The sequence below is a fragment of the Microbacterium sp. NPDC076895 genome (assembly GCF_040687115.1).
Taxonomy (GTDB): Bacteria; Actinomycetota; Actinomycetes; order Actinomycetales; family Microbacteriaceae; genus Microbacterium.
Map to the genome: position 1 here is coordinate 1 of NZ_JBFBMQ010000008.1, position 114,461 is coordinate 114,461.

Annotated in this window: 106 protein-coding genes, 1 tRNA gene, 3 rRNA genes and 1 pseudogene (1 of these 111 running past the window's edge); 36 read left to right on the forward strand and 75 right to left on the reverse strand. The window is 66.1% G+C overall.

The annotated features are described in order from the left end of the window. The 3 genes and pseudogenes from AB0O89_RS08425 to AB0O89_RS08435 form a co-directional block, all read left to right on the forward strand. Positions 1-1,043, forward strand: a 1,043-nt coding sequence (locus tag AB0O89_RS08425; RefSeq protein WP_363496237.1) for a site-specific integrase, incomplete at its 5' end; no start/stop codon positions are given. Further along, positions 1,040-1,327 (forward strand): DUF6262 family protein, encoded by a 288-nt coding sequence (locus AB0O89_RS08430; RefSeq protein ID WP_363496240.1) that lies wholly within the window; start codon positions 1,040-1,042, stop codon positions 1,325-1,327. The genes AB0O89_RS08425 and AB0O89_RS08430, both read left to right, overlap by 4 nt. A 29-nt stretch (positions 1,328-1,356) precedes the next feature. After that, positions 1,357-1,599: pseudogene (locus tag AB0O89_RS08435) on the forward strand (integrase core domain-containing protein); the annotation flags it as partial. On the opposite strand, the gene AB0O89_RS08440 reads toward AB0O89_RS08435, so the two are convergent. After that, positions 1,499-2,257 carry a hypothetical protein gene (locus tag AB0O89_RS08440; protein ID WP_363496243.1) on the reverse strand — a complete coding sequence of 253 codons (759 nt, stop codon included), beginning with the start codon at positions 2,255-2,257 and terminating at the stop codon, positions 1,499-1,501. The pseudogene AB0O89_RS08435 and the gene AB0O89_RS08440 sit on opposite strands and share 101 nt — an antisense overlap. Before the next feature lie 147 nt (positions 2,258-2,404). Here AB0O89_RS08440 and AB0O89_RS08445 point away from each other — a divergent pair, with 147 nt between their 5' ends. Beyond that, positions 2,405-3,478, forward strand: a complete 1,074-nt coding sequence (locus AB0O89_RS08445; protein WP_363496246.1) for a crosslink repair DNA glycosylase YcaQ family protein — start codon at positions 2,405-2,407, stop codon at positions 3,476-3,478. Between the two features lie 20 nt (positions 3,479-3,498). Here the strand turns inward: AB0O89_RS08445 and AB0O89_RS08450 are convergent, their stop codons facing one another. Continuing rightward, positions 3,499-6,003 (reverse strand): glycogen/starch/alpha-glucan phosphorylase, encoded by a 2,505-nt coding sequence (locus tag AB0O89_RS08450; protein WP_363496249.1) that lies wholly within the window; start codon positions 6,001-6,003, stop codon positions 3,499-3,501. 152 nt (positions 6,004-6,155) lie between these two features. On the opposite strand from AB0O89_RS08450, the gene AB0O89_RS08455 reads away from it, so the two are divergent. The 3 genes from AB0O89_RS08455 to AB0O89_RS08465 all read left to right on the forward strand — a co-directional run bounded on the left by AB0O89_RS08455 (position 6,156) and on the right by AB0O89_RS08465 (position 8,940). Then, entirely contained in the window at positions 6,156-6,887 is a 732-nt protein-coding gene (locus tag AB0O89_RS08455; protein WP_363496253.1) for a glutamine amidotransferase, read from the forward strand. A 95-nt stretch (positions 6,888-6,982) separates the two neighbouring features. Further along, a complete protein-coding gene (locus AB0O89_RS08460; RefSeq protein WP_363496256.1) occupies positions 6,983-7,540 on the forward strand; it encodes an alpha/beta fold hydrolase in 558 nt (185 codons plus the stop codon). Beyond that, positions 7,540-8,940 (forward strand): CoA transferase, encoded by a 1,401-nt coding sequence (locus AB0O89_RS08465; protein WP_363496260.1) that lies wholly within the window; start codon positions 7,540-7,542, stop codon positions 8,938-8,940. Before AB0O89_RS08460 ends, AB0O89_RS08465 begins: the two co-directional genes overlap by 1 nt. Here the strand turns inward: AB0O89_RS08465 and AB0O89_RS08470 are convergent. The 7 genes from AB0O89_RS08470 to AB0O89_RS08500 form a co-directional block, all read right to left on the reverse strand. Then, a complete protein-coding gene (locus AB0O89_RS08470; RefSeq protein ID WP_363496263.1) occupies positions 8,913-9,593 on the reverse strand; it encodes a GntR family transcriptional regulator in 681 nt (226 codons plus the stop codon). The two genes, AB0O89_RS08465 and AB0O89_RS08470, sit on opposite strands and share 28 nt — an antisense overlap. Then, a complete protein-coding gene (locus tag AB0O89_RS08475) occupies positions 9,574-10,500 on the reverse strand; it encodes an EamA family transporter (RefSeq protein WP_363496266.1) in 927 nt (308 codons plus the stop codon). The genes AB0O89_RS08470 and AB0O89_RS08475 overlap by 20 nt, the downstream gene beginning before the upstream one ends. Before the next feature lie 55 nt (positions 10,501-10,555). Further along, positions 10,556-12,316, reverse strand: coding sequence for a hypothetical protein (locus AB0O89_RS08480; RefSeq protein WP_363496269.1), 1,761 nt, complete (start codon positions 12,314-12,316; stop codon positions 10,556-10,558). Between the two features lie 55 nt (positions 12,317-12,371). Further along, complete coding sequence (locus AB0O89_RS08485) at positions 12,372-12,785, reverse strand: DUF2809 domain-containing protein (protein WP_363496272.1); 414 nt, start codon at positions 12,783-12,785, stop codon at positions 12,372-12,374. 51 nt (positions 12,786-12,836) lie between these two features. Continuing rightward, complete coding sequence (locus tag AB0O89_RS08490; protein WP_363496275.1) at positions 12,837-13,355, reverse strand: SDR family oxidoreductase; 519 nt, start codon at positions 13,353-13,355, stop codon at positions 12,837-12,839. A gap of 481 nt (positions 13,356-13,836) precedes the next feature. Beyond that, positions 13,837-14,943: a Zn-dependent alcohol dehydrogenase gene (locus tag AB0O89_RS08495; protein WP_363496278.1), complete on the reverse strand. Its 1,107-nt coding sequence runs from the start codon at positions 14,941-14,943 to the stop codon at positions 13,837-13,839. Between the two features lie 52 nt (positions 14,944-14,995). Next, positions 14,996-15,601: a TetR/AcrR family transcriptional regulator gene (locus AB0O89_RS08500; RefSeq protein ID WP_363496280.1), complete on the reverse strand. Its 606-nt coding sequence runs from the start codon at positions 15,599-15,601 to the stop codon at positions 14,996-14,998. Between the two features lie 146 nt (positions 15,602-15,747). On the opposite strand from AB0O89_RS08500, the gene AB0O89_RS08505 reads away from it, so the two are divergent. Beyond that, the gene (locus AB0O89_RS08505) at positions 15,748-16,161 is read left to right on the forward strand and encodes an aldehyde dehydrogenase (RefSeq protein ID WP_363496283.1); all 414 of its coding nucleotides are present in this window, start codon (positions 15,748-15,750) and stop codon (positions 16,159-16,161) included. Between the two features lie 18 nt (positions 16,162-16,179). Here the strand turns inward: AB0O89_RS08505 and AB0O89_RS08510 are convergent, their stop codons facing one another. The 3 genes from AB0O89_RS08510 to AB0O89_RS08520 all read right to left on the reverse strand — a co-directional run bounded on the left by AB0O89_RS08510 (position 16,180) and on the right by AB0O89_RS08520 (position 18,760). Then, positions 16,180-16,437, reverse strand: a complete 258-nt coding sequence (locus AB0O89_RS08510; protein ID WP_363496286.1) for a nuclease — start codon at positions 16,435-16,437, stop codon at positions 16,180-16,182. Positions 16,438-16,472: 35 nt separating this feature from the next. Next, entirely contained in the window at positions 16,473-17,021 is a 549-nt protein-coding gene (locus tag AB0O89_RS08515; RefSeq protein ID WP_363496289.1) for a DUF2809 domain-containing protein, read from the reverse strand. 143 nt (positions 17,022-17,164) lie between these two features. Then, positions 17,165-18,760 carry a bifunctional NAD(P)/FAD-dependent oxidoreductase/class I SAM-dependent methyltransferase gene (locus AB0O89_RS08520; protein WP_363496292.1) on the reverse strand — a complete coding sequence of 532 codons (1,596 nt, stop codon included), beginning with the start codon at positions 18,758-18,760 and terminating at the stop codon, positions 17,165-17,167. 76 nt (positions 18,761-18,836) lie between these two features. On the opposite strand from AB0O89_RS08520, the gene AB0O89_RS08525 reads away from it, so the two are divergent. The 3 genes from AB0O89_RS08525 to AB0O89_RS08535 all read left to right on the forward strand — a co-directional run bounded on the left by AB0O89_RS08525 (position 18,837) and on the right by AB0O89_RS08535 (position 21,619). Further along, on the forward strand, positions 18,837-19,391 hold the full coding sequence (locus AB0O89_RS08525; protein ID WP_363496295.1) for an XRE family transcriptional regulator: 555 nt from the start codon (positions 18,837-18,839) through the stop codon (positions 19,389-19,391). Between the two features lie 78 nt (positions 19,392-19,469). After that, complete coding sequence (locus tag AB0O89_RS08530) at positions 19,470-21,212, forward strand: DEAD/DEAH box helicase (RefSeq protein WP_363496298.1); 1,743 nt, start codon at positions 19,470-19,472, stop codon at positions 21,210-21,212. A gap of 20 nt (positions 21,213-21,232) precedes the next feature. Beyond that, positions 21,233-21,619 (forward strand): hypothetical protein, encoded by a 387-nt coding sequence (locus AB0O89_RS08535; protein ID WP_363496301.1) that lies wholly within the window; start codon positions 21,233-21,235, stop codon positions 21,617-21,619. Between the two features lie 30 nt (positions 21,620-21,649). Here the strand turns inward: AB0O89_RS08535 and AB0O89_RS08540 are convergent, their stop codons facing one another. Beyond that, on the reverse strand, positions 21,650-22,561 hold the full coding sequence (locus tag AB0O89_RS08540; protein ID WP_363496304.1) for a L,D-transpeptidase family protein: 912 nt from the start codon (positions 22,559-22,561) through the stop codon (positions 21,650-21,652). Positions 22,562-22,645: 84 nt separating this feature from the next. Between AB0O89_RS08540 and AB0O89_RS08545 the strand changes: the two genes are divergently transcribed. After that, positions 22,646-23,212 carry a LysM domain-containing protein gene (locus tag AB0O89_RS08545; RefSeq protein ID WP_363496307.1) on the forward strand — a complete coding sequence of 189 codons (567 nt, stop codon included), beginning with the start codon at positions 22,646-22,648 and terminating at the stop codon, positions 23,210-23,212. 327 nt (positions 23,213-23,539) lie between these two features. Beyond that, on the forward strand, positions 23,540-23,842 hold the full coding sequence (locus AB0O89_RS08550; protein WP_363496310.1) for a hypothetical protein: 303 nt from the start codon (positions 23,540-23,542) through the stop codon (positions 23,840-23,842). Positions 23,843-23,849: 7 nt separating this feature from the next. Here AB0O89_RS08550 and AB0O89_RS08555 read toward each other — a convergent pair whose 3' ends face one another. The 7 genes from AB0O89_RS08555 to AB0O89_RS08585 all read right to left on the reverse strand — a co-directional run bounded on the left by AB0O89_RS08555 (position 23,850) and on the right by AB0O89_RS08585 (position 34,201). Next, entirely contained in the window at positions 23,850-26,690 is a 2,841-nt protein-coding gene (locus AB0O89_RS08555; RefSeq protein ID WP_363496313.1) for a TrlF family AAA-like ATPase, read from the reverse strand. A 2-nt stretch (positions 26,691-26,692) separates the two neighbouring features. After that, on the reverse strand, positions 26,693-29,797 hold the full coding sequence (locus AB0O89_RS08560) for a type I restriction endonuclease subunit R (RefSeq protein ID WP_363496316.1): 3,105 nt from the start codon (positions 29,795-29,797) through the stop codon (positions 26,693-26,695). After that, positions 29,794-31,026, reverse strand: coding sequence for a restriction endonuclease subunit S (locus AB0O89_RS08565; RefSeq protein WP_363496319.1), 1,233 nt, complete (start codon positions 31,024-31,026; stop codon positions 29,794-29,796). The genes AB0O89_RS08560 and AB0O89_RS08565 overlap by 4 nt, the downstream gene beginning before the upstream one ends. A gap of 5 nt (positions 31,027-31,031) precedes the next feature. Further along, entirely contained in the window at positions 31,032-32,597 is a 1,566-nt protein-coding gene (locus AB0O89_RS08570; RefSeq protein ID WP_363496322.1) for a type I restriction-modification system subunit M, read from the reverse strand. A gap of 213 nt (positions 32,598-32,810) precedes the next feature. After that, the gene (locus tag AB0O89_RS08575; RefSeq protein WP_363496325.1) at positions 32,811-33,005 is read right to left on the reverse strand and encodes a hypothetical protein; all 195 of its coding nucleotides are present in this window, start codon (positions 33,003-33,005) and stop codon (positions 32,811-32,813) included. 141 nt (positions 33,006-33,146) lie between these two features. Beyond that, positions 33,147-33,677: a DUF3846 domain-containing protein gene (locus AB0O89_RS08580; RefSeq protein ID WP_363496328.1), complete on the reverse strand. Its 531-nt coding sequence runs from the start codon at positions 33,675-33,677 to the stop codon at positions 33,147-33,149. Beyond that, positions 33,671-34,201 carry a hypothetical protein gene (locus tag AB0O89_RS08585; RefSeq protein ID WP_363496331.1) on the reverse strand — a complete coding sequence of 177 codons (531 nt, stop codon included), beginning with the start codon at positions 34,199-34,201 and terminating at the stop codon, positions 33,671-33,673. The genes AB0O89_RS08580 and AB0O89_RS08585 overlap by 7 nt, the downstream gene beginning before the upstream one ends. A gap of 86 nt (positions 34,202-34,287) precedes the next feature. Between AB0O89_RS08585 and AB0O89_RS08590 the strand changes: the two genes are divergently transcribed. Next, the gene (locus AB0O89_RS08590; RefSeq protein ID WP_363496334.1) at positions 34,288-34,485 is read left to right on the forward strand and encodes a hypothetical protein; all 198 of its coding nucleotides are present in this window, start codon (positions 34,288-34,290) and stop codon (positions 34,483-34,485) included. Positions 34,486-34,565: 80 nt separating this feature from the next. Here AB0O89_RS08590 and AB0O89_RS08595 read toward each other — a convergent pair whose 3' ends face one another. Beyond that, positions 34,566-34,886, reverse strand: a complete 321-nt coding sequence (locus tag AB0O89_RS08595) for a hypothetical protein (protein ID WP_363496337.1) — start codon at positions 34,884-34,886, stop codon at positions 34,566-34,568. 1,175 nt (positions 34,887-36,061) lie between these two features. On the opposite strand from AB0O89_RS08595, the gene AB0O89_RS08600 reads away from it, so the two are divergent. Next, entirely contained in the window at positions 36,062-36,979 is a 918-nt protein-coding gene (locus AB0O89_RS08600; protein ID WP_363496340.1) for an NAD(P)-dependent oxidoreductase, read from the forward strand. A 263-nt stretch (positions 36,980-37,242) separates the two neighbouring features. Here the strand turns inward: AB0O89_RS08600 and AB0O89_RS08605 are convergent, their stop codons facing one another. Continuing rightward, positions 37,243-38,094 (reverse strand): hypothetical protein, encoded by an 852-nt coding sequence (locus AB0O89_RS08605; RefSeq protein ID WP_363496343.1) that lies wholly within the window; start codon positions 38,092-38,094, stop codon positions 37,243-37,245. A 96-nt stretch (positions 38,095-38,190) separates the two neighbouring features. Between AB0O89_RS08605 and AB0O89_RS08610 the strand changes: the two genes are divergently transcribed. From AB0O89_RS08610 to AB0O89_RS08650, 9 genes are all read left to right on the forward strand, one after another. Further along, positions 38,191-38,499: a hypothetical protein gene (locus AB0O89_RS08610; RefSeq protein ID WP_253034149.1), complete on the forward strand. Its 309-nt coding sequence runs from the start codon at positions 38,191-38,193 to the stop codon at positions 38,497-38,499. Then, positions 38,499-38,780, forward strand: a complete 282-nt coding sequence (locus AB0O89_RS08615; RefSeq protein WP_363496346.1) for a hypothetical protein — start codon at positions 38,499-38,501, stop codon at positions 38,778-38,780. The genes AB0O89_RS08610 and AB0O89_RS08615 overlap by 1 nt, the downstream gene beginning before the upstream one ends. A gap of 194 nt (positions 38,781-38,974) precedes the next feature. Next, positions 38,975-39,589 carry an MT-A70 family methyltransferase gene (locus tag AB0O89_RS08620; protein WP_363496349.1) on the forward strand — a complete coding sequence of 205 codons (615 nt, stop codon included), beginning with the start codon at positions 38,975-38,977 and terminating at the stop codon, positions 39,587-39,589. Next, entirely contained in the window at positions 39,589-39,789 is a 201-nt protein-coding gene (locus AB0O89_RS08625) for a hypothetical protein (RefSeq protein WP_167253807.1), read from the forward strand. Before AB0O89_RS08620 ends, AB0O89_RS08625 begins: the two co-directional genes overlap by 1 nt. A 202-nt stretch (positions 39,790-39,991) precedes the next feature. After that, entirely contained in the window at positions 39,992-40,192 is a 201-nt protein-coding gene (locus tag AB0O89_RS08630; RefSeq protein ID WP_363496352.1) for a hypothetical protein, read from the forward strand. Then, on the forward strand, positions 40,185-42,311 hold the full coding sequence (locus tag AB0O89_RS08635; RefSeq protein WP_363496355.1) for a hypothetical protein: 2,127 nt from the start codon (positions 40,185-40,187) through the stop codon (positions 42,309-42,311). The genes AB0O89_RS08630 and AB0O89_RS08635 overlap by 8 nt, the downstream gene beginning before the upstream one ends. Before the next feature lie 178 nt (positions 42,312-42,489). Beyond that, positions 42,490-43,335, forward strand: a complete 846-nt coding sequence (locus AB0O89_RS08640) for a replication-relaxation family protein (protein ID WP_363496358.1) — start codon at positions 42,490-42,492, stop codon at positions 43,333-43,335. Further along, on the forward strand, positions 43,332-43,685 hold the full coding sequence (locus tag AB0O89_RS08645; protein ID WP_363496361.1) for a hypothetical protein: 354 nt from the start codon (positions 43,332-43,334) through the stop codon (positions 43,683-43,685). Before AB0O89_RS08640 ends, AB0O89_RS08645 begins: the two co-directional genes overlap by 4 nt. Further along, positions 43,682-44,506, forward strand: coding sequence for a hypothetical protein (locus tag AB0O89_RS08650; protein WP_363496364.1), 825 nt, complete (start codon positions 43,682-43,684; stop codon positions 44,504-44,506). Before AB0O89_RS08645 ends, AB0O89_RS08650 begins: the two co-directional genes overlap by 4 nt. Here AB0O89_RS08650 and AB0O89_RS08655 read toward each other — a convergent pair. Beyond that, positions 44,496-44,678, reverse strand: a complete 183-nt coding sequence (locus AB0O89_RS08655; RefSeq protein ID WP_363496367.1) for a hypothetical protein — start codon at positions 44,676-44,678, stop codon at positions 44,496-44,498. The genes AB0O89_RS08650 and AB0O89_RS08655 overlap by 11 nt on opposite strands. On the opposite strand from AB0O89_RS08655, the gene AB0O89_RS08660 reads away from it, so the two are divergent. Continuing rightward, positions 44,677-46,635, forward strand: a complete 1,959-nt coding sequence (locus tag AB0O89_RS08660; protein ID WP_363496370.1) for a recombinase family protein — start codon at positions 44,677-44,679, stop codon at positions 46,633-46,635. The genes AB0O89_RS08655 and AB0O89_RS08660 overlap by 2 nt on opposite strands. Here the strand turns inward: AB0O89_RS08660 and AB0O89_RS08665 are convergent. Together AB0O89_RS08665 and trxA are read right to left on the reverse strand one after the other, a co-directional pair. Continuing rightward, positions 46,598-46,674 (reverse strand) — tRNA-Pro (locus tag AB0O89_RS08665). The two genes, AB0O89_RS08660 and AB0O89_RS08665, sit on opposite strands and share 38 nt — an antisense overlap. A 68-nt stretch (positions 46,675-46,742) precedes the next feature. After that, the gene (gene trxA, locus AB0O89_RS08670; protein WP_363496373.1) at positions 46,743-47,171 is read right to left on the reverse strand and encodes a thioredoxin; all 429 of its coding nucleotides are present in this window, start codon (positions 47,169-47,171) and stop codon (positions 46,743-46,745) included. A 107-nt stretch (positions 47,172-47,278) separates the two neighbouring features. On the opposite strand from trxA, the gene AB0O89_RS08675 reads away from it, so the two are divergent. Further along, on the forward strand, positions 47,279-47,998 hold the full coding sequence (locus tag AB0O89_RS08675; protein WP_363496376.1) for a lysoplasmalogenase: 720 nt from the start codon (positions 47,279-47,281) through the stop codon (positions 47,996-47,998). Beyond that, positions 47,995-48,369 (forward strand): RNA-binding S4 domain-containing protein, encoded by a 375-nt coding sequence (locus AB0O89_RS08680; RefSeq protein WP_363496379.1) that lies wholly within the window; start codon positions 47,995-47,997, stop codon positions 48,367-48,369. The genes AB0O89_RS08675 and AB0O89_RS08680 overlap by 4 nt, the downstream gene beginning before the upstream one ends. 7 nt (positions 48,370-48,376) lie before the next feature. Here AB0O89_RS08680 and AB0O89_RS08685 read toward each other — a convergent pair whose 3' ends face one another. Both AB0O89_RS08685 and AB0O89_RS08690 read right to left on the reverse strand, forming a co-directional pair. Beyond that, complete coding sequence (locus tag AB0O89_RS08685) at positions 48,377-49,300, reverse strand: NUDIX domain-containing protein (RefSeq protein WP_363496382.1); 924 nt, start codon at positions 49,298-49,300, stop codon at positions 48,377-48,379. 42 nt (positions 49,301-49,342) lie between these two features. Further along, entirely contained in the window at positions 49,343-51,820 is a 2,478-nt protein-coding gene (locus AB0O89_RS08690; RefSeq protein WP_363496385.1) for an FAD-dependent oxidoreductase, read from the reverse strand. Between the two features lie 298 nt (positions 51,821-52,118). On the opposite strand from AB0O89_RS08690, the gene AB0O89_RS08695 reads away from it, so the two are divergent. Genes AB0O89_RS08695 through AB0O89_RS08705 form a run of 3 tightly spaced genes read left to right on the forward strand, consistent with a single transcriptional unit; the run spans position 52,119 to position 54,984 of the window. Continuing rightward, on the forward strand, positions 52,119-53,993 hold the full coding sequence (locus AB0O89_RS08695) for a ribonucleoside triphosphate reductase (RefSeq protein WP_363496388.1): 1,875 nt from the start codon (positions 52,119-52,121) through the stop codon (positions 53,991-53,993). Further along, on the forward strand, positions 53,990-54,751 hold the full coding sequence (locus AB0O89_RS08700) for an anaerobic ribonucleoside-triphosphate reductase activating protein (protein ID WP_363496391.1): 762 nt from the start codon (positions 53,990-53,992) through the stop codon (positions 54,749-54,751). Before AB0O89_RS08695 ends, AB0O89_RS08700 begins: the two co-directional genes overlap by 4 nt. A gap of 53 nt (positions 54,752-54,804) precedes the next feature. Then, complete coding sequence (locus AB0O89_RS08705) at positions 54,805-54,984, forward strand: hypothetical protein (RefSeq protein WP_363496394.1); 180 nt, start codon at positions 54,805-54,807, stop codon at positions 54,982-54,984. Positions 54,985-55,017: 33 nt separating this feature from the next. On the opposite strand, the gene der is transcribed toward AB0O89_RS08705, so the two are convergent. From der to AB0O89_RS08740, 7 genes are read right to left on the reverse strand one after another with little or no spacing between them, the layout of a single operon-like run. Next, positions 55,018-56,556 (reverse strand): ribosome biogenesis GTPase Der, encoded by a 1,539-nt coding sequence (gene der / locus AB0O89_RS08710; RefSeq protein WP_363496397.1) that lies wholly within the window; start codon positions 56,554-56,556, stop codon positions 55,018-55,020. 2 nt (positions 56,557-56,558) lie between these two features. Further along, on the reverse strand, positions 56,559-57,350 hold the full coding sequence (gene cmk, locus AB0O89_RS08715) for a (d)CMP kinase (RefSeq protein WP_363496400.1): 792 nt from the start codon (positions 57,348-57,350) through the stop codon (positions 56,559-56,561). Next, positions 57,343-58,476: a prephenate dehydrogenase gene (locus tag AB0O89_RS08720; RefSeq protein ID WP_300593447.1), complete on the reverse strand. Its 1,134-nt coding sequence runs from the start codon at positions 58,474-58,476 to the stop codon at positions 57,343-57,345. The genes cmk and AB0O89_RS08720 overlap by 8 nt, the downstream gene beginning before the upstream one ends. Further along, the gene (locus AB0O89_RS08725; RefSeq protein WP_300593450.1) at positions 58,473-59,312 is read right to left on the reverse strand and encodes a pseudouridine synthase; all 840 of its coding nucleotides are present in this window, start codon (positions 59,310-59,312) and stop codon (positions 58,473-58,475) included. The genes AB0O89_RS08720 and AB0O89_RS08725 overlap by 4 nt, the downstream gene beginning before the upstream one ends. Beyond that, a complete protein-coding gene (scpB, locus tag AB0O89_RS08730) occupies positions 59,309-59,893 on the reverse strand; it encodes an SMC-Scp complex subunit ScpB (protein WP_300593453.1) in 585 nt (194 codons plus the stop codon). The genes AB0O89_RS08725 and scpB overlap by 4 nt, the downstream gene beginning before the upstream one ends. Next, positions 59,883-60,728: a ScpA family protein gene (locus AB0O89_RS08735; RefSeq protein WP_300593455.1), complete on the reverse strand. Its 846-nt coding sequence runs from the start codon at positions 60,726-60,728 to the stop codon at positions 59,883-59,885. Before AB0O89_RS08735 ends, scpB begins: the two co-directional genes overlap by 11 nt. Continuing rightward, positions 60,712-61,614 (reverse strand): ParA family protein, encoded by a 903-nt coding sequence (locus AB0O89_RS08740; RefSeq protein WP_300593458.1) that lies wholly within the window; start codon positions 61,612-61,614, stop codon positions 60,712-60,714. The genes AB0O89_RS08735 and AB0O89_RS08740 overlap by 17 nt, the downstream gene beginning before the upstream one ends. 77 nt (positions 61,615-61,691) lie before the next feature. On the opposite strand from AB0O89_RS08740, the gene AB0O89_RS08745 reads away from it, so the two are divergent. Beyond that, positions 61,692-62,639 carry an NAD-dependent epimerase/dehydratase family protein gene (locus AB0O89_RS08745; RefSeq protein WP_363496405.1) on the forward strand — a complete coding sequence of 316 codons (948 nt, stop codon included), beginning with the start codon at positions 61,692-61,694 and terminating at the stop codon, positions 62,637-62,639. 9 nt (positions 62,640-62,648) lie between these two features. Here AB0O89_RS08745 and xerD read toward each other — a convergent pair whose 3' ends face one another. From xerD to infC, 31 genes are all read right to left on the reverse strand, one after another. Further along, complete coding sequence (xerD, locus tag AB0O89_RS08750; protein ID WP_363496408.1) at positions 62,649-63,572, reverse strand: site-specific tyrosine recombinase XerD; 924 nt, start codon at positions 63,570-63,572, stop codon at positions 62,649-62,651. A 2-nt stretch (positions 63,573-63,574) separates the two neighbouring features. Then, a complete protein-coding gene (locus AB0O89_RS08755; protein ID WP_363496411.1) occupies positions 63,575-64,165 on the reverse strand; it encodes an NUDIX hydrolase in 591 nt (196 codons plus the stop codon). After that, positions 64,158-65,909, reverse strand: a complete 1,752-nt coding sequence (locus tag AB0O89_RS08760) for a CTP synthase (RefSeq protein WP_363496621.1) — start codon at positions 65,907-65,909, stop codon at positions 64,158-64,160. Before AB0O89_RS08760 ends, AB0O89_RS08755 begins: the two co-directional genes overlap by 8 nt. Before the next feature lie 17 nt (positions 65,910-65,926). Then, a complete protein-coding gene (gene recN, locus AB0O89_RS08765; protein WP_363496414.1) occupies positions 65,927-67,624 on the reverse strand; it encodes a DNA repair protein RecN in 1,698 nt (565 codons plus the stop codon). Then, the gene (locus AB0O89_RS08770) at positions 67,621-68,544 is read right to left on the reverse strand and encodes an NAD kinase (protein WP_363496416.1); all 924 of its coding nucleotides are present in this window, start codon (positions 68,542-68,544) and stop codon (positions 67,621-67,623) included. The genes recN and AB0O89_RS08770 overlap by 4 nt, the downstream gene beginning before the upstream one ends. Next, the gene (locus AB0O89_RS08775; protein WP_363496419.1) at positions 68,541-69,341 is read right to left on the reverse strand and encodes a TlyA family RNA methyltransferase; all 801 of its coding nucleotides are present in this window, start codon (positions 69,339-69,341) and stop codon (positions 68,541-68,543) included. Before AB0O89_RS08775 ends, AB0O89_RS08770 begins: the two co-directional genes overlap by 4 nt. A 10-nt stretch (positions 69,342-69,351) precedes the next feature. Beyond that, complete coding sequence (locus tag AB0O89_RS08780; RefSeq protein ID WP_292713267.1) at positions 69,352-69,573, reverse strand: hypothetical protein; 222 nt, start codon at positions 69,571-69,573, stop codon at positions 69,352-69,354. A 57-nt stretch (positions 69,574-69,630) separates the two neighbouring features. Then, positions 69,631-70,665, reverse strand: coding sequence for an HAD-IIA family hydrolase (locus AB0O89_RS08785; protein ID WP_363496423.1), 1,035 nt, complete (start codon positions 70,663-70,665; stop codon positions 69,631-69,633). Beyond that, complete coding sequence (locus AB0O89_RS08790) at positions 70,665-71,318, reverse strand: hypothetical protein (RefSeq protein ID WP_363496426.1); 654 nt, start codon at positions 71,316-71,318, stop codon at positions 70,665-70,667. Before AB0O89_RS08790 ends, AB0O89_RS08785 begins: the two co-directional genes overlap by 1 nt. A gap of 59 nt (positions 71,319-71,377) precedes the next feature. Next, the gene (locus AB0O89_RS08795) at positions 71,378-71,794 is read right to left on the reverse strand and encodes a hypothetical protein (protein ID WP_363496429.1); all 417 of its coding nucleotides are present in this window, start codon (positions 71,792-71,794) and stop codon (positions 71,378-71,380) included. Between the two features lie 126 nt (positions 71,795-71,920). Further along, positions 71,921-72,037, reverse strand: a 5S ribosomal RNA gene (rrf, locus tag AB0O89_RS08800). Positions 72,038-72,139: 102 nt separating this feature from the next. Beyond that, a 23S ribosomal RNA gene (locus AB0O89_RS08805) occupies positions 72,140-75,241 on the reverse strand. Between the two features lie 401 nt (positions 75,242-75,642). Beyond that, positions 75,643-77,164: ribosomal RNA gene (locus tag AB0O89_RS08810) — 16S ribosomal RNA — on the reverse strand. Together the 16S, 23S and 5S rRNA genes form the textbook arrangement of a ribosomal RNA operon. A gap of 513 nt (positions 77,165-77,677) precedes the next feature. Next, positions 77,678-79,006 (reverse strand): tyrosine--tRNA ligase, encoded by a 1,329-nt coding sequence (gene tyrS / locus AB0O89_RS08815; RefSeq protein WP_363496432.1) that lies wholly within the window; start codon positions 79,004-79,006, stop codon positions 77,678-77,680. Positions 79,007-79,046: 40 nt separating this feature from the next. Continuing rightward, positions 79,047-79,745, reverse strand: coding sequence for a hypothetical protein (locus tag AB0O89_RS08820; protein ID WP_363496435.1), 699 nt, complete (start codon positions 79,743-79,745; stop codon positions 79,047-79,049). Further along, entirely contained in the window at positions 79,742-80,386 is a 645-nt protein-coding gene (locus AB0O89_RS08825; protein WP_363496438.1) for a SatD family protein, read from the reverse strand. Before AB0O89_RS08825 ends, AB0O89_RS08820 begins: the two co-directional genes overlap by 4 nt. 69 nt (positions 80,387-80,455) lie before the next feature. Beyond that, positions 80,456-81,883 carry an argininosuccinate lyase gene (argH, locus tag AB0O89_RS08830; protein ID WP_363496441.1) on the reverse strand — a complete coding sequence of 476 codons (1,428 nt, stop codon included), beginning with the start codon at positions 81,881-81,883 and terminating at the stop codon, positions 80,456-80,458. Then, on the reverse strand, positions 81,880-82,965 hold the full coding sequence (locus AB0O89_RS08835; RefSeq protein ID WP_363496444.1) for a heparan-alpha-glucosaminide N-acetyltransferase domain-containing protein: 1,086 nt from the start codon (positions 82,963-82,965) through the stop codon (positions 81,880-81,882). Before AB0O89_RS08835 ends, argH begins: the two co-directional genes overlap by 4 nt. Further along, on the reverse strand, positions 82,944-83,867 hold the full coding sequence (gene argF, locus AB0O89_RS08840) for an ornithine carbamoyltransferase (protein WP_363496447.1): 924 nt from the start codon (positions 83,865-83,867) through the stop codon (positions 82,944-82,946). The genes AB0O89_RS08835 and argF overlap by 22 nt, the downstream gene beginning before the upstream one ends. Next, positions 83,864-85,117 carry an acetylornithine transaminase gene (locus tag AB0O89_RS08845; protein ID WP_363496450.1) on the reverse strand — a complete coding sequence of 418 codons (1,254 nt, stop codon included), beginning with the start codon at positions 85,115-85,117 and terminating at the stop codon, positions 83,864-83,866. The genes argF and AB0O89_RS08845 overlap by 4 nt, the downstream gene beginning before the upstream one ends. A 32-nt stretch (positions 85,118-85,149) precedes the next feature. Then, positions 85,150-86,049, reverse strand: coding sequence for an acetylglutamate kinase (gene argB, locus AB0O89_RS08850; protein WP_292712125.1), 900 nt, complete (start codon positions 86,047-86,049; stop codon positions 85,150-85,152). Then, positions 86,046-87,203, reverse strand: coding sequence for a bifunctional glutamate N-acetyltransferase/amino-acid acetyltransferase ArgJ (gene argJ / locus AB0O89_RS08855; RefSeq protein WP_363496454.1), 1,158 nt, complete (start codon positions 87,201-87,203; stop codon positions 86,046-86,048). Before argJ ends, argB begins: the two co-directional genes overlap by 4 nt. Further along, positions 87,200-88,243: an N-acetyl-gamma-glutamyl-phosphate reductase gene (gene argC, locus AB0O89_RS08860; protein WP_363496457.1), complete on the reverse strand. Its 1,044-nt coding sequence runs from the start codon at positions 88,241-88,243 to the stop codon at positions 87,200-87,202. The genes argJ and argC overlap by 4 nt, the downstream gene beginning before the upstream one ends. Positions 88,244-88,469: 226 nt before the next feature. Then, on the reverse strand, positions 88,470-90,302 hold the full coding sequence (locus tag AB0O89_RS08865; RefSeq protein ID WP_363496459.1) for a hypothetical protein: 1,833 nt from the start codon (positions 90,300-90,302) through the stop codon (positions 88,470-88,472). Next, the gene (locus AB0O89_RS08870; protein ID WP_363496462.1) at positions 90,299-93,199 is read right to left on the reverse strand and encodes an MMPL family transporter; all 2,901 of its coding nucleotides are present in this window, start codon (positions 93,197-93,199) and stop codon (positions 90,299-90,301) included. The genes AB0O89_RS08865 and AB0O89_RS08870 overlap by 4 nt, the downstream gene beginning before the upstream one ends. A gap of 130 nt (positions 93,200-93,329) precedes the next feature. Then, positions 93,330-95,864 carry a phenylalanine--tRNA ligase subunit beta gene (gene pheT / locus AB0O89_RS08875; protein ID WP_363496465.1) on the reverse strand — a complete coding sequence of 845 codons (2,535 nt, stop codon included), beginning with the start codon at positions 95,862-95,864 and terminating at the stop codon, positions 93,330-93,332. After that, entirely contained in the window at positions 95,864-96,904 is a 1,041-nt protein-coding gene (gene pheS / locus AB0O89_RS08880) for a phenylalanine--tRNA ligase subunit alpha (protein ID WP_363496468.1), read from the reverse strand. The genes pheT and pheS overlap by 1 nt, the downstream gene beginning before the upstream one ends. 178 nt (positions 96,905-97,082) lie before the next feature. Then, positions 97,083-97,886 (reverse strand): RNA methyltransferase, encoded by an 804-nt coding sequence (locus AB0O89_RS08885; RefSeq protein ID WP_363496470.1) that lies wholly within the window; start codon positions 97,884-97,886, stop codon positions 97,083-97,085. Between the two features lie 126 nt (positions 97,887-98,012). Next, the gene (gene rplT, locus AB0O89_RS08890) at positions 98,013-98,396 is read right to left on the reverse strand and encodes a 50S ribosomal protein L20 (protein ID WP_228177768.1); all 384 of its coding nucleotides are present in this window, start codon (positions 98,394-98,396) and stop codon (positions 98,013-98,015) included. A gap of 30 nt (positions 98,397-98,426) precedes the next feature. After that, positions 98,427-98,621: a 50S ribosomal protein L35 gene (rpmI, locus tag AB0O89_RS08895; RefSeq protein ID WP_228177767.1), complete on the reverse strand. Its 195-nt coding sequence runs from the start codon at positions 98,619-98,621 to the stop codon at positions 98,427-98,429. A 45-nt stretch (positions 98,622-98,666) separates the two neighbouring features. Beyond that, positions 98,667-99,284, reverse strand: coding sequence for a translation initiation factor IF-3 (infC, locus tag AB0O89_RS08900; RefSeq protein WP_341579529.1), 618 nt, complete (start codon positions 99,282-99,284; stop codon positions 98,667-98,669). Between the two features lie 287 nt (positions 99,285-99,571). Between infC and AB0O89_RS08905 the strand changes: the two genes are divergently transcribed. Beyond that, positions 99,572-99,991 (forward strand): DUF1844 domain-containing protein, encoded by a 420-nt coding sequence (locus tag AB0O89_RS08905; RefSeq protein WP_363496625.1) that lies wholly within the window; start codon positions 99,572-99,574, stop codon positions 99,989-99,991. Between the two features lie 32 nt (positions 99,992-100,023). Here the strand turns inward: AB0O89_RS08905 and AB0O89_RS08910 are convergent, their stop codons facing one another. From AB0O89_RS08910 to AB0O89_RS08935, 6 genes are all read right to left on the reverse strand, one after another. Next, the gene (locus AB0O89_RS08910; protein ID WP_363496473.1) at positions 100,024-100,839 is read right to left on the reverse strand and encodes an SseB family protein; all 816 of its coding nucleotides are present in this window, start codon (positions 100,837-100,839) and stop codon (positions 100,024-100,026) included. Beyond that, positions 100,823-101,569 (reverse strand): bifunctional 1-(5-phosphoribosyl)-5-((5-phosphoribosylamino)methylideneamino)imidazole-4-carboxamide isomerase/phosphoribosylanthranilate isomerase PriA, encoded by a 747-nt coding sequence (priA, locus tag AB0O89_RS08915; RefSeq protein ID WP_341579451.1) that lies wholly within the window; start codon positions 101,567-101,569, stop codon positions 100,823-100,825. Before priA ends, AB0O89_RS08910 begins: the two co-directional genes overlap by 17 nt. A 63-nt stretch (positions 101,570-101,632) precedes the next feature. Beyond that, complete coding sequence (hisH, locus tag AB0O89_RS08920) at positions 101,633-102,280, reverse strand: imidazole glycerol phosphate synthase subunit HisH (RefSeq protein WP_363496628.1); 648 nt, start codon at positions 102,278-102,280, stop codon at positions 101,633-101,635. A 17-nt stretch (positions 102,281-102,297) separates the two neighbouring features. Continuing rightward, positions 102,298-102,903, reverse strand: coding sequence for an imidazoleglycerol-phosphate dehydratase HisB (gene hisB / locus AB0O89_RS08925; protein WP_363496475.1), 606 nt, complete (start codon positions 102,901-102,903; stop codon positions 102,298-102,300). Next, complete coding sequence (locus AB0O89_RS08930; RefSeq protein ID WP_363496478.1) at positions 102,900-103,994, reverse strand: histidinol-phosphate transaminase; 1,095 nt, start codon at positions 103,992-103,994, stop codon at positions 102,900-102,902. The genes hisB and AB0O89_RS08930 overlap by 4 nt, the downstream gene beginning before the upstream one ends. A gap of 43 nt (positions 103,995-104,037) precedes the next feature. Then, on the reverse strand, positions 104,038-104,412 hold the full coding sequence (locus AB0O89_RS08935) for a LysM peptidoglycan-binding domain-containing protein (RefSeq protein WP_363496481.1): 375 nt from the start codon (positions 104,410-104,412) through the stop codon (positions 104,038-104,040). Positions 104,413-104,677: 265 nt separating this feature from the next. On the opposite strand from AB0O89_RS08935, the gene lexA reads away from it, so the two are divergent. The 3 genes from lexA to AB0O89_RS08950 all read left to right on the forward strand — a co-directional run bounded on the left by lexA (position 104,678) and on the right by AB0O89_RS08950 (position 108,763). Beyond that, positions 104,678-105,358: a transcriptional repressor LexA gene (gene lexA / locus AB0O89_RS08940; RefSeq protein ID WP_363496484.1), complete on the forward strand. Its 681-nt coding sequence runs from the start codon at positions 104,678-104,680 to the stop codon at positions 105,356-105,358. 62 nt (positions 105,359-105,420) lie between these two features. Continuing rightward, positions 105,421-106,812, forward strand: a complete 1,392-nt coding sequence (locus AB0O89_RS08945; protein ID WP_363496487.1) for a hypothetical protein — start codon at positions 105,421-105,423, stop codon at positions 106,810-106,812. Positions 106,813-106,822: 10 nt separating this feature from the next. Further along, positions 106,823-108,763 carry a prolyl oligopeptidase family serine peptidase gene (locus tag AB0O89_RS08950; protein ID WP_363496490.1) on the forward strand — a complete coding sequence of 647 codons (1,941 nt, stop codon included), beginning with the start codon at positions 106,823-106,825 and terminating at the stop codon, positions 108,761-108,763. On the opposite strand, the gene hflX is transcribed toward AB0O89_RS08950, so the two are convergent. Beyond that, entirely contained in the window at positions 108,726-110,273 is a 1,548-nt protein-coding gene (hflX, locus tag AB0O89_RS08955) for a GTPase HflX (protein WP_363496632.1), read from the reverse strand. The two genes, AB0O89_RS08950 and hflX, sit on opposite strands and share 38 nt — an antisense overlap. A gap of 85 nt (positions 110,274-110,358) precedes the next feature. Between hflX and AB0O89_RS08960 the strand changes: the two genes are divergently transcribed. After that, positions 110,359-111,000, forward strand: a complete 642-nt coding sequence (locus AB0O89_RS08960) for a methyltransferase (protein WP_363496493.1) — start codon at positions 110,359-110,361, stop codon at positions 110,998-111,000. A 20-nt stretch (positions 111,001-111,020) separates the two neighbouring features. Here AB0O89_RS08960 and dapF read toward each other — a convergent pair whose 3' ends face one another. The 3 genes from dapF to miaB all read right to left on the reverse strand — a co-directional run. Beyond that, positions 111,021-111,893, reverse strand: a complete 873-nt coding sequence (gene dapF, locus AB0O89_RS08965; protein ID WP_363496496.1) for a diaminopimelate epimerase — start codon at positions 111,891-111,893, stop codon at positions 111,021-111,023. Positions 111,894-111,943: 50 nt separating this feature from the next. Further along, a complete protein-coding gene (miaA, locus tag AB0O89_RS08970; RefSeq protein WP_363496499.1) occupies positions 111,944-112,876 on the reverse strand; it encodes a tRNA (adenosine(37)-N6)-dimethylallyltransferase MiaA in 933 nt (310 codons plus the stop codon). 111 nt (positions 112,877-112,987) lie between these two features. After that, a protein-coding gene (gene miaB, locus AB0O89_RS08975) for a tRNA (N6-isopentenyl adenosine(37)-C2)-methylthiotransferase MiaB (RefSeq protein WP_363496502.1) crosses the window boundary here: on the reverse strand, positions 112,988-114,461 show its 3' portion. 74 nt of this gene lie beyond the right edge of the window; the window shows 1,474 of its 1,548 coding nt (coding positions 75-1,548); the start codon falls outside the window, past its right edge; it ends in the stop codon at positions 112,988-112,990.

The window sequence follows — 114,461 nt, forward strand, 5'->3', positions numbered from 1 at the left end:
CGACGTTCCTCCGCGACATCACCGAATGGGGCTGGGACGCAGCGCCACCTCGGAAGGTGCTGTTCCGCGACGACATCCCCAAGCTCCCGCAGGTGTTGCCCCGCTACCTCCCCATCGATGCCGACCGGCGACTCGCCGCCGCTTTGACCGAGCATCCCGACAACGAGCTGGCCGCACTGGCGCTGCGGCTGCAACGCGCCTGCGGGCTGCGGATCGGGGAACTGCTCGACCTCGAACTGGACTGCGTCCACGAGCTCGATGGGAACGGGGCATGGCTGAAGGTCCCGCTCGGCAAGCTCGCCACCGAACGCATGGTCCCCCTCGATCCTGAGACTCTCGAGGTGATCGACCGGGTCACCCAGATCCGCTCCCACGGCAGACCACTCCCGCACCCCCGCTACCGGCGACCCGCGCAGTTCCTATTCACCTACCTCGGCCGCAGACTCACACAGCGAGGCGTCCGCCGCGAGCTCGACCACGCCACCGAAGTCGCCGGGCTCGGGCACGTCACCTCCCACCAGCTGCGACACACCTACGCGACCGCACTGGTCAACGCCGGCGTCTCCCTGCAAGCACTCATGGCACTCCTCGGCCACCAGTCCGCGGAGATGAGCCTCCGCTACGGGCGCCTGTTCGACCACACCGTCCGCACCGAATACGAACGCGCCCTCGACCTCGCGAAACAGAACACCACCACCGCCGCTGCCGGAGACGCGGGCGGGCGCACCCAGCTGCCACTCACGGCCATCACCGGCGGACGCGACTGGAAAGACGCCCCGCTGCTGAAGTCCCGCATGGCCGGCGGATTCTGCCTCCGCGCCCCAGCGCAGGGAGCATGCAGCTACGCGAACATCTGCGAACACTGCCCGTCCTACCGATCCGAACCCACCTCGCTGCCGATCCTCGCCGCGCAACGCGTCGACGCCGACGCTCTCGCCCGCGACGCGGAACAACGAGGATGGATCGACGAGGCAGACCGCCACCACAAGCTCATCGCCCGCCTCGACGCACTCATCGCCGACACGGAGACACAAACCGGATGACCAGCACCACGCTGCACCAGATCGAACGAGCCTGCGCCGACCTCGCCCGAAACGGCCACGCCATCACTATCGCCGCGGTCGCCGAACACGCCGGGATCTCCCGGTCCACGATCTACCGTAACCCCACACTCCGCGCCATCATCGAGCACCACCAGCAAACCACCCCGGACGGCAGCATCACCGCGCTCACCGACGAGCTCGCGACCCTCCGGCAAGCCGTCCAGACCCTCGCCGACACCGTCCGCCACCACGACGCGCAACTCCGCCGACTCACCAGCGGCTGACCGCATTACCCGGCCAAACCCACCACCAAGGCCGATTAGCCGGATAAGCCTACGACAACGCGCTCATGGAGTCCACGATCGGGTTGTTCAAGACCGAGGTGATCCACCGGCGCCGCTCGTGGTCGTCGCGGCAGCAGGTCGAGACCGCGACCGCGGAATGGGTGACCTGGTTCAACCACGAGCGACTGCACTCCTCAATCGGGCACCGACCACCGATCGAGTTCGAAACTGAATACCATCGACTTCACGCCCAGGAACCCCTGGCCGCGTGAGAGAAAAGCCTCCATGGAACCCAGGGCGGTTCAAATCCCCCGCCGGTTCCACCACGATCCGACGGGTCCGTACCGCGGCCTGGTGACGCTCGGTCAACGTGGGGGCGGTTTCCCTGTCGATCAGACGGCGTAGGGCACGCCGGAACGACCCCACCGGCAACGACTCCGCCAACCCCAACGCCCGCCCCACCAACCGCCCCGCAACCTCGGGGTCGAGGACGTCCAGGTCGTCGACGAGGATCTCCGCGTGACGGACCGTCACACCCGCACGAGACAGCGACTCCAACACGGCCGGGTACGAGTGCACGAGGGACTCTGCGCGAGCGAGCATCATGCCCGCGGCGTTTTCCGTGATTCGCAGAGCCGACGCGAGTTCGAGGCGCAGAGACCGCATCACCAACTCCCGCGACCCACCCCCATACCGGGACACATCATCCAGAGCTTCCAGACGCAGGTCATCCACCCTGGCGAACCGTTGCGCAGCGAACACCGCCTCCAAATCAGCAGCCTCCAGCACCAGGGCCACAGCATCAGGACGCGGCGGAACCCACCCCGCCACCTCGGCATCCCACTCCCGAACATCACCCTCAGAGACGAACGCGTCGGCATCCGGACCTTCGGACCACTGACCCGAATCACCCGCACCGACTGCTTCCATACCCCGACACTACGAGGGGGGTCCGACATTGACTCAGCTCGTCATCCACATCGAACCGAGCGTGTTACCGACGCGTCAGTCCACTCGGGCAGACGCCTGTCTAACCGGCTCACCGGAGTGGGGGTGGCTGGTACTACGGTGATCGACATGACGGCGTCCCTCTCCCCCGACCAGGCGCGCGGGTTGCGCCACCGGGCCCAGCTGCTCGGCGGCTCGGTCCTCTCCCCGCGGGAGGTGGTCGACCGCGCGGTCGCCCTGCAGGGCCAGGATCTTCCGGCAGTGTTGCGTGCGATCGCACTGCGGTCGGCCCCGGGGACCACCGTCGACGATGTCCGCGCCGCATTCGACAGCGGCGCGTTGGTGCGGTCCTGGCCCATGCGCGGAACACTGTTCGCGACGACCCCCGAGCACTTGGCGTCGCTCCTCGCCCTGACCGGGACGAGAACGCTGCAGTCGATGGCGCGGCGCCGGGAGCAACTCGACCTGGACGACGCCACGATCGATCGTGCGCACGATGTCGCCGTCGCGGCGCTCGAGACCGCGCCACTGCGGCGCGCCGACGTCCTTGCCACGTGGGAGGACGCCGGGATCTCGACCGACGACGGGCGCGGTTACCACCTGCTCGTCCACCTGTGCGTCAGCGGACTGGCGCACTGGGGCGCGTTCACTCCTGACGGCTCTGAGCAGCTCCTCACGCGCACGGCGACCCAGCGTGACACCGACACGGATGCCGCACTCAGCCGTATTGTCGCGGGCTATGTCGCCGCGCGGGGCCCGGTGACCCTCGACGACCTGGCCTGGTGGACGAAGCTCCCTAAGACGGGCCTGCGCGCCGCCGCGGCATCCGTCGACCGCATCGAGCTGGGGCAGCTCGGCGAGAAGCCCGTATATCTGGATGCCGCGGCATCCGCGTCAGCCGACTCGAGCTGGCAAGAATCTGCTGAAACGGTGACGCTCGTTCCCGCGTTTGACGAGTGGATCCTCGGTTATGCCGACCGGTCGCTCGAGGCCTCGGACGCGATGTTCGACGCTCTCGTTCCCGGCAAGAACGGAGTCTTCCGCCCGGCAGTCCTCGTCAACGGCGTCGTGGTCGGCACATGGCGCTTCTCAGCGCCCCGAGGCGCGAAGAGCCGGGCTCCGGTGGTCGAACTCCTCGAGCCTGTCAGCGATCGGGCCGCACGGCTCATCGAAGACGCGCTGAGCACCTGGCCACACGACTGACGCGACGCTGGCCGCGGACGTCAGAGCAACGGGCGGGCGTGCCAGATGCGGTCGAGGTAGTCGCGCATCGAGCGGTCGGATGAGAAGAACCCGCAGCGGGCGATATTGAGGATCGCCGATCGGGTCCAGGCATCCTGGTCCGCATATGCCAGGTCGACCTGCGTCTGCGCCTCGATGTACGAGGCGTAGTCGGCGAGCACCATGAACCGGTCGTCGTAGAGCAGATTCGACACGATCGGCTCGAAGACCGTGCGGTCACCGCCCGAGAACGCGCCCGAGGCAATGAGGTCCATGGCGGCACGCAACTGCGGGTCGGCCTGATAGAAGTCAGCGGGCTTGTACCCCTTCGCCCACAGCGCCTCGACCTCGGGCTCGGTCATGCCGAACAGGAAGAAGTTGTCGTCGCCGACGAGCTGGCGGATCTCGACGTTGGCGCCGTCGTCAGTACCGATCGTCAGCGCACCGTTGAGGGCCAGCTTCATGTTGCCGGTGCCCGATGCTTCCTTGCCGGCGAGCGAGATCTGCTCCGACAGGTCGGCGGCCGGAATGATGCTCTCGGCGAGCGTGACGTTGTAGTTCGGCGGGAAGACCACCTTCAGGCGCCCCTCAACCCGCGGGTCGTTGTTCACGACCGACGCGACCGAGTTGATGAGGTGGATGATGCGCTTGGCCATCGCGTATCCCGGAGCAGCCTTCGCCCCGAAGATAAAGGTGCGCGGCTGGATGTCGGCGGCCGCGACCGTGCCCGAGATGATGCGCTCGTACTCGGTGACGATGTGCAGCACCTTGAGGGTCTGGCGCTTGTATTCGTGGAGGCGCTTGACCATGACATCCAGCAGATGCGTGTCGTCGATGGTGACGCCGTCTCGGCGCTGCAGCACGTCGCTCAGGCGCCGCTTGTTGGCGGCCTTGACTGCAGCGAACCGCTCACGGAACTCGGGGTCTTCGGCGAGCGCCTCGAGCCCGCGCAGTCTCTCGAGGTCGACGGTCCAGCCGGCACCGAGCGCTTCGGTGATGAGGCTCGCGAGCGACGGGTTCGCGAGTCGGATGAACCGCCGCGGCGTGACGCCGTTGGTGACGTTCGTGAACTTGTCGGGGTACATCTCGGCGAACTCGTGCAGCACCTTGTCGCGAAGCAGCTGCGAGTGAAGCTCCGCGACACCGTTGACCTTCGCTCCCGCGACGGTCGCCAGGTAGGCCATTCGCACGGAGCGATACGGGTGCTCACCGATGATCGACATGTTGCGAATGCGCATCATGTCGTCACCGAACCGCTCCCGCACCTCTTCGAGGAACTCGTCGTTGATGCGGTAGATGATCTCGAGGTGTCGCGGCAGCAGCCTCCCCAGCAGGTCGACCGACCACACTTCGAGGGCCTCGGGCAGGAGCGTGTGGCAGGTGTAAGCGAAGCACTTCTGCGTGATCGCCCACGCGTCCTCCCACTCCATGCCGCGCTCATCCACCAGCACGCGCATGAGCTCGGGCACGGCGATGACCGGGTGGGTGTCGTTGAGCTGGAAGATCACGCGGTCAGGCAGGTTGTTGAGGTCGAATCCCTCGAGCAGCACGTTGTCGAGGAAATCGTTGATGGATGCCGCGACGAAGAAGTACTGCTGCTGCAGGCGCAGCTCCTTGCCCTGGGGCGTCGAGTCCTCGGGGTAGAGCACCTTCGAGATGTTCTCGGCGAAGGTCTGTGCGCGCACCGACTCCTCGTAATCGCCGGAGTTGAAGATGCGCAGATCGAAGGCGTTGGTCGCAACCGCGCGCCACAGACGGAGCGTGTTGACGCGACCGTTGTGGTAGCCGGGAACCATCATGTTGTACGGCACCGCGAGCACGTTCCAGTCCGGAATCCACCGTGTACGAGTAACGCCGTTGTCGTCGTACGTCTCGGTGCGACCGCCGAACGAGATCGTCTGCGCCGCCTCGGGGTGCGGGAACTCCCACGGCGAACCCATGCGCAGCCAGGCATCCGGCTGCTCGACCTGTTCGCCGTTGACGAAGGTCTGCCGGAAGATGCCGTACTCGTAGCGGATGCCGTACCCGATCGTCGGCACGCTCATCGTGGCCAGCGAATCGATGAAGCAGGCAGCGAGGCGCCCGAGCCCACCGTTACCCAGGCCCGGTTCGACCTCGACCTCGCGCATGTCGTCCATCGAGATACCGCACTGCGCGAGCGCCTCCGTGGCGATCTCGCCCAGGCGCGCGGCGAGCAGATTGTTATCGAGCTGTTTGCCGAGCAGATACTCCGCCGACAGGTAGCAGACCGTCTTCGCCTGCTGCTCGCGCTGCCGCGTCTGGTCTTCGAGCCACCGCGCCATGAGGTAGTCGCGCACCGTGCCCGCGAGCGCCAGGTACTGGTCGTTGGCATCGGATGCCGACAGCGAGACGCCCTGATCGAAGTTCAGGTTCGCGAGGAACTGCTTGACGAATCCGTCTACCGACGCGGGCGGTGCGATGACGGGAGCGAGAGCGAGCGGGTGCGTGGGACGCAGGGTCGCGTCGGAGTTCTGTGTGTCGGGCACGTCACGACGATATCGAGTCCGGCGGGGTGAATCATCCTCATTCACCGATCGCCATACGAGGTTTACACACTCGTCACGAATCGGGCGCGGCACGCGATCCGAGCGGGCCGTTTGCAGGATCAACGCGGCTCTGCGGCGCTTAAGCTGAGCGGATGAAGCCGTTCATCCTGCTGGCGACCCGCGCCGAGGACGGTCCGGCCGATGAAGAGTACGAGCTGTTCCTGCGCTACTCCGGTCTCGCGGAGTCCGAGCTGCGACGGGTGCGGCTCGAAGCAGGCCCCATGCCCGAGATCGACCTCGATGATCTGTCGGGCATCTTCGTCGGCGGCGGGCCGTTCAATGCCTCCGACCCGATCGAGCAGAAGTCAGCGGTGCAGCGGCGCGTCGAGGCCGAGTTTGATGCGCTCCTCGACGAGGTCGTCGCGCGGGACTTCCCCTTCCTGGGGGCCTGCTACGGCGTCGGCACGGTCGGGGCTCACCAGGGTGCCGTTATCGACCGCACCTACGGCGAGCCGGTCGGTGTCGTCGAGGTGTCGCTGACGGATGCCGGAATCGCCGACCCGCTGCTGGCCGGCATCCCGGCCCGCTTCGACGCCTTCGTCGGGCACAAGGAAGCCATGCGTTCGCTCCCCGCCTCGGCGACGCTGCTTGCGTCATCCGCCTCGTGCCCGGTGCAGATGTTCCGGGTGCGCGAAAACATCTACGCGACGCAGTTCCATCCCGAGCTCGACGTGAACGGCATCACGTCACGCATCCACGCATACACCGACTACGGCTACTTCGCGCCGACCGAGGTGCACATTCCACTGGCGGCAGTCCGGGAACGGGAGGTGCTGCATCCGAGTCGGATGCTGCGCACCTTCGTTGAGCGCTATGCCCACTGACCGGTCCCGATGGGGCCAGTGGGCGCACATTGGCTCTACTCGCCGGGTGACCTGATCGGTTGAATGGGCGCCAGCCGTCACGAAAGAGGAGAGCGATGCAGGATGCTTCGGTCGTCGTGGTCCCGGGGCTCGGCGGTTCATCAGCCGACCACTGGCAGTCGATCTGGCAGGAGCAGCATCCGGCGTGGGTGCGCAGCTCTCCGGCATCCTGGGACGAACCCGACGTCGACGACTGGGACCGTGCCGTCGGCACCGCCGTGCAGTCAGCCGGCGAGCCGGTGGTTCTCGTCGCGCACAGCCTCGGGTGCCTCACCGCACTGGCGTTCGCAGCGCACTCGCCCGAGCGCGTGCGCGGTGTCTTTGTCGTCGCCCCGCCCGATCCTGATGCGGCCTCGTTCCCTACCGAGGTGTTGAGCTTCGCGACTGCCACCGCGACCCTTGCTCCCCTGCCGATTCCGACGATGGCGGTGACCAGCACGACCGACCCGTATTGCTCCGCCGACCGCTCCGCCGACATCTGTCGGCGCTGGGGCGCGCGTCAGGTCGATATCGGCGATGCCGGACACATCAATGTCCTCAGCGGCCACGGTCCGTGGCCCGAGGGACTCGACCTTCTTCGCGGCTTCATCCGTGACCTCGAGGGCAGGCGTTGATGTCGGCGTCGTTCGATCAACTCACGTCAGAGCTCGTCTCGGCGGCGACTGGCCGGGCCGAGCTGGTCGCGGCGCTGCGCCCGCCGCGCGGTCCAGTGACCTTGCCGTCGCCGCTGCCCGTCGACGAACTTGCTGTCGCAGCGGTCGGCACCGCATCGGTTGCCGCTACCTCCCTGGCGCACGCGCGCAGCGCTGGCCGCGAAGCCGACGCGGCGAGCCTCGGCCCCGTCGTTCTCGACGGACCGCGCCTGACTGCTGGCTACCGCAGCGAGCAGGTCTTCATGTGGAACGGCGAGAGACCGGATGCCTGGGCTCCGGCATCCGGGTTCTTCGAGACATCCGACGGGTGGGTGCGGACCCACGGGAACTATCCGCACCACGGCGCTGCACTGCGTCGGATGCTGGGCCTCGAAGCCGAGGCGGGCAAGGACGCGATAGCCGCCGCACTGCGGACGGCGACCGCCGCGCACTGGGAAGACCGCGCGGCCGCCGAAGGAGCGATCGTCGGCCGCGTCCGCAACGAAGAGGAGTGGCACGCGCACCCGCACGCCCATGCCGTGCGCGCGCGCCCGCTCGTCCGGCGCGATGTCGCTGAGACGGGAGCGCCCCGACTTACGGAGTCGACATCACCACTCCCCCTCGCTGGCCTCCGGGTGCTCGACCTCACGCGCGTCATCGCCGGACCTGTCGCGACCCGCACCCTCGGCCTGTTCGGGGCCGAGGTGCTGCGCATCGACAGCCCGCACCTTCCCGAGATCGAGTGGCAGTTTCTCGACACCGGCCAGGGGAAGCGATCAGCGCTGCTCAATCTCGCAGATCCGGACTCCCGCGACGCGCTGCATGCGCTTCTGGCGCAGGCCGACGTGCTCGTCACCGGCTACCGTCCCGGAGCCCTCGCCCGTTTCGGGCTCGACCCGGCGAGCGCCCGCGAGCGGTGGCCGCACCTGATCACGGCGACCGTCGACGCGTGGGGTCCGGGCCCGTGGGAGCAGCGACGCGGCTTCGACAGCATCGTGCAGGCGGTCTCGGGCATCGCGATGCTGCACGGCACGGATGCCGCCCCCGGCGCACTCCCGGCGCAGGCCCTGGATCACACAGCGGGCTACCTGCTCGCGGCATCCGTCATGAGCGCGCTCGAGGTCCGTCACCTCACCGGTGCGGTGTCGCACGTCGGGGTCTCACTCGCCCGGGTGGCGCAGACGCTGCTGGATGCGCCGCGCTCACCAGCACCATCGTCGACTCCCGTATCGGATGAGACGTGGCGCGAGCAGACTGTCGAGCTTGCGGTGGCAGGCGGCGGAAGCATCCGATGCGCCGCGCCCGCGCCGGTCTGCGACGCATGCCCGGTGGAGTACCCCACAAAAGTCGCTTCCTACGGTTCGTCGGCGGCTGCCTGGTAGCGTGCCGCCCGGATGAGGTCGGCCGAGTGAGTCAGATGCGCCCGCACCGCCTCTCCCCCGGCGCGCTGAATCTCGGCGAGATAGGCAGTGTGCTCCCGGGCGAGCGAACCCGCTGGATAGTCGGGTCGGACGTGGGTCAGGAGCAGCAGGATCTCGGACTCGAGCTGCCGATGCGCCTGCGCGATCCGCGGACTGTCGGCTGCCTCAACGATCAGCCGGTGCACCTCGGCATGGGCGCGGGTCGTCGCCAGCCAGTCGCCGGATGCCTCCGCCAGCGCGAGCCGGTCGATGGCCTCCGTCACGGGACGAGTTACCGCATCCGGCCATGACGCGCCATGCGTGGCACTGAGCTGCCGCACCGCTTCTGCCTCGAGCGCGCCCCGCAGCTCTTGGAGCGCTTCGACCGCATCGTTGTCGAGGTTTGCGACGCGTGCTCCGCGATAGGGCTCGATCGTCACGAGACGTTCGGCCGCAAGCGTCTGCAGCGCAGCGCGCACCGTGTGCCGGGACGCACCGTACCGCTCTGCCACGTGCTCCTCTCGCAGCGGGGCGTCCAGGCCCAGCTCGCCCGACAGGATGCTGGCGCGCAGCGTCTCGGCGAGGGCGGCAGCCTGCGTCGGTCCCGGGTCGCTCTCACGCCGGCGCGGAGACATCCGTCTTCTCCTTCCGTGCTCCTGGCAGTGAGAGCACCACGAGTCCCGCGGCGAGCACGACAAGTCCGATCGCCGATGCTGCGGTGAGCTGCTCGTGAAGCACCCATACGCCGAGCAGTGTCGCCCCGAGCGGCTCCGCGAGGGTGAGCGTGGCAACCGTGGTCGGGGCGAGCCGCCGCAGGCCCCACCCGAACAGCAGGTACGCGATCGCCGTGGTCACAACACCGAGCCACAGCGCGAGCGCAAGGCCCGCGGGTGTCAGCAGCCACGCGGGCGAACTTGCCAGCAGAACCGGCAGGCTCACGATCGCTGCGACCCCGAAGACGGTGCCCATCGCGGCCTGGAAGCTCCAGCCGCGATCCATCAGCAGCTTGCTCGCCAGCGCATAGAGTGCGTACGAGGCTCCCGCAGCAAGTGAGGCAAGGATGCCAAGTGGTCCTACCCCCGCCGCGCCGGCTCCGCCCACCACGCCAGATACGAGCACGACACCGACCAGCGCGATGCCCGTGGCAACGCCCCACCGCACGTTCGGCATCCGTCGACGAATGAGCGCGTCGAGGATTCCCGTCACGATCGGGGCGGACCCCAAGGCGATGACCGTGCCGACTGCCACGCCGATGAGGCGGGTACCGGCGAAGAAGGTCGGCTGGTAGGCAAGGACCCCCGCGGCGCCGACCGCCACGATCACCCACGCCGGTGCGCGGCGGGCAGCAGCAACCGCGGAGGACGCCGTGGGCGGCATCCGTGGCCGGGCAACCAGCGCGATCGCACCGAGAATCCCGCCACCGATGAGGATGCGGGCGGCACCGACCGACAGCGGGGATGCATCGACATCGGCGAGCGCCTGTGCCGTTCCCGTCGTCGCGAAGCACAGCGCGGCAAGCAACACAGCGATCACTCCGGGCACGGGAACATTGTTACACAATGTTCCCGTGCTGCGGCCGGTTCGGCTCCGGCTGCCCCTAGAAGCTGGCTGCGCGGGCCGCCTGGGACGTCGGGGCGTCCGGGTCGGAAGCCAGGGGCAAGACGGCTTCAAGGACGACATCGGTTCCCGACTGCAGGATTCGCGTATTCGGTCGGCGCGTTCCGAGACCGGATGCTCGTCGCTCGGCGGCAGGAAGTGTGCCCGGCGAGGCGACCGTGACGACCAGGCGATCATCACGCGGGACGGCAAGCGAAACGGTGGCTTCCCGCGCTCCCGAGTGCTTGACCGCGTTGACGAAAGCTTCGGTGACCGCCTCGGCAGCCAGCTCGTCTGTCTCGCGATCGCCCAGCGCCGCAGCGGCCGTGGCCGAAACCGTGTAGGAGATGTCGAGGACCGCACGCCACGCTGAGATGACGCGATCGAGGGAACCGAGGGGACCGTGCAGCGACCCGCGATCCACGTCCCTCTCGCTGACCGGCCCCTGCAGTCGATAAAAGGCGGCATCCGTTCGCGCACGGAACTGGGCGACCTCGCTGACGGTGGGCTGTCGTTCATCGGCCTGCGCGGCAAGGATGACGCACTGACCCTGCACCCCGCCATGCAGGATGCCGACCGCATGGCGCAAGGGATCCGATGCCCGAGCGCTCTCGCGTGCCACGTCTCGTGCCGCGGCCGCAAGCAGACCCTGCGAGATTGCCGCAGCCAAACGCGCCTCGCGCAACGCGTCAGTACAGACGGATACCGAGATGGCTAGACCCGGGACGGCAACGATGCCGACGTATGCCACCAGGCCGATGTCGGGCAGCAGCGTCACCGAGAGCGCTGCGACAGCACACCCAGCCAGTACCCAGAGGAGCAGGAACAGCACGGGCCGCCAGCGCGCACCGGGCTGGGGAAGCAGCCGGCGGCCAGCGAAACCCGCGGCCAGGTCGATGGCCAGCAGACCAATCACCCCGAGAATCCCGACGCGCAAGCCGCCCTGCATGATCGAGAACGGAAGAGTTGCCACCGCATAGATCGCCGAAACCATCAGGAGCGGCGGGTTTGCCAGTCGTTCCGAGATCGTGCGGGGCCGTAGGGCGGATACCGTCACCGGACCAGGAACCGGAGCCGAGGCATCCGTTGCATCAGCGCGCGCCTCGAGCAGGTGACTCTCGTGCCGTACCTCTTCGGCGTAGGCGCGCACGCTGTCGAAGTCGACGGGGCGAGCCAGCAGCACGTTGCGGGATGCCTGGAGTCTGCGCACAGTCGCGGCGAGCACCTCGCCAACCTCGTCAGCCTGAATTCGCGCCCGCTCGAGGCTGGCACGCATTGGAGCCAGCGCTCGTTCGAGGCGCGCGTTGATCGCTCGCCGGCGGGCGTATTCCGAGAGCGTGATGCTGACGAGCGAGAACAGGGCAATCCCCGAAACGATGTTTGTGACCACACGCGGGAGGAAAACGCCAGCTGTTGCGACGTCCCACATCCACCGAGAGAGGACGTCGTTCAGCGGTGTCCGGATGATACAGATCGCCAACAGCGTCGTCAGAACCGCAGCACCGCGGGCAGGTCGCGAGCGCCAGCGGCGTTCTGCGACCGCAGCCGGCAGGGCGAGAATCGCCAGCACGATCCACCCGACCACACCAATCACCATGGCCTGCAGGTAGCCCGTTACCGAGGCGCTGTTCACCGTCGGTACACCCACGATGGCAGCGAGCACGAAAGAGAGGAACGCGCTCCAACGGTTGTAGAAGGAGCCGTCGGTGACGGCGCGCCACCAGATCTCGGCGACTCCCGTCACCCGCAGACGCTCCCACACCTCGATCACCTTGCCCCAGATTCAGACAACCGTATCCCGCCGTGGGTGAAACGCGTCAGGTACCTTTGGCCCTACCCCACGAAAGAGCAGTATCCGCGATTGTCAGGACGAGGATTGCAGTCGCGTAAACGACGAGATCCCGCGGGTCGAAGACGGTCCCGAGGACGAGCATCGCGGGAGGGAACGCGTTACCCGCGGCGAGCGGAATACCGGTGAGCTGGAACAGCTCGATACCCGCGCACCAGACGAGGCCTATCGCGCCGACGAGGAGCGGATGCCGTCGCGGGATGATCAGGGCGACGAAGGCATACACGGCAACCGCGTACAGCGCGTCTCCCGCGATGTCGGTAGCTGCCGTGTCGGGAAGGAGGACGTGAACGGCAAGCCCCGCCACGACGACCGTGAGCAGCGCCACGAGTGACCCGATCCGGCGGACGCTGGGTCGGCTTCGCTCCGTGACATCCGCCATGCCCCTACCGTATGTGCGGCGGCTGGCCGCCGCCTGCTCGTCTCGCGAACCTCACACGATGGTCGTCAGCACTCCCCCGTCGGCACGCAGAGCTGCTCCGTTTGTAGCAGACGCGAGCGGGCTCGCAAGGTACGTGACCAGCGACGCGATCTCGGTCGGCTCGATGAACCGCTCGAGCAGAGTCGTTGCGTTCTGGCCGATCACGGCATCCTTCACCGCATCGACCGGTGCGCCCTGGGTCCGCGCAATCTGCTCGATCGCCTCGGCCACACCGTCGGAGTAGGTTGGGCCGCCCAGCACCGTATTCACCGTCACGGCGGTGCCGCGCGTGCGCTTGGCCAGGACGTTGCCGAGGGCGATCATGGCGGCCTTCGTGACGCCGTAGTGGATCATGTCGGCGGGCACCGAGACGCCCGAGCCGAGCGCCGATGGCGCGACGGTGAGCGTACTGCGACAGGGCGACCGCCACGAGCGAAAACATGACGAAGCCCGAGACAATGTTGGTGGCCGAACGTGGGCCGAACGCGCCTGTGCTGGCGATACCCCACACTGCGATTGCGAGCGCGTCATTCAGAGCAGCGCGGATCGCTGTCACGACGAGCAGTGCCGCGAGCACGAGGACTCCGCGCGCCGTGCGCGAGCTGAGCCGTCGCTCTGCGATGGCCGCCGGGGCGACGATCACCGCCAAGATGAGCCATCCGAGCGCAGCCACCACGACTGCCTTCGCGTAGCCCTCGATCGACGCGTTCTGCAGCGTCGGCACACCGACAACGGTCGCGGCCACGAATGACAAAGCCGCGCTCCACCGGTTGTAGAACGCACCACCGGAGACCGCATCCCACCAGATGCCTGCTGCCTGTCCCACGTGACCACGCCCTCGCGGATTCACTCGTGTCGCCTCCCCAACCCACCACGCTATCGCGGGAGCGCGGAGATTCCGTGGGAAGCAGCCGATATCGCGGGATGCCGCGGGAACGCAGCAGCTTGCGAGGACAATGGCGACGACGACGGACGGGGATCATCGACTGACGATCCCCGCCCGTCATCGTGATCAGCTGAGCCCGGAGGTGATCACAACACGCGTCACCGTCGGGTCCTTGAGCAGTTCATAGCCCGCCTCGACCCCGTCGAGCGCGATCTCGCGCGACATGAGGTCGTCGAGGTTGAAGCGGCCCTGAAGATAGAGGTCCGCATACAGGGGGATGTCGCGCTTGGGGGTCGTCGAGCCCATGTAGACGCCTTCGATTCGCTTCTGCGTGCCGATCAGCCCGACCGTCACGAGAGGGAGAACCGCCGTGGGGTCGATGATTCCGATGAGGTAGAGGCCGCCGCCCATCCGGACCATCTCGAGCCCGCTTGCGGTGACCGCCGGGATGCCGACGAAGTCGAACACCGAGTGTGCACCGAGGCCCCCAGTGATCTCCTTGACGGCCGCTACCGCGTCGACCTTGGCCGAGTTGACAGTGTGGGTGGCGCCGAAGTGCTTCGCCTTCTCGAGCTTGTCATCCGCGACGTCCACGGCGATGATCGTGCTCGCACCGGCAGTGATGGCCCCGTTGATCGCATTGAGGCCGACTCCGCCCGCGCCGATGATGACGACAGTGTCGCCCGGCTTCGTGTTTGCGGTGTTGATGACGGCGCCCGCGCCGGTGACGACGCCGCAACCGAGCAGCGCGGCCTGGGGGAAGGGCACCGCGTCGTTGACCTTCACGAGCTGGTTCTCGTGGATGAGGGCCTGCTGCGCGAAGCCGCCGAGGCCGAATGCCTGCGCGACCGGCTGACCCGCGGCATCCGTGATCCGGGGAGCGTCGGCCGCCGAGCGGAGGGTCTCCTCCGGATGGATGCACTGGAACGTGCGTCCCGTCAGGCATGCCTCGCAGTGGCCGCACGACTGCACGAGGCATCCGACGACGTGGTCGCCGGGGGCGAACTCGGTGACGTCGGGGCCGACCGCGGAGACCACTCCGGCGACCTCGTGACCGAGCACCATGGGCGGCTCATAGCCGATGTTGTTGCGCGAGGCGGTGAGATCGGTGTGGCAGAGGCCCGACGCCTTGACGTCGACGAGCACCTCCCGGCCGATCGGGGCAGCGATGTGCACGTCTTCCGCGACGAAGCCCGCGCCGATTTCGCGTACGAGTGTGGCTTTCATTGTCATTCCTTCTTCTTCTGGTGCGACGCGAGGTCACGCGTCGAGGCGGACATCGTGGTCAGCGATGCTCGCCGATACCTGGCGGCAGCAGTCGCGTCAGGTGGTCAATGAGGGCATCGTCGGTCATCTCGAGCTCGCCCGTAAGCCAGGCATCGATGAGGCCGTACGCGGCCCCGGCGATGTAGCGCGCGGTGGGTTCGAAATCCAACCCCGCCGGAATGGTCACCTCGCGCGCGAGCCATTCCTCGATGACAGCAGCCAGCGCACGCACCCCCGACAGATACATGTCCTTAGATACGGGTAGTGCTGCGACCGCCGCACTGAGGCCCCGGTTCTCGACAAAGTGCGCGACGAGCCGGCGCTGTGCGTCTCGCAGCGCAGCGGCGGAGTCGCGGGCCTCTTTCGCGTACAGCTCACTGATCGTGGCGAAAGCCTCCTGGTGGAGAGCCAAGGCGAGTTGGTCGAGGCTCGCGTAATGGCTGTAGAAGCTGGCGCGGCTGATACCGGCCGCGCGCACGATAGCGGCGACCGTGATCTCATCCCCCTGTCGCGATAGCTCATGTACTGCGTCAGCAATCGCGGCACGCGTACGGGTCACGCGTGGGTCGCTCGAACGGTCGAGTGTTCGTCGAAGAGCTTGCGTCGGGGTGCCGTCATCGTGCACGACAGAATCGTACATCTCATGGACGCATGTCCAGAAGATCGCCAGCAGGATGTTGCTCACACCCCACAGGGCGTAACATTTCGTAACGCAACGAGTTCCTCGGCGTGAGCCGTTCAGCAATGACAACGAGAGCACGGGAGACCGAGATGGACACGATGGAGATGATGAAGTCCATGTCCATGGACGACATGCCCCAAGGCATGACCATGGACATGGATGCGATGCAGGAGTGCATGCATGCCATGAACGCTTGTTCGATGGCGGCAGCGATGTGCGCCGGCAGCGACATGATGAAGGGCGCCGAGATGGCTGCCTGCTGCGCGATGTGCTCAAACATGGCGGAGATGGCCCAGGCGACGATGCACATGATGATGCGCCCGGCCGGTATGGACATGATGGTGATGCAGGCCATGATGACCGCGTGCATGACCATGGCGAAGGCGTGCTCGGCAGAGTGCAAAATGCACGCCGACATGGACGAGATCTGCCGCTACTGCGCCATGGCGTGCGACGACATGATTATGAAGTGCGAAGCGATGATGGCCTCGATGGCTGCCTGAGGGCGAGCCAGATAGGTCTTACGCGGGGCGCGCCGTCGTCGTGACGACGCTGGCGCTCAAAAGCTCCGCAACCGGGTGATAGGCCACCGGTTCACCTGCAACGAGTTCCACGGCAGGGCCTACCACCCGGAGCCTCAGGGGTGCGCCGGTCAGGAGCGCGATCGTCACCTCGGTGCCGGACGCATCGGTCACGAGCCCATCCGTCCAAGCCGAGGGGTTCGCGGAAGCCATCGCCCGCTGAATCGGGAGGACTGTCGACGAGATGGTGCGGGACATGGCTTCACCTGCTTTCGGGTTGCGGTGAGACGACGCTACGCGACACGGGCAACGACCCGCAGCCCGCGTGACACAGTGCGTAACAGCCCGACCGTGGTGCGATCTCGGCGCACTGGCCCGGATCGTTGTCGACAGAGGAGAAGTCTCGGCGTCAGAGACCACACGACGTCAACCAACGTGGCAACGGTCGAGACAGATGAGCGGCGTGCCGCTGAAGAACTGCGTGAGCTGCTCTCGGCCCGGGCACGCGATATGGCGGCATCCACGACCCCGAAGACCAGGATCGTGCTCGCGTAGATCACGAGGTCACGTGGGTCGAAAACGGTGCCGAGCACGAGCATCGCAGGGAGGAAGGCTTCACCCGCCGCGAGGGGGACACCGGTGAGCTGGAAGAGCTCGACGCCGATGCACCACGCGAGTGCGATGGCACCGACCAGGAGCGCAGGCCGCCGCGGGATGATCAGGATGACGAACGCATAGACCGCCGCCGCATACAGAGCGTCGCCGGCGATGTCGGTACCTGCCGTATCGGGCAGCAGGAAGTGAACACCCAGTCCTGCCCCGATCACCATGAGCGTGGTCACGGTTTTCTCCCTCGCTCAGGTACCCCAAGGGGGTATGTCTACGAGGATCAACACTATACCCCCCATGGGTATTCCCGCATCAACCGGATCGATCCTGACGACCGACAGTCGTGCGGCAGGAGCCAGCACACGGGAGGAACGACTCAGCCGATCCGCTCAGCCCGCAACACGACATCCTCGACGTGGTGCCCGCTCACCGCGCCCGCCGGACGCGGCCGCGTCTCGTGCACCTCAATGCGCCACCCCTCGGATGCGGCGAGCGCGGCAGCGATCGCGGTGACGCCGACGTAGGCATCCGGGTCGAACATCGGTGTGTGTTCGGCCGGATCGAGCCCCTCGCGTGCCCACGCCGTGTCGTGCGAGACAACCAGCAGTATGCCGCCGGGAGCCACCGCATCGAGAAGGCTTCGCACTCCCCTGCCGTCGGGAGTGCGGGCGAACGATCCGTATTGCAGCGAGACGAGGTCGAACGTCTCGTCGCCGTAGGGGTGGATGCCGTTAGCATCCACGTGCCACGTGCGCACGGCCAGTCCCCGACGCCGCGCTTCGTGCTCGACGCGTGCGAGCGCGCGGGATGAGACATCGGATGCCGTGACCTGCCATCCGTTCTCGGCGAGCCAGAGGGCATCCCCTCCCTCGCCTGCGCCGACATCGAGCACGGTTCCCGGGGTGAGCCCGGCGACCTCGGCGACCAGCGTGCCATTCGGGTTGCCGCTCCAGACCTGTTCGCCGCTGTACCGACCATCCCACTCGGTCTCGACACCGGACGGGCGGGCGCGGGCGGCAAGGTCCTCGTCGGCCAGGCTGAAGGCGATCTGCGCGCCGACCATGCTGCCGTTCGCGGCGGCGGGAAGCACCTGCAGGCTCGGGTCGACGACGTTTCCCGCCGCGAAGACGCCGTCCGCTGCAGTTCGGCCCGTGGCATCGGCGACGAGCACCTCACCGAACCCTGTCGCGTGGGGAGTCGCTTCGAGCCCCAGACCGGCGAGCGCTTCGACGCGGGCGTGGAACTTCGCACCGACGAGCACGGCGTCCGCCGCGATGCGCGAGCCGTCGGCAAGATCGAGGCCGAGTGCGCCATCAGCATCCGCCACCCGTGTCACGGTTCCGGCGATCACCGTGACACCGGATGCCTCGAGTCGACGCACGGCCTCGGCATCCACCTCGACGCCATCGTGCAGCACGACGGTGAGGGTGTCGGTGAGGTGGCGCATGAGCGGGGTCGGGTGCAACGCGAGCGGGCTCGTGACGATCTGGACGACGCGCTGATCGCGCACCTCCCAGCCGTGGCAGAACGGGCAGTGGATCACCTCGCGACCCCACCGCTCGCGCAGGCCGTCGATCGCGGGCAGTTCATCGGTGATCCCGGATGCCACGAGCACGCGTCGCGCGAGCAAAACCCCGCCTCCAGAGAGTTCGACGCGGAAGCGCTCCCCGTCGCGGCTAACGGCGAGGACGCGGCCAGACAGGATCTCGCCGCCGTAGGAGCGGACCTCCTCCCGGCCGATCGCCCGCAGCTCGGCGGGCGGCGCCCCTTCGCGCCCGAGGTAGCTATGCATGTGCTCGGCCGGCGCATTGCGCGGTGTGCCATCGTCGACCACGATCACCGACCGGCGCTGACGCACGAGCTGGAGTGCGCCAGCAAGGCCTGCGGCCGAGCCGCCGATGACGGCGACATCGCACCGGCGGATCATCGCGGGACCGTGCGTGTGGTGGTGAGACGAGTCGTGGTTGCCCATGCGTCGAGGGTAGGCCGGTCTGGCGCATAGTGGATGCTAGCTTGCAGTATTCGCAAGAAGAACGGATGCTGGGCTTATGACCAGCACGGATGTCGAAACCCTCGCCCGCATGCGACTGCGCAGCATTCGGACCACCCTCGGGTATTCGCTGGATGAGATCGCCGAGCGCAGCAACCTCAGTGCGTCGACGGTGAGTCGCATTGAGACCGGTAAGCGCGCGCTCAGCATCGACGTGCTGGTGCCGCTCGCGGAAGCCCTGCAGGTGAGCGTCGATGACCTGCTGCGCGCCGAGGATGACGACGATGTCGTCATCCGCCCCACCCAACGCACCGACGGAGCGCGCACGACGTGGGCGCTGAACCGTGTCGATGGCCGCACGATGGCGATGAAGATGCGCCTGGAGCCGGTGTCCGAGATTCCCGCCACGCGCGTGCATCCGGGTTTCGACTGGTTCCTCGTACTCGAGGGGCGGGTGCTGCTGCAGCTCGGCGAGCGGCGCATCGAGGTCGCCCAGGGCGAGGCTGCCGAGTTTTCGACCATGACCCCGCATGCGATCAGCGCGATCGACGAGCCCGCCGAGCTCGTCATGATCTTCGACCGTGAGGGCCAGCGCGCGCACCTCCACCGCTGACATCGCAGCGACGACCGCACGCGGCCGTGCGCGCATGCCGAATCGCGCCGACCCCACGAAGCGACTAGCGTCACACCTATGGCCTCTTCCCTCGAGAACGCGACCGACGAGGCCGAGCCCCTCGCATCCGAACCCACCTTTGCCGAGCTCGGTCTCGACGACACGGTCATGAAGGCATTGAAGGATGTCGGATACGAGACGCCGTCTGCTATCCAGGCCGCGACCATCCCTCCCCTGCTCGCGGGACGCGACGTCGTCGGACTCGCCCAGACCGGCACGGGAAAGACCGCCGCCTTCGCGCTGCCGATCCTCTCTCGACTCGACCTGTCGCAGAAGACCCCGCAGGCGCTCGTGCTCGCACCCACTCGTGAACTCGCTCTCCAGGTCTGCGAAGCGTTCGAGAAGTACGCGTCGCACCTGCGCGGCGTGCACGTGCTGCCGGTCTACGGCGGCCAGGGCTACGGTCAGCAGTTGTCGGCGCTCCGCCGCGGCGTGCACATCGTCGTCGGCACGCCGGGCCGCATCATGGACCACCTCGAGAAGCGCACGCTCGACCTCTCCGAGCTGAAGTACCTGGTGCTCGACGAGGCCGACGAGATGCTCAAGATGGGCTTCGCGGAGGATGTCGAAACGATCCTCGCCGACACTCCCGCGACCAAGCAGGTGGCCCTGTTCTCGGCCACGATGCCCGCGCAGATCCGCCGCATCTCCGCGCAGTACCTGAACGACCCCGAAGAGATCACGGTCAAGACCAAGACCACCACGTCGGCCAACATCACGCAGCGGTACCTGATGGTGTCGTACCCGCAAAAGGTCGATGCACTCACCCGCATCCTCGAGGTCGAGAACTTCGAGGGCATGATCGTTTTCACGCGCACGAAGAACGAGACCGAGACCCTCGCCGAGAAGCTGCGAGCCCGCGGCTACACGGCGGCGGCGATCAGCGGCGACGTCGCGCAGGCGCAGCGCGAGCGCACCGTCAACCAGCTCAAGAGCGGCAAGCTCGACATCCTGGTCGCCACGGATGTCGCGGCCCGCGGCCTCGATGTCGACCGCATCAGCCACGTCGTCAACTACGACCTGCCGATCGACACCGAGTCGTATGTGCACCGCGTTGGCCGCACGGGACGAGCCGGTCGCACGGGTGCCGCGATTAGCTTCGTCACGCCGCGCGAGCGCCGCATGCTGACCGCGATCGAGAAGGCCACGCGCCAGCCGCTGACCGAAATGAAGCTGCCGAGCGTCGACGACGTCAATGCGACGCGCCTAACCCGCTTCGACGACGCGATCACTGCGGCGCTGGCAGACCCCGAACAGATCGGGTTGTTCCGCGACATCGTCGCCCACTACGTCGAGCACCACGATGTGCCCGAGGCGGACGTCGCAGCGGCGCTCGCGATCGTCGCGCAGGGCGATACGCCGCTGCTGCTCGAACCGGATGCCGCCCCCGAGCCGCGGTTCGCGCGCGATTCGCCGGACCGACCCGAACGTGGAGGTCGTGACCGCAACGACCGTTCCGATCGCGGCCCGCGCGGCGGTGGCGGCGCCCGCACGACCTACCGGATATCGGTCGGCCGGCGCCACAAGGTCGAGCCGCGCCAGATCGTCGGAGCCCTTGCCAACGAGGGTGGCCTTCGCCGCGAAGATTTCGGCGCGATCCAGATCCGCCCCGACTTCTCGCTCGTCGAGCTGCCTGCGGATCTCTCGCGTGACACGCTGAAGCGCCTCGAGAACACGCGCATCAGCGGCAAACTGATCGAGCTCAAGCCCGACCGCTTCGGCAACTCGGCTAAGCGCGAAGGCCGCCCGCCGCGCCGCTGAGAGGACGGAGGCACACGATCATGACCCGCCGCAGCCGCTCCATTGCGGCCATCGCGCTCGCGGCAGTCACGACCGGCATCCTCGCTGGCTGCGCTCCCGGCTGGGCGCGAAGTCATGTGTACCTCTCGGACCTTCTGACCAATCCCGATGGCGTCACGACAACGGGAGCCCGAGAGGCAACCGACGAACTGTGTGTTGGGCTCGACGGATGCCTCGAAGCCTGGACCACCGACCAGGCATACTTCTATCGATTCGAGTCGAATGCGCAGGCCGAGCAACTTCTCACGACCGTCACGGATGGATTCCAGTCGGGTCGAATCGCGGTCAGCTTCGATGAGACCGCGCCGAGCGAACAGGTGAAGCAGTGGATGCGTGACCTCGTCGAGGGAGCACACAGCCTGACATGAAACGGCGGAGTCGCGGCATCCGCCCGAGGGTTATTCGCGGATGATCACCGGAGTCCCCAGCGGAAGCGCGGCGAGCGCGTGGGCTGCCGCATCGTCGACGCGCAGGCATCCGTTCGACACCCGACCGGATCGAGTGTCGTGATAGTGGAAGGCGGTGACGGCGACATCGCCGCCGTCGAACCCGTCGAGAGTCGGACTCTGCACCGACAGGTAGGTGATCGGATTGCCCCTCGTGTACGCGAAGGTCGGCTCGGTGCGCACCGTCATGATGAACGAGCGACCGAGGGGCGTCGGGGTCGCCTCCACGCCGGACCCGAAGTCGGCGGCGACGCGCTGTCGGTCATCCCCACGAACGATGTCGATGGTGCGGTCGCCGAGAGAGACCTCGACGGTCGCCTCTTGCGGTGACAACTCGACGTCCTGCGTCCGGAGCCATCCGGTGAGTTGCCCGGGGTTTCCTCCGGATGGATAGGCCTGGCGGCCCACGAGCATGACCTTCACCCACGCGTCGTACTGCTCGATCACCGGCACCACGGTGCCGTCGTAGTAGTAATCGCGCGGAAGGGACGCCACCGGAGCGCCACCGGGCTCGGCAAAAACGGGGGCCGCGGCGCCTGTCGCGCGAGCGGCGATCCCGGTCAGCCCGCCGAACGGATCGTCGTCGACGGGCAGCTCGGGAACAATAGCGAAGACGGTGATCTCAGGGAGTCCGGCGAGGTCGTAGTCGGTCGTGTCCGCGGCGGGCCCGATCAGTGTGGGTGTCGGTGTCGGTGTGGGCTCGACGGTCGCCGTGGGTGTGGGGCTCGGCGCTGCCGCGGGCGGTTCGCCCCGCCCCGCCGCAACGATCCATGCGATTAAGAGTGCCGCCGCGGCAAGACCACCGACGACGGCGAGCGCTATCCATCCCGCCTTCCGTCGGCTGAGCGCTCGCGTCGTGGCCATGGGTCCATCGTCGGCGCCGAAGAGAAGGTCCGCAAGCGTCGATGCCTCTTCAACGTATGGGGGAACTGTGCGTAGGGTGAGCGCATGAGCCGCGTCACCAGGATCACCGTCCGAGCGGTCGCCGGCATCGCCGGTCTCGGTCTCGGCATCAGCCTCATCACGGGGTGCGCCGCCGCGTCAGGACTGCTCACGACATCCCCGGGTGAGACGGATGCAGCGCCCGCAAGCACAGGTGCCCTCACGGAGTCGACGACGCCCTCACCGCCCAGTGGACCAGATATGCAGACGATCGATGGCCACACGTTCTCTGCGATCGGCCCCGGAGACTGCGCAACCAACGCGATGATCGCTATCGACCGGGAAGGGCCGGGGAAGCTCCTCGGCGAGCTGACCGACATGGGAGCGTCAGAGTACGCATCCGGTCCGGTGGGCTACGACGAAAAGGGGAAGATCGAGACGTACACGGTCCAGCCTGGCGACGCACTAGCCGCCATCGGCGAGCGCTTCTGCATCGACTACATCACCGTCGGGGTCTACAACCACCGAATGCCTCCAGGAAAGACGATCCAGCCCGGAGACATCCTGGTGCTCCGACCGGACCCGACCGCGACGTGGTCACCCGACGACGGGTACGCACCCCCGGCACCCTAAGCGCCGCACGGAGGGCGATCGCGTTTCTGTGACGCTAGCCCGTCAACACACGCCATACGGATCGGGATGCGCCCCACCGCCACTCCACACGCCGCTGCGCGGCGCGCCGAGCCTCCGGCGGCGTGGGCCCACCTGAATCCGCTCGCGGGAATGCGAAAAGGGCCCGCCTGTGGCGGACCCTTTTGCATTCCGGTCGACCTTGTTTATCTCTGTTCCACAAATTCGGAAACAGGGGTCACGACGGCCGCGATGCGCCGAATCCTGCGCGATTCCGCGGATGTTCGAACCCCTGGCGAGACCACCGCTACGCGCCGGAAGTGGACGCGATTGAGCGATGAGGCCCGCGCTGCAGTGATCGAGCGATACGAAGCGGGCGAGACTTCGACGGCCCTCGCGGAAGCGTATGGCGTAGCGAAGTCCACGATCCTCGGCATCCTGCGGACGAACAGTGTGGTCGTGCGACGGCAACCGCTGACACCGGAGCAGGTGAGTGAGGCGGCCCGGCTGTACAACTCCGGGCTGTCGCTCTCGCAGGTTGCGGAGCGGCTTCGGGTGAATCAGGAAACGATGCGCGTCGCCTTGTTGAAGTCGGGCGTCGCACTTCGCCTCCCCACCGGCCATGACTGCTAGCGCGTCGTCAGAACCCGTACTTTTCCTTGCGGAGCTTGAACGCTGTCTCTCCGCCCTCCATAACGCGGGTGATCGCGTCGCGAACCTCCGGCTGGTCAATCGCACCACTGGCCCTAATGGTTCCAGCCGACTGGTCTCCAGCGGTGGTGTAGCCACACACTAGTACCAGGTCAGCGTCGCCGTTGACGACAAGGTTGGCGTTGTGACTCGCGAGGATCAGCTGGCGACGCCCCTTCGCTGCCCAGATCTTCGCCACGATGTGTTGCACAGTCTCGCTATCGAGATCTTCCTCCGGCTGGTCGATGAGGAGTGGCATTCCGTCTTGCGTCAGCAGGGTCGTCAGGAGTGCAGTGGCCTGCTGTCCCGCAGACGCTGAGCTGAACGGAATGTACGTCCCGGGCTTGCTCTGGTACTCGAAGACAGGCTGGTCCACGAGCGGCGTGAGCGAGAGATCCAACCAGCCTTCAGGGGTGATCTTCGGCTTGATGCGCTGAAGGTCCTGCACTGTCAATCCCAGCCGACTGAGTGTGGGGGTCATTTCTGATGTGAGTTCGGCGTCGGGACCGAGCAGCATGACGAGCTCGAGTTCCGCCAGAATCGCCTCCCATGTCACAACCGGCTCTTTGTCGGTCGTGAGTAGGTCGAACAGGTTCTCGATCTTGTTGCTACGCAATCCGGACCCGGTGACGAGACCTCGGAATTTGGCCTGTGCCTCGGCGAAGTTGTGCCCGACCTCAAGTGATGCGCGTATCAGTTCGTCCGAAGCGGCGGATAGAGCGACACATTGTGCCTCGAGTGCCGCGGACCGCTCGCGGTTTAGATCTCGAAGCTCTTCGCGAAGGTGATCGTGTTCAGCAGCCGGATTCCCGAGTCGCCCGTGCTCGAGTTCCTGCCTTCTCAAGAGATCGGTCGCGGACTTGATCTGCCCTTCCAGTTCGGCGAGCTGCCGGAGCTTGACTTCGTGGGCGGTCGACCGCTCCTTTACCGCGCTGTACTTCTCATTGAATGCGGTCAGTTGGTCGCTGATGGACCCAAGGCGTACATCGATCGCTCCGGCAGGCGCGGTGGCGAGCGTCAAGCCATCGCCTGTTGCTCGAAGTGCAGTCTCAGCCTCTCGGAGCGCTTGGTGGATCGCCGCCACGGCAGCATCCAGTTCGGCTCTCAGCTCCTCGGGTGCATCTTCGGGCGCAACTACTTGATTGACGGTGCTCTCGAACGATGACCTGACGGCTTCAACGCCCTGTTCGAGCGTCGAGAGCTGCTGGCGCCATGCCTCCACAACTGTCGCCGCATGGTCGTGGCCAGCTTTGTGGTTGAGCAACGTCCGATCGGCTTCGCTCAGCCCGGTGAGGCCATCACGCAATGCCTGTGCCTGGCCAGTGAGCGATTTGATGCGCGCCCGAGATTGCTCGGCCTCCCGTGCAACACTCCGGTGTCGCTGCAGAGTGCCGTAGTTCTCGCGCAACCGGCCTTGGATCTCGACATGGCGTCGGTCGATATCTTCCAGTTGCCGGAGGATCGGTGCCTCAAGAAAACGAGTTAGCTCATCGAGACGGATTGCCACGCTGGATAGCTGCTTCTGGCTATACGCCTGAATTGGTAGTAGCCGCTGCACGATCGTCTCGTGAACGGTCTCGAAGTCTCCATCACCGACCTGGAGCTCGAACTCACCACTCTTGGCGTGCCTGCGCACAACGTGCGGAACGTCGTTGATGACGAGGTGTACCTCGACCACTGCATCGTACGGAACGAGCGTCGCGTTGATGAGGCGTCGTTGCCGCGCACGTGGATCTACGAGTTCGTCATCCTCCCCGGTGTTCGCAACCTGATCGCCGAGCGCCCATCGAATGTAGTCGAGCACCGAAGACTTCCCGGTTCCACGTCCGCCAATGAGCGCGGTGTACTGCGGGTTCAGGCGTGAATCGAGTCTCCCCATGAACTTGCTCTGAGACACCACGACGCGCGAGATCCAGACGTTCGGGACCGCGGGCTCGACCTGCGAGATTCGAGACTCGCGGGCGAGGCTCGCTTGCCGTAGCGCTTCCGCCGTGGGACGGGACCACTTCACCCACGTCGCTGTGCTGCCGAGTTGGGCAAAGTCAGATGTTCGCGAGTCAGACGTCTGGAAGAGAGCGATGGCCCGATCGCCCCAGTTCTTGTCGAGCCCGTCGAGGATTCGCGCCTCGCCGACCTTCTTGTCGAGGATGGAGATCGAGCCGTCAAGATACCCGCCCACACAGACGGAGAAAGCGTCCTTGTACTTGTCCTGGAAGGACTCACGAAGGATCGTCTTGTGACCCTTGGGCGTGACGTTGGGAAGCAGTATGTAGCGGCCCTTCAGCCACGGCTTCATGTCTAGCTGTGCACAGATCGTCGTAAAGGTGTCGGAGTTCGGAAGCACGGTGGTCGAGGGAAGGGTGGTAGCCGCCGGGTCGAAAGGTTCATGATGAAGCGCCTTCAGCACGTCATCAAGTCGATCGATTGGGAAGTCGGCGTCGAGGATCAAGATCGCTTGACACGGCAGCGCAAGAGTTAGCTCGAGCGCGGGAAAGACAACGAGACGTTCCTTCTCGGGGACCGGCGCACCCATGCTGTCTAGTTCGTCAATTGCGGCCTGCCGGACGTAGGGGTACATCGCGAAGTCGTGGTGATCTGAGATCGCAACTGCGTTCAGTTGCTTCGCGCGTGCTGCCTGTACGAAGCTCGCGGCCCATGCTGCGCGCTCTTCTTCCGTCGTCGGGCGCGGCCCGTCCCAGTTCGTATCGCGCGGCGTGTGGACCTGGAAGTCCGCCCGATAGTAGTGCGTGCCGTCGTCTTGCAGGTCGATTCGATTCACTTGCGTCCCCATGCTTACTCGTCCACTCCGTTGGCACTCAGTCCGAAGAACCGCTCGAAGAACAACCCAAGCTTGTCGATCACGCGCTGCTTCTTCTCGCCGTGGCCACCATCGGCAGAGAACCGGGAGGCAGGCGGAAGCACCTTGGTGATCGCCGTTCCAGTCGTGCGGAGCGCACCGTCGCGGAACGCGATCTCGATGAATGCCCGTGTGGCGTCGGCGCGGAGCCGCTCGTCCTCGATGATGGCGTCAAGCTCCGCCTCGCGCTTGGCAGCGATGAACGCCTGCCATTCCTCGTCGATGGCGCCGTCGACGGAGACGGAGTCGACGAAGGCTTCGATGAGGTCCTTCTTGTTGCGTAGGGTCGGGCTAGCGTCGACAGCGCGGGAGATCTCGGCGCGGATCTCTTTGTCCTCGCCGTCGCCGTGCTGACTGCGGTACTTCTGGACGAGCATCAGGATGTAGTCGACGTTGATCTCGACCTGCTTGATCAGCTCGATCTCGAAGACGACGTCGTCGTTGATCAGCTCCTTGTCAGCGTCCTTGTCTTTGCGGAACTCGGCGTACAGGTCGAGATAGACGCTGCGGTAGTCCTGGCCCTGGCGCTCGGTGAGAATCTCGTTCCCGGCGAAGTCGTCGAACGAGGTAAGGATGTTCTCGAGCCGCAGGATCTGCCCGAATATCTGGATGAATTCCTTCTGAGCGGCCTCGCCGATGATCTGCTGGCCGAGCGGGAACGAGGTCAGTAGTTCGTTGACCTTCTCGGAGTACTCGCCGTAGTAGTCGCCGTACGGCTTGAGGAGCACGACGCCGCGGGCGTCCTTGTTGCCGAAGAGTTCGAGGGCGGCGTTGGTCTCCTCTTCAAGGTCGCGGAAGGCGACGATGTTGCCGTACGTCTTGACCGAGTTGAGAATGCGATTGGTGCGAGAGTAGGCCTGGATCAGGCCGTGTGCCCGCAGATTCTTGTCTACGAAGAGCGTGTTCAGGGTCGTCGCGTCGAAGCCGGTGAGGAACATGTTGACCACGATGACGAGGTCGAGCTCCCTGTTCTTGAGCCGCTGCGAGAGGTCCTTGTAGTAGTTCTGGAACTTGTCGGCACTGGTGTCGTAGCTCGTCCCGAAGATGTCGTTGTAGTCCTGGATGGCATCTTCGAGGAAGCCGCGCGCATCCGTACTCAGCGCATCGGTGTCGAAGGCTTCGTCGTCGAGGATGCCGTCGTCGCTGGCATCGTTCGCGCCGTAGGAGTAGATCAGGCCGATCTTCAGGCGCCGATCGGCAGGTAGGGCTTCCTGCTGGATCTGGAAGTGGTTGTAGTAGCGACGCGCCGCATCGATCGAGGCCGTTGCGAAGATGGCGTTGAAGCCGCGCACGCGCTTGCGCTCGCGGACAGCCTCGGCCTGCCGTCGCGCACGGGTCGATTCGGCGACGTTGGTCACGACGGAGTGCTCGTAGCTCGATGAGCGCTTGGTCTTCTGGTCGAAGTGCTCCAGGGTGTACTTCACGACCTGGCTGATGCGCTCCGGCGCCAGCAGCGCCTTCTCGGTGTCGATGGCCGACACCTGCTTGTCGACAATGGTGCCGACCTTGACGGTGTTGACGTAATCGATCCGGAACGGCAGTACGTTCTTGTCGGTGATCGCGTCGACGATCGTGTAGGTGTGCAGCTTCTCGCCGAAGGCCTGCTCGGTGGTCTTGAGCTGCGGGTTTCCGCCCGTGCCGGCGTTGACCGCGAAGATCGGGGTGCCGGTGAAGCCGAAGAGGTTGTAGCGCTTGAACGCACGGGTGATGTCGGTGTGCATGTCGCCGAACTGCGACCGGTGACACTCGTCGAAGATGATCACGACGTGGTCGTTCGTGATCGCGTGGCCCTTATTCGCCTTGATGAAGGTCGACAGCTTCTGGATCGTCGTGATGATGATCCGCGCATTCGAGTCCTCGAGCTGCTTCTTCAGCACAGCCGTTGACGTGTTGGAGTTCGCCGCGCCCTTCTCGAAGCGGTCGTACTCGCGCATCGTCTGGTAATCGAGGTCCTTTCGGTCCACGACGAAGAGCACCTTGTCGACGCTTGGCAGCTTCGAGGCCAGCTGGGCCGTCTTGAAGCTCGTCAGTGTCTTGCCGGAACCGGTGGTGTGCCAGACGTAGCCACCTGCGGCGACGGTACCGAGGTGCTTGTAGTTGGTGGCGATGTCGATGCGCTGCAGGATCCGCTCGGTCGCGACGATCTGGTAGGGGCGCATAACGAGAAGAAGCCGGTCAGCCGTGAGCACGCAGTAGCGGGTGAGGATGTTGAGCAGCGTGTGCTTGGCGAAGAATGTTCTCGCGAATGACGTCAGGTCCGTGATCGGCTTGTTTTGCGCGTCCGCCCACCACGACGTGAACTCGAAGGAGTTCGAGGTCTTGCGGCCCTTGGTCTGCTTCTTGCCCTCGCTGATGTGCTGGGTGCGCGTCGTGTTCGAGTAGTACTTCGTCAGCGTGCCGTTGCTGATGACGAACAGCTGCACGTACTCGAACAGGCCAGAGCCGGCCCAGAAGCTGTCGCGCTGGTATCGGTTGATCTGGTTGAACGCCTCGCGGAGGTCGACGCCGCGGCGCTTGAGCTCGATGTGGACCATCGGCAGGCCGTTGACAAGCACGGTCACGTCGTAGCGGTTCGCGTAGTTCGCGCCACCCTCGCCCTGGCCGATCTCGTACTGGTTGATGACCTGTAGGCGGTTGTTGTGGATGTTCTGCTTGTCGAGCAACGTGATGTTCTTCGTTGAGCCGTCGTCGCGCTTCAGGAGCTGGACGTGGTCCTCCTGGATGCGCACCGTCTTCTCGACGATGCCGTCGTTCTTGCCGGCGATCTTGTTGTCGAAGAAGTCTGCCCACTCCGCGTCGGAGAAGGTGATCTGGTTCAGCGCCTCAAGCTGAGCGCGAAGGTTTGCCACGAGCTGCGCCTCAGAGGTGACAGGCAGGTACGCGTATGCCTGCGATTCAAGGAGGCGAATCAGTTCTTGCTCGAGCGCAGACTCTGATTGATAGGCCGCCGAGCTGCGGGCGTCTGGAATGTATTCCGCGACAACGGTTGACTCGGCCGAGACCGCGATCGGATCGTACTTGCGTGGGAGGGTTTCACTCATGCAGCAGCCTCCTCGAAAGTGAGAAGCCGGTCGCGGTAGTGCTCGTACTGCTTTCGGCGGGCTGCAATCTCAGCCGGAAGTCCGATATGCAAGTCACCCGTAAGGGCCTCGAACTGATCGAGAATGCGGGCGATGCGCTCCTGTTCCGCCGTAGGAGGAAGCGGAATAAGAATCTTCGCAAGTCGTACCTTCGACACGTTGATGCGCGTGACGCCATTTGCGGTCTTGATGATCTGCGCTCGTAGAGGACCAGAGCGGAAGAGGTGCTTTGCAAACTCTGGATTCAATAGAGAGTCATCGTTCATTCTGAAGCCGATGCAGAAGCTGTTGAGATAAAGCGGCTCGGCTAGCTGACGCGTGACAACCGAGGTCATGCCAACCTCCTCGAGCGACTCTGATGATCCGGTAAAGATCACGTCACCGTAGGCGAGCGACCGCTGTCGCTCATCATTCCCTATCCGCACGAAGTCATCCGCCTCAGTGTTCAGTGCGATGTTGTTGAAGACATTCGTGTAGGTGGCGTAGCGAGCGTTCCCACCTGAGAAGTCGGCCTTTGACTTGCCCGTGAGGCCGCCGAAGATCGTCCCCAACTCGCCAAGCGGCGCGATGGGAGTGTCAACTGGGAAGGTGAGAAGCGAATCGCGATAGAACTCGTACTGGACACGGCGAGCTTCCAGCTCCGCTTCCAGCTCCGCTTCCAGCGAGGTGAACTTATCCAAGATTCCCACGATCTCGCGTTGCACCTCGATAGGCGGCACGGGAAGTCGCACCTTCGCCAACTGGCGAGCCGACACGTCAATCACTTTCGTGCCAGTGGCGAGCGCACGCTTCTGTACCGAGAACGACTCTGACTGAAACCAGTAGGCGAGGTACTTCGGGGCGAGGTCGTGCTGGATCACGGTGGCGTGACCGCCGGTAACGATCGGCTCCGAACCGAGCCAGGCGACGGCCTTTCCGACGTCCTCGACGTTCTCGCTGGTGTTGGTGATGATGATGTCGCCCGGCTGCGCCTTGGCGAGCTTCATGGCGGTCTCCGGTGCCACGAATGAAATCGTTTCGGTCGCCCAGACGCCGTACCTCGTATAGATCTGGCCGTAGTGGATAGCACCGACGCCTTCATCAACGAGATCGGTCTTTGGCATGCCGTTGCCACGAACGAATCGTGCGATGTCGCCGAGTGTGCGGAACTCCACGCCGTTGGGCGTGTGTTCGGCGATTAGGTCGTCCACACGGCTCACTTGGAGCCCTCCAGGTCCGCGACGATCTCGTCAATCGAGACGCGCAGCTCAGCCTGTCGCGCGACGATCTCGGCGATCTCGGCGTTCAAGGCTGTGATGTCGACGGCCTCGCGGGTATCTTCTTCCTCGACATACGACGAGATGGAGATGTTGTAGTCGTTAGCCGCGATGTCCTGGTTTGGAACAAGCTTCGCGAAGTGATCTTCGTCTTCCCGCACATCGAGCGCCATCAGGATGTTCTGCTGGTTGTCCGGCGTGAGCTTGTTCTTGTTGCCGACACGCTTGAACTCGTCCGAGGCGTTGATGAAGAGCACCGAGTTGTCGGTCTTCGACTTCTTGAGCACGATGATGCACGTCGCGATCGTGGTGCCAAAGAACAGGTCCGGCGGTAGCTGGATCACAGCGTCGACATAGTTGTTGTCGATGAGGTACTTGCGGATCTTCTGCTCCGCTCCCCCGCGGTAGAGCACGCCAGGGAACTCGACGATCGCAGCAGTACCGTTCACGGCGAGCCAGCTCAGGATGTGCATCGTGAACGCGAGATCAGCCTTCGACTTCGGCGCCAGAACACCGGCCGGCGCGAAGCGCTCATCGTTGATCAGCAGCGGGTTGGCGTCGCCATCCCACTTGATGGAGTAGGGCGGGTTCGAAACGATCGCCTCGAACGGCTCGTCGTCCCAGTGCTGCGGGTCGAGCAGGGTGTCGCCGTGTGCGATGTCGAACTTCTCGTAGTTGACGTCGTGCAGGAACATGTTGATCCGCGCGAGGTTGTAGGTGGTCAGGTTGATCTCCTGACCAAAGAAGCCGCCCACGTTCTCGCGACCAAGTACCTTCGCGAACTTGAGCAGCAGCGAGCCAGATCCGGCAGCGGGGTCGTAGACCTTGTTGACGCGCTTCTTGCCCATGACCGTGATGCGGGCGAGCACCTCGGAGACTTCCTGTGGGGTGTAGTACTCACCGCCAGACTTGCCGGCCTGTGAGGCGTACATCTGCATCAGGTACTCGTAGGCGTCGCCGAAGAGGTCGATCGAGTTGTCCTCGAAGTTGCCGAGCGGCAGGTCGCCGATGGCATCGAGCAGCTTCACGAGCTTCTCGTTGCGCTTGGCGACGGTGTTGCCGAGCTTCGAGCTGTTCACGTCGAGGTCGTCGAAGAGGCCCTTGAGGTCGTCCTCGCTGTCAGTGCCGACCGCCGAGCCTTCGATGTTCTTGAAGACGCGCTCAAGCGTCTCGTTCAGGTTCTCGTCTTTGGCCGCGCGGCGACGCACGTTCTGGAAGAGCTCCGAAGGGAGGACGTAGAAGCCCTTCTCGGAGACGGTCTCTTTGCGTCCGAACTCCGCCTGGGCGTCGGGGAGGTGAGCATAGTTGAAGTCGGTCTCGCCGGCCTCGTGCTCGCCTTTGTTGATGTAGGCGGTGAGGTTCTCGGAGATGAAACGGTAGAAGAGCATGCCGAGCACGTAGCTCTTGAAGTCCCAGCCATCAACCGACCCGCGCAGGTCGTTCGCGATTCGCCAGATGGTCTTGTGCAGTTCTGCGCGCTGGGATTCTTTGGTGGTCGGCGTCATTGACTTGTACTTCTCCTCGCGCCCGATTCGGCGCACTTCGTTTGTTGACCTCGGCTGCTCTCAATGTATCGGCGCACGGCGACATGGCCGGGTTGACAGCACCGCCTCGAGGCAAGGCCGACGCATGGGAGCAAGCTCGAACCACGCGACAGCATCTGGTGATAATTGTATATCTATCAGGGGTTTTCGTAAATGCCGCTGGCGTCGTTTCAATCAAACGAGGCGGTCGGAGACGTCGATGCCCACGAAGAGCAGCTGATTTGGGATGCCGTAGTGCTTGCCCGTGTGGGCTGAGTAGATCGCAACGCGGCCATCGTCGAGGCGCAACTTGAACTGCTCGCGGTCGTTCCCTTCGAGTGCAACAACTTCACCTTCGAGCGGTCCGTCCACAACTTGCCACTGATCCATGTTCACGAGGCGACGATATCGAGCGCCGAGCCCGCGACACGCTCCCGACACGAAGATGTATCTGCGCTGAAAGAAGAAGGCGGCGACCGCGCCGGACGAGAACTCGGAGGTTCTCAAGTCCGGGCAGTCGCCGCCCTTTTGTCAGGCCGCGGATGGCGGACTGACGTTGGTTGACGCGACCTCGTCATGGAGCACTGGCACCACGCGGGTGTCTTCCGCGGCCGTCCAGCGCTCCAGTGTGACCATCGCCCAGACGAGCGCCTCGAAGTAGTCCGAGTACGTCATCTGGTTGCGATACCACTTCGGATCACCGATTGTCCGAACCTCGACGCGCCACTCCCCCGGGTGGGCGAGCATTGCGCCGACTTCGCTCGGAACATCAGTGCTGTCGCCGTTTCGGTCGGGCAGCCCCGTGATGAGCGCTGGGCCGACGAGCATGGCCTTCTGGCGGGCTTCGGGTACGAAGTACCACCAGAGGAACGTGGCCCGCGGGTTGAAGGGGAGATCGAGCATCAGCCCCTCCTCGTGGACGTATACCGTCACGCCGAGCGCCGGGATGTCGACCGGCTCGATCCAGCCGCCCACCACGGCCTGGTAGTCCTCGAGCTTCTTGACCTCACACTCCACGATCGGCTCGCCCTCGGTGGTCGGGATGACGAGCGCCTTCACCATGACCGATCACCACCGAAGAGGGGAAGCTCGGCGATGTGAATCGGTGGCTCGCTCCGCACGCGGAACCGAGCTCCGGGACGCATCGTGGCCTCGAACAGCAGACACCAGAGGGCCGCGTCGAAGACGCTGTCGAAGCGCGCGAACGAGTCGTACCAGGAGCTGCGGTCGTACGGGCGAACCTGCACCACGAAGTTGTCGCGGTGGAAGATCTGCTCGATGACCGCCTCCGGGACGTCGCCCTCGTTCTCCTGGTCACCGACGCCCGTCAGAACGACGTCACCGAGGATGACCGGGTGGGCCGTCGGCTGTGCGCTGTGAAGCCACCAGAACGCAGTGGCCCGGGTGTTCAGCGGACCGTGGGTCCGACGCTCGGCCTCGTTCATGTAGACGGTGACGCCAATGGACGGGATCTCAATGAGATCCAGCCAGCCGTCGACCGCCTCCTGGAACGCGCCGAGATCGGCGAGCTCCACGAAGGCAGGGCGCTGCTCTGTGTCGTGCGGGATGACGATGCTGCGCACCATTCGTCCCACCTCCTTACTGTTGTCGCGGCCGAGAACCCCTCTCGGGTTCTCTTCCGAAGCCGCGGGGCAGCAAGGAGGAACTGACCATGTCGGTGGTCACCGGAAGACTCCGACTCATGCCGACCTGCACGAAGACGCGCTATCGCGACCGGATCGCGGCGTTGCTGGCGCTGTCTCAGATTCAGAACCAAGACAAGGCTTCGCGTCCGAAGCAGGAAGCGCGCGTCTACTTCTGCGACGACTGCCGTGGTTGGCATCTCACGTCGCGCAAGCGCTGGCGTTGATGGTGTACCGACTGTCCGGGACGAGCGCGGTGAAGCGCCCAGTCCCGAACAGCCGGATCTCCCTGCATGCCGAACTGCGGTCAGGCGGAACCCGACGACCGGCGCGGCGTCTTGCCGCCGCTCGCACCGCCGAAGATGGCCTCGATCGCGCTCTGCTTGGTCTTGGCTTCGCGCTCGATCTCGGCGCGCACCGTCTCGGCGCGCTCGAGCACCTTCGGGTCGGACTTGCTGGTCTCGACCCACGACTCGAGGGCGAGGCGGATCTCTTCGGTGACGGTTCGGCCGTTGAGCTGGGCGAGCACGTCCAGCTGCGCCCGCAGGCCATCGGTGATACGAACGGCGAGCGTCCGCAGCGGACCGAGCGCCGAGGCCGGCACGTCGGCAGGGGTGTTCTCACTCATGGTGAGCCTCCTCATCGGAAGCGACGGACGATCCCCGGTTGGGATCATCTACGCCGCACGCCGACGAGGAGCGAGGCCGATTATGCACCGCCTATTCGCGGGGTCAATCTTCCGATCGCGAGCGTTGCGAAAACCACAACGATAAGACATCACCAGGCGCGAACTCCCCATGCGCCTTGGTCGGGCAACCTGCCTCCCATCCGCTACGATCGCCTCATGCTGCCGCGCGAGCTCGATGACGGGTTCAAACGTAGCGCCGTCTCGCACACGTTGACGGTTGTCGATGCGTCGAGATTGACCATCCGCGTACAGCACGCTTTTCATCTGCGATGCACACACCCGTCGCGATTCGTATTCTCTCGCTACGACTGGACGGGAAGCGGGGACGAGTCGTCTCCGCGAATCGGCCCACCTGCGCCTGATTCATCGCTCCCCTCACCGAGACTTCATGGCCCGGCGATCAAGGTTGACGGCGGTGGAAGGCTGCTGGTGATCGACCTTGGTCGCATCTATGAACCAGGGGAAGAGTGCGACTTAGAGGTTGATCACACATTTGTCGACATCCGGCGGACTTTTCAACCGTTCTTGACTCACCGCGTCACAGACGGCAACGAGATCGTGGACTTGGCGGTTCGAATACCTTCTGCGCTCCCCGTCGTTGTGCATTCGACTCAGGAACTCGTTGAAAGCGCGCATAAGGAGTCCGTACGTGTGGCTGGCACTGAACTCAGTGTCGGAGGGGTTCCCTACGTTGAGTATCGAAGCACGGTTCATGATCCTGCCGTTGGTAGGAGATACGCGATCCGTTGGACTTGGTAGGCAAATCAGCTAAAATATGCGTTAGGAGGAATATGCAAATGGACGTCGATATGTGATTTGAGGAGCACGGCTTGGCTCTAACACTAAGTGAACACGAAGGCGCTCGCGTGAGCGCCTTCTATTCGCATCTGACAGCACTCCTCGGCCCTGTTCCTACGCCAACACAGTCGGTCGTGATTGCTCACGTTCTACCGGATGCGCCCTTCTTCTTGCGAGCAGTTGACTCGATCGCTCCCATATGTCTTCTTCTTGCGAAGCCCAAGTCATTGGCGAGCGAAGCCGGTACGAGAGTGGCTGAGAGCTTGAGCTTTCCCCGTCAAGCTCTGTCACGAAAGTGGGCAGAAGATGTTGACTCGGTGCTCTCCACGCTGGCCGATGCATTGAAGCCGGATCTGCCTTTTCTGCTATGCGATATTGGTGCGTACTTTGCTCCGTCGATACTCGCGATCGCAGAGCGCTACAAAGACCAGTTTCTAGGGGTGCTGGAAGGAACGGAGAATGGCGCTTCAGCCTACGAGCGTCACTTTCGAACCCTTCGCATCGACCCACCAATCCCGATCGTTTCGGTCGCACGTAGTTCACTGAAGCTGCCGGAGGACTTCCTCGTCGGCGCCGGGATCATCTTCTCTGCGGAGGCGATTCTTCGACAGCATGGCCAAGTCCTTCAGACTCGCACCGCGACGGTTATTGGGTTCGGGCGCGTTGGTCGAGCTGTCGCGGAGGCCCTGCGCACCCGTGGTGTACCAACAGTGGTGTTCGACACCGACCCGATCGCGCGCGCGGAAGCGGCTGTGCGCGGATACCCGGTGTATGGAAGCATCGAGGAGGCCGTGGACTTCGGAACTTTGGTGGTATCGGCGACAGGATCCCACGCTCTTGACCGCACGGCTCTGGACTCCGTTCGGCGAGGAGCTGTCATTGCGACGGTTACATCGAGGGACAGCGAATTCGATGAGGAGTACCTTCTCGATGCATACGACAGTGTCGGGGCCGAAGCTGATGGATCTGGACTCTCGCTCTATCGCGAGGTTGGAGGCGACCGCGAGTTTTGGCTGATGAACGATGGAAACGCGCCCAACTTCCTCCACGGTGCAGTCCTGGGACCCGCTCTCCATCTGATATCAGGCGAAAAGCTGGCCGCCGTACATGAACTCGCAAACTCCCATGAGCAACTCGCCGGCGCGACGTACCAAACGCCGCTGATCGAAATTCGCGAGGACCTTCGTCGCAACGTCGCACGAACGTGGAATACGCATTTCATCGAGATCCGGTGACATAGGCGAGAACCAGAACACCGCACTGACGTGTCAACCATTGCTTCACCAAGCGCCAAAAAACCGCTATCGCCTCGGAGCTCCCCTCGATGGCCGGCCTCGCCGCCAAGCTCAAGCTGACCTGGATCAAGTCAGATTTGATCAACGCGGAGAACAAGCGGATCTGTCGGGCTTGCGCGTAATCTTCATGCCGTCGCTGATCAGCTGCTCCCACTCGGTCAGCTCGCGGTCGGCAAGGCCGTCGTCGGGATTGAATGGACTTCCTAGCGAACCTCCCAACCCTCTGGGAGGTTCATTGTGTTTGGGTCGCGTCGCTCCGCCCAGATGGCACCGTCAGTGACGAGGCCGGCGACGTCGCCTGGAGGTGCGTGTCGCCACCACTGCAGTGACACCTCGACGGCGCGTTCGCGGAAGGTGCGCAGGTGAACAGCGATGCGCGGATCGGCGGTCCACGCGAAGACGCTCCAGACCGGCCATATCGGCATGCTCCAGCCGACTCGGACGACGGCCATGCGCTCGGCGAACCCGACGTTGAGGTTGAGGGGCGATTCTGGCAGCACGACTCGGCGGTGGACGAAGTCGGGCAGTGTGGGGTGTGGACGGACGGTGAAGTCGAACGCGACCGGTTCGCCGTCGATCTCAACGACGGGAGGCGACCAGGCCTCTTTGCGGAGATTGAAGTCGAGGACCGGCTGGAACGCGTTGCCAGACTGGAAGACGGATACGAACGCCCAGGGGCGAGCGTGCTCGTCACGGTCACGGATGAGCGTCACAAGCTCCTTTATTCCGCGGTCGGAGCGCCGCCACGGTGTCGAGACGTCCGCGGCAAAGTGCTCGCTCACATACTGGGTGCGCCGCTGATCCACGGACTCCAACCCCACGCCCGCGCCTGAGAGGTAAAAGAACGCGCCGACCGACGTGCCCGGGTCGGTGCCGTACTGCTCGTACAGGCGCATCAGTTCATCGAATGCGCGCTCGGGGATTCCATCGCCGAGCGCTTCGACGAGGTAGAACAGCCCGGTCATTCGCGTGATCGTCGGCTCTCCCTGCCCCCGCCGAAACAGCCGCAGCTCGCGGATCAGTTCGTCACGCACTGGATCGGCGGGCTCTGCCATGGTGCCAATTTTGCGCCAAAGACAGGACGAACGCCGCGCCTGAGCCTAGAAGTACGAACTCCCCATCCGCAGGGAGCTATCTCCAGGAGGCAGAAGATGACCGCATCCGAACTGCTCCCCACCACGGGGAGCGCCATGAGCCCGCAGGGGCTCTCTTCGTTGTCGCTTGGCATCCAGCGGCAGACCCGTCGCGAGGTGGAGCGGGTGCAGTCCCGCGCCATCGTCGCCAAGCTCACCGAGGACGGCCGTGCGTTCGTGACGCACACGGCGCTCGAGCACGTCGGTGCCCTGACCGCGCTCGAGCAGCACCTCATCACGGTCGCGCCGCTCGGGGAGGCCCGCTACCGCGAGATCGTCGACAGCTACACGCTGGGCGCCTCGGCGGCGATTCGGCGGTGGCAGTGATGGCGACCACGGCCCAGGGCGCCTTCGACCGCCTGGTCGATGTCTCCGCCGAGACGATCCAGTGGGCACGCGAACTGGTGGCCGCCGTCCGGAGCTCCTTCGGCGAGCGCCGCCGCGCGCGTATCGAGGCCGAGCTCGACCGCAAGCAGGACGAGCTGCGCCGCACCGTGCTCCAGCTGGCCGACGCGCTCGGCATGGAAGCGCACGAGGCACGCAAGGCGCTCATCCGCGAGTCGTTCCTCGCCTCGGGGCGCACGCCGAACGAGTCGTCTGACTCGTGAGCTGAACCGCGGCGGCGCGGACGATGACCATCCGCGTCCGCGTCGCCGCACCAACTGCTCGTCAGTGTTCCGGTCGTTGTGGTTTTGGCAACGACAGCGACCGGAATATTGACGACCCGCTCTCGGACGCGCATAACCAGTCCTCGCCATCGCTCGCACGCTTCGCTGCGGGCTGGAGAAAGGAGTTCCTTGACATGACCAACCAGACCCCGGGCGCCGCAGCGGCGTCCCCACACAAGAAGTACGCCGTGATCTACGCCGACCCGCCCTGGGACATCGCCCAGGCCGGCGCCCGCGGCGCCATCAACCACTACGACCTCATGACCCTCGATCGCATCAAGCAGATGCCGATCGTCGAGTTGGCCGCGGAGAACTCGACGCTGCTGCTGTGGACGACCAACGCGGCGCTGCCCGGGGCACTGGAGGTCATGAAGTCATGGGGCTTCACCTATAAGACGAACGCCGTCTGGGACAAGTACTACATGGGCCTCGGGAACTACTTCCGCGGCTCGCACGAGATCCTGCTGCACGGCGTGCGCGGCAAGGCGCCGTTCAAGTTCCGCGGACAGCGCTCGACGCTGCTGTTCCCACGACAGGCGCACAGCCAGAAGCCGGAGGAAATGATCCCGCTGATCGAGCGCGTGCTCGACGGCCCCTACCTCGAACTGTTCGCCAGGCAACGCCCCAACAGCCACGCGGACTGGTCGGTGTGGGGCAACGAGATCGAGTCCGACATCACGATCCCGGGGTATCCGGTGCCGAGCGACTTCACCAGAGCCGGCGCAGATAGAGGGGTCGGTGATGACTGATGCCCGACGACACCCCCGCGCCCACGCCGATGCGCTTCTTCCGCGCCTGCCTGCTCATTCTCGGCGGCATCGTCGCTCTCTGGCTCGCCTTGGAGCTGCTCGCGCAGTTCTGGGGCTGGGTCCTCCTGATCGTCGGCATCGCTCTCGTCTGGTGGTGCGCGGTCATCGTGTACCGCTACTGGTGGGGTCGACGGTTCTAAGCATGAGCGAGTTCACCTCTGTCGGGTCGTTGTGGAATGGACAACGGCGCTTGAAAACGCTTGACAAATCGAGCGTTCGAGTTCGTAATAGGCGCCATTGTGCTCATTCGGCTTATGGCTATGAGCGATCCCAACGTCCTTCCGCGACCGTGACGCGAACCAATCAGCCCTTCATGGGCAGCGGTGGGAAGGAGGTTGTCTCATGACCCGACACACCCGCGGCCGTCGCCGCTATCGGAAGAGCGTGGACCGGCGCGTCCAGGTGTTCTCGGAGTCCAACAGCGATACGCGCACCGAGCGGATCGCCCGCATCATCACCAGCGCCGGCCTAGAACAAGCTCGCCTCGAAGCCGCCGCTCGCGCCGAACACGTCGAATGCGACGAAGGAGGCGACCATGCCTGATCTGGTCTTCGCTCGTCTGCATCTGCCGCGCCCACTCGGCGCCGACAGCGTGACCCAGCTGATGACGCGCCTGATGAGCGCCGACGCCCCACGACCGCTTGTCTTCGAGGTACACGCCAGCGCGGACAGTGTGACGCATCTCGTCGGCTACCCGTCAGCGGCCGCACCGCGCCTCAAGCGCCTCCTTCGGGGCCACCTGCCAGGCCTCGCCCTTGAGCCCGCCACACGGCCGGACGTGGCCGCCGTCAGCCGGGTTGTGGCGCACCCCGGCATCCTGCCGCTCGCCGCCACCGACCCTGAGCAGGTCGCGTCGGCGATCTACCAAGCACTCGCTGCACGCCGGGGCGAGGAGCACATTGCGCTGCAGCTCGTCCTGGGACGTACGCACGCAGCGTATTCCGTCGCAGCGAAGTCGGCCGATCCGATGCAGCCATTCGCGTCGCTCGTGTTCGAAGGCGTCCGCGCCGTGGAGCCCGAGACCCGTAGGCGCCTTCAGCAGCGGGCCGCCCAGCCGACGACCGCGGCGACGCTCCGAATCGGGGGCACTGCTGGCAATCAGAAGCGCACCGGCGCGCTCGTCTGGGAAGTATTCGGCGCTCTCCAACTCCTGCAGAGTCCTGGACTTCGACTCAGTCTCAACTACGACTCGTCGAGCCGCTGGCGCGCGGCAACCGCTCGCGCCGCGTTTCGGCCTTCACCGGACGAACTGACGTCGATGCTGGCCTGGCCGCTCGGCGAGCGCGACTATCCCGGCATCGCCGGCACCCATCCGCGTCGCTTGCCGGTGCCCGAGATCGTCAGCGCGACGTCGTCGGTATTCGCGACCGGTACCGCACCGGGTCCGGAGCGTCTGATCGGGATGGATCCGGCCAGTCGGCTGCAGCACCTGGTGGCGACCGGGCCAACGGGCTCGGGCAAGTCCACCGTGCTGGAGCACCTCATCCTCTCCGACATCGAGGCTGGTCGGGCCTGCGTAGTCGTCGAGCCCAAGGCGCAACTGGTCGACAGCATCCTCGATCGCATCGCCCCCGAGCATGCGCAGCGCGTTGTCGTGCTCGACGCTGCCGACACGATGCCGGTGGGCTTCAACCCGCTCGACATCGGCGACCGCGATCCGGACGTCGTGGTCGACGGCATCATCGCCGCCCTCGCCGCCGTCTTCGAGGAAGGGTGGGGACCACGCACCGAGTACCTGATCCACGGTGCGCTCCTATCGCTCGCCCGGGCTGGGCAACGGACCATCGATCCGTACACGCTCATCGATCTGCCACGCCTCCTAACGGACGCTGCCTTCCGACGCCCAGTGATCGCCGCGATGCAGGACGACGCGACGCTGGCCTCCTTCTGGGCCGAGTTTGAGGAACTCAGCCCCGCCCAACGCGCTGCCATGATCGCTGCACCTCTGAATAAGCTTCGCAAGATCCTGTTGCGCGCACCGCTGGTTCGCATGCTCGGGCAGGCACGACCGCGCTTCCGGCTCCGCGACGTCTTCCGCGAGCGCAGCGTCGTCCTGGTACCGCTGAACGATGCGCTGATCGGGACCGGTGCGGCCAAGCTGCTCGGCAGCCTGATCGTCGCCGAACTCTGGAATGCGACGCTGGAGCGTGCTCGCGAGAAGCACCCCACGAAGCGGCCGGGGATGGTGTTCATCGACGAGGTGCAGAACTACCTGCACCTGCCGACCTCGATCGCCGACGCCCTCGCGACCTCACGTTCCTATGGCGTCGCCTGGCATCTGGCGCACCAGTACCGAGGCCAGCTTCCACCCGCCATGCGGGCGGCGCTCGATACGAATGCGCGCAGCAAGATCTGCTTCGCCGTTGGCCCGGACGATGCTCGTGATCTCGCCCGGATGGCCCCGCAACTGTCTGCCGACGACTTCCAGGCGTTGCCTCGCTTCGAGATCTACGCCCACCTGGTTGCCGGGAGCGTGCCAGCCGGATGGTGCTCGGGGCGCACCCTGCCACCGCGCCCAGCGCTCGGTATCCGCGACGATGTCCGCCAGCGCAGCCGAGATCGCTACGGTGCCCTGCCGCCGACCACCTCCGAAGTCGCAGCAACCTCGTCACCAGAGCACCAGGCGGGCCGCCCGACGCACCAGAAGGCAAGGCGCGCATGATCGCTCGGCACGCCCCCAACCACTGGATCGCCCTGTCCGCTCGGCGCTCCGTCCGCTGTTCACTTCACGACGAACACTCGCCGCCACGTTCGGCCACGTTCCGGCGAACCTCGGCCGGTGCGGGCGCGGACTGCCCCTGTGTTCCAGGACGCTTCACCCCAGCCCGGAGGGCGGCCTCATGGTGACCGCTGTTCGTCATCTCGACCTCGAGGAGCACCTCACTGAGCGCGACGTTCGCATCCTCGAGGATCTCGAACGCTTTCGACTTCTCACTACTCGACAGCTGCAGCGACTGCACTTCCCGGCGGCACCCTTGGGTCCGCATGTCACCGTGAGCGGTGCGACGCGAGGGACGACCCGCGTGCTGAACCGACTCGAAGCCCGCGGTGCAATCGCTCGGCTGGCCCGGAGAATCGGTGGCATCAAGCACGGCTCAGCCGTCACGATCTGGCAGCTCGGGCCAGCGGGCGAGCGCTATCTTCGTGCCCGACGCGGCGAACCGCGACGGCGGCGCTACGACGAGCCAGGTCTCACATTCGTCGCTCACACCCTCGCCGTCGCCGACATCGCGGTCAGTCTGCTTGAGCAGGCACACGCCCACCGCTTCGAACTCCTCGAGCTCGAACTCGAGCCAGCCAGCTGGCGCAGCTTCAACGGCAGCGGCGCATCCGTGATCACGCTCAAGCCCGACCTCCTGGTCGTCACCGCCGACGCCGCCACCGAGACGCACTCGTTCATCGAGGTCGACCGCGCCACCGAGCATCTACCTGCCGTACTTCGAAAGTGCTACACCTACCAGCGCCACCAACGCACGGGCATCGAACAGCAGACGCGGAAGCTGTACCCGGCCATCGTCTGGATCGTCCCCGGCATCGACCGCGCCCAGAAGATCCGCGAGGCCATCGCTGCCGATCGTGGACTCGCCCCGGGCCTGTTCACCATCATCACCGGCGAGCAGACACTCGCCACGCTGGCCCCGTACGGGCCCTCATCACCATTCACCCCGAAAGGAGGAATCACATGAACTCATCAACCATCCCCGTCGCGCCGACGGGCGCCGACAACAACAGGTTGCGCACCAAGTCCAAGTTCCCGAAGTGGATGCGCACCATCGACCAGACCAAGCATGCACACTTCATCATCGACGCCTGGCTCACGCTCGACCCGAACAGCCGCGATGCCTTCCTCGCGCAACTCATTGCGGCCACCATTCACGACGGCCCCGGCAGCGCGCTCGAGCGCTTCGCCGGAACTGGCATCCTTAACGCCGAGGCCGCGCTCGCTGAACTCAACAACGTCACCGTCCCGATCGAGCGAGAGCCCTGGCTCGACGCGCTCGGGCGCTACATCATCACCGCGGGAAAGCGCTCATGAGCGAGCACGAGCCCAAGATCACACCCGAGGCGCGTCTCGCGCCTGAACGCACGTCCCCTGACTGGCGTCGACTCGAAGTCGCCTCCCGCCGTTTCGGACACCCCATTGCGGACGGCATTGCAGCGGCACTCGCGGAGCACCGGGAAGTCGACCACGACACCGCCCGCTGCATCGCCCACGCGCTCGGGCGCGCGCTCGGACGAGAGTCCGCCCTCGCCGAGTTCGGGAGAACGGGCGAGAGCACCTACCTCGATCTTCGCGAGGAATACCTACGCCTCTACACCGACGATGACGCCACCGCCGAGGCCAAAGAACTCATCGACTGGTTCGGCACGTACCTCATCGACAAGATGGGGACCGGCTCCGGTCGGACCTATCAGAATGAGCACCTGCCACCCAAGCTCGACCGTCTCCTGGTACGCACCACCCTCCCCACCAGCGGTACGCCCGTCACGGTGCATGTCCCTGCCAGTCTCGACGCCGCCGGGATGGAGCAGCTGATCGTCCGTCTCGAAGAGTGCGACGAGTTCTTCGGCCCCGCCTTCAGAGCGTTCCTGTCGCTGCCGGACGTGAACGCCGCCGCTGCGGACCTGCTCGACAGCTTTCAGGAGAACTACGTCGGCAGCTTCAACTCCATCGACGACGCGGTATTCGCACTCAGTCCGCTCGAGGACTGGGAGATCGAACTCGGCAACTGGGCTGATGATCACGGCCTGCCCGCTGACGCCGTCCACCTGAACATCGACTACGTCATCGAACGCACCCGCGACGCCTACGACTTCGTCGAGGAGGGAGGCATGCTCCATGCCTTCAACAAGTAGCAGCGACCCACCACGCAGGCGAGGACGCCCACGCGCAGACCGGCGCATCGACATCACTCCTGTCTGGCGTGCGCGACCCGATCCACGTCGACTCGCTCGCGTACTCCTCGGCCTCGTCGTTCACCTCGAACAGCCACCGAAAGAGCCCCAGACACAAGAAGGGAAGGGCCATGGACGAACGCGATGAGCGAGGTGAAAACTACATCGCCGACGCGACCCCGGTCGACGGCGGTGGAGATGCCCTGGAAGCCGCCAAAGGACTGGACTTCCCGGCCGAGAAGAGCGTAAATCCGGAGGACCTAACCGAAGGAGGGCCTCATATGTACCAAGAAGGCGAGGAATCGGCAGCCACCCTGGCAAAGCCGAATCTCACATCAGTCGCAGGGCTGGAACACCTATTCAAGGGCGACGACGCGATGCACGTCCCGCTCCGCACGGGCGTGGCAATCAGCTACCTGCGCGTCTCCACGACGCGCCAGCTCAACACCGCAGCCGACCTCGACGAGGACGGCAACAGCATCGCCACTCAGCGCGAGTGGGCGATCCGCAAGGCGAAGGAGCTCGGCGTGCCGATTCTCCGCGAGTTCGTCGAACCGGGCCAGTCTGCGCAGACCATCGACAAGCGGCCGGAGTTCAAGAAGCTCCTCCGCTTCGTCGATGCCAACCCCGACATCCGCTACGTCGTGATCTACATGCGCTCGCGCGTCTTCCGCAACCACCTCGATGCCGCCATCACCAAACGCCAACTGCGCGACAAGGGCGTCGAACTGATCTCGGCCAAGGAGAACTTCGGCGACGGCTACATGGGTGATGCGATGGAGGCCATCACCGACGTCGTCAACGAACTCCAGGTCCGCATGAGCGGCGAGGACATCCGCATCAAGATGGCCCACAAGGTAGAACGAGGCGGAAGCGTGGGGCGAGCCAAGCTCGGCTACCTCAACGTGCGCAAGGACTTCGACGGACGCCTCGTCAACACGATCGATGTCGACCCCGTTCGCGCACCACTCATCATCTGGGCCTTCGAGCAGTACGCCACCAATCAGTTCTCGATCACGCAGCTCCAGATGATGCTGGAAGATCAGGGCCTGACCACGCGGCAGTCGAGCAAACGGGCCGCCAAGCCGCTGTCGAGCAGCCAGCTCGCCATGATCCTGCGCGACCCGTATTACACCGGAGTCATCCGCTACAAGGGGAAGCTCCACCCGGGCAGGCACACGCCACTCATTTCGAAGGAGCTATTCCTCGCAGTGCAGAAGATCCTCGACGGACGCAACCGCAAGGGAGACCGCGACCGGATTCACTTCCACTTCCTGCGCGGCCTGCTGTACTGCGCCGAATGCAAGGCGGAGGGGCGCACGAGTCGACTCGTCTACAGCCAGAACAAGGGGCATGGCGGCACGTACGAGTACTACGTTTGCACCGCGAAGCAGCGCGGTCACTGCTCGATGCCGTCGGCGCGACTCGACGAACTCGAAGACGAGGTGGCGCGACAGGTCGCGGCTGAGCGCTTCGGTGCAGAGGACATCGCGTCCGCTCGTGAGGAAGTGCGACGCGCCCTCGTCGAACTCCAAGCCGCGGATCAGGAAGAGAAGGACGCCCTCCGCACGCAGCTGAAGAAGCTCGAAGCCCAGGAAGAGCGGCTCATCGAACTCGCCGCCGACGGAACGATCGCCGTCGAGAAGCTGCGCCAGAGGCTTGAGTACGTGACGCTCCAGAAGGGCGCCATCACCGAGAAGCTCACGCGGACGGTCGAGCGCATCCGTCACGGCGTGGACAAGGCCTTCGCGTTCGTCGATCTCCTCGAAGATCCCGCCGCGCTCTACAAGCAGCTGCCCGACAACGTTCGCCGCGAGCTCCTCACCGCGTTCTTCACGCGACTCGACGTCCAGGTCACCGACCGCGAGGTGAGCATCGGCGTCGAACGCACCGAACTCAACGCAGGCCTCCACGACTGGCGCGCCCAGCACCGCCTCAGCGCGAGCACGCACTCACCGACCAAAGAAAAGAGAGCCTCCCGCATTTCTGCGGAAGACTCTCTTTCGGACCTATACCCGCTTACTCAGTCCAAAGGTTTGAATAAGCCTGTATTGGTCGGGATGACAGGATTTGAACCTGCGACCCCTTGACCCCCAGTCAAGTGCGCTACCAAGCTGCGCCACATCCCGGAGCCGCACCGAAGCGCGGACAACTCCCCTATCCTAGCCGGTCCGGGCTGCTGCGTACGAACCCAGCCCTAACCGACCTGCCCGGCAACCCACTGGCGCAACTGCGGCGCAGGAAGCGCGCCGATCTGCCGCGATTGCTCGGCGCCGTTTCGGTACAGCAGCAGAGTCGGAATGCTCTGGATGCCGTGACGCTGCGAAACGCTCGGCGACTCATCTGAGTTCACCTTCACGACCTTGAGCTTGCCGGCGAACTCCCGCGACATCTGTTCGACGATCGGCGAGACCATCCGGCACGGACCGCACCACGGCGCCCACACATCAACGAGCACCGGAAGCGTGGCGTCACCGACGACGGCGTCGAATGAAGCGTCGTCGGCCTCCACAAGCCACGGCAGGTCCGCGTGGCACAACGCGCAGCGGACTTTCCCGGCACGGGCCGCCGGGACCCGATTCTTCGCACCACACGACGGACACACCGTCACTGTCGACTCCGGCATCCTGACTCCCTCCCCGTTCATTGTCGCGATCACTCGTCGGCAAGCGCTACCTCTCGCGCGCTCACCAGCAATAGGGTGGGAGCGGTTCCCAACACGAAGGAGTGTCTGTGACCGCCGATGCCGCTACGACCCGAGTCGCCGCATCCGAACTGTCCCCGCGCTGGTGGTGGGGGTTCCTGCCCTACGCCGCCGTGTCGATCGTGCACGTCACGGCGTTGCTGTCGGGGTGGGATGCCGTGAGCGGCCCCACCAAGCTCGCGCTCATGCCGCTTCTTGCCGTGGCGGTGCTCTGGGGCGGCCGCGGTTCGCAGTGGGGTCCGCCCTACACGCTGCTGTTCATCGCTCTCGCGCTGTCGTGGCTCGGCGACGGCGCCGCGACTTTCTTCCCGTTCCTGGATGACGAACTCCCGGCGATGCTCCTCTGCTTCGGTCTCGCGCATATCGCCTACATCGTGCTGTTCTGGCGATTCCTCGCGGTTCGTCGCCTGCCGTGGTGGTCTGCCGTCTACGCGGTGTGGTGGGTCGTCCTGGTCGTCTATCTCTGGCCTGCCCTCGGCGGACTTGCGGTGGCGGTTGCGCTCTACGGACTCGTTCTCGGCGGCACTGCCGCGCTCTCGACTCGGTGCCACCCCGCGATCGCGTGGGGTGGCGCGTTCTTCCTCATCTCCGACACGGTGCTCGCGTTCCGGCTCTTCCTGCCCGAAACGATGCCGTCGGGCAGCAGCGCCCTCGTCATGATCACCTACACGCTCGGGCAGGGCCTCATCGCCGTGGGAGCGGTGGTCGCGACCCACGCAGCGCGGGCCGCGAGAGAATCGACGGTGTGACCGACTCCGTTCGCGTGGATGCCTGGCTCTGGGCAGTCCGGGTCTACAAGACTCGCTCCGCGGCAACCGCGGCATGCCGCGCGGGGCATGTTCGGGTCGGTGGGGACCGCGCGAAGGCGGCCCAGCCCGTGCGGATCGGCGATGAGCTGCGCGTCCGGATCGCAGGCTTCGACCGTATCCTCGTCGTCACGCAGCTGCTGACCAAGCGCGTCGGAGCTCCGGCGGCCGCCCTCGCGGTCGACGACCGCACGCCGGCTCGCCCGTCGCGCGAAGAGACGCCGTTCGTTCCGGTTCGCGACCGCGGCGCAGGGAGGCCCACCAAGCGCGAACGTCGCGACATCGACCGGCTGCGGGGCCGGTCCGCCGAATAACGCTGGGCTACTCGTCCTCGTCGAGCTGATCGAGCAGCCAACCGGCACCGACGACCCGGGCACCCGCGGCGCTGACCCTATCGGCGAGTCCCCGGTCGCTCGTCACGACGACGACCTGCTCACCGGCGCCGATGCGCCGCTGCGTCTCGGCCACGATCTCGTCATCACCCTCGCCGGGTGCCAGCACGACACGGATGCCGACGCCTGCGTCATCCGCAGGCAGGCCCGCGGCCTTGGCCTGGCCCTCGAGCACGATCGACACGTCAGGGAACCAGTGCGCGCCCGGAAGCTCGAGGGCATCGGCATCCACACCGCGCGCCTGCCACTGACTGACCCGGTCAATGAGCCGGCCTGCAGCACCGGCGCGGTCGCGCCACCATCCGTCAGGCACCGAACCCACGACGTTCGCCGCATCGATCACGACGGCCGGGCGCACCGACAGCAGCGGGCCAAGGCGCTCCCACGCCGACGCGAACGCCGGATGCAGCGGCCTATCGGCGACCTCGTCCACCGGAACCCACTCGAGGGCGACGCTCTCGGCATCCGCGATCTGCGGGTCAAACGGCACGATGACATCCGCGATCACCGTCGTGTACGACCAGATGTCGAGGTCGAGCACGCTCCAAAAGCGCTGCCGCACGGCATCCGGCGGCACCGCGGCTTCCTCCCGAGCCTCGCGGAGCGCCGCCACACCGGCATCCTCGTGCTCGTGTCGCGCACCGCCGGGCAGCGCCCAGGTTCCGCCGTGGTGGCTCCACCCGACCCGGTGCTGCAGCAGGATGCCGCGCTCGGCATCCACGGCAAGAAGACCCGCCGCGCCGAACCGGCCCCAGTAGCGCTCCCCTGTCGGCGCGATCACCCACGCGTCGCCGGGATCGCGCGGGCCCGTGGGGCGGCGCGGCTCTCCGGGAGCAGGGGGCTGAATCGTCACGATCTCAGCCTGTCACACCGCGCGGGCTCCCCCGGTCGTGCCTCAGATGAACAGCGTCGTGCCGGACTTCTGCGCCTCACCGAGGAACGTGGCAACACCACCGAAGTCGATGCCGTCCTGCAGGTCGGATTCGGCGATGCCGAGCAGGTCCATCGTCATGGTGCACGCCACCAGCTGCGCGCCGCCCTCACGGGCTGAGGTCATGAGTTCCTCGAGGGTCGGGACGTTGTGCTGCTTCATGACGTCCTTGATCATCCTCGGACCCATGCCCGCCATGTTCATCTGAGACAGCGGCAGGTGGCCGGCATCCGAGGGCATCATCATGGCAAACATCCGGTCCATGACCTTCTTCTCACGAGGCGGCGCATCGTGCCGACGCAGCATGTTCAGCCCCCAGAATGTGAAGAACATCGACACCTTCTGCCCCATCGCGAGCGCCCCGTTGGCGATGATGAAGGCGGCGATCGCCTTGTCGAGATCGCCCGAGAAGACGACGAAGGATGTCTGGTTCAACGTCTGCACGGCGCGCGGAGCATCCGTTCCCGCGCTCTTGCGGAAGGTCGCAACATACCCCGGACCCTCGGGCGCGATCGCGAGCATCTCGTGGCCGTGGCTCGCAGCCCACGCCGGCGCGTCGTGCGCGAACCCGGGATCCGAGACGTGCACGACGACGTCGTCGCCGGGCTGCAGCTCATCCATCTGCTTCGTGAGCTTCATGATCGGCCCCGGGCACGCGAGCCCCGTACAGTCGAGGTCGACCACCTGGCCCGACCCCTTCACCTGCGCGAGCAGATCGGATGTCTCGGCGTACGGGATCTCGGCGGGCTTGGCCACAAACCCGACCGGCTCGAGGTCGTGGAAGAAGCGGAAGGTGGTCGAGCCGCCCGACAGCGTGCGCACATCCGTGAAGCCGCGCTGCACGAGCGCCCGGTAGGCGAGGTAGCTGCGGAACCCGACAGCGCAGTACAGCCGGATGGGAACATCTCGGTCCCAGCTCTCACATGCCTCGCGAAGGATGCCGAGCGGCACGTTCTCGGCTCCCGAGATGTGCCAGATGTCGTACTCGACGTCGGTGCGCACGTCGATGATCCGGCATCCGTCGGTCGCCGCCGGATAGTCCTTCGCGTACCAGAGCTTCAGGTCACCGCTGAGCACATTGCTCGCGACGAAGCCCGCCATGTTGACCGGGTCCTTAGCCGAACCGAAGGGCGGTGCATACGCGAGCTCGAGGTGTTCGAGGTCGTGGACAGTCGCGCCCAGCCGGATCGCCGTCGCGAAGACATCCAGCCGCTTGTCGACTCCGTCGAACCCGGCGATCTGCGCGCCGAGCAGCTTGCCGTCCGTCGGCGAGAACGTCACCTTGATGTGCATCTGCGCTGTGCCCGGGTAGTACCCGGCATGCCCCGACGGATGCACATGCGCTGTGAGGTAGTCGACGCCGGCCCGCTCGAGCTGACGCTCGTTGGCCCCGGTCGCGCCAGCGGTCATATCGAACACCTTCACGATCGAGGTGCCCTGCGTCGAGAGGTACTCCGTGTCCCGACCGCAGATGTTCTCGGCGGCAACCCGCGCTTCCCGGTTCGCGGGCCCGGCCAGGGGTGTTATCCAGCGCCCCGGCAGCACGGTGTGCGCAGTCTCGACGGCATCGCCCGCCGCCCAGATGTGGGGGTCGGAGGTGCGCATGTGCGTGTCGACGATGATGCCCCCACGCTCGCCGATCTCTAGCCCAGCCTCGCGAGCCAGGGTCACGTTCGGGCGAACGCCCGCCGACAGCACGACGAGGTCTGCCGGAAGCGATTGACCGTTGTTGAGCTCGACGCGCAGCATCCCGTCGGATGCCTGGGTGAAGGCAGCCGCCGCGGTGCCCAGCTGCAACTCGACGCCACGCCCCCGTGCGTGCTGCTCAACCGGGATCGAGACATCCTTATCGAGGGGCGGCAGGATCTGGTCGGCCAGCTCCACGATCGTGACCTCGGCCCCGCGATGGATCAGGTTCTCGGCCATCTCGATGCCGATGTACCCAGCGCCGATGACGACGGTCTTCGCCGCGCGACCCTGTGCTGCGGCCGCTGCGAGAGCTCCGTCAAGGCGCGACTTGATGGCATCCATGTCGGCGACGTTTCGCAGGGTCAGGATGCCGGGAAGATCGATCCCCGGCAGCGGAAGCTGCAGCGGATCGGCGCCCTGGCACAGCGCGAGTGCGTCGTAGGACTCGGTGTACTCGCTTCCGGTCGCGACTTCTCGCACTGTAACCGTCTGGGCTGCGGGGTCGAGACCGATCACGTCCTGACCGATGCGCACGTCGATGTTGAGTGACTCGCGAAGACTCTCGGGAGTCTGCAGCAGGAGGCGGCTCCGATCAGCGATGACACCGCCGATGTGGTATGGCAGACCGCAGTTCGCGAACGATACGTATTCGCCGCGCTCCAGCACCACGATCTCGGCCGACTCGTCCAGGCGGCGGGCGCGAGCGGCGACCGACGCTCCGCCAGCCACTCCCCCGACGACGACGATCTTCATGGCGCTCTCCTTCGCATTCGGGCCGCGGCGGTTCGCGGCTCCGAGTCGACGGTACTCCCGGGGGTATACGTGCAGTCAGGGGCGAAGGTCCCCTGACCAGTACTCCTCAGCGGCGAATTCCGCAGGACCGACACGCGAAGCTGTCGAGCCTCACAATGCGTGTCGTGCACGTGTGGTCTGACCATGTGGAACACCACATATTGTGTCGCAACCACGATTGAACGCTGCATATAGTGGCATCCCCGCACTGCGGGAGACCCCTCAGACCAGCGCCGCAGCACCCCGAAGGAAGCCACCGATGAACCGTCGCATCTCCGCCTCGCCACGAACCGTCGCGGTGTCCGAGACGATCAACGAGTACCTGTCCCAGTCAGACTGGCGCGTCAATGCGAACGCGAACCAGGGCTACTCGCTGGGCGGCATGATCCTCAACACCGCGGGCAAGATCATCGCGAACTACTGGCTCGACGAGGTGTACTCCCCCAAAGCCGGAGCTGCGCACCGCGACGGCGACATCCACATCCACGACCTCGACATGTTCGCCGGATACTGCGCGGGGTGGTCTCTGCGCACCCTCCTCGAACAGGGGTTCAACGGCATCCCCGGCCGAATCTCCTCCGCACCGCCGCGGCACCTTTCGGCCGCGACGGGCCAAATGGTCAACTTCCTCGGGACACTACAGAACGAGTGGGCAGGTGCACAGGCGTTCAGCTCCGTGGACACCTACCTCGCGCCCTTCGTTCGTATCGATGCGCTCTCGTACGACCAGGTGCGCCAGGCCGTGCAAGAACTGGTCTTCAACCTCAATGTTCCCTCCCGCTGGGGAACGCAGACGCCGTTCACGAATCTCACGTTCGACTGGACCTGCCCCGACGACCTGCTCGACCAGCGACCCCTGATCGGAGGTGCTGTGCAGGACTTCACGTACGGCGACCTGTCCGAGGAGATGGCGCTCATCAACCGCGCCTTCATCGACGTCTACGCGACCGGGGATGCCGACGGCCGCGCCTTCACCTTCCCGATCCCGACCTACAACATCACGAAGGACTTCGACTGGGACGGCCCGAACGTCGACGCGCTCTTCGCGATGACCGCCCGCTACGGACTCCCCTACTTCCAGAACTTCATCAACTCCGACCTTGACCCGCACATGATCCGCTCGATGTGCTGCAGGCTTCAGCTCGATCTCACCGAACTCCTCAAGCGCGGCAACGGCCTGTTCGGATCAGCCGAGCAGACAGGATCCATCGGCGTGGTCACCATCAACTGCGCCCGCCTCGGCTACCTCCACCCCGGCGACCGGAATGGCGTCCTCAACCGCCTCGATGACCTCCTAGCCATTGCGCGCGACAGCCTCGAGGCCAAGCGCGCCGAGATCGACAGACACATCGAGGGCGGTCTGTTCCCCTACACGAAGCGCTACCTCGGCACACTCGAGAACCACTTCTCGACAATCGGGGTCAACGGCATCAACGAGTTCATTCGCAACTTCACGCTGGACGCGCACGACATCACGGATGCCGACGGCATGGAGCTCGCGACGTGGCTGCTCGAGCACGTGCGTGCGCGCATGGTCGAGTTCCAAGAGCAGACCGGTCACATGTACAACCTCGAAGCGACCCCTGCTGAGAGCGCGACGTACCGATTCGCGCGACTCGACATAGCCCGCTTCGGCGAGCGCAGCGTCGCGGACCGCGACGCTGGTAGCGACGGCATCCGTCACGCCGGCACCGCTGACCACCCGTACTACACGAACTCCTCACAGCTCCCGGTCGGCTTCACCGACGACCCGTTCGAGGCGATGACCCTCCAAGAGCCTCTGCAGCAGCTCTACACCGGCGGCACGGTCCTGCACCTGTACCTCGGCGAAGCTGTCGCGTCGGCATCCGTCTGCAAGAACCTCGTGCGGCGCTCGCTCGAGCAGTTCCGGCTCCCCTACCTCACCGTCACGCCCACGTTCTCAATCTGTCCCGCACACGGATACGTGTCGGGCGACCATCCGCTATGCCCGCGCTGCGGTCGAGACTGCGAGGTGTGGACGCGTGTGATGGGCTACTTCCGCCCCGTCTCCTCGTTCAACATCGGCAAGCAGGGCGAAGCCGCCGAGCGGGTCTACTTCGACGCCATCCGGGCCGCAAAGGATGCAGCGCGGCCCGTACTGGCACCGCAGTGAACGTCCTCGCACCCTCCGATGCCGACGCCGTTGCCGACGAGCTGAGTATCGCCGGGCTCACGCGATTCTCAGGCTCAGATTGGCCCGACCGCCTGGTCGCGACGGTCTTCCTCCAGGGCTGTCCGTGGGAATGTGTTTACTGCCACAACCCCGACCTCATCGACCCCCAGCGCGCCGGCGCGCTGCCGTGGCGCGATGTCGTGACGTTCCTCGACCACCGCCGGGGGCAGCTCGACGGCGTCGTCTTCTCGGGGGGCGAGCCCACGATGCAAACCGCCCTCCTGCCCGCCATCGCCGATGCGCGATGCCTCGGCCTGCGCATCGGCCTGCATACCGGAGGTGCTTTCCCGCAACGACTGGATGCTGCTCTCCCTGCGCTGGACTGGGTAGGCCTCGACATCAAGGCATCCGCCGCCGACTACGCCGCCGTCACGCAGCGCCGTGGCAGCGGCATCCATGCCTGGCGGTCGCTGCGGCTCGTGCTGGATGCCGCGAGTGCCCGCGCCGGCAGCGAATATCCGCTGGAGTACGAGGTCCGCACGACCATCGACCCGACGCTCACCGACGCCGACCGACTACGCCTGCTCGGGGAGCAACTCCTCGCCGAAGGTGTGCAGTGGTGGGCCCTCCAGCGTGCCCGGTACATAGGCGGCCGGTCGGAGGCCCCGCCCGTTCCCCCCACCGCGACAGCGGACGACCTGGTCGAGACGATCGCCGCCGAGTTCACCGGCGCCTTCACGAGCGTCATCACCCGCTGATCGCGATTGTCAAGACCCTCGCACGGCTGCTGCACGGGTGGTCGGCTGGTGCCATGGGAAACGAACACGACCACGAGATGATCGAGACTCCAGAAAACGGCGAAACGCACGGTCAGTGGGAAGACCACGACTTCGGTGACGCCGAATCAGGCGCCGACAAGGGAACCGGGGACCCGGGCGACGACCGCTCGCACCTGCAGGACCTGCCGCCGGCCAAGACCGACGGCGCCTGATCGCAACGCGTCAGAGCCAGCAGCGCGTGAGGGCTAGGAGCGCTGACGGCGCTCCCGGACCCGCATGTTGAGCACGATCGGGGTGCCCTCGAAACCGAACAGCTCACGCAAGCGGCGCTGGATGAACCGGCGATAGCCGGGGTCGAGGAACCCGGTCGTGAAGAGCACGAAGGTTGGCGGGCGGGTCGCCGCCTGCGTGCCGAACAGGATGCGAGGCTGCTTGCCACCGCGGAGCGGATGCGGGTGCTCGGCGACGAGCTCAGCCAGGAAGGCATTGAACTTGCCGGTCGGGATCCGCTGATCCCACGATTCCAGCGCCGTCTCGAGCGCCGGAACAAGCTTCTCGAGGTGTCGCCCCGTTCGAGCCGAGATGTTCACCCGCGGGGCCCACGAGACGTGAGCGAGATCCTGCTCGATCTCACGCTCGAGATAGCGGCGACGATCCTGGTTCTCGAGTTCGGGCGTCGCGAGCAGATCCCACTTGTTGAACGCGAGCACGAGCGCCCGCCCTGACTCCAGCACCAGATCGATGATCCGCACGTCCTGCTCGCTGAGCGGCTGGCTGACATCGAGCACGACGACAGCGACCTCCGCCTTCTCGAGCGCCGCCGAGGTGCGAAGCGATGCATAAAAGTCGGCACCCTGCTGCAGGTGAACGCGACGACGGATGCCGGCAGTGTCGACGAAGGTCCACAGGCGCCCGCCGATCTCGACGATTTCGTCAACCGGGTCGCGCGTCGTTCCCGCGAGATCGTTGACGACGACGCGCTCCTCGCCTGCCGCTTTGTTCAGGAGCGACGACTTGCCCACGTTCGGGCGACCGAGGATCGCGACGCGGCGCGGTCCACCGATCTCGTGCTTGGCGACGGCCGAGACATCCGGCAGCACCTTCATGATCTCGTCGAGCAGGTCAGCCACCCCGCGGCCGTGGATCGCGGAGACCGGATGCGGCTCCCCGAGTCCCAGGTTCCACAGCGCCGCGGCCTCGGGCTCCTGGCGGGCGTCGTCGATCTTGTTGGCGACGAGGAACACGGGCTTGCCGCTCTTGCGCAGCAGCTTGACGACGTGCTCGTCGGTCGAGGTCGCCCCCACCATCGCATCGACCACGAACAGCACGACGTCCGAGAGATCGATCGCGATCTCTGCCTGCGCGGCCACCGACCGATCGATACCGCGCGCGTCAGGCTCCCACCCTCCGGTGTCCACGAGCGTGAACCGGCGGTCCATCCACTCGGCCTTGTAGGTCACGCGGTCGCGCGTGACACCCGGGGTGTCCTCGACGACGGCCTCGCGACGGCCCAGGATGCGGTTGACGAGCGCCGACTTGCCGACGTTCGGACGTCCGACGATCGCGACGACCGGCAGCGCCGGCAGATATTCGATGCCGTCCTCACCGGCAACGAGGCCAGCGAGTACCGCGGCGTCATCCTCGTCGAGGTCGTAGTCATCCAGGGTCGCTCGCAGCGCTGCTGCCCGCGACTCGGCCAGCTCGTCGTCGAGATCCGCGAGAGTATCGGCGAGGTTGTCATCCCCAGCGGCTGTCTCGTCGAACTCATCACCTGTGGTGCCCATTGTCAATCCTTCCCCTCCACGCCGGTGTCTCCTCGGTCGGCGCCCTCGATCAGGGCGCCCGCGAGTTCCCGGCGGGCGACGGCGAGCACTTCGGCCACCGTTTCGTCAAAATCCAACGCGGTCGAATCGACCACGACAACTCCCGGAGCAGCGGTCAGGAAGTCAACAACCTTCGAGTCCGACGAATCACGGCGTCGCAGGGCCTCGGCGACCTCTGCCGCCGTCGAACCGCTGATCTCGGCGCTGCGCCGCGCCGCCCGGACCGCGGGATCGGCAGTCAACAGGATCCGCGCCGGCGCGTCCGGAGCAACAACTGTCGTGATGTCCCGCCCCTCTACGACGACGCCGGGGCGACCGGATGCCGCCACCAACCGCCGGAACGCCGCATTAATCGCACGGCGAATCGCCGGAACCCGGGCGACGCCGCTGACGGCATCCGTCACCCGCTGCTCGCGAATAGCCTCGGTCACATCGGTCTCACCCGATCGCACCCAGTAGTCGTCAGGGTCGAGGGAGATGCGGAAGTCGAAGTCGCTGACGGCTTCGAGAACCGCCGTCGCATCGGAGGTGTCGACCTCACGCGCCAGCGCATGCCACGCGAGGGCACGGTAGGCGGCGCCGGTGTCGAGGTAACCGAACCCGAGCGCGCGGGCCACGTGCTTCGACACGCTGGACTTGCCGCTGCCTGCGGGACCATCGACCGCGACGATCACGACGTCGGATTCGGCCGTGGATGCTGTGTGATCGGCGGCCACCGCGTCAGGGGCCACAGCGTCGGGTGCGGTGTCAGTCATTGGTGGTGCTCGCGATCTTCCATCCGCGCTCTTCGAGTCCGGCCGTCGCGTCGCGCAGCACGGAGGGCGCAACAGCGATCTCGGCAAGGCCGAACGGAGCCCCCGGCGAGTGCTCCAACCGGAAATCCTCAACGTTGACCGCGAGCGCACCAAGGTCACCGAAGAGGCGCCCGAGCTGCCCTGCCGTGTCATCCACCATCACCACGAGGGAAGCGAAACGACGGTTCTGACCGTGCTTGCCGGGCAGGCGCTCCACGCCCTCGTTGCCGCGACGGATCGTGTCGGCGATCTCGCGCCGGGAGCCGGGAGCCTCGGGAGCCCGCAGCGCCTCGGCGACGGCGGCGAGATCCTGCGACAGTGCGTCGAGGATGTCGACGACAGGGGCGGCGTTGGCCGCCAGGATCTGGACCCACAGCTCGGGAGCCGACGCGGCGATCCGGGTCGTGTCGCGAACACCCTGACCGGCGAGCCGCAACGATCCATCGGGGGCGTCGGTGAACCGGCCCGCCAGCAGGCTCGCCACCAGCTGGGGAACGTGGGAGACAAGCGCGACCGAACGATCGTGGTCTTCGGGGGTCATCTCGATCGGCGTCGCGCCGAGATCCAGCGCGAGCGCCTCGACGAGCGCGAGGTCGGATGCCGGGGTCTTGCCGTCACGGCACACCACCCACGGGCTTCCGATGAACAGATCGGCCCGCGCCGAAATCGCGCCGCCCCGCTCACGACCGGCAAGCGGATGCGACCCGATGTAGTGGGTGAGATCGACGCCGCGATCTCGGAGCTCCTGCAGGGGCTCCAGCTTGACGCTCGCGACATCCGTCACGACGGCACCGGGGAACGTGCGCAGCTCCCGCTCGACGACGTCGGCGACGACATCCGGCGGAACCGCGACGACGATGAGCGTCGGATTGTCGTCGGGCGTCGCAGCACGGCCCGCGCCGTAGTCGATCGCCAGACGCAGTTGCGATGGCGAGGCATCCTCGAGCACGACATCGACGCCCCGCGCTCGCAGTGCGTGTCCGACGCTGGCGCCGAGGAGCCCCGCGCCGACGACGCGCACCGTGCCGGTGACGCGCGGGGTCAGCGAACCGTCGCCGGTCACAGCTGACGTATCGGTGCTCGTCACGGGGAAATCTCCTGAGAATCGGGCGACGAAGAGTCGTCAGCCTCGTGGCGCGGGGTCTCTTGCTGCGGGTCACCCTCGCGGCGCGCAAGAGTCAGCAATGCGCCACGTTCTACTGTAGTCAACTCCCGCACAGCCCCAACCGGGAGGCTTCCCAGGTGCAGCGGACCGAACTGTCGGCGCACCAGTTCAACGACCGGATGCCCCACCTCGGCCATCATCCGTCGCACGATGCGATTACGGCCCGAGTGCAGCGTGAGTTCCACGAGCGAGCCGCCTCCGGCATCGGATGCTGACAGTAGCCGCGCCTTGTCGGCGGCGATCGGACCATCCTCGAGCGCCACACCACGCGTGAGCCGAGCGATCGTCTGTGGCGTGACGCGGCCCTCGACCTTCGCGATGTAGACCTTCGTCACCCCGAACGACGGGTGCGAGAGCACATGCGCGAGGTCGCCGTCGTTGGTGAGAACGAGCAGTCCGCTGGTGTCGGCATCCAGGCGCCCGACATTGAAGAGTCGCTCCGACCACTCCGCCGCGTATTCGCGGAGGTCTGGCCTGCCCCGCTCGTCGCGCATGGAGCTGACGACGCCGCGCGGCTTGTTGAGCACGACGTAACGCTTGCTCTCATCGAGCTGCACCGCGACGCCGTCCACATCCACGAGGTCGGTGGTCGGATCGATACGCGTCCCGAGTTCGGTGACGACCCGCCCGTTCACCCGAACGCGCCCCGCCGCGATCAGCTGCTCAGACACGCGGCGCGATGCGACACCGGCCGCGGCGAGCACCTTCTGCAGGCGCACGCCGTCGGGGCCTTCCGACTCGAATCCGGATGCCGTCATCGGATCGACTCCCCCGCGAAACCGTCGGCGCCGTCGTCGAGGAGCGGTGAGATGTGCGGCAGCTCATCGAGCGAGTTGATCCCGAGATTCACGAGCAGGGCATCGGTCGTACCGTAGTGAATCGCCCCGGTGTCGGGGTCTGTGAACACCTCGGTGATGAGGCCTCGAGACAGCAGAGTTCGCACGACCGAATCGACGTTGACGGCACGGATCGCCGCGACCTGACCGCGGGTGACGGGCTGCTTGTAGGCGATCACGGCGAGCGTCTCGAGGGCCGCCTGCGAGAGCCGCGACGGAGCCTGCGTTCCGACGAAGTCGCTCACGAGATCATCGAACTCCTCCCGCACATACAGCCGCCAACCGCCGCCGACCTCGCGCAGCTCGAACCCGCGCTTGGGTCCGCCGGTCATACCGTCATAGTCAGCGACGAGGCTCTCGATGGCCTGACGTACGGCGGGCACCGGTGCGCCGACGGCCGCGGCAAGGCTCACGAGGCTGTGGGGTTCGTCGAGGATCATCATGATCGCTTCGAGCCGGCGCGTGATGTCGGAGGCGAATTCTGAAGTCGTGTCATCGGTCATAGTCGGCTCCCAGTGTGGCAAGGTTCTCGTCCGACCACCGCTCGGCGGTCCAGCGCAGCGTGAGTTCGCCGAGGGGCTCGACCTGCTCGAACGAGAGTGCCGCGTGCCGGTACAGCTCGAGCACCGACAGGAAGCGGGCAACCACGATCCCGGGTTGGTCCACACCGGCGATCAGCTCACGAAAGTTCAACGAACCGGAGCTTCGAAGCATCGTCACGACGACAGCCGCCTGTTCCCGGATGCTTACCAACGGCGCGTGCAGGTGATCGAGCCCCACGTGGGGAATCTCTTTCGGCGCGAACGCGAGCATCGCCAGCGCCGCGAAATCCTGCGGCGAGAGCGTCCAGACCAGTTCGGGGACGGCATCCCGGTACTTCGCATCGAGCCTCACGGTGCGCGCGTGGCGCGTGTCCTCGCGCACGAGGCTGCGCCCGAACCACGCCGAGACTTCCTTGAACGCGCGGTACTGCAAGAGACGGGCGAAGAGCAGGTCCCGCGCCTCGAGCAGCGCGACGCTCTCGGCATCCACCAGCTCGCCCTGGGGCAGGAGCCCCGCGACCTTCATGTCCAGGAGCGTTGCCGCGACGACCAGGAACTGAGATGACTCATCCAGGTCGTGCTCGGGGCCGAGCGCACGCACGTGAGCGATGAACTCATTTGTGACCTCACTCAGCGAGACCTCGGTGATGTCGAGTTCGCGTTTGGTGATGAGGGTCAGCAGCAGGTCGAACGGGCCGTCGAAGACATCGAGCGTGACGCGGAACCCGCCGTCCGCCCCGGCCGAGGAATCGAGAGCGGCCTCCGTCGCGCTCGAGGGCTCAGGCGACGGCGCCACGGGCGACGAGCTCTCGCGCGAGCCGCAGATAGGCCTGGGCCGCGGCGTGTTCGGGAGCGAACGTCGTGATCGGCATCCCCGACACCGACGCGTCGGGGAACTTGACGGTGCGGCCGATCACGGTCTCCAAGACGTCATCGCCGAAGGCCTCGACGACGCGCTCGAGCACTTCGCGCGAGTGGAGCGTGCGCGGGTCGTACATGGTCGCCAGAACCCCATCGAGCCGGATGTCGGGGTTCAGGCGATCGCGCACCTTGTCGATCGTCTCGATGAGCAGGGCAACACCGCGCAGCGCGAAGTACTCGCACTCCAGCGGAATGATCACGCCGTGGCTGGCGGTGAGCGCGTTCACGGTCAGCAGGCCGAGCGACGGCTGGCAGTCGATGAGGATGACGTCATACTCCCCCGCGACCTTGCGCAACACGCGGGCAAGAATCGTCTCGCGTGCTACCTCGTTGACCAGGTGCACTTCCGCCGCCGACAGATCGATGTTGGCGGGAAGGACGTCCAGACCGGGCACCGCCGACGGAATGATCGCGTCGTGGGGATCGCGTTTGGTGTCCAGTAGCAGGTCGTAGACGGTCGGAACATCGTGGGTGGGGATACCCAGACCAGCCGTCAACGCCCCCTGGGGGTCGAAGTCCACGGCAAGGACGGTGCGCCCGTACTCGGCAAGAGATGCCGCCAGATTGATCGTCGTCGTGGTCTTACCGACGCCACCCTTCTGGTTGCACAGGGCGATGATCCGGGCGGGACCGTGCGACGACAGCGGCGGAGGGGTGTCGAACCCGCGATACGGGCGACCGGTGGGACCGAGGATGTCGGACTCCGCACCCGCCGTCGCGCCTCGTTTGCTGCCCGCCACCGACTCTCCTGACTTCGCCATGCCGTTGATCGATTCTAGTCACCGAGCGTTCACCAGCCGCGAGGCGTGCCGCGGGCATTCCGGCCTACACTCGGGCCATGTCCCGCGCACCACACGTCATCGTCGGAGCCGGCCCGGTCGGGTCGTCTCTCGCACGCATCCTCGCGGACGACGGTGAGCCGGTGATCGTCGTCACCCGCTCTGGCAGCGGCCCGGGCAGCGACGGCGTCAGGTCGGTAGCCGCCGATGCTTCGGACCCTGAGGCACTCAGCCGCATCGCCTCCGGTGCGGCAGCGATCTACAACTGCGCGAATCCCGGCAGCTATACCCAGTGGGAGCGGCTCTGGCCGCCGCTGGCTTCGGCCCTGCTCGCCGCGGCGGAATCCACGGGCGCCGTTCTTGTGACGATGTCGAACCTCTACGGGTACGGCCCGGTCCCGGTCCCGATGACCGCACAGATGCCGTTGAATCCCACCGATCACAAGGGTGCACTGCGGACCCGAATGTGGGAAGACGCGCGCTCCGCACACGAGGCAGGCCGCATCCGTGCGACGGAGGCCCGCGCATCCGATTACATCGGCCCCACCCTCCCCGTTGCCAGCGGGCTCCTGGCGAGATACGCCCACTCGACGCTCGCCGGCAAGCCCGCGTCCGTGTTCGCCGACCCTGATGTGCCACACGCGTGGACGGCGATCGACGACGTCGCGCGAACCCTCGCGGCACTCGGTCGCGACGACCGGGCATGGGGCCGGCCGTGGCTCGTGCCGAGCAATCCGCCCGTCAGTGTCCGCGAGGCGCTCCGGCAACTGAGCACGGCAGTCGGCGCCCCCGAGCCGCGACTGCGTGTGGTGCCGCGGTGGCTCCTCAAGACCGGCGGCCTGGTCGTCCCTCTCCTTCGCGAGGTTGACGGGATGCTGTATCAGTTCGACGCACCGTTCGAAGTCGATGCCACTGAGACCGAGCAGACCTTCGGCATCCGTCCCGCGCACTGGGATCAGCTCATCGCCACCACCGCGCGGGTATGGCAGCAGCGCGTTCAGCCCTAGAAGCTGCGCTTAGCGCGCGCGAGGGTGCGAGGTCGCGTACACATCGCGGAGCGCATCGACGCTGACGTGCGTGTAGATCTGGGTCGTCGCGACGGAGGCGTGTCCGAGGAGCTCCTGCACCACGCGGACATCGGCGCCTCCCTGCAGCAGGTGCGTCGCGAACGAGTGCCGCAGCGTGTGCGGCGACACGTGCGCCTCAAGGTGCGCGCGTTCGGCGGCTGCCTGGATGACGAGCCACGCGCTCTGGCGCGAGAGCGGCGCCCCCCGCGCTCCGAGGAACAGTCGCGGACTAGCTTTGCCGCGGCGTGCGAGCTCGGGACGCGCGCGGGTGAGGTAGGCATCCACCGCGGCCCGCGCGTACGAACCGATAGGGACGATGCGCTCCTTCGAACCCTTGCCGCGCACCCGCAGGATGTCGCCATCGGTCACATCGTCGACATCGAGGCCCACAGCCTCCGAGACGCGCGCACCCGTCGCGTACAGCAGTTCGAGAAGCGCCCGGTCCCGCAACGCCACAAGATCCCCGGGGGTTGCCGCCGCAGGTTCGGGACCCGCGGCAGCCAGCAACGCCTCGACCTGGGCGATCGTGAGCGCCTTGGGCAAGCGCCGGGGCATCTTCGGCGGCCTCACGTGCGTCGTCGGGTCGATGGGGTCGATCCCCTCGACCACGAGATACCGATGCATCCCCCGCACCGATGACTGCAGGCGCGCAAGGCTCGTGGCAGCCGGTGGCGGGTCGGATGCCGCGCGCTCGGCGATGTAGTCGGTGACGAGCGCCGCAGTGACCTGGGTCGAGTCGTCGATGCCGCGGTCTGCGAGCCACTGCCGGTACGGCCCGAGATCACGTCGGTACGCGGCCACCGTGTGCGCCGACAGGCCCCGCTCGATCGTGACGTGGCGCAGGTACGCATCGAGCGCCCGATCGAGCTGCATCCTCAGCCCTGGCGTTCGCGACGCAGCACTTCGGCGGCGGCGAGCACCCCCACCGAGAGGATGCCGTTTCGCAGGCTCCCGTCGAGAACACCCGTGATGACCTCATCGACGGGCACCCATTCGAGCCGAATGTCGGCTTCCTCGTCCTCGCGCTCGTGCACCTGCGGCGCCGGGCTCAGCCCGCGGGCAAGGAACAGGTGCACGACCTCGTCGTTGCCGCCCGGGGTCGTGAAGATGCTCACGAGCGGCTGCCACGACGCGGCAACGAGGTCAGCCTCCTCGGCAAGCTCCCGCTGCGCCGTCGCCATCGGCGGTTCGCCGGCGACATCGAGCAGGCCCGCCGGCACCTCCCAATCGCGGTGACGAATCGGATGCCGATACTGCTGAATCAGCAGCATCCGCCCCTCATCGTCGATCGCGACGACAGCCGCAGCGCCCGGATGATCGACGTACTCACGCACGATCTCGGAATCGCCATAGCGAACCGTGTCGCTGCGCACATCCCACACCCGGCCCTTGTGCACCAACGTCGACGAGACGACGGGAGCCTCGAACGGCTCATCGCGCACGGCGCCGGTCACGTTCTCACTCATCCGATTCGACGTCGAAGAGTTCGCTCGCGCGGTGCCGGTCGAGCGCTGCGCCGACCAGTCCCCGGAACAGCGGATGCGGCGCTGTCGGCCGCGAACGCAGCTCAGGGTGCGCCTGGGTCGCGATGTAGTACGGGTGCACCTCACGCGGCAACTCGACGTACTCGACGAGGTTGCGGTCGGGAGAGAGCCCCGAGAAACGCAGGCCCGCGGTGGCGAGGCGGTCACGGTAGGCGTTGTTGACCTCGTACCGGTGGCGGTGGCGCTCCGAGACGCGCGTGGACTCGTAGACCTCGGCCGCGATCGAGCCCTCGTCGAGCTGAGCCGGATACAGCCCCAGTCGCATCGTGCCGCCAAGGTCGCCGTGATCGATGATGTCGACCTGCTCCGCCATCGTCGCGATGACCGGGAACTCGGTGTCGGGATCGAACTCGCTCGAGGACGCACCCGGGAGGTCCGCCATATTGCGGGCGTACTCGATCACCATGCACTGCAGGCCCAGGCACAACCCGAGCGTCGGGATGCCCTGCTCGCGCGCGAAACGCAGCGCGCCGAGCTTGCCTTCGATGCCGCGGATGCCGAATCCGCCGGGGACGACGATGCCATCGACCGACGCGAGCGCCTTCGCCGCGCCCTCCGGGGTCTCGCAGAGGTCCGAGGGAATCCAGGTGATCTTCACGTGGGTCTCGTGCGCGAAGCCACCGGCCTTCAGGGCCTCCGTCACCGACAGGTAGGCATCGGGAAGATCGATGTACTTGCCCACGAGCCCGATCGTGACTTCGTGCTTGGGATTGTGCACTGCCTGCAGCACGCGGCTCCAGCGTGTCCAGTCCACGCGGGCGGCCTTCTCGATATCGAGCGCGTCGACGATGTAGTCATCCAGCCCCTGATCGTGCAGCATCGTCGGGATGTCGTAGATGCTCGGCACGTCGACCGCGTTGACGACGGCACCTTCGTCGACGTCGCACATGAGGGCGATCTTGCGCTTGTTCGCCTCGGTCACGGGGCGATCGCTGCGCAGCACGAGCGCGTCGGGCTGGATGCCGATCGAGCGCAACGTCGCTACCGAGTGCTGCGTGGGCTTGGTCTTCTGCTCCCCCGAGGCCCCCATGAACGGCACGAGCGACACGTGCACGAAGAAAACGTTCTTGCGACCGAGCTCATGCCGGATCTGGCGCGCCGACTCAATGAACGGCTGCGACTCGATGTCACCGACCGTGCCGCCGATCTCGGTGATGATGACATCGGGCTGCGGGTCCTCGGTCGCCTGCAACCGCATACGCCGCTTGATCTCATCGGTGATGTGCGGGATGACCTGCACCGTGTCGCCGAGGTACTCCCCCCGGCGCTCGCGGGCGATGACCTGCGAGTAGATCTGCCCAGTCGTGACGTTGGCCGCTTGGCTCAGGTCGATGTCGAGGAACCGCTCGTAATGCCCGATGTCGAGGTCGGTCTCGGCACCGTCATCGGTCACGAAGACCTCGCCGTGCTGGAACGGGTTCATCGTTCCGGGATCGACGTTCAGGTACGGGTCGAGCTTCTGCATCACGACCCGCAGGCCGCGAGCGGTGAGCAGATTGCCGAGGCTTGCGGCAGTCAGACCCTTGCCGAGGGAGGAAACGACGCCTCCCGTGACGAAGATGTGCTTCGTCGTCGTGAGGCCCGACGAGCGCTCTTCGACGGTGGAAGAAAGGGACGCCGGGGCGTCATCCGAAGGGGAACCGTGCGAGTCACTCGGGGTCTGCATCACGGGCTTCGATCCTATCAGTCGGCAATCGTGCCCAGGTCGAGCAACTCGCGGGCGTGGGTGAGCGCTGCCTCGGAGTCTGGCATTCCCGAGAGCAGCCGCGCCATCTCGGCCTCGCGAGCGGCGCCGGTGAGCTGATGAACCCCGGATGCCGTGACGGCACCATCGCTGGCCTTGACCACGCTCAGGTGGTTGTTCGCGAAAGCCGCCACCTGCGCGAGGTGGGTCACCGCGATCACCTGGGATGTCTGCGCCAGTCGCGCCAGGCGCCTTCCCACCTCGATCGCCGCGGCGCCGCCGATGCCGGCATCCACCTCGTCGAAAACGAAGGTCGGTACGGCATCGACGCCGGCGATCACGACCTCGATCGCGAGCATGACGCGACTGAGCTCACCGCCGGATGCGCTGCGCGAGACCGGACGTGGCGACGAACCCGGGTGAGGCGCCAGGAGGATTGCTACCTCGTCGCGGCCCGACCGGCTGGGTGCTGCGGGGGTGACGGAGACCTCGACCTCGGCATCCGGCATCGCGAGAGCATGCAACTCCGCTGTCACGAGCTTTCCGAGGCGGGTGGCGGCCGCCGTGCGCGCCGCCGTGAGCGCCGCTGCCGCATCATCGAGAGCGGATGCCGCCTCTTCACGCTCCCGGGTGAGTCGCTCGACTCTTTCGCCGTCGTCGTCGAGCTCTGCGAGCCGTGCGGACCCGGTGTCAAGAAGCGCGATCGCCTCGTCCAGCGAGCCGTGCGCGCGCACCAGCTCGGCCAGCGCCGCACGGCGCTCCTCAACAGCGGCGAGTTCGTGCGGACCCGATTCATCGAGGTCGGCGAGGTACCCGGCGAGCGAGGCTGAGACATCGACGAGCCGGTACCCGATCTCGGCGACCTGCTCGGCCAGACGCTCGAGCTCGGGGTCACTTCCCGCGGCACGCTCCAGGGCACGCCGCGCCTCCCCGACCAGCGTCGTCGCGTCAGCAGCTTCATCCTCAGCCGTCAACGCCGCATGCGCCAGCGCCGCGGCTTCCCGCAACGCCTCGGCGTTCGCGAGCCGCTCGGCCCGCTGGCTGAGCTCAGCGTCCTCGCCTGCGCGCGGGGCGGCGGCCTCGATCACCGCGATCGCGGCGCGGAGTTCCTCGGCTTCGGCAGCTCGCGCGTCGCGATCGGCGACGAGTGTCGTGAGCTGCTCATCCAGCCGCTCCCACGCCGCGAACCGCTCCCGGTAAGCCTCGAGGGCCTCGGCGACATCTGCTCCCCCGAACCGATCGAGAGCGTCGCGCTGGGCGACGCTTGAGCGCAGCCGCAGCTGTTCGGACTGTCCGTGCACGACAACGAGATCGTCGGCAAGCTCCGAGAGCACCGCCGCGGGGGCTGCTCGCCCACCGACTGCCGCCCGGCTGCGCCCCTCGCTCGAGATGATGCGACCGACGATGAGCTCGGCGCGGGTGTCATCGATCGGCTCGACATCCGCACCAGCCTCGCGCACTCGCTCGGCCACAGCTCCATCGGGCGGAACGATCCAGACGCCCTCGACGGATGCCTGCGCCGCCCCCGCGCGCACCGCGCCGCTGTCCGAGCGCTGACCGAGAAGCAGGCCGAGGCCGGTCACGACCATCGTCTTGCCAGCACCGGTCTCGCCCGTGATCGCGGTGAACCCGGGACCGATCGGCAGGGTCGCCTCGGCGATCACGCCGAGGTCCCGAAGGGTCATCTGCTCGATCACGAACCCTCCGCCGCGGGTGACGGGCCGCGCCATCCCTCGACGGGCAGACTGAACTTCTTGACGAGCCGGTCCGTGAAGGACGCAGGATGCAGTCGCGCAAGACGCACGGGATGCTCCGATCGGCGCACGACGACGCGCGCGCCGGCGGGAAGATCGTGGGAGCGTCGACCGTCGCACCAGAGGATGCCGGTGCCGTTCGTGCGCTCGAGCAGCTCGACGGCGACGGTGTGCTCGGGCGCGATCACGAGCGGCTTGGCGAACAGCGCATGCGCCGACAGCGGCACCACCGCAATCGCTTCGACTCCCGGCCAGATCACCGGACCTCCGGCGGAGAAGTTGTAGGCGGTCGAGCCCGTCGGGGTCGACACGACGATGCCATCGCAGCCGAACGACGACAGCGGACGCCCGTCGATCTCAATGACGACCTCGAGCATCCGCTCCCGGCTGGCCTTTTCAACGGTGGCCTCGTTCAGCGCCCACGTCTCGTAGATGACCTGCTCGTCGCGGTCCTTGATCCGCACCTGCAGCGCGAGTCGCTCTTCGACCGTGTAGTCGCGGTCGATGACCCGCCTGACTGCCTCGTCCATGTCATCGCGCTCGATCTCGGCGAGGAAGCCGACGTGACCCATGTTGATCCCGAGGACGGGGGCGCTGCCCTCGCGAACGAGTTCTGCGGCCCGAAGGATTGTGCCATCGCCGCCGAGAACGATCGCCAGTTCGATGTCCGCCACCGCGACATCGGCCCCCAGCACGGCGAGCGGGCCCGGGATCGCAGCGCCGAGTTCGGACCGATCGTCGGAGGAGAGGACAGGGGTCGCGCCCGCCTCACGAAGCGCGCCGATCACGCGGGCAGCTGCGTCGACCGTTTCGGGGCGGAGCGCGTGCGCGACCACGAGGATGTTGCGGCCCTCGTTGGTCATCGTGCTCCCGTCAGCTGATTCACCGTGCTGATCCATTCTGTCGGATTGCTCCCCCGCGACGCGGCAAGATGCACGAGGTACTCCAGGTTCCCGTGGGTTCCCACGATCGGGGAGGAGATCACCCCGAGGGTGCCGAGTCCCGCATCCCACGCAGACCAGAGCACGCCCATGACCGCCTCGGAACGCAGCCCCGCGTCGGTCACGACCCCTTCGCGGATGCCGGTGCGCCCAACCTCGAACTGCGGCTTCACGAGCAGGATGATGTCGGCGTCCGCCGCAGCGACGCGGCACATCGCGGGAAGCACGTGCCCCAAAGAGATGAAGGAGAGATCTCCCACCACGATCTGGGGCTGAGACTCCACCCCGGATGCCGAACGCAGTGTTTCGGCATCCATGTAGCGCACGTTGAAACCCTCGACCGAGATGACCTCGGGGTCGGACGCGATAGGAGGCGCGAGCTGTCCGTGGCCAACGTCGACCGCAACGACAGGTGTCGCGCCCCGCTCCCGCAGTACCTGCGTGAAGCCGCCGGTTGATGCGCCGAGGTCGAGAGCATGTTTGCCCGCGACGACCACCGCGAAGGCATCGAGCGCGGCAATGAGCTTGTGCGCGCCGCGGCTGACGTAGTGATCATCGGCAGCGACCTCGATGACGGATGCCGCGTCCACAGCCGCTGACGGCTTCACGACCCCGCGCCCGTCGACGGTGACGCTGCCCGCGGAGATCAGGCGCGCAGCGTGCGTTCGCGAGCGTGCCAGGCCGCGAGCGGCAAGCTCGGCATCCAGTCGGGGCGTCATCGGTGAGAGATCACTGATGAGGGGCTTCGGGATTGTGCTCCAGGCGCCGCGCCAGATCCTCGTGGATCGCTTCGTACGCCGCCGCACGGTCAGACAACGGCTGCGACTCAACAATGTCGAGACGCGAGAGCAGGTCCTCGTCGGGGCGCGGGGCGGTGGTATCGGGCACGTCGTCGCCGGTCCCGGTCTCGTCGGAAGCGGCATCCTCGTCGGAACGATCGTCGCTGAGCATGACACCCAGACTACGGGCGCGACAGCACCTACCGGGCCCGACGGGGCGGCTGAGGGCTCAGGGGCGGTGGAACGGGTCCTCGTAGAGGCGCTCGGGCACCCGGAACCCGAAAATCGCACGCCCTGTCCCCCAGATCGCCGCAGCTCCCGCGCGCAGCAAGTCGATGGGGCGCTCCCCCTCAGCGAGGATCTCGACGTCCGGGCCATCGATGCGAACGCGAGCGCCGCGTACGTCGGTCACCCCGTCACGAGTCACTGGCTCGGGGTAGGGCTCCGACAGCTCCCGAAGATCCCCGAGGATGAAGGTCGGCTGCGATCCGGCCGGAGCTGCCAGCACATGCTTGGGCCTGTCGATACCCGTCAGCACAAGGGCCGAGGCGATTCCCGCCCTGCACGCGCCGAGGATGTCGGTGTCGAGACGGTCTCCGATGAAGAGCGGATGCTGCGCGCCGAACCGGGCGACGGCTTCCTCAAAGATGGGCGTTTCGGGCTTTCCCGCCACCGTCGCCAGACGACCGACCGCGGTGTGAACCGCCGACACCAGAGTGCCGTTGCCCGGCGCAATGCCGCGCGCCTGCGGGATCGTCCAGTCGGTGTTCGTCGCGATCCAGGGGATCCCACCCTCGTCTTCCGGGATCTTCAGTGCGAAGGCGGCCTCTGCCAGCTGCTTCCAGCCCACGTCGGGCGCGAATCCCTGTACGACGGCAGCCGGGGAATCCTCGGCACTGCGGGTCACGGCATACCCGGCCTTCTCGAGTTCGACGACGAGACCTTCGCCACCGACCACGAGAATCGTCGCACCCGGTTCGACACGACTGCGAAGCAGGCGCGTGGCAGCCTGCGGGCTCGTGACGACGTCAGATGCCTGCACCGCAAGGCCGAGCTCACGCAGGTGGTCGGCGACTGCCTCGTCGGTACGGGAAGCGTTGTTCGTGATGAACCCCAGACGCCGCTCCCCCAGAGCTGACAGACTCTCCACTGCCCACGGCAGCGCCCCGGCTCCGGCATAGACGACGCCGTCCAGGTCGGCGAGGACGACATCCACACCATCAAGTGGCGTCGGCGAGGCACTGCGCCGCGAGAACACCGCCATCAACGCTCCCCGTCAGTGCGCTCGGCGCCACCGTGCGGGTCGGATGCCGGATCCACGGTTGCCGCCGCTGCAGTGGACTGGTCCGCAGACGCCGTCTCCTCGGGTTCGATGTCCTCGACGAACAGCTCTTCGCTCTCGGCATAGCCGGCTGCCGCATCCAGAGCATCGGCGGCGATGATCGCCCGCCGCTGCCACTCTTGCGCTTCCTCGACGCGCCCCAGCTCTTCCAGAACTGTCGCACGCGCGGCAAAGAGACCCGGCGACCACTCGAACGCGCGGTCCGGGTCGAGCTCCGGAATATCGAGCTCATTCAACGCACGCTCGGGCTCACCCAGATCCAGACGCGCACCAGACATCGCAATCGCAAGCTCGACCCGCACGCCCGCTGGGAGCGCGGCACGGTCAACAGCTCGCCCGGCCTCCAGGGCGCGATCAGGCCGACCAACCCCGCGCTCGCTGTCGACCATCAGGGCGATCTGGTCATCCCTGCCCGAGATACGACGGTAAGTACGCAGTTCACGCAGTGCGAGCGCAAAGTCGCCGGTCGCGTACGCAGTGATCGCCGCCGTCTCACGAACCACAGCAATGCGTCCTGCGCGCTTAACCGCAGCCTGTGCGTGCGCGTGCGCGAGCGTCGGATCGGTATCAATCACCCGCGCCGCCATGGCGAGGTGACGAGCGACGGCATCCGCGTTCTCTTTGCTCAGGGTCTTCAGCTCGTTGCGTGCCGGCGCCGCAAGATCTCGCGCCGTGATCTCCTCGGGGACCTCCGGCCCGCGCTCCCGATCGTCTTCGACACGGGGCGGACGATCCGGACGCCCAGCACGATCGGGACGCCCGCGCTCAGAAGACCGACCGGCGCCCGAGGGGCGTTTGCCCGCACCGTCACGATCCGTGCTGCGTGGCCTGCCACGGTCGTCGGAACGCGGTGGCCGCCCGTCGCTCGAGCGCGACGCGCCGTCTCGGCCACCGCTCGGAGAGCGACGACCGGCCGCATCGCGCGAGGGCTGACGATCTGCCCCGCTGCGTCGATCGCCACCGGCACGATCAGGACGCCCACCCCGGGCGGGCCCACGCTCTCCCCGAGGACGTGAAGGCCTCTGGTTTCGGCTGCTGCGCGAAGAATCATCCGCCTCAGCGGCGTTGTCCTCTGCCATGTCCTGCCCGATCCTTCCACAGTGGCGTGCATGCACCATGCAACGGCCCGTTAACGCGAAATGGCCACCCAACGATGGGTGGCCATTTCGTGAAAGAAGTCCGGCGGTGTCCTACTCTCCCACAGGGTCCCCCCTGCAGTACCATCGGCGCTGAGAGGCTTAGCTTCCGGGTTCGGAATGGGACCGGGCGTTTCCCTCTCGCTATGGCCGCCGAAACACTATTGATGTTTCAGTCTGCACAACAAAAGTCATTGTCATGCGGTTCTCGACCGTACATCGAGAACCACTCAGTGGACGCAAGCACCAAAAAACGGTGTGTTATCAAGTCATCGGCTTATTAGTACCAGTCAGCTGCACGTGTTACCACGCTTCCACATCTGGCCTATCAACCCAGTAGTCTGCTGGGAGCCTCTCGCCCGTAGGCATGGAAGTCTCATCTTGAGGCCGGCTTCCCGCTTAGATGCTTTCAGCGGTTATCCATCCCGAACGTAGCTAATCAGCGGTGCTCCTGGCGGAACAACTGACACACCAGAGGTTCGTCCAACCCGGTCCTCTCGTACTAGGGTCAGATCCTCTCAAACTTCCTACGCGCGCAGCGGATAGGGACCGAACTGTCTCACGACGTTCTAAACCCAGCTCGCGTACCGCTTTAATGGGCGAACAGCCCAACCCTTGGGACCTACTCCAGCCCCAGGATGCGACGAGCCGACATCGAGGTGCCAAACCATGCCGTCGATATGGACTCTTGGGCAAGATCAGCCTGTTATCCCCGAGGTACCTTTTATCCGTTGAGCGACAGCGCTTCCACAAGCCACTGCCGGATCACTAGTCCCGACTTTCGTCCCTGCTCGACCTGTCAGTCTCACAGTCAAGCTCCCTTGTGCACTTACACTCGCCACCTGATTGCCAACCAGGTTGAGGGAACCTTTGGGCGCCTCCGTTACTTTTTGGGAGGCAACCGCCCCAGTTAAACTACCCACCAGGCACTGTCCCTGAACCGGATTACGGTTCTAAGTTAGACATCCAGAGTGACCAGAGTGGTATTTCAACAATGACTCCACAAGAACTGGCGTCCCTGCTTCAAAGTCTCCCACCTATCCTACACAAGCCACACCGAACACCAATACCAAGCTGTAGTAAAGGTCACGGGGTCTTTCCGTCCTGCTGCGCGTAACGAGCATCTTTACTCGTAGTGCAATTTCGCCGAGTTCGCGGTTGAGACAGTTGGGAAGTCGTTACGCCATTCGTGCAGGTCGGAACTTACCCGACAAGGAATTTCGCTACCTTAGGATGGTTATAGTTACCACCGCCGTTTACTGGGGCTTAAATTCTCAGCTTCGCCTTGCGGCTAACCGGTCCTCTTAACCTTCCAGCACCGGGCAGGCGTCAGTCCGTATACATCGTCTTGCGACTTGGCACGGACCTGTGTTTTTAGTAAACAGTCGCTACCCACTAGTCTCTGCGGCCTCCAAACGCTTTCGGAGCAAGTCCTAATACGTCGAAGGCCCCCCTTCTCCCGAAGTTACGGGGGCATTTTGCCGAGTTCCTTAACCACGATTCTCTCGATCTCCTTGGTATTCTCTACCTGACCACCTGAGTCGGTTTGGGGTACGGGCGGCTAGAACCTCGCGTCGATGCTTTTCTTGGCAGCATAGGATCACCCACTTTTTATCCGCATCGTGTCTCAGCCATAAGAGTGACGGATTTGCCTATCACTCGGCCTACGCACTTGCACCAGGACAACCATCGCCTGGCTTGGGCTACCTTCCTGCGTCACACCTGTTAATACGCTAACCGCACCAGCATGGGTTCATGCGCTAGGCCCAATGCCTCACCCCGAAGGGATCGTACAAAGGGATTCGGGCATTTAGCACCACTGGATTGATTGGGGCGGTTCTTCGCCGGTACGGGAATATCAACCCGTTGTCCATCGACTACGCCTGTCGGCCTCGCCTTAGGTCCCGACTTACCCAGGGAAGATTAGCTTGACCCTGGAACCCTTGGTCTTTCGGAGGACGTGTTTCTCACACGTCTTTCGCTACTCATGCCTGCATTCTCACTCGTGTAGCCTCCACGGCTGGTTCACACCGCCGCTTCGCTGGCCACACGACGCTCTCCTACCCATCAACACGGCTGGACCACGAAGGCCTACCAATAATGTCAATGCCACAACTTCGGTGGCGTGCTTGAGCCCCGTTACATTGTCGGCGCGGAATCACTTGACCAGTGAGCTATTACGCACTCTTTCAAGGGTGGCTGCTTCTAAGCCAACCTCCTGGTTGTCTGAGCAACTCCACATCCTTTCCCACTTAGCACGCGCTTAGGGACCTTAGTTGGTGGTCTGGGTTGTTTCCCTCTCGACTATGAAGCTTATCCCCCACAGTCTCACTGCTGCGCTCTCACTTACCGGCATTCGGAGTTTGGCTGACGTCAGTAACCTTGTAGGGCCCATCGGCCATCCAGTAGCTCTACCTCCGGCAAGAAACACGCAACGCTGCACCTAAATGCATTTCGGAGAGAACCAGCTATCACGAAGTTTGATTGGCCTTTCACCCCTATCCACAGCTCATCCCCTCAGTTTTCAACCTAAGTGGGTTCGGCCCTCCACGACGTCTTACCGTCGCTTCAGCCTGGCCATGGATAGATCACTTCGCTTCGGGTCTAGGACATGCGACTGGATCGCCCTATTCAGACTCGCTTTCGCTACGGCTACCCCACACGGGTTAACCTCGCCACATATCGCTAACTCGCAGGCTCATTCTTCAAAAGGCACGCTGTCACAGCTGCTAGGGCTGCTCCAACGGTTTGTAAGCAAACGGTTTCAGGTACTATTTCACTCCCCTCCCGGGGTACTTTTCACCTTTCCCTCACGGTACTTGTCCGCTATCGGTCATCTGGGAGTATTTAGGCTTATCAGGTGGTCCTGACAGATTCACACGGGATTTCTCGGGCCCCGTGCTACTTGGGATACTTCTCGCGCCAAGGGAGGCATTTCGACTACGGGGTTGGCACCCTCTATGACTGGCCTTTCAATGCCATTCGTCTATACCTTCTTGTAACGCTTGCTGATCGGCAGAACAGCACGAAAAGTCCCACAACCCCGAATACGCAACTCCTGCCGGATATCACACGTACTCGGTTTAGCCTGTTCCGGTTTCGCTCGCCACTACTAACGGAATCGCGGTTGCTTTCTCTTCCTGTGGGTACTGAGATGTTTCACTTCCCCACGTTCCCTCTACCCGCCCTATATATTCAGGCGGGAGTCACTGGGTCGGCACGCCGCCCAGCGGGGTTTCCCCATTCGGAGATCCTCGGATCAAAGTGTGCTTATCCACTCCCCGAGGCTTATCGCAGATTGCTACGTCCTTCTTCGGCTCCAGATGCCAAGGCATCCACCGTTTGCTCTTAAAGACTTGAAATCACATGAGTTTTATCAAGAATCGGTTTGGACCGAAGTCCAACTCGAAATTGATTAATGATCTTTAAGATCATCAATATGAACTGAAAAATCAGTTCAAAAGATGCTCGCGTCCACTGTGTAGTTCTCAAAGTACGGGCGGTACCTCTCCCGCGTGTCGCTGTGCGACCGCCAGAAAAGGCCCTGAGGTTCAGCTGCCGCTATCGCGGCATCCGGTCCCTCAGGACCCAACAGCGTGCATGTGTCGATCGTTCACGATCCGCGGTTCCAGTCCCGAAGGACGTACTGAGCGGGGCGATCTTCGATCGACACCTCGTCAAATGTTCCACCCATGAGCTAACCGGCGAGAACGTTCGTCTCGATCCGGCGCCTGGACACCCTAGGGTGCCAGATGCTCCTTAGAAAGGAGGTGATCCAGCCGCACCTTCCGGTACGGCTACCTTGTTACGACTTAGTCCTAATTACCGATCCCACCTTCGACGGCTCCCTCCACAAGGGTTGGGCCACCGGCTTCAGGTGTTACCGACTTTCATGACTTGACGGGCGGTGTGTACAAGACCCGGGAACGTATTCACCGCAGCGTTGCTGATCTGCGATTACTAGCGACTCCGACTTCATGAGGTCGAGTTGCAGACCTCAATCCGAACTGGGACCGGCTTTTTGGGATTCGCTCCACCTCGCGGTATTGCAGCCCTTTGTACCGGCCATTGTAGCATGCGTGAAGCCCAAGACATAAGGGGCATGATGATTTGACGTCATCCCCACCTTCCTCCGAGTTGACCCCGGCAGTATCCCATGAGTTCCCACCATTACGTGCTGGCAACATAGAACGAGGGTTGCGCTCGTTGCGGGACTTAACCCAACATCTCACGACACGAGCTGACGACAACCATGCACCACCTGTTTACGAGTGTCCAAAGAGTTCTACATTTCTGCAGCGTTCTCGTATATGTCAAGCCTTGGTAAGGTTCTTCGCGTTGCATCGAATTAATCCGCATGCTCCGCCGCTTGTGCGGGTCCCCGTCAATTCCTTTGAGTTTTAGCCTTGCGGCCGTACTCCCCAGGCGGGGAACTTAATGCGTTAGCTGCGTCACGGAATCCGTGGAATGGACCCCACAACTAGTTCCCAACGTTTACGGGGTGGACTACCAGGGTATCTAAGCCTGTTTGCTCCCCACCCTTTCGCTCCTCAGCGTCAGTTACGGCCCAGAGATCTGCCTTCGCCATCGGTGTTCCTCCTGATATCTGCGCATTCCACCGCTACACCAGGAATTCCAATCTCCCCTACCGCACTCTAGTCTGCCCGTACCCACTGCAGGCCCGAGGTTGAGCCTCGGGTTTTCACAGCAGACGCGACAGACCGCCTACGAGCTCTTTACGCCCAATAATTCCGGATAACGCTTGCGCCCTACGTATTACCGCGGCTGCTGGCACGTAGTTAGCCGGCGCTTTTTCTGCAGGTACCGTCACTTTCGCTTCTTTCCTGCTAAAAGAGGTTTACAACCCGAAGGCCGTCGTCCCTCACGCGGCGTTGCTGCATCAGGCTTTCGCCCATTGTGCAATATTCCCCACTGCTGCCTCCCGTAGGAGTCTGGGCCGTGTCTCAGTCCCAGTGTGGCCGGTCACCCTCTCAGGCCGGCTACCCGTCGACGCCTTGGTGAGCCGTTACCTCACCAACAAGCTGATAGGCCGCGAGCTCATCCCTGACCGAAATTCTTTCCAGCTGCTGAAGATGCCTTCGCAGCTCGTATCCGGTATTAGACGCCGTTTCCAGCGCTTATCCCAGAGTCAGGGGCAGATTGCTCACGTGTTACTCACCCGTTCGCCACTGATCCACAGAGCAAGCTCTGCTTCACCGTTCGACTTGCATGTGTTAAGCACGCCGCCAGCGTTCATCCTGAGCCAGGATCAAACTCTCCGTGAAAGAAATTTGCTGCGATCAGCCGGAAATTGACTGAAGCAGCGAGTTTGATCTGACCAAAGGGATGTCATTGCTGACTATCCGTTGCCGGCACCGAAGTGCCGGACTTTGATCCAAAGGAATCTCATTCAGCCGAAGCTGAATCGAGGTTTTTTGGCATTTGACAAGTGCACGCTGTTGAGTTCTCAAGGATCGGATGCTCCTGCTTTCGGTCTCTCGACCTCCCCGCAGGGCAACTTCTCTATCTTATCCGTTTCTCCGTGGCTGTCAAATCGGCGTCCGGCGAGTCTCAGACTCGCTCGAGCGGTCGACAAGACCACCGCGAAGAGCGGATCCCCCATCGTAGACCCGGAGGTCTGCGACTCACAAGGAGTCTTGATGTTGGGGGGTGGTTCACTGCTTGAGGAGGGGAGGCTCTCAGCCTCACCGCGCTCCTTTGGGGCGAACAAGTAAGACATTACGCGGATGTGAACAACGTGACAAATCCTGGCCGCATCCCGGGCGTGTCGCGCCGCATCACGCGGATTTACGCGGGTCAACGAAGACGCCGGCCAGCGTCTTCTTTCCGCGGCGCACCACCGACACTCCCCCGGGCAGCCCGCCCGTGACCAGTGCACCGTCGTCGTCGACACGGTTGCCGTCGAGCGACACTCCGCCCTGCGCGACAGCACGGCGAGCCTCGGAGAGACTGGTGACAAGTCCAGTTGCGACGAGCGCCTCGACGACGGTCATCTCCACCGTCCCCTGCACGTGCGGCAACTCCTCCAGCGCGGTGCGAAGGACCTCGGCATCCAGCGATGTGAGATCACCGTGCCCGAACAAGGCCTCGGAGGCGGCGATCACTCCCGCCGTCGCCTCTGCGCCATGCACGGTCGTCGTGACCTCGAGAGCGAGCCGCCGCTGCGCTGCCCGACGGTAGGGCTCCACCTCGACGAGTCGTTCGTACTCCTCGATCTCTTCGCGGGTGAGGAACGTGAAGATCTTCATCCGCGTGATGACGTCGGCGTCGTCCGTGTTGAGCCAGAACTGGTACATCCGGTACGGAGAGCACATCGCGGCATCCAGCCAGATCGCATTGCCCTCGCTCTTGCCGAACTTCGTGCCGTCGCTGTTGGTGATCAGCGGCGTCCCGATCGCGTGAACTCCCACATGCTCGACATGGTGGACGAGATCCACCCCGCTGGTGAGGTTGCCCCACTGGTCGCTGCCGCCGGTCTGCAGCACGCACCCGTAGGTGCGGTAGAGCTCCAGGAAGTCCATTCCCTGCAGGATCTGGTAGCTGAACTCGGTGTAGCTGATCCCCGCCTCCGAGTTCAGTCGGGCGCTGACGGCATCCTTCTTCAGCATCGTGCCGACCCGGTAGTGCTTGCCGATCTCCCGCAGGAAGTCGATTGCCGACAGCGGCGCGGTCCAGTCGAGGTTGTTGACGATGCGGGCGGCGTTCTCGCCCTCGAAGCTGAGGAACTTCTCGACCTGCGCGCGCAGCCGCGTCACCCACTCCCGCACGGTCTCCGGCGTGTTCAACGTGCGCTCGGCCGTCGGTCGCGGATCGCCGATGAGCCCCGTCGACCCGCCGACAAGTCCCAGGGGGCGATGGCCAGCAAGCTGCAGACGGCGCAGCAACAGCAGCTGCACGAGGTTTCCCAGGTGCAGGCTCGGTGCGGTCGGGTCGAACCCGCAGTAGTACGTGATCGGCTCGCCCCCCAGCAGCTCGCGCAAGGCCTCCTGATCGGTGGATACATGCACCAGACCGCGCCAGACGATCTCGTCCCACACCGATTCGAACGAAGGATCATTCACCGGCTCCAACGCGCGGACGGGGGAATCGGTCGTCAGTTCTGCCACGATTCTCAGGCTAGCAGCGCGCCCACTGCTGACCGGGGAGTCAGATCGAGCTCCCCCACCAGCCGAGGAAAGCCACCGCGAGGGCGGTCGTCCAGCTCACGAGGCTCCCGATGAGGAAGTACTCGGCGCGGATGCCGCCCTCTCCGTCCCGAGAGATCTCAGGAAAGCGGACGATCCCCTTCGCTGCGAGCACCGCGGCCAGGAGCGTGAACGCGCCCGTGAGAGTGAGTGCGAAGACGAGCACACGCTCGATCGGACCGATGAGTCGTCCGCCCTTGAGTGTGGACGCACGTTCTTCTACGGGCACGTCACCGTCCCGAAGCGCGATCCGCACGATCACATTGCCCGATTCGAGCAGGAAGACGAGCGCGCCGACGACCAGGACGGCGACGTCCAGGCTCACTGCGCCGAGCGGCGAGCCGGAGGGCCACACCTCACCAAGCGGCCCCTGGTCTTCTCGGACGCCCAGGAGCGCGACGGAGAGGGCAGCGACAGCCACCACGAGGGCGACGGGCCAGAAGCCGGCACGCCCGCCACGTCGATCCGGGGTAGCCAGCGCCCAGACCGCCGCTACGCCGGCGGCAACGAAGCTCCAGACCGCGGCATCCGCGCCCGCCGAGGCGACGAGAAGGGCCACTCCGAGCACCGCCAGAACAACGGCGCGAGACACCCCGATCAGCGAACGCCGCGTGAGGTCGAGGCAGCCGACCGCCAGGAGGACAATGCCTGCGGCGATCATCCGGACGCGCCGTCCAGGATCTGGAATCCCGCAACAAGTCCTGCGGCACCGCCGGTGGCGAGTGCCTGGGAGACCGCCGACTGCGTGATCCCCTCCTGTGCGGCGAGGTCGTGTTGTGTGCGGCCAAGGCAGCGGCCGTAGGCGAGGCGGCGTGTGCGCGGCGACATCGCGCCGACGATCTCATCGCGGACAAGCAGGTATGCGTTGACGGATCGGACGCGCTCGGCCATGGCGGCATCCTCCCCCGGAGCTGCGACAACGCGCGTCCGGGCGCGCGGTACGGCACGATCCTGAAGCCGGTGCACGGCCTCGACCGCGTCCCGGGCTGACCACCAACCGGGACCGTCGGAGATGTGACCGGTTGCAGACGAGACGGCCCCCACGGCGCCGATGCCGATCCCGAAGCGCAGTTCGATCTCTTCGGGAAGCGCGAGCTGAAGCAGCAGCAGCCACGCAAGCGCGTGATCCAACTCCGCGAAGACCGCCTGGAGTTCGTCAGCGAAGGTCGCCGTCAGCGGCACGAGCGCCGTCGGCCGTTCGGCGTGGACGCGCGCAATCGTCGCCTCCAGCTCGCGCTGCGCAGCATCCCGGTCGGCAAGGCGCCGGGATCCGACGATGTCAGCGATCACCGCGATGGTCACGGAATCAGCCTAGCGCTTATGAAGCAAGATAATAAGCGTGGAACTGATTTTTGGGATCGATCAGTCCCGTCACAGCCCCAGCGCGTGCGCGGCGTCCTGAACGCGGGAAATCAGTTCCGCGCGCTGCTCGGCGACCCGCACCGGAGCAGTTCCGCCGGCGCCGGTCCTACTGGCAACCGATCCTTCGATCGTCAGCACGTCGCGAACTCCCGGCGTGAGCCGCGGCGAGACCTCGGCCAGCAGGTCATCGTCGGCGTCTTCGAGTCCGATTCCACGGGCCTCACATGCCTGCACGAGCTTCCCGGAGATCTCATGAGCATCCCGGAAGGGAACACCTTCTCGAACGAGCCACTCCGCGACATCCGTGGCAAGCGAGAAGCCCTGCGGCGCGAGCTCCGCCATCCGATCGGTGTCGAAGCGCAGGGTCGCGACCATGCCGGCAAAGGCGGGCAAGACGGTCTCGAGTGTGCGCACCGAATCGAAGACGGGCTCTTTGTCTTCCTGCAGATCGCGGTTGTACGCCAGGGGCAGACCCTTGAGCGTTGCGAGCAGCCCGGTGAGGTTTCCGATCAGGCGGCCGGCCTTCCCCCTCGCCAGTTCGGCGATATCGGGGTTCTTTTTCTGCGGCATGATGCTCGAGCCGGTCGAGTAGCCATCATCGAGCGTGACGAAACCGAACTCACGCGTGTTCCACACGATGATGTCTTCGGCAAAGCGCGATAGATCGACGCCGATCTGGGCGGCGATGAACGCGAACTCGGCGACGACGTCGCGCGCCGCCGTGCCGTCCAGCGAGTTCTCTGCGGGCCGAGAGAGCCCCAATTCTGCAGCGACCAGCGCGGGGTCAAGACCCAGGGTCGATCCGGCGAGCGCTCCCCCGCCGTACGGAGACACCGACGCGCGCGCCGACCAATCGCGGAGTCGTTCGAGATCGCGCACGAGTGGCCACGCGTGAGCGAGCAAGTGGTGCGCCAGCAGGATCGGTTGCGCGTGCTGGAGGTGAGTGCGCCCCGGCATGATGGCGGCGGGGTGCGCCTCGGCCTGGGCGACGATGGCGTCGATGAGACGGACGATCTCACGCACCAGCGTCTGCGTGTGGTCGAGGAGGTACATCCGCACCAGCGTCGCGATCTGGTCGTTGCGGCTGCGTCCGGCCCGGAGCTTTCCGCCCAGCTCGGGACCGACGATCTCGATGAGAGCCTGCTCGAGCGCACCGTGGACGTCTTCGTCCTGAGGTCGAGCAACGACGTCGCCACGGGCAACGGCATCCGCGAGCTCGTCGAGGCCGGCGCGCATGCTGGCAGCTTCATCAGACGTGAGGTAGCCCGCTGCCTCAAGGGCAGATGCGTGCGCCCGCGATCCTCGGATGTCGTACGCGGCGAGCGCCCAGTCGAAGTGGGTAGAGACGCTCAGGGCCGCAAGCTCGGGCGAAGGGCCCGAAGCGAATCGCGCACCCCAGAGGGCGCCATCGTGCGTTGCATCACCCGTCGCAGTCATCCTGCCAGCCTATCCGCGCGCGGCCGCGACACCCGATCGACCAGCCGTTCGAGGGGACCACGGCCGAGCAGCAGCGCCCACACGAAACAGGCTGCGATGATCCCGAGGGTCATCGGCCAGAACGGGTTCAGGGCGCGAAAACCGAAGAGGTCGGAGGTCGTTCCCAGCGCCATAAAAGCCCACACCGCCCAGACGACGATCTGCGCGGAATACGCCGTCAGGGGCATGGCACCCAGCGTCCGGATCGGAAGTACGACGGCTCGCAGGACGGTGCGGCACACCAGCACGCACAGCGCGATGATCGCGATCGCGAACCCGCCCGAGCCCCACACCTCGAGGATGCCGCCGCTATGCTCGCTCGCTCGCCACACCTGGCCGAGATAGTCGTCGTCGGGTGCCGGCACCACGACGGCGAGCGTCTCTGCCACCGCGGCGACGACAAGGCCCACCCCCGCCGTCGTCCAGAGCACCGCTGGGCGCGTGAGGTCGAGGCGGCCGACTGCCATGCCAGCCAGGAGGAATGCAAGCCACAGCGGTGCAGGGTAGGCCCACCCCGTCAACAGAAAGACCGCCTCACCCGGCGCCGTGTCCCAGAACGGCGCCGCCTCGATCGGGGGAAGCAGCCACGGAACGACCAGCGCCACCACGACAGCCCCGATCCACAGGGTCGCCGTTCGCACGTGCACGAACGGGATCGCCGCGGCGAACAGGATCGCGTACGCCGGCAGGATGACGTACACCGGCACACCGGTAAGGATCAGTGCGATACCGATGACCCAGAGGACGAGCGCTCGCCAGGCCAGCCACCGGCCCGGTGCGCGGGGGGCACGAGGCCCGGTGGTGACGATCGAGATCGAGACGCCGGCGAGAGTCGCGAACAGAATCGACGAGCGCCCGCCCGCAATCCCACCCCAGGTCGCGGGGTCTGTCCAGTCGATTTCGGGGAGCGTGAACAGGTGAGCCGCGAGCATCCCGATCACGGCGAGCCCGCGGGCAAGGTCGAGCCCCGGAATCCGCGGCGGCCCATCGAGGCGGCGCAGATTCCGGACGATTCGATCGGCTACTGCTGCTGCAGCAGCCACACCAGCAGCGCCTTCTGCGCGTGGAGTCGGTTCTCGGCTTCGTCCCACACCACGCTCTGCGGACCGTCGATGACCTCGGCATCCACTTCGTACCCGCGATCGGCGGGCAGGCAGTGGATGAAGATCGCGTCGTCCTTGGCGAGGCTCATGAGCTCTTGCGACACCTTGTAGGGGGTGAGGTCGCGAAGCCGCTGCAGCTTCTCGTCTTCCTTGCCCATCGAGACCCAGGTGTCGGTGACGATGATGTCTGCGCCGGCGGCGGCCTCGTTGGGGTCGGTGTAAAGCGTGACCGAGCCGCCCGTCTGTTCGGCGCGGCGGTCGGCATCGGCCACGACATCCTCCCGCGGTGCGTACTCCACCGGCGAGGCGACCCGCACATGCATTCCGGCCGTGACACCACCGAGCACATAGGACTGACCCATGTTCGTGCGCCCGTCGCCGAAGAAGGCGAGCGTGAGGCCCTTCAGGTCACCCTTGTGCTCCTGGATCGTAAGCAGGTCGGCCAGGATCTGACACGGATGGAAGTCGTCGCTGAGCGCATTGATGACGGGCACGCGGGTACCGGCGGCCATCTCTTCGAGCCCGGCCTGCGCATAGGTGCGCCAGACGATCGCGGCTACCTGGCGCTCGAGCACACGGGCGGTGTCGGCGGGGGTCTCCTTGCCGCCCAGCTGGCTGTTGGCCGTCGAGATGATCAGCGGGGACCCGCCGAGATCGGCGATGCCCACGGCGAACGACACGCGGGTGCGCGTCGAGGACTTGTCGAAGATGACCGCGACGGTCTGCGGGCCCGCCAGCGGCTGGACCTGCCAGCGATCCTTCTTCAACTCCGCAGCAAGAGCGAGGATCTCCGCCTGCTCTGTCGGGGTCAGGTCATCGTCACGAAGCAGGTGGCGGGTCATTGCGCGGCTTCCTTGTCGTCGGGCTGCGAGGTCTCATCGAGCAGGAGGGCGTCGGTCACGGTCGCCAGGGACGCGGTGAACAGGGTCAAGAACTCGTCGATCTCAACGTCGCCGATCGTGAGGGCGGGCGCGATCCGAATCGTCTCATCGTTGGCGGCATTGACGATGAGTCCGTGTTCTTGTGCCGCTGCCACGACCGCCTTGGCGACCGGGCGCGAGAGCGCCACACCCAGAAGCAAACCCTGCCCGCGGCATCCGGTGATCAGCGGGGAATCGATCGCGAGGATGCCCTCACGCACCTGCGCGCCGCGCGTGCGAGCGTTGCTCACCAGGTCGGCGCGCTCGATCTCTTCCAGCACCGCCCCGGCTACCGCGGTGGCCAGCGCGTTACCACCGAACGTCGAACCATGGGTGCCGGGGTAGAACAGCTCGCTCGCCGCGCCGTAGGTGATGAGCGCACCGATCGGGAACCCGCCCCCGATGCCCTTGGCAACGGTGATGGCATCCGGGGTGATGCCGGTGTGCTGGAAGGCGAACCACTCGCCGGTGCGGCCGGCGCCGGTCTGGATCTCATCAAGGATGAGAAGCGCGCCGTGGCGCGAAGTCAGCTCGCGGGCAGCCTCGAGATAGCCGTCGGGGAGCGGCAGAACGCCGGCCTCCCCCTTGATGGGTTCGAGGATAAGCGCGGCCACCGAGTCATCCATCGCCGCCTCGAGTGCCTCGATCGTCGAGTCCAGGAACTCCACACCGGGAACCATCGGAAGGAACGGTTGCTGCATGGCCGGCTTGCCCGTGAGGGCGAGCGTGCCCATCGTGCGGCCGTGGAAGGCATCGGTGAGGGCGAGGATGCGTGGTCTGTCGGCTCCCCCATGCAGTCGAGCGAGTTTGAACGCTGCTTCGTTGGCCTCCGCTCCCGAGTTCGAGAAGTAGACGCGGCCGGAATCACCGGTGCCCGCGAGGCGCTTGAGCCGTGCCGCCAGCGCGAGCTGCGGCGGGGTCGCGAAGTAGTTCGACACGTGCGCGAGCGTCGCGGCCTGCGCCGAAACCGCCTCGACGAACGCCGGGTGCGCGTGCCCCAGGGAGTTCACCGCGATACCGGCGAGGAAGTCGAGGTAGCGCTTGCCCGCGTCATCCCACAGGTAGGCACCCTCGCCGCGGGTGAACAGCGCGAGGCGGTCGCCGGCGTTGGCGAGGAGGTCGCGGCGGGCGTCGTCCCGCCAGGATGCCGCGGTCAATGCCTCGTCGTTCATTGCGCCTCTTTTCGTCTCGGGTAGCACGGTGCTCATGCGCTCACCACTTCGGTTCCGATCCCCTTGCTGGTGAACACTTCGATCAGGAGCGAGTGAGGCACGCGCCCGTCGATGATCGCCGCCGTGTCGACTCCCCCGTCGACGGCGTCCAGACATGCCTGCATCTTGGGGACCATCCCCGACTCCAGCGTCGGGAGCATTGTCCGCAGCTCGGTCGAGGTCAGGTGCGAGACCAGCGAGTCGCGGTTCGGCCAGTCGGCATACAGCCCCGGAACGTCGGTGAGGATGACGAGCTTGGCGGCGTTCAGCGCCACAGCGAGCGCCGCCGCCGCGGCGTCGGCGTTGACGTTCAGCGTGTGCCCCGGCCGATCGAGGTCGGGCGCTATCGAGGACACGACGGGGATGCGACCGGCGGCGAGGTGATCGAGGACCGCCGTCGGGTTGACGTGGACGACATCGCCGACCGAGCCGAGATCGACCTCTTCGCCGTTGATGACCACCCCACGGCGGCGGCCGCCGAACAGGCCCGCGTCTTCGCCCGACAGGCCGGTGGCGAACGGACCGTGAGCATTAATCTTCGAGACCAGCTGCGGGTTGATGTGACCGGTGAGCACCATGCGGACGACGGAGACCGCCTCGGTACTGGTCACCCGGTAGCCGCCCTGGAACTCGCTCGGGATGTCGAGGCGCTCCAGCATCCGGGAGATCTGCGGGCCGCCGCCGTGGACGACTACCGGCTTGACGCCGACATAGCGGAGGTACGCAATGTCTTCGGCGACCGTGCGCTGCAGCTCTTCGGAGACCATCGCGTTGCCGCCGTACTTGACGACCACGATCTGGTCGCGAAAACGCTTGAGCCAGGGCAGCGACTCGATCAGGACGGCTGCCTTCTCGGCTGCCTCATCGGGGGTGGTCTCTTGTAAGTCAGTCATGACGAGTAGGCACTGTTCTCGTGAACGTAGTCGTGGGTGAGGTCATTGGTGTAGATCGTGGCTGCAGCGTCGCCGACCTTCAGATCGATGACGACCTTCGTCGCCCGCGGAGTGAGGTCCACGAGCTCCCGCGGCTGGTCGGGTCCCCCGTTTGAGCACACCCGGATGCCGTTCATCTCGACATCCACGGCGTAGGGGTCGAACTCGGCAGCCGTTGTGCCGATGGCTGCCAGCACGCGACCCCAGTTCGGGTCGTTGCCGAAGATGGCAGCCTTGAAGAGGTTGTTGCGCGCAACCGACCTGCCGACCTCGACCGCGTCATCTTCGGATGCCGCGTGGATCACCTCGATCGTGATGTCGTGGCTCGCGCCTTCGGCATCCGACTGCAGCTGGGTCGCGAGGTCCGTGCAGACGGCGATGAGCGCGCTGCGGAACGCCTCCGGTGTCGGCGTGACCCCGCTCGCTCCGCTGACCATCAGGGTCACCTGATCGTTCGTTGACATGCACCCGTCGGAGTCGAGGCGGTCGAAGCTCACCCGCGTCGCGGCGCGCAGGTGCTCGTCGGCTTCGGCCGAGGTCAGGACGGCGTCGGTGGTCAGGACCACAAGCATCGTCGCAAGCCCGGGCGCCAGCATCCCCGCACCCTTGGCCATTCCACCGATCGTCCATCCGTCACCGGCGACGATGGTGGTCTTCGGCCGCGAGTCTGTCGTCATGATCGCTCGGGCAGCATCTTCGCCGCCGTCCGGGGACAGCGCGCCGATCGCTGCCTCGGTACCCGCGAGCACCTTGTCGCGGAACACCTGATCACCGGTGCCGATGAGCCCGGTCGAGCACACCTGGATGTCGCCAGCACTCACTCCGAGAAGTTCGGCGGCGCGCTCGGCCGTCAGGTGGGTCGTCAGAAACCCGAACGAACCGGTGAAGCAGTTCGCGCCGCCCGAGTTCAGCACAATGGCTTCGACGACGCCGTCTTGGATGGCCTGCTGCGACCACAGGATCGGGTTCGCCTTGGCGCGGTTGCTCGTGAACACCGCAGCACCGACAGTGAGTGGACCACGGTTGACCACCACGGCGACATCCGGCTTTCCGGTGGACTTGAGTCCGGCGGCAACGCCTGCCGCTTCGAACCCGGCGGGCGCGGTGACGGTCACGGTGCCACTCCGTTCGTGGTGAGGGCCCGGTCCTCGGGAAGGCCGAGCGCGATGTTCATGGACTGGACAGCGGCACCGGCCGTGCCCTTGACGAGATTGTCGACAGCGGCGACGACCACGACCCGACCCGCGGCGCGATCGATCGCGAGGCCGAGCAGTGCCGTGTTGGCCCCGACGACATCCGCGGTGCGCGGGACGTGTCCCTCCGGGAGCACGTGGACGAACGGTTCATCGGCGTACGCCTGCTCCCAGGCGGCACGGATGTCGGCATCCGTCGCGCCCGGGGCGATCGGCGCCGTCGAGGTGGCGAGGATCCCGCGGGCCATCGGGACGATGACGGGGGTGAACGAGATGCGGACCTCGGTGGCCCCGGCATCCTGCAGCGCCTGGCGAATCTCGGGGATGTGGCGGTGTGTACCGCCTACCGCATAGGGGTTCGCGCTGCCGAGCACTTCGCTTGCCAGCAGGTGAGGTTTGAGACTCTTGCCCGCGCCCGACGGGCCGACGGCGAGCACGCTGACGATGTCGCTCGGATCGATCACCCCGGCAGCCACACCCGGCGCGAGGGACAGACTCACCGTCGAGGCGTTGCAGCCGGGCGCGGCGATCCGCGTCGCGCCCCGGAGGCTCTCACGGATCTTGCCGCCAGAGGCGGGGAGCTCTGGCACACCATAGGTCCACGCCTCGGGGTGCGGGCCACCGTAGAACTGCTCCCACGCCGCGGCGTCGCGCAGCCGGTGATCGGCGCCGGCGTCGATCACCAGCGGCACGTCGCCCAAGGCATCCGTGTACTGCGCCGACTGCCCGTGGGGAAGGGCGAGGAACACGATGTCGTGGCCGGCGAGGATCTCCGGGGTGGTGTCTTGCAGCGTCAGGTGCGACAGCGAACGCAGGTGCGGCTGGTGCTCGATGAGGGGCTGACCGGCGTTGGAGTGGGCTGTGACGGTGCGGATGTCGATATCGGGATGCTGCGCCAGCAGCCGCAGGATCTCGCCGCCGGCATATCCGGAGGCGCCAGAGACGGCGACCGAGTAGGTCATGGATTCCACCTTATTGTCTGGGTTCGTCGTGCATCGAAAGCACAGAGCCGGAGGTGGCGACACCGCCGCGCGCGAGCACGCAGCGGGGTCGCCTAGAGTCGGCGACCGCCCAGACGTCGGCGCAGCACGAGAACCACGGTCGCGGAAGCGACGAGGTCGTGCGGTGCCGGAAGCATGTCGCGAGAGTACCGATCTCGGCCTCGGCGCCGCAAATCGACGCGCCCACTCACGCTGGAAGCAGTGCGCTGACCGCCCGCGCGCGGGCACGGCGCACGCCGATCACGGTGCCTGCGAAGGCGAGGGCGGCCCAGAGGAGAAGCCCGACCGCTGCCCCGAGCACTTCGTGCAGCGAGCCGCCCACCAGAGCGTCGGCACCTTGAAGGGCAACGCTCAGCGGCAGGATCGAGAACGGCGTGGCAGCCAGCGACCCCTCGGTCACCGGTTGCAGGGTGCCCGCGGCTACCAGCTGAAGGCCCAGTGCGAGCACCGAGACGATGAGACCAGCTCGGCCGAACAGGGCGGTGAGTGCCTGGTGGAACAGTGTGAACGACACCGCGACGGCGAGGGTCAGCCCGTAGGCCACCGCGATCCGATCGGGGACGACACCGAGGACGGCAACCCCCAGCCAGACGAGCACCGACTGCACGACGGCAATTCCCACGGCAACCAAGGCGGCGTCAGCGGCGATGTGCGCGGAGGTGGCAGGGGTCACCAGCGACGCCCGCGCAAAGGGAGCAACGACCAGGAAGGTCGCAAGCGCGCCGAGCCACAGCGACACCGGAGCCAGCGCTGCCACAGCTGCCGCCAGCGCGGAATCCGGACCGCCTATGCTCGAGGTGGTGACCCCGATCGGGGATGCGACAGTGCTCGCGATGCTCTGCTGCTGGGCACTGGAGTAGCTGGGGATGCTGGAGGCTGCCTCATCCAGGCCGCTCGCCAGTTCACCCGCGGCGCCTGCCGCAGCGTCGAGGCCACTCGCGAGTTCTGCCGTGCCGGCGGCGAGATCGGACGCGCCAGACACTGCGGCCTGTTGGGCAGCCGAGAGCTGGCTGAGCGCTGATGCCGCCGGTCCTGCAAGATCGGCTACGGCGTCGGCGCCGACGGCAAGTTCGGCGGCGTCTGCCGCATCGCCGACGAGCGCCCCCGCCTGATCCTGGAGGTCCGACGCGACCGCGGCTGCGCCGCTCCGCAGCGCGAGGATGTCATCAAGCAGGTCGCCCGCTGGTGCCGTCGGATCAGCCGAGATCAGCGCGGCCAGCACATCGAGGTCTGCCACTCCGGCATCCTGTGCGAGTGAGAGCACCTCGGCGTCGATGGCAGCCCCGGCCAGCGAGCCCGCGAGAGCTGCGGCATCCGACCCGGCTGCCGCGCTGAGCGCACCCAGGTCGCGGACCCCCGTCGGGAGGGCGCGAAGCACTGTTCCGATGCCCTCGAGCCCCGAGACGAGCTCTCGCTGACTCTGGGCGAGAACCCCGGCTCCCCCGGCAGCATCAGCGATGCCGGTCGCGAGCTCGCTCGCGCCGTCAGCGGCTTGACCGATGCCGGTGTGCAATTCCGTGAACGCTTCCAGCGTGCCGGACACGTAGCCCGAGGTGAGCTGAGCCTCCACTCCGCGCGGCAGCCCCGCTGCCAGAGCCTCAGCCAGCACTCCGGACAGATATCCGTGGCGGGTGCTGGTCTGTACGCTCAGCGAAGCCTGCGTCGGCGCATCAGTTCCCAGGGTCGCAACGTCCTGGGAGAAGTCGGCTGGGATCGTCACGACAGCGAGATACGTGCCCGCAGCGAGTCCTTGATCTGCCGTCGTCGTGTCCGTCAGGGTCCAGGCGATCCCGTCGCTGGCTGTCAGAAGGTTCTCGGTGACGAGCTTGCCCGCGGCGACGGGCGTACTCCCGTTCTGGATCGGAACATCGAGGTTCACGATCGCCACGGGAACCTGTTCCTGGGTCTGACGCGGCAACAGCGTCAGCATGACAAGCAGCGGGATGAGGATCGCAAAGGCCGCGAGCGCAATCGCCCGCCCCCGGCCACCGCCGGCCAGAAGCCCCGAGAGCCCGGTCATACGACGGCCTCCGCGCTCGCGTGTTGCGGGCCGGGAGCGTCAGCTGACCGGTCTGCCCGGAGAACACTCACGGCGCGCCCGTGGGATGCCAGGTGACCAGCCTCGTCGACCACCGTGTCATCGACGGCGACCACGAGCGTCGTGGAGGGTGATGCGGCGCGCAGGATGCGGCCCAGCAGCGCCGGTTGATCTGCTCGGCGTTGCAGATCGAGAACTGTGACCTCCGGCATCGATGCGAGCGCCGCAGCGGCATCGAGAGTCCAGCGTTGATGCTCGTCCAGGCGTGCCATCGGCACATCGACCTCGTCGAGCACGTTCGGCCCGCCCGTCAGCTCACCCCACAGCTCGATCGCCCGGCGTGCCCGCTCACGATGATCACCGCGACTGCCATCCAGGCGCACCTGCCGCCGCACGTGTTCGACAAGAGTGCTCGCGTCCGTGGGCGCGGGAAGCGCCGGAACCAGAACCGAGACCCGAGAGAGGGGCTCTCTCTCGAACGGAATGAGTCGGCCACCCACCGCAAGGTCCCCGCCGACATCGGGAATCCGGCCAGACAGGCCCGCACAGACGGCGGCGGCTTCGGGGCCATGGACCACGAGGACTCCAGACTCCGGCAGGTCGACGGTCAGCGGTGCTGAATCACCGAACGTCGCCTCGTGTGCGTGGATACCGCTCCCGCGCACTGCCCGCTCGGCCTCACGCCACGTCCGCTGATCGAGCATCCGGCGCACGGCCTCACCCTCGATGTCGGCATCCGGCAAGACCTTTTCGAGCCACCGCGGCAGCCACCAGGCGCGGGCACCCAACATGGCCATGAGCGCAGGGATGAGGGTCATCCGCACCACGAACGCATCGATGAGCACACCCACGGCCAGGGCGAGCGCTATCGGCTGGATGATCGCGTTGCCGCCGGGGACGAACGAGAAGAAGACCGAGAACATGATGAGCGCCGCGGCTGTGATGACCCGCGCGGAGGCGGAGAACCCCTGCAAAACAGCGGTGTGCGCGTCGCCGGTGTTGACGAACCGCTCGCGCATCCGCGACACCAGGAACACGTGATAATCCATCGCGAGCCCGAACAGCACCGCCATGACGAGGATCGGCATGAAGCTGATCACCGGGCCGACCTTGCCGACGCCGAGAACAGACGCGCCCCACCCCCACTCGAACACCACGGTGGCGATCCCCAGGCCCGCACCCACCGTCAGGAGGTAGCCGAAGGTCGCGGTGATCGGCACGGCTATTGAGCGGAACATGATGGTCAGCAGTACGAGGCTCAGCCCGACGACCACGATCGCGAACGGCAGCATCGCCGCGCCCAGGCGATCGGAAATGTCGATGGCGAGGGCAGTCTGGCCGGTGATCTCATAGGTGAAGCCGTTCGTCGCCTCGAACGTCGCGGCACGATCGCGCAGGGTCTGCACGAGCTGCGCTGTCTGATCGGAGGACGGGGAGCTGTCGGGAGTGATCGTGACGACAGCCATGTCCAGCGCTTCGTTGGGGAAGGCCTGCGAGACCGCGGTGATCCCGGGGACGCCCTGGAACGCATTCTCGAGAGCGGTGAGAGCCTGCTCGATCTGCAGCGTACGAGAGATGTCAGCCGTGACCAGGAGCGGCCCATTGAACCCGGGTCCGAAGCCCTCGTCAAGCAGGTCATAGGCGACCCGCGCTTCAGAGCCCGGTGGGTCGTAGCCGGCATCGGGCAGTGTCAGACGCAGCCCGGATGCCGGGATCGCGATCACCGCGAGCACCGCGGCGACACCGAGCGCGGTCAGCAGCGGCTGCCGCGTGACGATCTTCACCCACCGCGCCGTGCGCGCCGGCTCCGCGCCGCGACGAGCTGCGCGACGCTCCGCCCGACCTCGTGGGATGAGGCGGCGCCCGAGCAGCGACAGAATCGCCGGGAGCAGGGTGACAGCGACCAACAGTGCTGTCAGTACGGCCCCCGCAGCCCCCAGGCCCATGACGGTGAGGAAGGGAATCCCCGCCACTCCGAGTCCCACGAGAGCAATCATGACCGTCATCCCCGCGAACACGACAGCCGTACCCGCCGTCGCGATGGCCACGGCTACCGACTCGGCAGGATCCATCCCCTCCCGAAGGTTGTCACGGTGCCGGGAGGTGATCAGGAGGGCGTAGTCGATACCGACCGCAAGGCCCAGCATCGTCGCGAGGACCGGGGCGGTCGAAGAGACCGGCACGAGGGCACCGACGATCGTGATGGCGCTCGCGGCAAGTCCGACGCCGAGCGCGGCAGTCACCAGGGGAATCCCCGCGGCGATGAGGGAGCCGAACGTGATCGCCAGAACGATATAGGCGATGCCCATTCCGGCGAGCTCCGTCCAGTCGACTCCCGACGATGAGCTCGCAGCGAGTCCCGATACCGCGACGGTGAGGCCAGCGTCCGTGAGTGGTGCCGTGGCCTGGGCCACCGAGGTGACAAGCGATTCCGGAATGTCGGTCGCGGCTACCGAGAGCTGCATGGCGATGAACGCCATGTCGCCGTTGGCAGAAATCTGCGAGGCTGCGCCGTCCGAGGCCGCCGTAGAACCGCTCGCGGTCATGGCATAGGGGCACGTGACTGCTACGACGTCGTCCAGGGCTGCGAGGTCTTCACAGGCGGTGGCGATCAGGTCCTCACTCGCCGAGACCTGCCCGCCCGAGGGCGCTGAAACGACCACCTTTGCGCTGGCGCCGCTGATCTGCGGGAAGCGCTGCTCCAGGGCATCCAGTGCTGACTGAGCCTGGGTGCCGGGCACGGTGAAGCTCGACTGGAGGTGGTTGCCAAGCACTCCGGCCAGTGCCGAGGCTCCAACGACAACAGCCACCCAGATGACGATGACGGTCCACCGACGGCGGGCCGCGAACCGGCCCACGCGGTAGAGGAACGACGACATCGGCGCAGCTCCTTCTCGGGATCGTCTGGTCGCGGCGAGGGGCCGGCCTCAGCGCCCGGACCCGTCGCCAGCGTAGCGGTCCGGGTCAGCTGGCCGCGCGAGCCACGGCACCACAACGCCGAGCTGGCCCTTAGTCCCGGATGCGCGCCTCGAATCTCTCGGCTGCGACGGCGACGCCGGCAAGCTTTGCCTCGGTCGCCTCCGCCGCTGTCAGGGTGCGGTCCGCGGCGCGGAAGCGCAGCGCGTAGGTAAGGCTCTTCGTGCCGGGTTCGATGCCCGGGCCGCGGTAGTCGTCAACCAGACGCGCCGCCTCAAGCAGGTCTCCGGCGCCCGAGACGAGCGCCGCCTCGACCTCGGCCGCGGGGACCGCCTCCGGCACGACGAGCGAGACATCCTGCGTCGCCGCAGGGAAGCCCGACAGAGACGCCGCCACAACCCGGTCCCCCGCGAGGGAGATCACGAGGTCGAGGTCGAGCTCGGCGACGATGACGCGACCGGGCAGATCGGCGTCGGCTGCCACGGCGGGCAGGAGCTCGCCGACATAACCGACAGTGACATCACCGATGCGAACCTCGCCCGCGCGCCCCGGATGCAGTGCCGCACGCCGCGTCTGCGCGATCGTCACGTCGACTCCCGCCGCAGAAGCCACGGTGCGAACCGCGTCGATGACGTCGGCGAGGTCTGCCGCCTCGGCACTCTGGCCGGGCTGCTTGGCTACCCGTGCTCCGGTCCGCAGCATCGCGACATGGCGCGGCTGCGACGGGATCGCGGCGTCAAGACCCGCGAGCGTGGCGGCATCCGGCCGGATGCCCAGCGGCGGGACGAACGGCGTGCCGTACTCGACACCCACAGCGGGGAGGAACACGACCCCGGTCTCGAAGAGGGCGAGATCCACGAGTCCGCGCGACACATTGCGGTGCGCGACCTGCAGCAGGCCCGGCACAAGCGAGCGACGCAGGTACGGCGACTGCCCGTCGAGCGGGTTCGCGAGCTTGATGCTCGGGAGATGGCCTCCGTCGGCGCTGCCGTGAAGGTCGTTGGCCTCGGCGGTGGCGAACGGGAACGACGGGGTCTCGACATAGCCGGCGGCCGCCAGCGCATTCGAGACACGACGGCGCGCACGCTGGGCCGAGGTCAGGCCGCGCCCGGAGGGCGGTGTGGGCAGCACAGAGGGCACATCGTCGAGCCCGTGGATACGCGCGACCTCCTCGGCGAGAGTCCACCGGTCGGTAAGGTCGGGACGCCACGACGGCGGGAAGACAAGCCAGGGTGCAACCGAGTCGGTTCCGGCATCCTGGATGTCGCACCCGATCAGCCGGAGCGCCTCGACGATCTGGTCAGGCGTGTAGTCGACGCCGATCAGACCCGAGACGAAGCCACGCGGCAGTTCGATCGCCGCCTGTTCGTGGCCAGAGCGCAGGGCGCCACCGAATGAGGTGTCGAGCGTTCCCCCGGCCAGCTCCACCATGAGGTCGGCGACGCGGCGGGCTGCGACGAACGGGAGGGCCGGGTCCACGCCGCGCTCGAAGCGCCGCGACGCTTCAGAGGGCAGCTTGTGTCGACGCGCCGTCCGCGCGATAGACACCGGGTCGAAGCGTGCTGCCTCGATGAGCACGGTGCGGGTCGTGGGTCCCATCTCTGTCGTGGCCCCGCCCATCACTCCGGCAAGACCGATCGGACCAGACTCATCGGTGATGAGGAGGTCCTCGGCATCCAGCGCGCGCACCTGGCCATCGAGGGTCTCGAGGGTTTCACCGGCATGCGCACGACGAACGGTGATCCCGCCCTGCAGCGTGTCGTAGTCGTAGCCGTGGATGGGGTTTCCGAGCTCGAGCATCACATAGTTCGTGATGTCGATCAGGATGCCGAGCGGTCGCACACCGGCAAGGGTCAGCCGCGTGACCATCCACGGCGGGGTCGGCTTGGAAGCATCGACGTCACGCACGAGCCGCGCGACGAATTCGGAAGCGCCGATCTGCCCGCGAATCGGGTTCGCGTCATCGACCACGATCGAGAACCCCTCGCCGGGATCAACGTCTTCCCACGGCCGCTCGGCGGGGTCACGGAATGATGCCCCCGTGGCATGGGAGTATTCGCGCGCCACACCGCGAATCGACAGCGCGTAGCCGCGGTCCGGGGTCACGTTGATCTCGACTGCCTCATCGTCGAGTCCGAGCAGCGCGATGGCATCCGAGCCCACCGGGGCGTCGATGCCGAGTTCGACCAGACGCAGGATTCCCGAGTGGTCCTGACCGAGCCCCAGCTCCTTGGCCGACGCGATCATGCCGTCTGAGACATGTCCATAGGTCTTGCGCGCAGCGATCGGGAATGGTCCCGGCAGCACGGCACCGGGCAGGGTGACAACGACCTTGTCGCCGGCGAAGAAGTTGCTCGCACCGCAGACGATGCCGCGGACGGCAGGCGCGTCATCCGTGCCCTCCCCCTCGGCGACGCGCACCTGGCACCACCGGATGGTCTTGCCGTTGGACTGCGGCTCCTCGACGAACTCGATAACCTCGCCCACCACGATGGGGCCCGAGAGCTCGAAGCGGTGAACGTCCTCCTCTTCGAAGCCGACCGACACCAGCGCGGCAAGCACATCTTCGGGGGTTGCCTCGGCGGGCACCTCGACGAACTCACGCAGCCACGACAGCGGAACGCGCATCACACCACCATCCCGAACTGCTCACTGAAGCGCACATCACCCTCGGCCATGTCGCGCATGTCCTTCACGTCGCTGCGGAACATCAGCGTGCGTTCGATCCCCATGCCGAACGCGAACCCGGAGTACTCCTCTGGATCGATGCCCGCGGCGCGCAGCACATTCGGGTTGACCATGCCGCAACCGCCCCACTCGATCCAGCGCGCACCACCCTTGAAGGTGGGATGCCAGAGGTCAAGCTCGGCGCTCGGCTCGGTGAACGGGAAGTAGTTGGTACGCAGGCGCGTCTTTGCCTCGGGCCCGAACAGGACGCGCGCGAAGTGGTCGAGCGTGCCCTTCAGGTGCGCCATCGTGATGCCCTTGTCGATCACGAGCCCCTCGACCTGCGAGAAGACGGGCAGGTGCGTCGCATCGAACTCGTCGGTGCGATACACACGTCCGGGGCACACGACGTAGACCGGAAGCTCACGATCGAGCATGGAGCGCACCTGCACGGGGCTCGTGTGCGTGCGCATGACGAGATGCCGATCGATCGGGTCGACGAAGAAGGTGTCCTGCATCTGGCGGGCAGGGTGATCGACGTCGAAGTTGAGGGCGTCGAAGTTGAACCACTCGTGCTCGAGCTCGGGCCCTTCCGCAACCTCCCAGCCCATGCCGACGAAGACATCCGAGATCTCCTCCTGCAGCAGGGTGAGCGGATGCCGGGCACCGACCCGCGCGCGCGCAGGCAACGCCGTGATGTCGATCGCTTCGGCATCCAGGCGTGCCGCCAGCTCAGCGGCCTCGAGCTCGGCCTCTCGGGCGGCGAGCGCCTGCGTGACCTGTCCGCGCGCTTGCCCGATGAGCTTGCCGAACTCGGCCTTGTGCTCCGGAGCGACATCACGCAGCGAGGCGTTCAGGCGCGCCAGCGGCGAGCCCTCGCCGACGTGCGCGGCTCGCGCCTGCTTGAGGGATGCCGAATCGGTGGCAGCGGCGATCGCGGCGCGTGCCGCATCTGCCGCTGCGGCGACGGTCTCGGGGGTGATCTGTGGGGCGTCGGACACGAGAATCGAGTCTACCGAGGCGATTGGCCGGCGCTTCTCTTCTGCCAGGTCGACAAACAGCATGGCCTCGGCGCCTCGGTCTCCCCATCCAGGAACCGCCGCACCCTCAGACCTCAGGGAGTCCCTTTCACCACCGCCTCCCGCCTGACACTCTCGGCAGCACCGGTCGAAACGCAGCTCAGGCGAGCGCGCTGCGCTGGGCGAACGCGGTCTCGTAAAGACAGACACTCGCCGCCGTCGCAAGATTGAGGGACTCAGCCTTGCCGTAAATGGGAAGCCGCAACGAGAGGTCCGCGTGTGAGAGGGCATCCTCTTCGAGCCCGCGCGCTTCGTTGCCGAAAAGCCACGCGGTGGGCTCCGCGAGAAGGTCCCGGGATGCCAGGAAGTCGGTCCCGTCCACGTCTGCGGCCACCACGCGGATGCCAGCGGCATGGGCCTGTTCAACAGCCTCCGGCAGGTCCACCCCCACGGCGATCGGGAGATGGAAGAGCGAGCCGGTCGTGGAACGGACGACTTTCGGGTTGTACGGGTCGACCGACTTGCCGGTGAGGATCACGGCATCGGCGCCCGCCGCATCGGCCGCGCGGATGATCGTCCCGAGGTTCCCCGGGTCACGCACCTGCTCACAGATCGCGACCAACCGCGGATGGGCGGCGAATACCTCAGCCACGCTCGAGGGGGTCTGACGCGCGACCGCGACGAGCCCCTGTGGTGTCACCGTGTCGGCCATGGCATCCAGAACGGCATCGCTTGCCAGCTCCACGTCTAGCCCAACGGCACGGGCAGCGTCCCGGATGTCGCTGTGCCGATCCAGAGCGCCAGGAGTCGCGTAGAGCTCAACGAGGGCATCAGATCGATAGGTCAGCGCCTCGCGAACCGCTTGCGGTCCCTCGAGCAAGAACAGGCCGGTCTCCTGTCGCGCACTGCGCTTGGACAGCTTCGCGACCGCGCGTACGCGTGGGGATCGCGGGTTCTCCAGCACGGGCCCAGTTTAGAGGTACGGCGCCGGCGATTCCGGCGCCACCGCGGGGTTCACGGACATATATGCCGCGAACGACACGAAGGGCGCCTCCCGCACGGGAAGCGCCCTTCAGGCAAGAACGACCGATCAGGCCGACTTGGGTGCGTTGACGTCGCTGGGCAGCGCCTTCTTGGCGGTGTCGACGAGCGACGCGAAGACCTTCGGCTCGTTGACCGCGAGCTCAGCGAGCATGCGACGGTCGACCTGGACACCGGCCAGGTTCAGGCCCTGGATGAAGCGGTTGTAGGTGAGGCCGTTCTGGCGGCTTGCAGCGTTGATGCGCTGGATCCACAGGCGACGGAAGTCGCCCTTACGCTTGCGGCGGTCGCGGTAGGCGTAAACGAGCGAGTGGGTGACCTGCTCCTTCGCCTTGCGGTACAGACGCGAGCGCTGCCCGCGGTAACCGGACGCGCGCTCAAGGATGACGCGACGCTTCTTGTGGGCGTTGACAGCCCGCTTGACTCTAGCCATTTCGTTTCGTTCCTGTTCGTACCGTGGCGCTCAGATGCCGAGGAGCTTCTTGGCGACCTTCGCGTCACCGGGGGCGAGCATCTTGTCCGCCGACAGGCGGCGAGTGCGCTTGGTGGGCTTGCCCTCGAAGTTGTGGCGGAGGTTCGCCTGCTGCTTCTTGATCTTCCCGGTTCCGGTGACCTTGAAGCGCTTCTTGGCACCCGAGTGGGTCTTCTGCTTCGGCATCTTCTTTCCTTCGTTGTGGTTCCCGCCGGGCGGGAGTCTGGGGGCCTACTCGGCGGGAGCGGCCGTGGGCTCGGGGGCTTCACCGCGGGCGGACTGACGTGCCGCCTCTTTGGTGGCAGCGCGCTGCGCGTTCTGCTCGGCCTTCGCCTCGGACTTGTTCTTGTGCGGTGCGATCACCATCGTCATGTTGCGGCCATCGATCGTCGGGCTCGACTCGACAGTGCCAAACTCGGCGACGTCCTCGGCGAACTTACGGAGCAAGCGCACACCCTGCTCGGGACGCGACTGCTCGCGACCACGGAACAGGATCATCGCCTTGACCTTGTCGCCGGCCTTCAGGAACGACTCCGCGTGCTTGCGCTTGGTCTCGTAGTCGTGCGGCTCGATCTTCAGGCGGAACCGGACTTCCTTCAGGACCGTGTTGGCCTGATTGCGTCGCGCTTCCTTCGCCTTCTGCGCAGCCTCGTACTTGAACTTGCCGTAGTCCATGATCTTGACCACGGGCGGCTTCGAGTTCGGGGCGACCTCGACCAGATCGAGATCAGCCTCCTGAGCCAGACGCTGCGCGACTTCGATGCGAACGACACCGACCTGTTCGCCGCCGGGACCGACCAAACGGACCTCTGGCACGCGAATGCGCTCGTTGATGCGGGGATCGCTGATGCGGAACTCCTCTTCGTGCGGGTGTAAGGCACCGCGACACGGGGTGCGCCGCGGGTGAGATCAGAACACTCCACCCGCTCGACGCTGCGCATCGGCTTCATTCACCCTGACGTTCGACAGCTTGTCGAACGCTACTTCCCCTGCCAATCAGATTGCCGGGGGAAGCGGAGTTCGTGGACCCGGTAGCCTTGAGCGGCAAGCGCGGGTGGGATGTGATCCTCTTTCGTGTCCGGCGCATACTGCTCCGGAGCCCGCACGAGTCTAGCAGAAGGCATCACGTGTCGACGATTCCCGGTTTTTCCGACCCCGCAGCATCCACCAGCGAATCGGCCGATCGCCGAGACCGCGAGCGCGAGCAACGCTGGGAGGAGGATGCCGAGGCCGCTGCCGCTGCATCCAGAGATATCGCTGACGTCCCGGCTGTCGAAGTCATCACGACCACCGCCGTGCACCTCATGAGTGCTGCGGCCGTGAAGGTCGGGCTTGCCGACGACCCCGACAGGCAGAAGGACCTCGACGAGGCCCGCAAGCTCATCAATGCACTCGCGGGCTTGATCACCGCCGGCGCTCCGGAGATCAGCGACATGCACGCTCGCTCGCTGCGCGATGGCCTGCGCTCACTGCAGCTCGCGTTCCGCGAAGCATCTGTTATCCCCGATCCCATCGGCAAGGGACCGGGCGAGAAGTGGACCGGCCCGGTCACCTGAGCCGCATCCCGTCAGCCCCCGCCGGGACCGACTCAGACTGCCGAGCGCCGGATCCTCACGGCAAGGGAATCCACGAGAACCGCAATGCGGTCATCGGCTGCCCAGCGCTTCGCGAGCCGCTGCAGCACGGCATCCAGCTCTTCGCGGTCAAGGCCGGGCATGATGTTCAGCTGAACCTGAACCTCGGGGCCTCTCCCCCGCGCTTGCGGGTCGGCGGGTGCCAGCGAGAGATCGAGAACGGCAAGTTCCGCACCGATGCTTTCCTGGAATCCGGCGAAGACCTCCGGTGAGGTGTGCGCGGGCTCCCACTCGTGGCCCTGTGCAATGGCCCAGACGGCGGGGCGACGGATGACGAACTCGGTCTCGGAGCCGGGGTCGAGGACGATGAGGTCAGTGCCGTCATCGACAGCAGCTGCCGCCGTGCGCACCCCGTCGGCCGGGACTGGCCGCGCTGCCGGGTCCCACGTGCTCATCGCCGATACCGACGAGAACACCGGAAGCACGCGCCTGCCGTCGGGAGCGGCGACCGTGACGATCGATAGCTCCTGCGTCTTGTCCACCGTCAGCCCGTGAGCACCGACACCCTCGTCGCCCTTCTCAGCGACGAGGGGAATGAGAAGGCGCGCGGATCGGTAGGCATCGATCACCTCGACGACGGAAGCCTCACCCGTCCGGAACCGCTCGATCGCACCGATCAACACCGGGTCGGCTGACCCGTCGTCACCGGCGAAGGGGTTCGCCTCGAAGCTGCGGCCGGCCCAGGGGAAACCGGCGGAGTCGGCGGTGTGATCCGATCCGTGGGCGTGCGCATGCGGGTTGCGCTGCGGGTCCTCAGCCTCCGGCGACATCCAGTGCCTCGGCCAGGGTGAAGGCGCCCGAATACAGCGCCTTCCCGACGATCGCGCCCTCGACCCCGAGGGGGACGAGCTCCCGCAGTGCCGCGATGTCATCCAGCGTCGCCACGCCACCCGAGGCGATGACCGGCTTCGGAGTGCGGGTCGCGACCTCGCGAAGCAGATCGAGGTTGGGCCCGCGGAGCGTCCCGTCCTTGGTGACGTCGGTGACGACGTAGCGGCTGCACCCGGCATCCTCGAGGCGGTCGAGCACCGCCCACAGGTCGCCGCCCTCCTGCGTCCAGCCACGGGCCGCGAGGGTCGTGCCACGCACGTCAAGCCCCACCGCGACAAGTTCGCCGTAGCGCCCGATCACGTCGGCAGCCCACTCTGGGTTCTCGAGCGCCGCGGTGCCGAGGTTGACGCGCTCGGCACCGTACTCGATCGCGAGCTCCAGGCTGCGGTCATCCCGGATGCCTCCCGAGACCTCGACGTGAACACCCTTGACCTGCTTGATGACCTTGCGGATCACTCCGGCGTTGCTGCCACGGCCGAACGCGGCATCCAGGTCGACGAGGTGGATCCACTGCGCACCCTGGCGGGCCCAATCGACGGCAGCCTCGACCGGGTCACCGTAGCTCGTCTCCGAGCCGGCGGCGCCCTGGGTCAGGCGGACCGCCTTGCCGTCTGCGACATCGACGGCGGGTAGCAGAATCAGTTCGGGCGTTGACGCGAAGTCGTTCATGGTTCCTCGGGCGGGTTCACGGAGCCCGCGGCACGCCGATCAGAATCGGGGGCAGGCACGAGTTCAGAGGGTAGCCGCGGGAAGGCTCGTGATCCAATTCGCGAGCAACCGGATGCCAGCCTCCCCCGACTTCTCGGGGTGGAACTGGGTGGCCGCCAGCGGGCCGTTCTCGACGGCTGCGACAAACGGCGCGCCGTGGGTTGCCCACGTCACGACCGGGGCGGGGAAGGGATCCTGGGCCTCGAGAGTCCAGTGCTGCGCTGCGTACGAGTGGACGAAGTAGAACCGCTCCGACTCGATCCCACGAAACAGTGTCGAGCCAGCACCCGCGTCCACGGTGTTCCATCCCATGTGAGGCAGTACCGGCGCGTCGAGCTCGGTCACCGCCCCGGGCCACTGCCCGAGTCCGAGACTGTCGGCTCCGCGTTCGACTCCGTGCTCGAACATCACCTGCATCCCGACGCAGATCCCGAGCACCGGGCGCCCTCCTGCCAAGCGTCGCTCGATGAGCTGGTCGGCACGTGAGTCGCGCAGAGCATCCACCACAGATCGGAAGGCCCCGACGCCCGGAACCACCAGCCCATCAGCAGCCATGATCAGGTCACGGTCGGCTGTCAGCTGGGCGTCGGCCCCTGCCAGAGCAAGCGCCTTCACGGCGGAGTGAACGTTGCCAGATCCGTAATCCAAAACGGCCACCGTCGGCCGGGCGATCGTTGTCAGCGCGCCGGTCACAGCGCACCCTTCGTGCTCGGAATACCGCGCACGAGGGGGTCGAGGGCCTTGGCCTGACGGAAGGCGCGCGCGAAGGCTTTGTACTCGGCCTCAGCGATGTGGTGCGGGTCACGTCCGGCCAGAACGCGAAGGTGGACCGTGAGGCCGGCGTGGTAGCTGATCGCCTCGAACGTGTGCCGCACGAGCGAGCCCGTGAAGTGACCGGCGATCAGGTGCAGTGCGAATCCCTCGGGCTCACCGTCGTGCACGAGGTACGGACGCCCACTGATGTCGACGACGGCCTGCGCCAGGGCGTCGTCGAGCGGAACGAGCGCGTCGCCGTAGCGCGAGATGCCCGACTTGTCGCCGAGAGCCTCACGGATGGCGTCGCCGAGCACGATAGCGACATCCTCGACGGTGTGGTGGGCGTCGATCTCGACGTCGCCCTCGGCGCGGATTGTCAGGTCGGTCAGGGAGTGCTTCGCGAACGCGGTGAGCATGTGATCGTAGAACGGAACCCCGGTGTCGATGGTGCTGGCGCCGGTGCCGTCGAGGTCAAGGCTCAACTCGACGCGCGACTCGCTCGTGGCTCGCGTGAGTGTTGCGGTGCGGCTGCTGCTCATGCGCGAGAGTCTATCGACGCGAGTGCCTCCAGAAACGCGGTGGTCTCCTCCGCGGTACCCGCCGACACACGCAGGCTTCGCGGGATTCCGACGTCGCGAACGAGGATGCCGCGATCATAGAGCTGCTGCCAGGTGCGACCGGGGTCCTCCACCCCGCTGAAGAGCACGAAGTTCGTCCACGATTCGTAGGCGCGATAGCCGAGGGCTTCGACCGTCGCCGAGATGCGATCGCGCTGCGCCACGATATCGTCCACCATCTGGAGCATCACCGGAGCGTGGGCGAGCGCGGCCAGCGCCGCCGCCTGGGTGAGAGAGCTGAGGTGGTAGGGCAACCGCACCAAGCGCAGGGCATCGATCACGGCGGGATCGGCGGCAAGGTAGCCAACGCGGGCTCCCGCGAACGCGAACGCCTTACTCATCGTTCGCGAGACGAGCAGTCGCTCACGGCCCGGCAGCAGCGACAGCGCCGATGCTGCAGTTCTCGGCGCGAACTCGAAGTACGCCTCGTCGACGATCACGATCCCGCGCGTTGCCTCGTAGGCCGCCTCGATCAGTTCGAGGCTCATCGGGGTCCCGGTCGGATTGTTGGGTGCACACAGAAAGACGATGTCGGGATCGGCTGCGGTGATCTGATCGACTGCCGATTCGACGTCCACGGTGTAATCAGCACCACGGCTCCCTGACACCCATTCGGCCCCCGTCGCGCGCGTCAGCAGCGGGTACATCGAATAGGTGGGGGCGAAGCCGAACGCACGGCGCCCCGGCCCACCAAAAGCCTGAAGGACGTGCTGAAGAACCTCATTGGATCCGTTGGCCGCCCAGATCTGGTCGGCCACGAGGCCGTGCCGAAGGTACTCGGCGAATCCCTCGCGCAGTTCCCGGAACTCGCGGTCGGGGTAGCGATTGATCTCGCCGAGAGCCCGCCCGATCGCATCCAGGATGTCGTCGGCGACCTCCCGCGGCACCGGGTGGGTGTTCTCGTTGACGTTCAGAGCGACAGGCAGTGGCGCCTGCGGTGCGCCGTATGGGGTAAGACCCCGCAGGTCATCGCGGAGCGGGAGATCATCGAGGCGAATCGTCACCCGTCCCATCGTACGGTGCGTGACGGCGCCGCACTCGGTTCAGCAGCCCTGCTCACTGCGTATACGCGAGGGGGATAGCCAGCTGCTGCCCTGCGCTCACGACGCTTCCCGTGAGGCCGTTCAGTCGGGAGATCTCAGCCACGACATCGCGGGGGTCGGCATCCGGAGCGATCTCTTGTGCGATTGACCACAAGGAATCGCCCGCCGAAACTGTGACTGTCTCGAAGGTTCCCGACGGTGCCGAGGGATCGAGGGAAGCCAGGGCGGCCCCGCCTCCCCAGATGACCCCGAGGATCACCAGGACCGCCGGAAGCGCAGCAAGCGCCGTCAGGACGGCGCGACCGCGAGCGGTCAGCCGAAGCTGGGTCGCAGCGGGTCGCACCGCAGTCATGGTCGTGGGTGCGGAACCGAGAGCAATCGTCGTCATGTCATCCTCCGTTATCTCGGGGAGAGATTCGCATCCACCGCTCGGCCGGGAGGGGTGGATACGAATCTCTATTCCGAAGTTATCTTCGAGTATTGTGTCTGTCAAGTACGAACCGTCCCGCAAATCTTTCGAACACGACACGCGGGACCGGAACGCACGAAACGGTGTCGAGGCGGTTACGGTTTCGATGAAGACAGGTCATCACCAACCTCCGACATTCGAAGAGGAGTGCGGGCGGATGCGAGCAGCGACAGGAGCGGGGCACATGAACGAGGAGCCGTCACGGGAGCGCACGGGCACGCGGCGGCGTCGCAGCCTCAGCGAGAAGCAGCTCGCCATCCTCGAGGTGATCCAACGATCGATCGCCCGAAACGGCTACCCGCCGAGCATGCGCGAGATCGGCGACGCGGTCGGACTCAAGAGTCTCTCGAGCGTCACGCACCAGCTCAACCAGCTCGAGCTCAGCGGATACCTCCGACGCGATGCCGGCAAGACGCGCGCGATGGAAGTGTTGATCGATCTTCCGGGCATGGCAGCCGAGAACCCCGCAGACTCCGCCCCGGCAGTCGGTGACGCCGCCATGGTTCCGCTCGTCGGCCGCATTGCCGCGGGAGTTCCGATCACTGCGGACCAGCAGATCGAGGAGATCTTCCCGCTACCCCGCCAGCTCGTGGGCAAGGGAGAGCTGTTCATGCTGCGTGTGAGCGGCGAATCGATGATCGATGCTGCAATCTGCGACGGCGATTGGGTCGTCGTGCGCTCCCAGGCGACAGCAGACAATGGCGACATCGTCGCCGCGATGCTCGACGGTGAAGCGACGGTCAAGGCCTTTCGTCAGCGGGACGGCCACACCTGGCTCCTCCCCCGCAATTCCGCGTTCGAGCCGATCCTGGGTGACGAAGCGACAGTTCTCGGCAAGGTCGTGGCGGTGCTTCGCGCGGTCTGAGCCGCATCAATCGCCACAATCGGGTGAGGCGCGCAGACCGGTCTTCCGCCAGAATGGGGCCCATGAGCTCGCCGACGCCCGAAGACCTTGAATCGCGCATCCGCGCGCTGGAAGCAGAGAACGCCCGCCTGACGGGACGAACCTCTCCATCCGGAGGCTGGTGGCGAGCCGCGCTGTCAGCATTCGTGATCGTGATCGCCACGATTCTCGTACCGGTATCGGTGGTCACCACCTGGGCGCGCGTGCAGCTGGTCGACGAAGAGGCATTCGTGTCGACGTTCGCCCCACTGACCGAGGATCCCGCGGTCCAGGAGCTCATCGTCGATGAGGCCACCGCCGCGATTGACGAGCAGGTCGACTTCGCCGGTCTCACCGATCAGGTCTTCGACGGTATTGAGGACCTGGGACTGCCGCCAGCAGCGGCAACGGCGCTCAACGCGCTGCGCGCTCCAGCCGCTCAGGGCGTTCAGAACCTCGTCAACTCTGCGGTCGAGCGCATCGTCGCTTCGGATGCATTCTCGGATGTCTGGGCCTTCGCGCTGCGTGGGGTCCACCGCTCGATCACGACAGTCGCGACAGCGGACGGCGGCGGAATCCTCGTCCTCGACAACGACGGCCTCGGGATCGCCCTGGGACCGATCATCGATCAGGTCAAGCAGCGCCTCACCGACAGCGGGGTCGGCATTGCCGGGCTCATCCCGACGATCGACAAGACGATCATCATCGGCGACGGGGAAGCACTCATCGCCTTCCGGACCGTCTACGCACTCGCGGATGCCGTCGGCTGGTGGCTCTCGATCGTCACCATTGCGCTGTTCGTTCTGGCCATTGTCATCGCACGACGTCGCAGCGTTGCCGTGATCGGCACGGGAGTGGGGCTGTTCATCGGCGGCGGCATGCTCGCCGCCGGCTTCGGAATCGGAGCCGCAGCAAGCACTGTGGTCGCCGGCCAGCTTGACCTCTCCCCCACGGCTCTCGGCGTGATCTACGCGCAGCTCACGGCATCCATGGCGCAGAGCGCTCTCGTGATCGCGCTGCTTGGCGTCGTGATCGCCGTGATCGGCTGGCTCATGGGATCGAGCCGCTCAGCCACCGCCACCCGCGGCGGAGTCAGCGGCTTCAATGCAACCATCCGCGGCGCCCTCGCTGCACGGGGCCTCGACACCGGCGCTTTCGGACGATTCCTCGCTCACTATCGTGTGGCGATCCGGATCGTGCTGGTCGTCCTCGCCGTCGTCTGGCTTCTCGCGCTGCGACCGCTTTCTTTCAGCGATGTCGTCCTGGTGTTCCTTGTGACCGTCATCGTCGCCTGGGTCCTCGAGTTGCTGCAGCGGCGCGAGATCGTCGAGGTGGAGGTCGTCGAGGTGGACGTGCCCGACGCAGAGGCCGCTGTGGCCGACGCAGAGGCCTCTGAGGAGATCGTCGTCGAGGAGCGCGCCAACGACCGCGCGTAGCGTGGGAACCATGGATTCCTCCCTCCCCCGGCTCCCCTACGGCACCTGGCCGTCGCCGATCTCCGCGGCACCCGTTGCAGCGGCCTCCCCGCGCTACGAAGGTGCGGCGTTCGTCGCCGCCCCGGACGGCGAGGAGATCTGGTGGGGGCAGAGCGTTCCGACCGAGAACGGGCGCACGACCGTCCGCCGTCGCCTGGCAGATGGGACTGTCGAAGAGCTCCTGCCCTCCCCGTGGAACGCTCGATCTCGCGTGCACGAGTACGGCGGCGGCGCATGGGCGGCGACGGATGACGGAGCGTTGTGCTTCGTCGAGAAGACAGACCAGCGGATCTGGATCCTCGATCCCGAGTCCGAGCCGCGCGCCCTGACACCGGCCGGGACGCGGATGCGATTCGGCGGACTGCGGTTCGCCGCCGGAGAGCTGTGGGCGATCCGCGAAGACCACACACGGCCCGGTGTGCCCGCTCGCGACATCGTGCGAGTTCCGCGCGACGGTTCTGCCGCGACGGATGCGGACCAGATCGTCTCCGTGCTGGCAGGGAGTGACTTCGTCGCCCACCCCGCCGTCTCGCCCGACGGATCCCGCCTCGCCTGGATCGCCTGGAATCATCCAGCCATGCCCTGGGACAGCACCGAGCTCCGTCTCGGCACTCTCGTCGACGGTCGGATCCAGACCTGGCAGACCATCGCCGGTGGCCCAGGCCGAGCGCCCCTGCAACCCGAGTGGGCCGACAACGATCGCCTCTTCTTCCTCGACGACCCCGAGGACCGCTGGAACCTGCACGCCTGGTCGGCCTCTCATGGACCGAGGTGCGTCGCCGCGGTCTCGGAGGACACCGGCGGGCCGCTGTGGTCACTCGGGGGCCGTTGGTATTCGCTGACCACCGACGGTACGGCCGTCTGCGTCAGCACCCACGGCACCGACAGGATCATCGCGATCGCCCCGGACGGTGAGATCCGAGACCTCGGCGGGCCGGTGAGTTCGGGGGCATCGGTTGAGGATGCCGCGGGTGAGCGCGCTCTGGTCATCGGATCGCGATCGGACGGCGCTGCCGGAGTATGGCTCGTCGATGCCGCCACAGCGCAGTGGGAGACCGTCGCCGGCGGAGAGAAGACCTGGCCGGCAGAGTGGACGCCGCACCCGATCGAGTTGACCACCGAAGGCCCCCGGGGCGAGGTCCATGCCTTCGCCTTCCCCCCGACGAACCCGACAGCTTCGGCTCCGGAGGACGAGCTCCCACCTTACGTCGTGCTCGTCCACGGTGGCCCGACAGGTCACGTCGGCGGGGCAGCATCCCCGAAGATCGCCTACTTCGCCAGCCGCGGCATCGGTGTGCTGGATGTCAACTACGGCGGGTCGTCCGGTTACGGGCGCGCCTATCGCGAGCGGCTTCGGGGACAGTGGGGTGTCGTCGATGTCGAGGACGTTCGCGACGCGGCGCTCGCACTGGTGGATGCCGGCCTCGCAGATCCCGCCCGCATAGCGATCGACGGCGGGTCCGCAGGAGGATGGACAGTCCTGGCCGCGATCGCCCGCACAGACGTGTTCGCCGCCGGGGTATCCCGCTACGGCGTCGGCGACGCTCGGGCACTGGCCGCTGACACCCACGACTTCGAAGCCCGGTACCTCGACGGTCTGATCGGTCCCCTCCCCGACGCGGAGGAGCTCTACATCGAGCGATCTCCGCTCTCACATCCCGACGGCTTCGATGTCCCCATGCTCCTGCTCCAGGGGGCCGAGGACGAGGTGGTGCCCCCGGCACAGGCAGAAGCCGTTCGAGAGCTGCTAGCGGCGCGCGGCATCCCGCACGCCTACGTCCTCTACGAGGGAGAGGCTCACGGCTTCCGGCGCGCCGAGACCGTCATCCACGCCCTCGAAACAGAGCTTGCCTTCCTCGGAGCCGTGTTCGGTTTCACTCCGCCGGACGTCGCACCGCTGACGCTGAGCTGAAGGGCGCGAGCTCTGCCGCGAGCTTCTCCGAAACGAACGCGTGCAGCGCCGTCCCGGCTTCCTCGTGCGCGATGGTGATCACGTGGCCGGTCTCGTGAGCCGCTGAGACGAGATCGCCGCGGCCATACGGGACGATCGCGTGCACTTCGACCGCCGGAAGCGGAAGCGCCCGCTCGATGGCGGCCCGAAGCTCGGCGATGCCCTCCCCCGTGCGAGACGAGGCAAACAGCGCCGCTGGCTCCAATCCGCGAAGAACCATGCGCGTCGATTCGTCGACGAGGTCGGCCTTGTTGAAGACGACGATCTCGGGCAGGTCGCGCGCTCCGACATCGCCGATGACGTCACGAACGGTGGCCAACTGCGCCGCGGGATCGGGGTGTGAAGCATCCACGACGTGCACGATCACATCCGATTGGCCGACCTCCTCGAGAGTCGACCGGAAGGCTTCAACCAGCTGGTGCGGGAGATTGCGTACGAAACCGACGGTGTCGGTGAGCGTGTAGACCCGACCATCGGATGCCTCGGTGCGCCGCACCGTCGCATCCAGCGTCGCGAACAACGCGTTCTCGACCAGCACACCGGCGTTCGTGAGCCGATTGAGCAGGCTCGACTTTCCCGCGTTTGTGTACCCGGCGATCGCAACCGAGGGCACCGTGTTGCGGCGGCGCTCAGCACGCTTCGCGTCCCGCGCCGGCGCGAAGTCGCGGATCTGTCGCCGCAGCTGCGCCATCCGGGTGCGGATGCGGCGGCGGTCGAGTTCGATCTTGGTCTCACCGGGACCACGCGAACCCATACCGGCGCCGCCGGCGCCGACCTGGCCGCCGGCCTGGCGGCTCATCGACTCACCCCAGCCGCGTAGGCGCGGCAGGAGGTACTCGAGCTGCGCGAGCTCGACCTGCGCCTTGCCCTCACGGCTCTTGGCGTGCTGGCTGAAGATGTCGAGGATCACGGTCGTGCGGTCGATCACCTTGACCTTGACGACGTCCTCGAGCGCACGGCGCTGGCTCGGCGCCAATTCGGTGTCGGCGATCACCGTGTCGGCACCGAGCGTGGCGACGATGTCGCGGAGCTCTTCGGCCTTGCCCCGTCCGAGGTAGGTGGCCGGATCCGGGTGGGGGCGGCGTTGGAGAACACCATCGAGCACGACGGCACCCGCGGTCTCGGCAAGCGCCGCCAGCTCCCGGAGAGAGTTCTCCGCGTTCTCCTGCTCGCCCTGCGGGTGCACGCCGACGAGGACGACGTTCTCGAGCCGGAGCTGGCGGTACTCGACCTCGGTGACGTCTTCGAGTTCGGTCGACAGGCCTGGGATGCGGCGCAGTGCGGCGCGCTCTTCGCGATCCCACTGGTCACCGTCCGAGTCCGCTCCCCCGGCTGTAGCGGCATCCTGCAGGGCCTGCGCTGACCCGAACACCCACACGTCCGATCGGCCGCGGGCGCGCTCAAGCACCCGGTCGACCGGGTCGACAGGGTGTCCCGCTGGGGTGGTCTGGGTGTCTGGGATCTCGTCCATCATCATTTCCGTGGGATGCCCGCCATCAGGCATCCGTAAACTCTAGCCTCCCGGAGGCGGCCCGTCCTCCGCTACGCTCGTCGCCATGGAGAGCGATCACTACTTCACGTCGTCGCCTTCCAGTCCCGAAAATCTCCGCCGCATCCGTGTCTCGATTGCGGGGCATCCCGTCGAGGTCACGACGGCCGGTGGGATTTTCAGCCCGGATCACATCGACATCGGAACAACCGTCCTGCTGGAGAACACTCCTCCCCCGCCTGCCGGCGGGCATCTGCTGGACCTCGGGTGCGGCTGGGGGCCTATCGCCCTGACACTTGCGATGGATGCTCCCCACGCCACGGTGTGGGCCGTCGACGTCAACGAGCGAGCTTTGGACCTCGTCCGCACAAACGCGAGCGACCTCGGTCTCTCCAATGTCAACGCCGTGCTCCCGGACGATGTTCCCGGCGAGGTCGTCTTTCGGACGATCCGATCCAATCCGCCGATCCGGGTGGGCAAGAACCAGCTGCACGGTCTGCTCGAGGAGTGGATCCCGCGCCTGGATGAGCGCTCGGATGCGTGGCTCGTCGTCTCACGCAACCTCGGCTCGGACTCCCTCCAGCGGTGGATGACGACAACGTTCCACCGCGGCTACTCGGTGCACCGCTCAGCCACCGCCAAGGGCTTCCGGGTGCTGCGCGTGCGTCGCCACGGGTCGACTCCGACGGCTGCCATCGACATCGTCTGACGCCCGGCCCCCGCAGAAGGTTAGGCCAGAACCATCTCGCCGGAGAAGACGAGTGTCGCCGGCCCCGCGAGGAAGACGTGCGTGTCGCCTTCCACGGCGGCCACGCGAACCCCGAGTTCCCCGCCAGGCACTCCGACCTGCCATGCGTCAGGCGCTGCGGCGCCAGCCCAGTGGCGCACCGCGAGCGCAGCCGCAGCGACCCCCGTGCCGCACGAAAGCGTCTCACCGACGCCGCGTTCGAAGACGCGCATGCGGAGGCCCCCCGTGCCGCCCTGGACCAGAGGATCGTTTGGCACGACGAACTCGACATTGGCGCCCGCCGCCGGGGCCGGGTCAAGCTGCGGGGCGCGCGTGAGATCGATGCGGGCAAGTTCATCGGCAGTGGGGAGGGCGACAACAACATGCGGATTGCCGACATCCACCCCGATTCCAGGCCGCGCGACGTCGAGATGCCGAGCTCGAACCAGAACCTCGGACTCGTCGATCTGGAAGGCGCCGAGATCCACTTCGAAGCCGCGCTCATGGACTGTCACGGGCTTGATGCCGGCGCGGGTACCCACCAGCACCGGGCCTGCTGCGGCATCCGCCCAGCCGACCGCGGTGAGGTACCGCACGAAGACACGGATGCCGTTCCCGCACATCTCCGCAGCCGACCCGTCGGCGTTTCGGTAGTCCATGAACCACTCCACGCCGGCGGCGGTGGCTGCAGCGCCCTCGGGGATCGCCGCGGCGCGGACGACCCGCAGCAGCCCGTCGGCGCCGACCCCGAACCGTCGGTCACACAGCGCCGCCACCTGGTCGTCGGACAGGTCGAGGTCCCCGTCGGCGTCGGGCACGATGACGAAGTCGTTGCCCGTGCCGTGGCCCTTGGTGAACGAGATGGGGGTCGACATGCCTTCAGTCTAGAAGCGCACCGCCGCGTGTTCGCCCCGGGGTGATCCCGTCACAGGTCCAGCATCCGGGTAGCGTCGTCGTCAGGTTCAAGCCAGTGGACACCGGCGTACCGCCGGAACCACGACACCTGGCGACGGGCGTAACGGCGCGTGAGGGCCTGGGTCTGCGCGATTGCCTCTGCTTGCGAGAGATCTCCCGCCAGCTGAGCCAAGGCCTGGGCGTAGCCGATGGCGCGGCGAGCGGTCACCCCGCGCTCGATGCCGGCGGCACGGAGGGCCTCAACCTCGCCGAGGAGCCCGCCTGCCCACATCCGTTCAACGCGCGTATCGAGGCGAGCGATAAGTTCCTCTCTCGGCATGCGTCGGCCGAGGATCCGAGTTCGCGGATGCCACGTCAGCGGTCGATCCGGCAGCGCAGCGCCGTGTCCGGCGCCTCCCGATTCGATGACCTCGAGAGCGCGGATCACGCGCCGTTCGTTCGCCGGATCGATCCTTGCGGCGGTCTCGGGGTCGAGGGTGCGGAGGCGATCGACGAGGGCGCCGACGCCTTTCGCCGCCGCCTCGGCTTCCAGCGCAGCTCGGCGCGCGGGGTCGCGCGGGGGGAACTGGAAGTCGTAGATGACGCTGGAGACGTAGAGCCCTGATCCCCCGACGAGGATCGCTTCAGCTCCCCGCGCCTGCACGTCTGCGATTGCCGTACGTGCCTCAGGCTGATAAGCCGCGACGGCGGCCTCTTCGGTGACATCGAGGACGTCGAGGAGGTGGTGTGGGATGCCCCTGCGCTCCGCCTCGGGGAGCTTGGCCGTTCCGATGTCCATGCCGCGGTACAACTGCATGGCGTCCGCGTTGATGATCTCTGCGCGCCGCCCGCGCCGCGTCAGTTCCTCAGCCAGGGCGAGGGACGTCTCGCTTTTGCCGGTTCCCGTGGCCCCGACGATGACCCAGAGCGTCGGCTCCGCCATCACGTCAGCGCTCGCGTCCATGCCGGCCGATCCCCACGTGAGCTGTTGTTGTGTGCGTTTGCGGCGGAAAGATGAACAGCGCACGCACACACGTGCCGCAGATGCAGCGGCTTGGGACCCGCGGGGTTGGCGTCACGCGCTCACACGGAGCGAGGGCACACCCAGCGAGACCGCACGCCGCTCACCGGTCGCGGACGGGCTCGGCACGGCGCACGACTCGGCGAGCGACCGATCCCACGCATCGCCGGCGCGCGTGCGGCGAACCCGAAGTCGTCCACCCTCGGGCGCATCGGCGAGGAGGTGGAACGGCGCAGCATGGGTCACCGCGACCGTGACGACATCGCCGGGCCGCGGGACATCCGAGCCTTCGGGCACCTCGAAATGCACGAGCCGGTTGTCTTCGGCGCGGCCCGTCAGGCGTCGGGTTTCGGCATCCTTCTTGCCCTCGCCCGTCGAAACGAGCACATCGAGCTCCCGGCCGACTTGAGCCTGGTTCTCTTCGAGACTGATGCGTTCCTGAAGTTCGATGAGCCGGTTGTAACGCTCCTGCACGACCGCCTTCGGAACCTGGTCGGCCATCGTCGCCGCCGGGGTTCCTTCCCGAATCGAGTACTGAAAGGTGAAGGCACTGGCGAACCGGGCGCGTTCAACGACTCGCATCGTGTCTTCGAAGTCCTCGTCGGTCTCGCCCGGGAACCCAACGATGATGTCGGTGGAGATCGCGGCATGCGGAATTCGTTCGCGCACACGGTCAAGGATGCCGAGGAATCTGTCGCTCCGATACGAGCGGCGCATGGCTCGCAGGATCCGGTCGCTTCCCGACTGGAGGGGCATGTGGAGCTGCGGCATGACCGCGGGAGTCTCGGCCATCGCATCGATCACGTCATCGGTGAACGCGGCAGGGTGCGGACTCGTGAAACGAATGCGTTCGAGGCCCTCGATCTCCCCCGCCGCGCGCAGCAGCTTGCCGAACGCCTGCCGGTCGCCGAACTCGACACCGTACGAGTTCACGTTCTGCCCGAGGAGGGTCACTTCGATCGCCCCGTCGTCGACGAGCAGTCGGATCTCGTTCAGGATGTCGCCGGGGCGCCGATCCTTCTCCTTGCCACGAAGACTCGGAACGATGCAGAACGTGCAGGTGTTGTTGCATCCGACCGAGATCGACACCCATCCCGACGCCGCACTGTCGCGCTTGGTGGGAAGAGTCGAGGGGAAGATCTCGAGCGCCTCGAGGATCTCGAGCTCCGCTTCCTCGTTGTGCCGCGCACGCTCGAGCAGAGTCGGCAAGGAACCCATGTTGTGCGTGCCGAAGACAACGTCCACCCACGGCGCCTTCTCGAGGACCCGCTCCTTGTCCATCTGCGCGAGGCATCCGCCGACGGCGATCTGCATTCCCTCACGCTTGTCTTTGCGGGACTTGAGGTGCCCGAGGGTGCCGTAGAGCTTGCCTGCGGCATTGTCACGAACCGCGCAGGTGTTGATGACAACGATGTCGGCTTCGTCACCGGCGGCCGCGCGTACGTAGCCAGCGCTCTCGAGCGACCCGGAGAGTCGCTCGGAGTCATGGACGTTCATCTGGCAGCCGAAGGTACGCACCTCATACGTC

Excerpts from the sequence above, each read along its gene's own strand:
- dapF (WP_363496496.1), bottom strand. The coding sequence starts at position 111,893 with ATGTCGACCCCCATCTCGTTCACCAAGGGCCACGGCACGGGCAACGAC.
- AB0O89_RS08845 (WP_363496450.1), bottom strand. The coding sequence starts at position 85,117 with ATGAACGACGAGGCATTGACCGCGGCATCCTGGCGGGACGACGCCCGC.
- AB0O89_RS08660 (WP_363496370.1), top strand. The coding sequence starts at position 44,677 with ATGGACGAACGCGATGAGCGAGGTGAAAACTACATCGCCGACGCGACC.
- AB0O89_RS08640 (WP_363496358.1), top strand. The coding sequence starts at position 42,490 with ATGGTGACCGCTGTTCGTCATCTCGACCTCGAGGAGCACCTCACTGAG.
- AB0O89_RS08690 (WP_363496385.1), bottom strand. The coding sequence starts at position 51,820 with ATGAAGATCGTCGTCGTCGGGGGAGTGGCTGGCGGAGCGTCGGTCGCC.
- scpB (WP_300593453.1), bottom strand. The coding sequence starts at position 59,893 with ATGACCGATGACACGACTTCAGAATTCGCCTCCGACATCACGCGCCGG.
- xerD (WP_363496408.1), bottom strand. The coding sequence starts at position 63,572 with ATGCAGCTCGATCGGGCGCTCGATGCGTACCTGCGCCACGTCACGATC.
- AB0O89_RS08760 (WP_363496621.1), bottom strand. The coding sequence starts at position 65,909 with ATGCAGACCCCGAGTGACTCGCACGGTTCCCCTTCGGATGACGCCCCG.
- AB0O89_RS08705 (WP_363496394.1), top strand. The coding sequence starts at position 54,805 with ATGGGAAACGAACACGACCACGAGATGATCGAGACTCCAGAAAACGGC.
- AB0O89_RS08605 (WP_363496343.1), bottom strand. The coding sequence starts at position 38,094 with ATGGCAGAGCCCGCCGATCCAGTGCGTGACGAACTGATCCGCGAGCTG.
- argF (WP_363496447.1), bottom strand. The coding sequence starts at position 83,867 with ATGACCCGCCACCTGCTTCGTGACGATGACCTGACCCCGACAGAGCAG.
- argB (WP_292712125.1), bottom strand. The coding sequence starts at position 86,049 with ATGACTGACTTACAAGAGACCACCCCCGATGAGGCAGCCGAGAAGGCA.
- AB0O89_RS08695 (WP_363496388.1), top strand. The coding sequence starts at position 52,119 with ATGAACCGTCGCATCTCCGCCTCGCCACGAACCGTCGCGGTGTCCGAG.
- AB0O89_RS08470 (WP_363496263.1), bottom strand. The coding sequence starts at position 9,593 with ATGTCTCCGCGCCGGCGTGAGAGCGACCCGGGACCGACGCAGGCTGCC.
- AB0O89_RS08625 (WP_167253807.1), top strand. The coding sequence starts at position 39,589 with ATGCCCGACGACACCCCCGCGCCCACGCCGATGCGCTTCTTCCGCGCC.
- AB0O89_RS08795 (WP_363496429.1), bottom strand. The coding sequence starts at position 71,794 with ATGATTCTTCGCGCAGCAGCCGAAACCAGAGGCCTTCACGTCCTCGGG.
- AB0O89_RS08510 (WP_363496286.1), bottom strand. The coding sequence starts at position 16,437 with ATGTCCCGCACCATCTCGTCGACAGTCCTCCCGATTCAGCGGGCGATG.
- lexA (WP_363496484.1), top strand. The coding sequence starts at position 104,678 with ATGAACGAGGAGCCGTCACGGGAGCGCACGGGCACGCGGCGGCGTCGC.
- trxA (WP_363496373.1), bottom strand. The coding sequence starts at position 47,171 with ATGCCGGAGTCGACAGTGACGGTGTGTCCGTCGTGTGGTGCGAAGAAT.
- AB0O89_RS08615 (WP_363496346.1), top strand. The coding sequence starts at position 38,499 with ATGGCGACCACGGCCCAGGGCGCCTTCGACCGCCTGGTCGATGTCTCC.
- AB0O89_RS08650 (WP_363496364.1), top strand. The coding sequence starts at position 43,682 with ATGAGCGAGCACGAGCCCAAGATCACACCCGAGGCGCGTCTCGCGCCT.
- AB0O89_RS08455 (WP_363496253.1), top strand. The coding sequence starts at position 6,156 with ATGAAGCCGTTCATCCTGCTGGCGACCCGCGCCGAGGACGGTCCGGCC.
- AB0O89_RS08950 (WP_363496490.1), top strand. The coding sequence starts at position 106,823 with ATGGATTCCTCCCTCCCCCGGCTCCCCTACGGCACCTGGCCGTCGCCG.
- argC (WP_363496457.1), bottom strand. The coding sequence starts at position 88,243 with ATGACCTACTCGGTCGCCGTCTCTGGCGCCTCCGGATATGCCGGCGGC.
- AB0O89_RS08525 (WP_363496295.1), top strand. The coding sequence starts at position 18,837 with ATGACCAGCACGGATGTCGAAACCCTCGCCCGCATGCGACTGCGCAGC.
- hflX (WP_363496632.1), bottom strand. The coding sequence starts at position 110,273 with ATGGACGAGATCCCAGACACCCAGACCACCCCAGCGGGACACCCTGTC.
- AB0O89_RS08935 (WP_363496481.1), bottom strand. The coding sequence starts at position 104,412 with ATGACGACGATTGCTCTCGGTTCCGCACCCACGACCATGACTGCGGTG.
- AB0O89_RS08430 (WP_363496240.1), top strand. The coding sequence starts at position 1,040 with ATGACCAGCACCACGCTGCACCAGATCGAACGAGCCTGCGCCGACCTC.
- AB0O89_RS08585 (WP_363496331.1), bottom strand. The coding sequence starts at position 34,201 with ATGGTGCGCAGCATCGTCATCCCGCACGACACAGAGCAGCGCCCTGCC.
- AB0O89_RS08535 (WP_363496301.1), top strand. The coding sequence starts at position 21,233 with ATGACCCGCCGCAGCCGCTCCATTGCGGCCATCGCGCTCGCGGCAGTC.
- AB0O89_RS08725 (WP_300593450.1), bottom strand. The coding sequence starts at position 59,312 with ATGACGGCATCCGGATTCGAGTCGGAAGGCCCCGACGGCGTGCGCCTG.
- AB0O89_RS08775 (WP_363496419.1), bottom strand. The coding sequence starts at position 69,341 with ATGACGCCCCGACTGGATGCCGAGCTTGCCGCTCGCGGCCTGGCACGC.
- AB0O89_RS08575 (WP_363496325.1), bottom strand. The coding sequence starts at position 33,005 with ATGGATCAGTGGCAAGTTGTGGACGGACCGCTCGAAGGTGAAGTTGTT.
- AB0O89_RS08590 (WP_363496334.1), top strand. The coding sequence starts at position 34,288 with ATGTCGGTGGTCACCGGAAGACTCCGACTCATGCCGACCTGCACGAAG.
- AB0O89_RS08610 (WP_253034149.1), top strand. The coding sequence starts at position 38,191 with ATGACCGCATCCGAACTGCTCCCCACCACGGGGAGCGCCATGAGCCCG.
- AB0O89_RS08545 (WP_363496307.1), top strand. The coding sequence starts at position 22,646 with ATGAGCCGCGTCACCAGGATCACCGTCCGAGCGGTCGCCGGCATCGCC.
- miaA (WP_363496499.1), bottom strand. The coding sequence starts at position 112,876 with ATGGACGCGAGCGCTGACGTGATGGCGGAGCCGACGCTCTGGGTCATC.
- AB0O89_RS08570 (WP_363496322.1), bottom strand. The coding sequence starts at position 32,597 with ATGACGCCGACCACCAAAGAATCCCAGCGCGCAGAACTGCACAAGACC.
- AB0O89_RS08595 (WP_363496337.1), bottom strand. The coding sequence starts at position 34,886 with ATGAGTGAGAACACCCCTGCCGACGTGCCGGCCTCGGCGCTCGGTCCG.
- AB0O89_RS08870 (WP_363496462.1), bottom strand. The coding sequence starts at position 93,199 with ATGTCGTCGTTCCTCTACCGCGTGGGCCGGTTCGCGGCCCGCCGTCGG.
- AB0O89_RS08780 (WP_292713267.1), bottom strand. The coding sequence starts at position 69,573 with ATGCTCAGCGACGATCGTTCCGACGAGGATGCCGCTTCCGACGAGACC.
- AB0O89_RS08635 (WP_363496355.1), top strand. The coding sequence starts at position 40,185 with ATGCCTGATCTGGTCTTCGCTCGTCTGCATCTGCCGCGCCCACTCGGC.
- AB0O89_RS08865 (WP_363496459.1), bottom strand. The coding sequence starts at position 90,302 with ATGACCGGGCTCTCGGGGCTTCTGGCCGGCGGTGGCCGGGGGCGGGCG.
- AB0O89_RS08530 (WP_363496298.1), top strand. The coding sequence starts at position 19,470 with ATGGCCTCTTCCCTCGAGAACGCGACCGACGAGGCCGAGCCCCTCGCA.
- AB0O89_RS08560 (WP_363496316.1), bottom strand. The coding sequence starts at position 29,797 with ATGAGTGAAACCCTCCCACGCAAGTACGATCCGATCGCGGTCTCGGCC.
- AB0O89_RS08645 (WP_363496361.1), top strand. The coding sequence starts at position 43,332 with ATGAACTCATCAACCATCCCCGTCGCGCCGACGGGCGCCGACAACAAC.
- AB0O89_RS08785 (WP_363496423.1), bottom strand. The coding sequence starts at position 70,665 with ATGGCGGTGTTCTCGCGGCGCAGTGCCTCGCCGACGCCACTTGATGGT.
- AB0O89_RS08520 (WP_363496292.1), bottom strand. The coding sequence starts at position 18,760 with ATGGGCAACCACGACTCGTCTCACCACCACACGCACGGTCCCGCGATG.
- der (WP_363496397.1), bottom strand. The coding sequence starts at position 56,556 with ATGGGCACCACAGGTGATGAGTTCGACGAGACAGCCGCTGGGGATGAC.
- priA (WP_341579451.1), bottom strand. The coding sequence starts at position 101,569 with ATGAACGACTTCGCGTCAACGCCCGAACTGATTCTGCTACCCGCCGTC.
- AB0O89_RS08930 (WP_363496478.1), bottom strand. The coding sequence starts at position 103,994 with ATGGGACGGGTGACGATTCGCCTCGATGATCTCCCGCTCCGCGATGAC.
- AB0O89_RS08495 (WP_363496278.1), bottom strand. The coding sequence starts at position 14,943 with ATGACAATGAAAGCCACACTCGTACGCGAAATCGGCGCGGGCTTCGTC.
- rpmI (WP_228177767.1), bottom strand. The coding sequence starts at position 98,621 with ATGCCGAAGCAGAAGACCCACTCGGGTGCCAAGAAGCGCTTCAAGGTC.
- AB0O89_RS08960 (WP_363496493.1), top strand. The coding sequence starts at position 110,359 with ATGGAGAGCGATCACTACTTCACGTCGTCGCCTTCCAGTCCCGAAAAT.
- AB0O89_RS08440 (WP_363496243.1), bottom strand. The coding sequence starts at position 2,257 with ATGGAAGCAGTCGGTGCGGGTGATTCGGGTCAGTGGTCCGAAGGTCCG.
- AB0O89_RS08445 (WP_363496246.1), top strand. The coding sequence starts at position 2,405 with ATGACGGCGTCCCTCTCCCCCGACCAGGCGCGCGGGTTGCGCCACCGG.
- rplT (WP_228177768.1), bottom strand. The coding sequence starts at position 98,396 with ATGGCTAGAGTCAAGCGGGCTGTCAACGCCCACAAGAAGCGTCGCGTC.
- AB0O89_RS08740 (WP_300593458.1), bottom strand. The coding sequence starts at position 61,614 with ATGGCGAAGTCAGGAGAGTCGGTGGCGGGCAGCAAACGAGGCGCGACG.
- AB0O89_RS08620 (WP_363496349.1), top strand. The coding sequence starts at position 38,975 with ATGACCAACCAGACCCCGGGCGCCGCAGCGGCGTCCCCACACAAGAAG.
- pheT (WP_363496465.1), bottom strand. The coding sequence starts at position 95,864 with ATGCGCGTTCCGCTGTCGTGGCTGCGTGAGTTCGTCGAGGTGCCCGCC.
- AB0O89_RS08505 (WP_363496283.1), top strand. The coding sequence starts at position 15,748 with ATGGACACGATGGAGATGATGAAGTCCATGTCCATGGACGACATGCCC.
- AB0O89_RS08755 (WP_363496411.1), bottom strand. The coding sequence starts at position 64,165 with ATGAGTGAGAACGTGACCGGCGCCGTGCGCGATGAGCCGTTCGAGGCT.
- AB0O89_RS08910 (WP_363496473.1), bottom strand. The coding sequence starts at position 100,839 with ATGTCGCCGGAGGCTGAGGACCCGCAGCGCAACCCGCATGCGCACGCC.
- AB0O89_RS08485 (WP_363496272.1), bottom strand. The coding sequence starts at position 12,785 with ATGGCGGATGTCACGGAGCGAAGCCGACCCAGCGTCCGCCGGATCGGG.
- AB0O89_RS08580 (WP_363496328.1), bottom strand. The coding sequence starts at position 33,677 with ATGGTGAAGGCGCTCGTCATCCCGACCACCGAGGGCGAGCCGATCGTG.
- AB0O89_RS08655 (WP_363496367.1), bottom strand. The coding sequence starts at position 44,678 with ATGGCCCTTCCCTTCTTGTGTCTGGGGCTCTTTCGGTGGCTGTTCGAG.
- AB0O89_RS08745 (WP_363496405.1), top strand. The coding sequence starts at position 61,692 with ATGTCCCGCGCACCACACGTCATCGTCGGAGCCGGCCCGGTCGGGTCG.
- AB0O89_RS08460 (WP_363496256.1), top strand. The coding sequence starts at position 6,983 with ATGCAGGATGCTTCGGTCGTCGTGGTCCCGGGGCTCGGCGGTTCATCA.
- AB0O89_RS08820 (WP_363496435.1), bottom strand. The coding sequence starts at position 79,745 with ATGATCGCCGCAGGCATTGTCCTCCTGGCGGTCGGCTGCCTCGACCTC.
- hisB (WP_363496475.1), bottom strand. The coding sequence starts at position 102,903 with ATGAGCAGCAGCCGCACCGCAACACTCACGCGAGCCACGAGCGAGTCG.
- AB0O89_RS08540 (WP_363496304.1), bottom strand. The coding sequence starts at position 22,561 with ATGGCCACGACGCGAGCGCTCAGCCGACGGAAGGCGGGATGGATAGCG.
- AB0O89_RS08770 (WP_363496416.1), bottom strand. The coding sequence starts at position 68,544 with ATGACCAACGAGGGCCGCAACATCCTCGTGGTCGCGCACGCGCTCCGC.
- AB0O89_RS08555 (WP_363496313.1), bottom strand. The coding sequence starts at position 26,690 with ATGGGGACGCAAGTGAATCGAATCGACCTGCAAGACGACGGCACGCAC.
- cmk (WP_363496400.1), bottom strand. The coding sequence starts at position 57,350 with ATGACTGACACCGCACCCGACGCTGTGGCCCCTGACGCGGTGGCCGCC.
- AB0O89_RS08490 (WP_363496275.1), bottom strand. The coding sequence starts at position 13,355 with ATGACGCGCTCGCAATCGCAGTGTGGGGTATCGCCAGCACAGGCGCGT.
- argH (WP_363496441.1), bottom strand. The coding sequence starts at position 81,883 with ATGACTGCGACGGGTGATGCAACGCACGATGGCGCCCTCTGGGGTGCG.
- AB0O89_RS08945 (WP_363496487.1), top strand. The coding sequence starts at position 105,421 with ATGAGCTCGCCGACGCCCGAAGACCTTGAATCGCGCATCCGCGCGCTG.
- AB0O89_RS08630 (WP_363496352.1), top strand. The coding sequence starts at position 39,992 with ATGACCCGACACACCCGCGGCCGTCGCCGCTATCGGAAGAGCGTGGAC.
- AB0O89_RS08465 (WP_363496260.1), top strand. The coding sequence starts at position 7,540 with ATGTCGGCGTCGTTCGATCAACTCACGTCAGAGCTCGTCTCGGCGGCG.